The following is a 111,895-nucleotide window of genomic DNA, read 5'->3' as shown; positions in this document are numbered from 1 at the left end:
TTCTCGTTGACTTGTCCCCGCGCGACGTTTTTGAGCGTGACTGGTTTGCCGGCGTTGCCGAACGTGACGCTTGTGTGATCCGGGTCGTCGTATGAAACCGTGTTGCTCAGGGCGACCGAGAGCGAGCTGATCCCCGTGGACATGGAGACGGCGCCTGTCGACAGCGAATCCACGCTGGTCGAAATCGTGTTGACGGTCGTGGACAGAGACGTGAGACCCGTCGACAGCGATCCGACGCTCGTCGACAAGGAAGTCACCACCGTCGATGTCGAGGACGACAGCGAGTCGATGCCCGTCGACAACGATGTGAGCGCGGTCGATGTGGAGGTCGACAAGGAGCTCACGCCGGTCGACAGCGAATCAATGCCCGTGGACAGCGATGTAACGGCAGTCGACGTGGACATCGACAGCGAGTTCACGCCGGTCGAAAGCGAATCGATGCCGGTGGAAAGCGACGTGACGGCGGTCGAGGTGGACACAGACAGCGAGCTCACGCCAGTGGAGAGCGAATCGATGCCAGTCGAAAGCGAAGTGACCGTGGTCGATGTGGACGTCGAGAGCGAATCGATACCGGTGGACAGGGAGTCCACGCCGGTCGAAAGCGAAGTGACCGCGGTCGATGTGGAGGTCGACAGTGAATCGATACCGGTGGACAAGGAGTCCACGCTAGTCGAAAGCGAAGTGACCGTGGTCGATGTGGACGTCGACAGTGAATCGATACCGGTGGACAGCGAGTCCACGCTAGTCGAAAGCGAGCTGACACCAGTCGACAGTGAATCGATGCCAGTCGAAAGCGAAGTGACCGCGGTCGATGTGGACGTCGAGAGTGAGTCGATACCGGTGGACAGGGAGTCCACGCTGGTCGAAAGCGAATCGATGCCGGTCGAAAGCGAGGTGACCGCGGTCGAAGTGGACGTCGACAGCGAATCGATACCGGTGGACAAGGAATCCACGCTGGTCGAAAGCGAACTGACGCCGGTCGACAATGAATCGATGCCGGTCGAAAGCGAAGTGACCGTGGTCGATGTAGACGTCGACAGCGAATCGATACCGGTGGACAGCGAGTCCACGCTGGTCGAAAGCGAATCGATGCCGGTGGAAAGCGAAGTGACCGTGGTCGAAGTGGACGTCGACAACGAATCGATACCGGTGGACAAGGAATCCACGCTGGTCGAAAGCGAACTGACGCCAGTCGACAATGAATCGATGCCGGTGGAAAGCGAAGTGACCGTGGTCGAAGTGGACGTCGACAGCGAATCGATACCGGTGGACAAGGAATCCACGCTGGTCGAAAGCGAACTGACGCCAGTCGACAATGAATCGATGCCGGTGGAAAGCGAAGTGACCGTGGTCGAAGTGGACGTCGACAGCGAATCGATACCTGTGGACAAGGAGTCCACGCTGGTCGAAAGCGAACTGACGCCAGTGGAAAGCGATGTGACGACGCTCGATGTGGACGTTGAGAGCGACTCGATGCCGGTCGAAAGCGAGTCGATGCCTGTGGAGAGCGAACTCACGCCAGTCGACAGCGAATCTACGCCAGTGGAAAGCGATGTGACGGCGCTCGATGTAGACGTCGAGAGAGACTCGATGCCGGTGGACAACGAACTCACGCCAGTCGACAGTGAATCGACGCCAGTGGAAAGCGACGTGACGACGCTCGATGTAGACGTCGAGAGCGACTCAATGCCGGTGGACAACGAACTCACGCCAGTCGACAGTGAATCGACGCCAGTGGATAGCGACGTGACGGCGCTCGATGTAGACGTCGAGAGAGACTCGATGCCGGTGGACAACGAACTCACGCCAGTCGACAGTGAATCGACGCCAGTGGAAAGCGACGTGACGACGCTTGATGTAGACGTTGAGAGCGACTCGATGCCGGTCGAAAGCGAGTCGATGCCTGTGGAGAGCGAACTCACGCCAGTCGACAGCGAATCTACGCCAGTGGACAGCGACGTGACGACGCTCGATGTAGACGTCGAAAGAGACTCGATGCCGGTCGAAAGCGAGTCAATGCCTGTCGAGAGCGAGTCAATGCCTGTCGAGAGCGAACTCACGCCAGTCGACAGTGAATCGACGCCAGTGGATAGCGACGTGACGGCGCTCGATGTAGACGTCGAGAGAGACTCGATGCCGGTGGACAACGAACTCGCGCCAGTCGACAATGAATCTACGCCAGTGGAAAGCGATGTGACGACGCTCGATGTAGACGTCGAGAGCGACTCAATGCCGGTGGACAACGAACTCACGCCAGTCGACAGCGAATCGACGCCGGTGGACAGCGACGTGACGACGCTCGATGTGGACGTCGAGAGCGACTCGATGCCCGTCGACAACGAACTCACGCCTGTCGAAAGCGAGTCAACACCGGTAGATAAGGAATTCACACCGGTGGAGAGCGAATCAACACCTGTCGACAGCGAACTCACACCGGTCGAAAGCGACTCAACTCCGGTGGACAGCGAGCTTACACCGGCGGAAAGCGAATCAACGCCTGTGGAAAGCGAACTTACGCCAGTGGAAAGCGAGTCAACACCCGTCGACAACGAACTCAAACCCGTCGACAACGAACTGACACCCGTAGAAAGCGACGAAACGCTGGTCGACAGCGAAGTCACGCGCGACACAGTCGTACTCAGACTCACCGATAAGGGGTAGATCTGCTTTCCGCTAATGGCGTCGGTGCTCGTCGCCGAAATTGCGCCTTGCGACAAGCCCGTCAAGACGGTGTTGTTCGCGTTCATGCCAGCCGTCGTGATCGTGAGCACGTCCTGACCATTCGCACCCAGTCGAACCGTGCCGGTATCCGTCACGACCATGTAGGCCCCCAACATGCCGCTGTCATCGTATGACGCAACACCCGCGCCGAATCCGCCCGCGAAGACAGTGCCGTTGCACGCGGCAGGATCGTTGCTCGGAACGGCGGAATCGGCAGAAGAAATGCACGCCGAAGGATTGCTCCCTCCATCGCCCAGCAAACCCACCGAAAAGGTGCCGGAAGCCGCATGCGCACCCCCGGCAGCCGCCAGCAGCGTCAAGGCCGTAGCAGCGGACCGACCGCGCCCGCCCGACTTCGAACCAGCATTCTCGGCCGCGACCACCCATTGCTCCGAAGCCCGACTCCACACAACGCGGTAAATCTTGTTCATTTCGCGAATTTCTCTTGATAACTGTGTCTTATCTACCCTGGCTCATGAATTCTCGAACATCGATTTGAATGGACGTGATTAGTCATCCGAATCTATTTCAAGAATTCGTGAGTCAGTGCGCTTCAATGTCTGTCCCGCAAGCAATCATTGTTCAAGATTGCAAAACGGAGAGCGCTGATTCTAGTTATCCAGATTGGGATAGATAGGCGGAAATTCTTAAAAAATGCCCGTCGTGGAGGTCCGTCGTAAAAAAAATACGGTTCTATTAACCCAATAGAAAGCTAAAAGAAGTGAATTATTTGATATGCGTGTTTTTAGGCATTCTTATTTGATTTGCGATTGCCTAAAGGCAATTACATATTTGAATGAAAAACGACGACGCCAACGCATCCGAGCAAATCAAAAACCCAAAAGTAAAAAGGCCGCGGTTTAGCCGCGGCCCTCTTTCCTAATCCAAACGCGATGAAACTTACCCCTGATCGCCCCCCGCCACCGCCAGAACCGCCCCCGTCACATACGACGCCTCATCCGACGCAAAGAACAAAATCGGTCGAACCTGCTCCTCGATCGTTCCATAACGATGCATGAGGCTGGACGCCACGGTCTGATCGACCACCCCGCGATACCAGTTCCGCTCGCGCTCATCAGCGGGTGAATCGCCGCGCGGCACGCGACGCGGCGGCGCGTCGGTGCCGCCCGGTGCGACGGCGTTGACGCGGATGCCATGCTGCGCGACCTCCATCGCCAGCGATGCGGTCAGCGCGTTCACGCCGCCCTTCGCCGCCGAATACGGCACGCGATGCACTCCACGCGTCGCCACGGACGACACATTGACGATCACGCCATGCCGCCGCTCGATCATCAAGGGCAATACGGCGCGGCAGCACCACAACGTGGGGAACAGCGAGCGACGCATTTCGGCTTCGACCTGCTTCGGTTCGTAGTGCTCGTAGGGCCGCGCCCAGATCGTTCCGCCGACATTGTTGATGAGCACGTCGATGCGTCCGAACGCAGTCAGCGCGAAGTCGATGGCGGACTGCGCGCCTTCGTACTCTTCGAGATCCGCGACATGCGCGCGGACTTCGCCGCCAGACGCCTCGACACCCCGCTCAAGTTCCAACACCTGTTCCGAGCGATCGATCGCGACCACCGTGCCGCCCTCCACCGCTACTGCCATCGCCACGCCTTCGCCGATGCCCTGCGCCGCGCCCGTCACCACCACGACCTTGTCGCTGAATCGGAATCGAGTATTCATGCCGCGACGCTCTCGGTGCTGGCCGCGAACTTCTCGAAGTAAAGGTTCGCCGGCTCGATGCCTGCCTGCTTCAGATACGCGCGCACCGCTTCGACCATCGGCGGCGGTCCGCAAACGTAGATGTCGATATCGCCGTCGTTTAGCGTTTCCGACGTGAAGTGCTGCGTCACGTAACCCCGGCGCGAGTGCGTGCTTTGTTCGGACGCGACGCATGTTGTATACAAAAGACCAGGCAACTTCGCCTTGAACGCGTCCAACTGATCGAGACCGACGAGATCCGCGTCGTGCGTCACGCCGTACATCAACGTGATGGCCTGCGTCTCGCCGCGCGCGGCAAGCTGGGCGAGCATCGAGAGGAACGGCGCGAGGCCGGTGCCCCCCGCGAGCATGAGCACGGGACGCTGCACATCGCGCAGATAGAAACTGCCGTGCGGGCCGCTGAAACTCATCGGCGTGCCGGGCGCGGCGTCGTGGCGCAGATAACCGCTCATCTTGCCCATCGGCACATCGCGCACGAGGAAACTCGCTTCCTTCGAGCCGGGCGGCGAACTGAAGGAATAGGCGCGCGTTTCGTCATCGCCGGGAATGCGCACGTTCGCATATTGCCCCGGCAAAAAATCGAGCGGACGATCCAGCGAGATGGAAAACGACAGCGTGCCCGGCGTGCTGCGATCGAGGGTGGCAAGCGTGCCCGTCACCGCCTGAGCCGTTGTCTTGCACGCAGCCACCGATGCCGCGATCTTCACGACGCAATCGCTTTCTGGCCGCATCTGGCAGGCGAGCACGAAGCCCTTGTTGGCGTCCTCTTCGGTGAGCGCATCGTCGATATAGCTGCCGCCGTCGTACCGTCCCGATTCGCAATGCGCGCGGCAAGTACCGCACGCGCCGTCGCGGCAATCGAGCGGCACATTCACGCCCTGACGATACGCGGCATCCGCGAGGGTTTCGTCCGGCTCGCAGCCGATGAAGCGCGTCGTGCCGTCCTCGAACTGCAGCGCGATGGAATGAGTCATGGCTTTGTCTCCTGGCACGCGGCGATGCGAATCGCATGCAAAATTAAAAATGCACGATTGCATTTCGCATGCAAAACGCAACATGCAAAGTGCAATGCGCGATCAGTCAGATGTGGTACACGTCGATCACGTGGTGGATGTAGTCGTTCTTCAGCGTCACGACCTTGCGTTTGATGACGGGCGACCCCGCCGAAGTATCTAGCTCAACTTCCGTCGCGCCGAAATACACGTCCGTCGTCTTGTAGCGATAACTGAGCGTCTGCCAGTTGAAGCGCACCGTGCAGCGGCGTGCATCGGCATCGCGCGAAACGATCTCCACGTTGGCGATGTTGTGCGAGGTGCGTGGCTCCGGCGTGCTCGCGCTCGACCTTTCCGTCTTGATGCGAAACACGCGATCTTCCAGACCGCCCTTGTTGCCGTAATAGATCAACGAGATTTCGCGCTCGGGGTCGCGCGTGAGTTCGCCGTCGTCGTCCCACGCGGGCATCCAGAACACGGCGTCGCTGGCATAGCAGGTGAGCCAGTCGTCCCATTCGCGGTCGTCCAGACATCGCGCTTCGCGATACAGGAACGCGCGGACTTGTTCGATATCGATTGTCATCGTCTTCGCTCCTTATCGGCTCGTGTCGTCGGACGAGCACGCGGCGCGCATCGTGTCGAGCCAGTATTTGTGTTGAATCGTGAAGAGCCCTTCGTCCTCCGTCTTCACGCCGCTCATCTTCGGTGCGAGGCCGAGTTCTTTCGCGGCTTCGTCGGCGCCATCGACCCAGTGCAGCGCGCCACGCGACATATCGTTCCAGGGCAGCGCGGATGCCGCATAACCCTGCTGGCATGCACGAAACTCTTCGAGGTCGTCGGGCGTCGCCATGCCGCTTGCATTGAAGAAATCTTCGTATTGACGGATGCGGCGCGCCCGCGCATCGGCGGCTTCGTTCTTCGGCGCGATGCAGTAGATCGTGACTTCGGTCTTGTCGACGGCAATCGGCCGCAGCACGCGAATCTGCGAGCTGAACTGATCCATCAGATAAACGTTTGGATAGAGACAGAGATTGCGCGAGTTGCCGATCATCCAGTCGGCGCGCGCCTGACCGTATTGTTCGATCAGTTCGTCGCGACGCGAAAACGCCGGGCGATCTTCCGGGTTCGACCACTTGCTCCACAAGAGCAAATGCCCGTGCTCGAACGAATAGAAGCCCCCGCCCTGCTTCGCCCATTTCGATGCGTCCATCGCGCGAATTGCATCGCCATCGGCGGAGGTCTTGCGGCGGCCTGTTGTCGCGGCATAGTTCCAGTGGACCGAACTGACGTGATAGCCGTCCGCGCCATTCTCCGCACCGAGCTTCCAGTTGCCGTCATAGATATACGACGATGCGCCGCGCAGCACTTCGAGACCATCGGGCGACTGGTCCACGATCATGTCGATGATCTTGGCCGCTTCGCCTAGATGCTCTTCGAGCGGCAGAACGTCTTTATTCAGGCTTCCGAATAAAAATCCGCGATAGCTGGCAAAGCGCGGCACGCGTGCGAGATCATGACTTCCATCGCAATCGAAACTCTCGGGATAGCCCGCATCTTTCGGGTCTTTTACTTTCAGCAGCTTGCCCGCGTTGCTGAAAGTCCAGCCATGAAACGGGCACGTAAAGCTCGACTTGTTGCCGCGCTTGTGCCGGCACAAGACTGCGCCGCGATGCGAACACGCATTGATCAGCGCATTCAGTTCACCTTGCTTGTTGCGCGTGATGACGATCGGCTGACGCCCGATAGTCGTCGTGAAGTAATCGTTCGGATTGGGAATCTGGCTTTCGTGAGCAAGGTAAATCCAGTTGCCCTCGAAAACATGCTTCATTTCCAGATCGAAAAGACTCGGCTCCGTGAAAGCCGCGCGATTCAAGCGGTAAATATGCTGCTCGCTGTCTTCGACGAGCATGGTGTCCAGCAGGCGGTCCGCCTTGCGATGGAAGGTAATGGTGTCGCTCATGTGATGCGTCTCCTGACTGCTGATGAGTCGTGCGCAGCGTGGGGTTTTGCCGTGCCGCGCGATACCGTCGGAGGTATCATCGGGATTGGCGCTGCTGTGAACGAATGATAGAAAGCCCATCGGCGCGGTGTCCAAGACCGTTTCCGCATCTTTCGATACCTTGAAGGTATGTCCATGGAAATCCGGCATCTACGCTATTTCGTGGCGGTGGCGACCACGCAGAACTTCACGCGCGCAGCGGAATTGCTCAACATTTCGCAGCCGCCTCTGTCGCGGCAGATTCAGCAGATCGAAGATGAAGTCGGCACGCGCCTCTTCGAGCGTGGCAGCCGTCCGGTGAAACTCACTGAGGCGGGACGCTTCTTTCTGACGCATGCCATGCGACTTATCGAACACGCGGACGATCTGCCCAAGCTCACGCGACGCGTCGCGCGGCTGGAGAGCAGGCTCGTGATCGGGTTCGTCGCATCGACCTTGTATGGGGCGCTGCCCGCGGTCGTGCGCAAGATGCGGCAAGCCATGCCGCAAACCGAAATTTCATTGGTGGAGATGTCGACCGTCGATCAGTTGCCCGCGTTGAGAACCGGTGCAATCGATGTCGGTTTCGGGCGCATTCGTATCGACGATGCCTCGGTGCGGCGCGAAGTGCTGCGCGAGGAACGTCTGCTCGTCGCGCTGCCGGACGATCATGCGTTATGCACGCAGAATGCGCCCGTGAGTCTCATGCGGCTCGCGCGCGAACCGCTCATCGTGTATCCCCGCAAGCCGAGGCCGAGTTACGCGGATCAGGTGTTGTCGGCGTTCGCGGATCGCGGGCTGGACCCGCAGGAAGTGCATGAGGTGCAGGAGTTGCAGACCGCGCTCGGATTGGTCGCGGCGGGCGTAGGCATCGCTCTGGTGCCGGCGAGCGTGGAACGGCTGCGTCGCGATGAAGTGGTGTACCGGCGGCTCGACGATGCGACGATCGTGTCTCCCATCATCATGAGCACGCGTCTGGCCGATGACTCGCCGGAGGTCGCGTTGCTCGCGGAACTGATTCAGCAGATTTACAGCGAATGGGGAATGGAAAACGCGCGCAAGCGGGACGAGCCCGCCGCGCGCGATTGAACATCGTTTAAAGACCTAGTAGTTCACGCGCTTCTTTCGCCGTGGCAACCGGCCGGCCATATTCTTCGCATAGCGAAGCAACGCGGCTCACCAGTTGCGCGTTGCTCTTGGCAAGCGTGTCCTTGTCCCAGCGAATGTTGTCCTCCAGACCCGTGCGGCAATGTCCGCCGAGTTCCAGCGTCCAGTGATTCACTTCGAGCTGATGACGTCCGATGCCTGCCGCCGTCCATGTCGCATCCGGCAGGAGCTTGCTGAGCTGCTCCACTTCGAAGTCGAGAATCTCGCGGCGCGCGGGCAATGCGTTCTTCACGCCCATCACGAACTGCACGTGCACGGGCGACTTGAGCAAGCCCTGATTCACGAGATCGACGGTGCTATAGAGCATCGCCAGATCGAAGATTTCGATTTCGGGCTTGACGTTGTGATCGAGCATCATCTGCGCGAGCGAGCGCACGAAGTCCGGCGGATTCTCATACACGATGGTCGGAAAATTCACCGAGCCGGTCGCAAGCGAAGCCATGTCCGGCTTCAGATCGAGCATGGCGCCGCGCTGTTCGAACGAACGTCCGCGTCCACCGGTTGAAAACTGGATGATGATGTCCGGACAATGCTTGCGAATGCCTTCCTGCAACTCGGCAAAGCGATGCCGGTCCGAACTCGATTTCTCGTCCTCGTCGCGCACGTGCAAATGAACGAGCGTAGCGCCCGCTTCGTAGGCCTCATGCGTGCTTTCGACCTGTTCCTCGATCGAAATGGGCACGGCGGGATTGTCTTTCTTCTTCGGCACCGACCCGGTAATGGCCACCGAGATGATGCACGGCTCCTGAATCTTGCCTTCATTGCTGGGGGAAGTCACGCTGTCGCTCCTTTGCGGCGCGGGCCTCGCGGGAACACGAACCCGCCGCTCCATATTTTAACTAACTAGTACGTTTTTAATGGTGAGGGATATGCACGCACGCTGCAAGCCACATTAACCCTAACCCGTTTTTTCATGATGCGTTGGCCCCGCCGCCGTTCCTCCTACGAATCGAACGGTTTTCGTGCATGGATGCTGCGTTCCGGCGCTTCCAGTATAGGAGGCGCGGGAATTCGCGTCGGGCGGCGGAAAGCGCGCATTGCGTCGCGAGGATATGCACTATCCTTTTTTGAAATCAACGCACCATGACGACGGGCGCGGCGTACACAGGCTGGGCATAGTAGACGCGAACCGGCGGCGCATAGACCACCACAGGCGGTCTGCGCGGCGGCGGAGGCGGCACGGCCACAACAACCGGCGCGACGACCACCGGCCTGACCGGCACGGGCGCATAAACGACAGCAGGCGCGACATACGTGACGCGCACGGTTGTTCCCGCAAAGGCGCTTCCAACGCAAGTCAGACCCAGCGCGGCGATAGTGGTGACAATGAGCAAACGATGATTCATGGCGATATCCTTGGGCTTCGAAGGAAGCGGTTGCACCTGATCGACAGGCAGTGACGCAACGATAGCCATGCAGCGCGCCCGAAGCGAGCGAGGACTTGTTTCACGGCATGTCGGCATGCATCCACCTGACATGCGGTGACACGATTCGTAGCATCCCTGAGATTGCCTGCGAGGCGCTGGTCCATAAAAATGGCGACATCCTCATCAATAAGGGAGAACCCCATGCAGACCCTCCGTGCCGCCCTCTTCTCGCTTTCGCTCTTGCTGTGCACCGCGCCCGTGATCGCGCAGGCGCAAACCGCCACTCAGCCGATGGGCGCAAGCCCGCGCGTCGAGCAGGCCATGCAGAAATTGCAGACGCGTTTCGCCAGCGCCAACACCACGCATGACGGCAAGCTCACGCGCGATCAGGCCGCGATGGGCATGCCGATGGTCTCGCGCCACTTCGACGAAATCGACACGCAAAAGAACGGCTATATCACGCTGCCGCAGATCGAAGCCTTCCTGCGCCAGCACGCCGCGCAACGCTGACCGGAGCCTGCGATGGAAGCCCAGCCGAAGATCATCGTGCTCGACGACGAAGCCGAACTGCGCAACATGCTTCAGCGTTTCCTCACATCGCAAGGATTCGAAGTGCGCGTGGTGGAAAACGGCAAGCGGCTCGACCGCTATTTGCAGCGCGAACCGTACGATCTGCTCGTGCTCGACTGGATGATGGAACCCGAAGACGGCCTCTCCGTGTGCAAGCGTTTGCGCGCGGAAGGTCAGACGCTGCCCATCCTCATGCTCACGGCGAAGGGCGATCCCGTCGATAAAGTAATCGGACTCGAAACCGGCGCGGACGATTACCTCGCCAAGCCTTTTCTGCCGCAAGAACTCGTGGCGCGCGTGCGGGCCTTGCTGCGCCGCCAGAAGATCGCGGCGGGCGATCCCACCCTCGCCTCGCAGATTCTGCGCTTCGGCGATTTCCGGCTCGATCTCGGCAAGCAACAACTCGCGCGCTTGGGCGCACCGTTCGAGATTCATTCGGCGCAGATGCAGCTTCTACACGCGCTCGGCTCGTCGGCGAATCGCGCGGTGAGTCGCGACAATCTCATCGCGCGCACGCGGGGACGCGGGCACGATGCGCTCGATCGCAGCATCGACGTGCAGGTGTTGCGGCTGCGTCAGTTGATCGAGGAAGATCCGGGCAAGCCGCGCTTCATCAAAACCGTGTGGGGCGTCGGCTACATGCTGCTCGCCGAAGTGGAGTCGTGAGCGTGCGCTTCGTGCCGCGTTCGCTTTTTGCACGCAATATTCTTTTGCTCGTGGTGCTCATTGCGGTGAGCCAGGTGTGCGCGCTGTCGGCGTTGTTGTACTTCGTGCAGCGGCCGCGCGTGGAACTGGCGGCATCGACGTTCGCGAGTTATATCGTCACGCTCGATAAGCTGCTGCGCGCCACGCCGCCCGATAATGCCGCCGCCATCACGGCCAATCTCGATGTACGCCGCGACATGCCCGCCGATGCGCGCGAGGCCGCACCCGAATCGAGCCTGCATTTTTATCGCACGTATCAGCGCCGGACGTTCATGACGCACCTGCGCCATGAATTGCCCGCCGACATTCCCGTGCGCTGGCAGAGCAGCGACAGCACCGGAGATGGTCAGCAACGTTTGTGGATTCGCGCGCATCTTTCGGGCGAACCGCGCTGGCTTGCGCTGCCCGTTCCCGAAGCCGCGCACGATGAAGGGCTCGTCACTACGTTATGGTTATCGCTCGTGCTGGCCGCGCTCGCGGTGGCGGCGGCGTATGTGATTCAGCGCCATTTGAACCGGCCGCTTGCGCATCTTGCGCAGGCGGCGCAGGCGCTTTCTTCGGGCGGCGATCCCGGCACGCTGCCAACCGATGGCCCGACGGAAATCGCGCAAGTCAGCGACGCCTTCAACCGCATGACCGCCGCGCTCGCCGAAGCCGATGCGACGCGCGCCCTGATGCTCGCCGGCATCTCGCACGACATTCGCACGCCGATCACCAAGCTGCGCCTTGCCATGGCGATGTCATCCGTGCCTTCGGTCGATGCGCGATTCACGGCATCGGCGGAAGGCTATCTCGACACCATCGACACCATTCTTCAGCAGTTCATGGACTACGCGGGAAGCGGCGCGAAGGAAACGCCTGTCGTCGGTGATCTCAATGCGCTGATTGCGAATCTCGCGGCGGATTTTGCGGGACTGGGACATGAGTTCGCGCTTTCATTGGGCGAGGTCGAGCCGTTTGCGTTTCGTCCCATCGGCATGATGCGGATGTTGATGAACGTGATGCAGAACGCGGTCATTTATGGCGTTGTCGGGCTTGAGGCGCGAACGTGGACCGATACTCGCGCGCGGACGGTGTGCATCGTCATTTCGGATCGGGGCAAAGGGTTTTCCGGTAAGGATCCCGAAGCACTTAAACAGCCCTTCAAACGCGGCGGTGGCGAAGGTCAACCCAAGGGAACAGGTCTCGGACTCGCCATCGTGGAGCGCATCGCGCGGCTGCATGGCGGCACGCTCGAACTCTCGGCACGCGAAGGCGGCGGCGCGCAAACGCTGATCGTGCTGCCCTTGAATGCTTAGTCGTCCGTGATGACAGTCGGCGGCGTGATCGCCTGCTTGTCCGCTTCGTCCGATACGTCTGCGCCCATCATCCCTTCCCTCACGAATGGCGTGATCGCCTGCAAGTTCGTGACCGGCTGCGCGCGCGCATTCACACCGGTGATGCTGGTTTCGTTGTCGTGGATCATCGCGCGGATGCGTGGATAAATCTGCTGCTCCCAGCGCCTTCCGTTGAACACGCCGTAGTGTCCCACGCCCGTCTGCACATGATGCGTCTTCATATACGGCCTGAGTTTGTCGCACATGTCCTGCGCGGCGAGCGTCTGGCCGACCGCGCAGATATCGTCGCGTTCGCCTTCCACGGTGAACAGCGCGGTGCGGCGAATCGCCGAAGGGTTGACCGTCTCGCCTCGCACAGTCAGTTCTCCGAGCGGAAGCGCATGACGCTGGAACACGGTATCGACTGTTTCGAGGTAGAACTCGGCGGTAAGGTCCATCGTCGCGAAATACTCTTCGTAGAAGACATGGACGGCATCTGCCTGTAACGGGTCGCCCTTCATGCGCTGACGAAACATTTCGGAAAACGAATCTAAATGACGCGGAAGATTCATCGACATGAACGCCATGAGTTGCACGAAGCCCGGATAAACGCGACGCGTCGCGCCCGCGAAGCCGAACGGCACCATGCCGATGAGATTGCTTTCGAACCATTCGATCGGCTTGCTCTTGGCCAGTTCGTTCACGCGTGTGGGATTCACCCGCGTATCGATGGGACCAGCCATCAGCGTCATGCTCGCAGGCTGATCGGGATGATCGTCCTGCGCCATCAAAGCGACGGCCGAGAGCGCCGCGACCGTCGGCTGACATACCGCGAGCAAATGCGCGCCCGGCCCGATCACTTCGACGAATTCGATGATATGGCGCACGTATTCATCGAAACCGAAGCGCCCATGTATCAGCGCGATATCGCGCGGGTTGTGCCAGTCGGTGATGAAGACGTCGTGATCGGCGAGCATCGTTTGCACGGTGCCGCGCAGCAAGGTGGCGAAGTGGCCGGACATCGGCGCGATCATCAATACGCGCGGTTGCGTGGGCGCGTGGCCGCCCTTGCGAAAGTGCACGAGCGAACAGAACGGCGTACGTGCGGCCACTTCCTCGACGATGGGTAACGGCATGCCATCGACCACGGTCTCATTGATGCCGAACGGCGGCCGAGTATGCGTCAATCCCGCGAGTTCGATCAGTTCGCATTGCGCCCCAAGCGTGCGGCCCCACGACGTATCGCTCATTGCAGGCCATTGTCCGAGCGCGCCTTGCATGACGGATGCGGCATGGCGCATCGGCAACATGAAGTCGGCCATGGCCTGATAGGCGGAGTAAGCGAATGGGTTCATCTCTCGCGTGGTCGCGTCGAATCAGACGACAAGGCAATACGCATGCCAAAGTATGTTGTCCTGACGCGAAGGCCATGACGACTGGCATCGCATTTGCGTTCTACGCAATCGATGCGCATGAACTGCCGCCTCGTGGTGCATGCGCGTCCGCAAGCGTGCATGGCGCGATGCGCGTAGCGCTCGATGCCCCGTTTTGGGCGTGTCATTCGGTTTATGGACTCAAGCGTCGGAGACGTTCATGTCGATTGCGACACTCACCATCAGCAGCAAGAACTATTCGTCCTGGTCGCTGCGCGGCTGGCTGCTCACGCGCTTCAGCGGACTGCCGTTCGAAGAGGCCGTGATGCCCGTCGACGATCCCGGCGCGCGTGCCGAACTGCTTCTGCTCTCGCCATCGATTCTCGTGCCTTGCCTGTTTCATGAAGGCATCAAGGTATGGGACACGCTCGCTATCGCCGAATATCTGAACGAAGTGTGTCCCGATGCCGGTCTGCTGCCCGAGGATCGCGCGCAGCGGGCGCATTGCCGCGCGATCTGCGGCGAAATGCATTCGGGCTTTTCCGCGCTACGTTCTGCATTGCCGATGAATCTCAAGGCGCACTTTCCCGGCTTCAAGGTCTGGGCGCGCGCGCAAACGGATATCGATCGCATCGTGACCGTCTGGCGCGATTGTCTTGAACGATACGGCGGCCCGTTCCTGTTCGGCGAGCGCAGCGCGGCGGACGCCATGTTCGCGCCCGTGGTCACGCGCTTCGTGACCTACGACGTGAAGCTCGACGCGGATATCGTCGCCTTCGGCGAACGCATTCTCGCGCTGCCCGACATGCAGCAATGGCTCGCGGATGCGCAACAGGAAGTCGAAGAAATAGACGAACTGGATATTGAATTTTAAATACGTTCGTTCGCAGCGTTCCAGTTTGTCGTCAGACAGTTTCCATTTAGGCCGATCGTGAACCATACTGAGTATCAGGAGGAAACGGCCATGGAAACCGCACCGAACCACGGCGCGTCCGATACCGTTCGGCACGCGCATGTCCTTCACATTCATTTCACCGATGCCGATGCGCTTCCCTTCCCCACGCGCTCAGTGGGACGAGGCGACGCGCTTTTTTGCGCCGGCGAGCCGTTGCACAGTCTCTACACGGTGCAATCGGGCTGCTTCAAGACGATCTCGACCTGTCCCGCCATCGACAACGACCGCGGGCCGCATACACAAGTCACCGGCTTTCATCTCGCGGATGAAACCCTCGGACTCGATGCCGTGTGCACGGGCCAGCATGAAAGCGATGCCGTGGCGCTGGAGGCGAGCGTCGTGCGCATCATGCCGTTTGGAATACTCGAACCGCTGTGCCGTGGCTACGCCGCGATGCAGCATGAACTCCTTGCGATCATGAGCGCGGAGATCGTGCGCGCTTCGCGGCTCGCGCTGATGCTCGGCACGATGCCCGCGCGGGAGCGTGTGGCGGCGTTTCTGCTCGATCTCGTGGAACGTTACGCGGTGAACACGTCATCACTGCCGGACCACGGAGTCGAGCTCCATTTGCCGATGACGCGCGGCGATATCGGCAGCTACCTCGGCCTCGAACTGGAAACCGTGAGCCGCATGCTGTCGAAGCTGCAGCGAGAAGGCGCGATCGTGCTGGATGGCAGGCAGGTGCGTATCGTGGATCGCGCGCGGCTCGTGCTGCATTGAGCTTTGCGTATTGCGTTTTGCGTTTCGCGTTTTGCATTTTGAATGCATAAGGCGGCATCGTGCTTCCAAATGCTGCGGTGCAATGCGTTCAGTATTCCTTCGGTGATAAACCGTCCACATGGTGCATCCATGCACGAGCGCGGCGCGGCATGTCACCTTTCTCTGCACGATGATGACGCGCCACCGCACCCGCGTCGCGCGACGATTCGACGCTCGTGCTTTGTCGCCTGGGCGTCAGAATCCCGCATTAAGCTACGTTGCAAGACATTGCGGCCGGATGACGGGTGCGCGTGAATTTCGGCATCGCAATTGCTTTTGGCATTCAGGCAAGCGCGCGTTGCAGTGCAGCGCAATTCGAAGCAACTTCTTCGCCGCGCCGCTGACAAAACGCACATGGCTTCATGCACATCCGAGGGCATGAGCAGAAACGGACACAACGATTCACACGGAGGAAGACATGCGTATCACGGTCAAGCTGGATGGCTTCGACGGCGCTCAGTCGGCGGCTTACGCCATCCTGTGGCTCGACAAGGAATCGCGCCGATGGTCGCGCGAAGGACATCAGGCGGTCGAAGTACCGGACTGGGGCGGACTTCGCACGAACGCGAACGGCACCACCATCTGCTGCCAGAAGGGGCAGCACTCTTACTGCATGCTGGAACGGCTCGACGTGGATGCGCCCGGCGGCTTGAGCGAAGGTCTGAACGGCCGCGTGATCTGGTATGCCGATGGCGCAGGCATGCAGGCGGCGGGACGCTGGCATGTGCAATGCATCGACCGCGATCAGATCAAGGCGGAACACAGCGTGTTCGCGGGCGAGCAGGACGTCTGGAACGCCTGAAACTTCAGGGCTCGTCGCCCGGAAACGGCGTCAACATCACCACGAATGTGGTCGCGGCGATCAGAACCGCGAGCACGCCATACCAGATGAAATGAACGCGGTCGAATAGCAAGCCGTTGAATGCAGCCGCAATGCCACCCAGCGTCACGAAAACCGCAACCGCCGCCGTGGCGATGCGCCCCTCGCCTCGAATCATGATGCACTCCCGACCGCGCCCGGGCGGTCGCGGCGTGATTTCGCCGCCATGCTTCAATCTTCGTCGCTGATCCGGCGAACGGATTGACGCGCATCAACACGCGCTCGATGCAAAGCGGCGCTGGTGTTTTCCCTTGCCCCATCCGGCGCCCTTAAATTGGTAGTATCAGGTGCCGGGTCGACCGAAGACGCCGGCAACGCGACGCACGTGTCGAGCCTTGTTCCGCGAACCCGAACGGCGCGTTCAACCGAAAGAACCTGGGGAGGCAAGATGAATCAATCAAACTTCAGCGACCCGTTCAGCCAGTTTGCCGCCATGTTCCAGCAGTATCAGCTTCCGGGGTTCGATGTCACGTCGATCATGGAATCGCGCCGCAAGGATGTCGAAGCACTCGCCGCCACCAATCGCGTCGCGTTCGGCGGCATGGAAGCGCTGCGCGACAAACAACTCGAAATTCTGCGCCGGACGCTGAGCGATCTCGAAGGCATCGCCAAGCAACTCGCCACGACCTCGGCCAAGCCGCCCTTCAACGCCAACGAAGTCGTGCAGCGCGCGCTTCACAACGCGCTCGCGGACATGCAGGACATCGCGCGGACCACGCAACAAACGCAGGCCGAAGCGTATGCGCTCGTGACCAAGCGTATCGAAGATTCATTGAAGGAATTGAAGGCGGCAGTCGACAAGCCGCAAGCATGAGCTATTACTTTTTTGCCTGCGTCGTGATCTGAAAGATATCGACGGCAACGTGCTCGCGTCCGTACTTCGACGCGAGCGCCGACAAACGTTTATCGACCGCGCGCAGATAGTCGGCTTTCGCTTCGCCGTCGGGGCGCACCGCGTCGAACAGCGGCGCGGGCGTCACCGTCAGCACGATCATCTCCGAGCCGAACGGCTTGCCGACCACCCAGTCTCCGCCTGAACCGAGCGTCGCCGAATAATTGGGCGGAGCCTGGTTATCGCGCGCCTGCGCATTCGGCAGCAGATGCACGACACTGCCGTCGAGCATGTAGTAATCCACATCGACGTAGGAATCGAATGCGGGCGTCATCAGATCGACGATGAGCGGATCGCCTTCGTTCAAACGCGCCTGATTGCCACGCGTATGCACCGCCGCGGGCCGTCCCGATGCGCGATTGGCGCTCCAGTACGGGCCGAACACCTTGAGCAGATCGCATTTGTCCTGCGCCACGGTCTGCACGCCGAAGTTTGTCGTTTTGACGCCGGGCACGCGCGAGAGCGAGTCTTTGAGACGCGCGAGGCCGTATTGCTCGGACACGAAGCCCTGCACATCCACGGTCTGATCGTGGACGGATGCCACCAGCGCCGAGCACGGCACGCTCGCGAGAACGGGCGTGACGGCAGCCATGGTGAGCGTGGGCGCGGGCGCGGCGGGGATGGCGGGCGTGATGGCCACAGCGGAGGCCTGGGGCTGCGGTGACGGTTGTGCTACAGGTTCCGCTTTTTGCTGCTGCTGCTGCGTGTAGTAGTAGTAACCCCCGCCCGCGATCAACGCGGCGATCACCACGCCCATGAGCGGTTTCGCAACGCCGCCGCCGTTCGTCTGGCGGCCCGTCTGCGCGCGCGCCGGTTCATCGCTGAATTCTTCGACGAACTGCGTGACGCTCGGCGTCCTCGTCTCGCGTTCGAACGACAGCGCCGCCTTCAGCGCCTTCCACTGCTTGTTGCCGAGATTCTCGGGCCGATGCGGCTTCATGTTCGCGCTGCGCGCCTGCAAGGCCGGCACGCGGTCGAACGGATGCTTGCCCGTCAGAAGCTCATACGCAATGCAAGCGAGCGCATAGATATCGTCGCGCGGGTCCGGCTCGCGATGATCGAGCATCTCCGGGCTCGCATACGCGGGCGTGAGCGCGCCGAGGCTGCCCGGATCGAACACGGTCGCTTCGGCTTCTTCCTCGGGCCGCTGAATCACGCGCGCGATGCCGAAATCGATGACCTTCACTTCCGCCGTGTCCGTCACGAAGACATTGGCCGGCTTGAAATCGCAATGCACGAAGCCGCGTTCGTGCGCGTAGGCCAACGCGTTCGCCATGCCCTTGAAAATCGGCCACGCTTCGCTGAACGGCAGGCCCTTGAAGTTCGGGTTCCGAAGCATTCGCGAAAGCGGTTGCCCGGAGAGATATTCCATCGTGAGATAGACGATGGCGCCATCGCGATCGAAGTCGTACACGGTGACGATATTGCGATGCGCGAGCTGCTGCGCCTTGCGCGCTTCCCGCTGCAACGCAATCAGCGACGATGGATTGCCGCGAAACTGCAGATTCAGCACCTTGATCGCCACATACGGACGGCGGTCGGACGCTTCGAGCTTGCGCAAATCGAGCGCCTTGTACACCGTGCCCATTCCGCCGATGCCGAGACACTCTTCCAACACGAAGCGATTGTTGAGCGTGTCGCCCACGCCCTTCACCTGATCGCGACCGGCAATGACCTGCGACTGCTCGCGCGCCGACGATGCCGGGGTGCGCTGCGATTGCACGGGCGCGAAACCCAGCGCGGTCTGCAGACGTGTTTCATCGCGGACCGCGGGAAAGCCCGTGCTCGGGTCCGTTTCAGGATCGGGTCTGACCGCATGCTCGATGCGGCGGCGTATGGCTGCGTAGATATCCGGCGGCAAGGGTCTGGCCGCATGCGCTTCGTCGAGTATCTCCATGAGTTGCTTCTGCGGCGTCAGTTCCGTTGCCAACGCCCCGTCCACATTCGCGAAGAATTCGTCGCGCGACCCGCCGTCGCCCCGATAAGTACGAATCGCCTGTGCAAAGCTAGTCATCTGTGCGACTTATGCGCGCTCCAAATCGACCGACAATTCACTTGTCGTAACAAAGTCCCGGTGCTCGTTCGATACTAGCCGGAGCGCCTGTGTTAAGCAAATATGGATTGGGTTTCAGCGCGGCATCGCGCACATGTCGTTCGGAGACCGACACATCGCAAACGAGTGTTGGCAACTTCAAGGCAGTCGTGTTTAATTGAAGAATGCGAAGCGTTGGCAATCAAGGGCTTGCATGGATTCGGTGCGGTTGGCACGTCCCATGCGTCAATCTGAGAAGCGGCTTGTCGAAGGTACGAGGCATCCGCGACGGGTATTTTCAAATCGGAGGAAAGCAGTCATGGCTGCAATCAAAATCAAGGATCTCGCCGACAGCGTTGAGCTTGACCGTCAGGCGATGACAACGATCGTCGGCGGTGCGCGCGACGGCTTGCGGCCGGCATTTCGCATTCGGCCGCAGACGGGTGCGAACCGCGTCGTCGATTATCCGGGCGTGCCGGTGAAGGATGTGCCGCCCGCCCAGACCGGGCCGTTCACGACCAAGATCGTGAATAAGAAGTAGGTTTTTCAAAGGGCGCGCAAAGCGCCCTTTCTTTTCAATGCCTGAGCGCGAACGTGCCGCCCGGTGGCGGACTTAGCGAACGCGCCGTGCGTTTGACGAGCGCGAGCCGCACACGCTCGCGCCCTTCTCCTTCCACTTCCCCGAAATAACGCGTTTTCCCCGCGACGACTGCGCCGACCGGCACGCCGTCGAGGAACAGCACGCGATTGCCCGCGAGCGCCGGGATTTTCTCGCCGGGCAAGAGCGTGCCGGCGAGATTGAGCGGATCGACCGCCGAGAGCGCGACCAGCGCGCCATCCTTCGGACGCCTGCGCATGTCGCGCAGCGGCGGCACGGCATCGGGCAAGGCGAATTGTTCGCCCGCCAGTCCCGCCACGAAACGGCCACCGCGAATCTCCCCGCGCGCTTCCAGCCGATGAAACACGCGCAAGAGTTCGCGCCACGGCGGCAGCCATTGCGCCTCGCGTTCGAGGAGCCGCCAGAACACCACGCCATAACGGCGCAGCAGCGTGCGCGCGACGTGTTCGATATCGCCCTCCGAGTCTCCACGGCGTAACAGCGCCCAGCGTCCCGCATCGTCCATTCCGCCGATGAACAGGCCGCCGCGCCGCTGCCGTCTCGCGAACACGTTGCGCTTGTTGGCCGGAGCCAGCAGCGCGCGCAGTCCCGCGAAACTGTCCGCGCTCACCAGACCGAGCGCGACGAGTTCGCCGAGCGCGTCTTCCAGTTCGGTGCGCAGCAGACGCACATCGGCGAGCAGTTCGTCGAAGAACATCGCGCCGTGCGCAGACAGCGCTTCGAACACGCGTTGCGCGCGCGAGGACATTTCAGGGGCAGCGTCGGTGCGCATCAACGCGTTCCATGCCGACAAATGCCGGCGCGGCAGCAGAACGATCGGCGTGCCGCGCACCGGACCGCCGCCCGCGCGCGAACGACCGGCGGGACGCGTCCACATGATCTTGCCCGCGCGACAGATTTCATCGAGCCACATGCCCGAATAATCGGCGATGCGCGCCGGCAGGATTTCCTCTTCCCACGCAATGGCGGGCGCTTCGAAACCTTCGAGCTGGTCGAGGACCGCGATCAGCGCATCGCGGCCTTCGCCGTGCGAATCCGGCGCGACGCGCTGCCATTCGAACAGGAAGCGCATGAAGTCCTGCCGCTCGACCGGCTCGATCTCGCGCCGCAGCCGCCGCACCGTGTAGCGATGAATCCGCGCCAGCAGATGGCGCTCGCACCATTGTTCGTCGTGCGTGACGTGTGCATCGGGCGTGAAGTGGCCGCGCATCACGTAGCCTTCCGCTTCGAGCCGCGTCAAAGCAAGCGCGATGGCCGATGCCGGTAACGCAAGCGGCCGCGCAATCTCCGCGATGGTCGATGGACCCGCGCCCGAGAGCCGCGCGCGAACGATCTCGACGAGCGCATCGTCGGGCGTCCATGCTTCGTCGAAACCGGGCGGCGGTTGCAGCACAGGACGCATCGGCGCGCCGTCGTACACCGCGCGCAGGCACGTGAGGCGCTCGACGGCGCACCACAGCGCGTCGTGTTCGGCGATCTGCATGCGTGTCGCGCGGCCCGCGTCGGCCAGCGATTGCAGCCACGCGGGCCAGTTTTCGCATCGATCCGCTTCCGCCTCGGCGATGCCGCCCAGCCCCATCAACGCTTCGTGCATTTCATCGACGCTCGTGACCGCGGGCCACGCTTCGTCGCGCACGCTCGCGATGGCGTCGGCATCGAGCGCGCCGAGATCGTCGGTGGAGTGCGGATCGGTCCAGCGGCGCGCCAGCACGGCTTGCGTGCGGCGTTCTTCGAGCGGGGCGTCATCGAGAAAAGCGTACGGGCGCGCCGACAGAATTTCGGCCGCAAGCGGCGACGGCGCGGGCAATTCACGCGTGACCAGCCGCACTTCGTCCGCTTCGATACGACGCAAAAGCGCGAGCCACGCCTCGCTATCCATTGCTTCGTGCAGGCAGTCGTTCAGCGTTTGCTCGACCAGCGGATGCGCGGGCACGTCACGCTCGCCCGCGAGATTCTCGGCGCACGCGACCTGATCGGGAAACACCGCCGCCAGCAAGTCCTCGCTTTTCATGCGCTGCAATTGCGGCGCGACCTTTCGGCCACCGGCATAACGCGGCAAGGCGAGCGCGTTGGTCGCGTTCCAGCGCCAGCGCACGCCGAACAAAGGCGCATCGAGCAGCGCCTGAATCAGCACATGTTCGGCCGTCGCGGACTTGAGGTAGCGCCACACTTCATCGAGCGCGAAGCTGTGACTGTGCGTGAGCGACAGCACGATGGCATCTTCCGTCGCCGCCGCCTGAAGCTCGAAATTGAACGTGCGGCAGAAACGCTTGCGCAGCGCAAGGCCCCACGCGCGATTCACACGGCTGCCGAACGGTGCGTGAATGACGAGTTGCGTGCCGCCGGATTCATCGAAAAAACGCTCCATGACGAGCGTGTTCTGCGTCGGCAACACGCTCAACGCGGCGCGTGCGCGGGCCAGATATTCGACGATCTGCCGCGCCGCTTCGCGCTCGATGCCGGTCCGTTCCATGAGCCACGTCGTGGCCGTATCGAGCGAACCATCTTTCGCCAGCGCCGCGTCGATGCCTTCGCGCAAACGCGAAATCGCCACTGAAAGCTCGTCGCTGCGTCCGGGCGCTTCGCCGAGCCAGAACGGGATATTGGGCGGCTGACCTTGCGCGTTCTCCACGCGCACGCGCCCGCCTTCGATCCGCACGATCCGGTACGACGTATTGCCAAGCTGAAAAATATCGCCCGCGAGACTCTCGACGGCAAAATCCTCATTGACGGTGCCGATCTGCAAGCCTTGCGGTTCGAGCAGCACGGCGAAGTCCGCGTTGTCGGGAATCGCACCGCCCGATGTCACCGCCGTGAGCTTGCCGCCGCGCCGGCCGCGCAAGGTGCCGCTGACTGCATCGCGATGAACATAGGCCGCGCGCACGCCTTGGCGGCCCGTATAGCCCTCGGCGAGGGTGCGCAACACGGCGTCGAAACGCGCGCGTTCGAGCGTCGCATATGGAAAAGCCCGCGTGACGCGTTCGAACAAGTCGTCCTCGCGCCACTCGCGGCACGCGACCTCGGCGGTGATCTGCTGCGCCAGCACGTCGAGCGGCGCGCGCGGGACGCTCAGCGCATCCAGTTCGCCGCGATGCACGCAATCGAGCAAGGCCGCGCATTCGATCAGATCGTCGCGCGAAGTGGGAAAAAGCCGCCCTTTCGGCGTGCCGCCAACCTGATGCCCCGAGCGCCCGACGCGCTGCAAAAACGCGCCGATCGATCCCGGCGAGCCGATCTGACAGACGAGTTCGACATCCCCGATATCGATGCCCAGTTCCAGCGATGCCGTCGCGATCAACACGCGCAACTCGCCGCGCTTGAGCCTCTGCTCGGCGTCCAGCCGATGCTCGCGCGCCAGCGACCCGTGATGCGCCGCCACCGCTTCCTTGCCGAGCCGCTCGGTCATGTAACGCGCGGCGCGTTCGGCCATGCGCCGCGTGTTGACGAACACGAGCGTCGTGCGATGCTGGCCGCATAGTTCCGCCAGCCGGTCATAGACGCGCTCCCATGCGTCGTTGGACATGATGGCGTCCAGCGGAATGGGCGGAATGTCGAGTGCGAGATCGCGCGCGCGGACGTGGCCGACATCGACGATTTCGCACGGCTGATGTTCGCCCACCAGAAACTTCGCGACGAGTTCGATCGGCTTTTGCGTCGCCGACAAACCCACGCGCACGGGGCGCGCACCGCCGTTCGCTTCGCACAGCGCGTCGAGACGTTCCAGACTCAGGCTCAGATGCGAGCCGCGTTTGCCGCCCGCCACCGCGTGGATTTCATCGACGATCACGGTGCGCGTGGTGGCGAGCATCGCGCGGCCGGAATCCGAGGAAAGGAGCACGTAGAGCGATTCCGGCGTCGTCACGAGAATGTGCGGCGGGCGCTTTTTCACGGCGTTGCGCTCTTGAGGCGTGGTGTCGCCGGTGCGCACGGCCGCGCGAATTTCGGGCGCGGAAACGCCCTGCGCTGAAAGTTCCTGCGCAATGCCCGCCAGCGGTTGCTCCAAATTCACGCGAATGTCGTTCGACAGCGCCTTGAGCGGCGACACGTAGACCACGCGAATCTCGTCCGGCAAATTGCCGCCGTTCGCGATGCCATCACGCACGAGTTCGTCGAGCGCGGCGAGAAACGCGGTCAGCGTCTTGCCCGACCCGGTGGGCGCTGCCACCAGCGTCGAGCGATGCGCGCGGATCAGTGGCCACGCGCGCACCTGCGCGGCGGTCGGCGCGGGGAAATGCGCGCGAAACCAACTCGCGACGGCGGGATGAAAGCCGGCCAGCGGATCGTCGGCGGAATCAGGTCGTGAAGAAGGAAGCGTCATCTCGATATTTTATGAGCGATGGAGAAATGCTGTGTGCCGCTGATTTTGAGATTAGTCCCATGCGGTAAAAACGACTTCCCGACGATGCTATGCGGCTTGCCAGATTTCCACCGAATGCCCTCCATGATCGTCATCAGCCTTTTCTTCGACCACGTACCCGCCGCGCTCGCCAATCACCGGCGCTATGCGCGCATGCACGGCTATCGGCATATCGAGCTCGATCTGAGCGAACTCGCCGGAAGCCGGAACGACGTGCTCTGGACATACAAGTACGAGGCGCTGCTGCTGCATCTGAGCCGGGCGCAACCGGGCGAATGCGTGCTGCTCCTCACCCAGAACGCGATGATTCTGCGGCCCGCGCCGCTCCCCGTGCTGCTGGACGGGCGCGACTGGCTGCTCGCGTGCCTGGATTCCGCTTTGCCGCAGACCGATATCCAGTTCTGGCGCAACACCGCCGAGGTGCGCGACAAGCTGTCGAAGGTCGTCTCGCATTGCCGTATCGATGTCGAACTGCCGGACGACGAAGGCGCGCTGCTCCGCGAATTCGATGCCTCCGCGGTGCAACAGCAGGCCGGCGAATTGATTATCGTGGCGCCCGCCGCCGTCATCATGGACAGCGTGTGGGCAAGGTGGCCCGCCTTTGGCGTCAGTCTGAAAGAGGAGCCTCAACACCGGCGCTTTCGTTCGGCGCTTTTCTCGCACATCAACGACCGTATGTCGCGCGGCTTGCCGCTGCTTTCGTTTCATAGCCCGGAGCCGCCGGACGATTCGCCCTACAGCGTGTACAACGCAGGACAGCCGCTTGCCATCGTCACGCTCCATACGCCCAATGTGGCGTGTTATGGCCGGATCGCCGAAGCCAATTTCAGGCGTTATTGCGCGAGTCACGGTTACACGCTGCACGTCTACCGCGAAATACCGGCCCATCTGAACGATGGCAAGACGTCCGGCAACTGGCTCAAGCCTGCGTTGTTGCGTGAACATCTTCCTCATCACGATTATGTCTTCTGGGTCGACGCCGACGTCCTTTTCAACGACATGTCCCGACGGATCGAAAGCATTGTCGAAGGGCGCGACGCCGTGTTCGCGCGCGACGTCGGCAACTGGGCCTTCAACTCCGGCGTCATGGGATTCCGGCGCACGCAGCAGAACTACGATGCGTTTCATCACATCCTGAACGCATGTGCCGTGCTCGACGATAAATCGAGCGTCTACGCGAACCACGGCGATCAGTATTTTTTCACGCGTCAGTTCCGAAGCCACGCGGATTTCGATGCGCGGCGCCTGTCGTCGTTCATCGAATGGAACACGCCGTGGGTGTACCGCCGGCCGGACAGCTTCATGGTGCATTACATCGGCATGTGGCACTGGAACAAAGCCCTGCAAATGGATTACGACCTCGGGCAAGCGGCCAACGAAGCGCCATCGCCTTAACCTTCGTCAATGAAGCGCCGCGCATTCCCAGATAGGATTTTCGCGGCGCTTTTCAAGTTGTCTGCTTGCACGGCATCGCGCTTGCTATAAGCATCACGCAAATAAATTCAGAAACATCGGCGCTTGTCGACAAAGCGCCATGAATCCCGCCGATCATCGACGCATCGCACCGATTTGCAGCGTCGACACCCAGCTTCACGACGCTCGACCGATCCTCCCACGCCCCAAGGAGAAGCCATTGAACGACGACGTCCAGCGCACCGCCACGAAAGAGACGCCCCTGTCGGACGAACTGCTTGCCCGCATGGACGCGTATTGGCGCGCCTGCAATTACCTCTCTGTCGGCATGATTTACTTGCGGGCCAATCCGCTATTGCGCGAGCCGTTGCAGCCCGAGCACATCAAGCGGCGTCTGCTCGGACACTGGGGCTCGGACCCCGGCCAGTCGTTCGTCTGGGTGCATTTGAACAGATTAATTCAGCGTGACGATCTGAATGTGATGTTCGTCTCCGGTCCCGGTCATGGTGCGCCTGCCACGTTGTCGAATTCTTGGCTCGAAGGGCATTACTCGGAAATCTATCCCGACCGCAGCGCCGACGAGCGCGGCATGCTGAAACTCTTTCGCGCGTTTTCATCGCCGGGTGGAATTGGCTCGCATTGCACGCCGGAAACGCCCGGCTCCATTCACGAAGGCGGCGAACTCGGCTACAGCCTTTCGCATTCGTTCGGCGCGGCTTTCGACAACCCCGATCTGATCGTCGCGACGATGGTCGGCGACGGCGAGGCGGAAACCGGTCCGCTCGCCACGTCGTGGCATTCGAACAAGTTTCTCAATCCCGCGACCGATGGCGCGGTGCTGCCGATTCTTCATCTGAACGGCTACAAGATCGCCAATCCGACGATTCTCGCGCGCATTCCGCACGAAGAATTGGAAGCGCTGTTCAAGGGCTACGGCTACGAGCCGCATTTCGTCGAAGGTCATGAGCCTGAGGCGATGCATCGGAAAATGGCCGCGACGCTTGAGCGTTGCATCGCGGATATTCGTGCGATTCAGGCCAATGCGCGCGCCAATAAGGACAACGTGAAGCGCCCGCGCTGGCCGATGATCGTCCTTCGTTCGCCTAAGGGATGGACTGGTCCGAAAGAGGTCGATGGCCACAAGGTCGAGGACTTCTGGCGTTCGCATCAGGTGCCGATTGCCGATCCCGCGACCAATCGCAAGAATCTCGCGCTGCTCGAACACTGGATGCGCAGCTACAAGCCCGAGGAATTGTTCGATGAGAACGGCACGCTGATCGAAGCGCTGCGTGAACTCGCGCCCAAGGGCGGACGGCGGATCAGCGCGAATCCGCATGCGAACGGCGGCGTGTTGCGTCAATCGCTGGATATGCCCGATATTCGCGAGCATGCGTTCGAATTCAAGCGCGCGGCGCATACGTATCAATCGCCGACAGCGGTGCTGGCCACGTTCCTGCGCGAAGTCATTCGCCGCAATATGACGCGCTTTCGTCTCTTCGGCCCCGATGAAACCGCGAGCAACAAGCTCGATGGCGTGTATGAAGCGTCAGGCAAGCGCTGGCTCGCGGAAACCTTGCCCGAGGACGCGGATGGCGGCGCGCTGTCCATCGATGGCCGCGTGATGGAAATGCTCTCGGAACACACGCTCGAAGGCTGGTTCGAAGGGTACGTTTTAACGGGACGTCATGGGCTTTTCGCGACGTATGAAGCCTTCGTGCATGTGATCGATTCGATGTTCAATCAGCATGCGAAGTGGCTTGAAAAAGCAAAGAACGAACTGGACTGGCGCGCGCCGGTGCCGTCCATCAATCTGTTGATTACCTCGCTCGTGTGGCGGCAGGACCACAATGGCTTCACGCATCAGGACCCCGGTTTTCTCGATGTCGTGACCAACAAAAGCCCTGGCGTCGTGCGTATTTATTTGCCGCCGGATGCGAATTGTTTGTTGAGCGTGGCGGATCATTGTCTTCGTTCGCATGACTATGTGAATGTGATCGTCGCGGATAAGCAGCCGCATTTGCAGTACCTCAACATGCAGGACGCGATCGTGCATTGCGCGAAGGGCATCGGCATCTGGGACTGGGCTTCGACCGATCAGGGACACGATCCGGATGTCGTGATCGCGTGCGCGGGGGACATCGCCACGATGGAAGCGCTGGCCGCTGTCGAGATTCTCAAGGCGCAATGCCCGGACCTCAGGATGCGCTTCGTCAACGTGGTCGATCTTTTCAGGCTCATGCCTGATACCGATCATCCGCATGGATTGTCCGACCGCGATTTCGATTCCATTTTCACGCGCGACAAGCCGGTGATCTTCAACTTCCATTCGTATGCGTCGCTCGTGCACAAGCTCACATATAACCGCACGAATCACGAGAACATGCATGTTCATGGCTACCGTGAGCGCGGCAACATCAATACGCCGTTCGAGCTGGCGATCATCAATGGCGTGGACCGCTATTCACTGGCGATCGATGTGATCGACCGGGTGGAACGCATTGCGGATAGTGCCGCGCATACCAAAGACTGGCTCAAGAATCAGCAGATCGAAGCCGTGAGTTATGCGCATCAGGAAGGCATCGATCGTGATGAAGTTCGTGAGTGGACGTGGAAAGGCTGAAGACATGGCACAAGGCATTCTGGTGTTGAACAGCGGATCGTCGTCGCTCAAGTTCGGTGTTTTTAGAGCGCGCGACGGCGACGAGCACGCGTGGTTGTCGGGCAGCGCGAAGGGCATCGGGCGTGAGGGCGGCTCGCTGTCCATTCGTTCCGCGGATGGTGCGATCGACATCGCGCAGGATCATCTGATGGAGACGCAGCACGATGCCCTGCAACGCGTCGCCGATGTCCTGCGCGAGCATATGAAGGAGCCGCTTGCAGCTGTGGGGCATCGTGTGGTGCATGGCGGGCCGCATGTGCGTGAGCATTGCGAGATCACGCCGGAGATCGAAAATGCCATGCGTGAAGCCATTCCGTTCGCGCCGTTGCATTTGCCGGCATCGCTTGCGTTGATCGACGAGGCGCGCGGCATTTTCAACGATGTGCCGCATTTTGCGTGCTTCGATACGGTGTTTCATCGGACGTTGCCTGAAGCGGCTTCGCGTTTTGCTTTACCGCGTGAGTATGCGGAGCAAGGCGTGGTGCGTTATGGCTTTCATGGACTGTCGTATGAGTCCATCGTGAGGGCGCTCGGTGCGGATCTGGCGCCGCGTACGGTGATTGCGCATCTGGGCAGCGGTGCGAGTCTGTGTGCGTTGCAGGATGGGCGCTCCGTCGATACATCGATGGGCATGACGCCGACCGGCGGCATTCCGATGGCCACGCGCAGCGGCGATCTCGATCCCGGGGTGCTGATTCATTTGCTGCGAGAGGCATCGCTGGATGCGGATGGGCTTGAAAAGCTCGTCAATCGTGAGAGTGGGTTGAAGGCGCTATCTGCTTCCAACGATGACATGGAGGCGCTTTTGAAACGCCGCGACAAGGGGGATCATGAAGCGGCGCTGGCTGTCGAGGTGTTTTGTCGTGCTGTTCGGAAGACTATCGGGGCTTATGCGGCGGTGCTTGGTGGTGTTGATCTGATTGTGTTCAGTGGGGGGATTGGGGAGCATAGCGATGTGGTGCGCGGCGAAGTGCTCAAGGGGTTGGAGTTTCTTGGGGCGGTGCATCGTGTTGTGGCGACGGAGGAGGAGCGGCAGATTGCGCGGCATTGTCGGGGGTTGATGGCTGCCTGAGTTTGATCTAGAGGGTTGTTGTCTTTATGTCGTGCAAGGGCTGCTGGTTTTTGGGTCTTTATTGCAGTAGCCGCCTCCCCGGCGGGGGGTAACTTTCTTTGCTGCTGCAAAGAAAGTCACCAAAGAAAGCAGCTTTTTACCCCATGCACGATGGCTGGAGAGGGTTGGTCTGGATTAACTGATGCAGTGGCCGCAATAGGACTTTCCTCGGTTGGTTTTGTGCATTGGCAACCTAGCGATTGCGCGCTCGAATTCTTTAGTATTTGTGGTCCGCAGTCATTCTTTCGGCCTTGCGCTGCGCGCGCCGAGAGTTTTAGAACGGAATCCCGCAGCCTATCAGCGCCCAGCCTCATCACGCTTCCCCGCAAGATTGCTATTCGGTCCTACCTTGGTTAGTGCTCCGACTAAAAGGTGACTTGCGTTGGTGTGTGTGCTTTGCCCAGAAGCACTTACCAAGGTCGGGCCCAATGGGAGAGGTGCGATGTGGCGTGCTGTGACTGGGCACTCATACGCTGCGGGGTTCCGTTCTGAAGTTCTCGGCGCGCGAAGCGCATGGCCGAAAGAATGAATGCGATCCACTAAGTGTTGATGATTCAAGCGCGAAATCGCAGGTTGCCTAAGCGGCTCGTTCTGCGTGGAAAGTCCTATTGCGGCCACTGTATCGTTAATTCAGGCCACACTTTCCAGCCATCGAGCCTGGGGTAAAAAGCTGCTTTCTTTGGTGACTTTCTTTGCAGCAGCAAAGAAAGTTACCCCCCCGCCGGGGAGGCGGCTACTGCAATAAAGACACAAACAGCAGCAGCCCCTTCCACGAAAGAAACAATCTACCCTTACACCCCAACTTCCCCCTTATGATCCCGCTGCCTCAACGACTCCGGCAATCCAAAACCCAACAACAACGCACACACCAAGCTCATCGCCCCGATGACATAAAGCGCCGGCGTCGTGCTCCCGGTGACATCACGAATCCGCCCCACCATCACCGGACTGACGATGCCGCCCAACTGCCCCAACGTGTTGATAAGCGCGATACCGCCCGCCGCGCCCGCACCGGTCAGGAGCTTCGGCGGCAGCGCCCAGAACGCCGGAATCGATGCGATCACGCCCGCGCCCATCACGCCGAGCGCGACGATCAGAAGCGTCGTCTGCTTATCGAACACGCCTGCTGCGAAGAAGCCCGCTGCGGCCATCAAAAGCAGCATGCAAACGAACTTACGACGCTCACCCGAGCGATCCGACATGCGCCCCACCACGATCATGCACAGCGCGCCGCAGATATACGGCACCGCAGTCAGCAGCCCGATGATGGTCGGACTCTGCGTCCCCGCCGCGCGAATCAAATGCGGTGCCCAGAAGTTCAGCCCGTACGACGCAACCTGAATCAGAAAGTAGATCAACCCGAGCATGAGAAACCCTGGCGTTTTGATCGCGCCGAACAATGAATGACCCGTGTCCGTGTGTTGACTCTGCGTGGAAATTTGGCTCTTGAGGTAAGTCTTTTCGGCGCTTGTGAGCCACGCGGCATCCTCGACGCGATCTTTCATTAGCTTGAGCACAAGCACGCCGAGAATCACGCACGGCAGGCCGCCGAGCAGAAACAGCCAATGCCAGCCCGCGATGTTCAGGACTCCGTTCATCGCGCCGAGCACGAGACCCGAAAGCGGCGCGCCAACTAGCCCCGAAAACGCCGAGGCGAGAAACAATAGCGATGTGATGCGTCCACGGTAGCTCGCCGGAAACCACAGCGTGAGGTAATAAAGCACGCCGGGCGCGAAGCCCGCTTCCATCGCGCCGATGATGAAACGCAGGCCATAAAACTGCCATTCGGTCTGCACGAACACCATCAGCGCGGTCGCGATACCCCACGAAATCATGATGCGCGCGATCCACCGCCGCGCGCCGACACGATAAAGCAGCATGTTGCTCGGCACTTCGAACAGCACATAGCCGATCACGAACAGACTCGCGCCGAGACCATAGGCCGTGTCGGACAAGCCGAGGGAGCTTTGCATCTGAAACTTAGCGAAGCTGATATTGATGCGGTCGAAGAACGCGAAAAAATAGCACAGCATGATGAGCGGCATCAACCGCCATGCCACCTTGCGAATGATGTCCGCGGTATTGCCCAGCGCCTGCGGCTCATCGGCCGTGCGCACGCTCAGATCGCTCATGATTGTCTCCGGTTTTTTGAGTTTTGAATTTTGAATTCAGATGGCGTGCACGTAATCGGGCACCGGGTGCAGATCGCAGTTGCGTCCGGCTTTCGCCACTTGTCCCGGCACGTCGTGCCCCACCAGCGCAGGCAATGTGCGCGACAGCGCGATCAGCCTTTGCAGATCGATGCCAGTCTCGATGCCCATTTCATCGCACAGATTCACGAGATCCTCCGTGCAGATATTTCCCGATGCACCCGGCGCGAACGGACAGCCACCCAGACCGCCGAGCGCGGCATCGAAGCGGCGCGCGCCGGCTTCGTAGGCGGCGAGGACGTTGGAGAGACCCAGACCGCGCGTGTTGTGGAAGTGCAGCGTGAGATCGTCGGCGGAGATGTGTTCCAGCACGCGCGTGACCAGCCGCGCAACCTGACGGGGATTCGCCATGCCGGTGGTATCCGCCAGCGTGACGCCTTTGATGCCCATCTCGCGATAAGCGCGCGCAATCGACACCACGCGGTCCTCATCGATCTTTCCTTCGAAAGGACAGCCGAACGCAGTGGCGACGGTCGCGTTGAGCCCAACGTTTCGAGCAATCCGCACGATGTCGCCAAAACCCGCCAGCGACGCTTCGCAACTCATGCGCATGTTGGCGCGATTGTGCGTCTGACTCGCGGACATCACGAGGTTGAGTTCGTTGGCGCCCGCCGCCAGCGCGCGTTCCGCGCCCTTCACGTTCGGCACCAGCGCGACGTAGATCGTGCCCGGCTTGCGCGTGATGCCTTTGAACACCGCTTCGCCATCACGCAACGCGGGAATGGATTTCGGCGATACGAACGAACCCGCCTCGATACGCGAGAAACCGCACGCCGACAACGCATCGATCAGCGCGATCTTGTCAGCGGTTTCCACCCATTTCTGCTCGATCTGCAAGCCATCGCGAGGCGCGACTTCCTGCACGATCAATGGTTCTTTGCATTCAAAATTCATTGCACCGCTCCTTCGGCACGCAGCCGTTCGACGTCGCTCGTTTCGAAGCCGAGCGATTCCAAAACCGCCTGCGTGTGTTCCCCCAACGCCGGACCCTGCCAGCGAACTTCACCCGGCGTGTCCGACAGCTTCGGCACGATGCCCGGCATGCGCACCGACTTGCCGCCCGGCAACACTGCGCGCAGCAGCATGTCGCGCGCTTGGTAGTGCGCATCGTCGACGATATCGGCGACCGAGTAGATGCGGCCCGACGGCACTTCCGCCGCTTCGAGCGCGGCGAGCACATCGTCCATCGAGTGATGCGCGGTCCATGCGCCGATGGCGTCATCGAGCATGGCGCTTTGCTGCACGCGGCCATCGTTGTGCGCGAGCGCCGGATCGTCGGCGAGATCGGGACGGCCGATGACGTGCATCAAACGCTTGTAGATGGGATCGCTATTGCCCGCGATCACCACAAAACCGCCGTCCTCCGTGCGATAGGTATTCGAAGGCGCGATACCCGGCAAGGCCCCGCCGCTGCGCTCGCGCACGTGGCCCAGCAGGTCGTATTCGGGCACCAGACTTTCCATCAAATTGAAGACGCTTTCGACGAGCGATACATCGACCACCTGACCTTCGCCCTGACCGGTCTTCACGCGCAGCACCGACATCAACGCGCCGATGACGCCATGCAGCGAAGCCAGCGAATCGCCGAGACTCACGCCGACGCGCGCGGGCAAACCTTCCGCATCGCCGGTCGTGTAGCGGATGCCGCCCATTGCCTCGCCGATCGCACCGAACCCCGGACGGTCGCGGTACGGTCCGGTTTGTCCGTAACCGGAGATGCGGACCATCGTGAGCTTCGGGTTTATTGCATGCAAAATGTCCCAGCCGAGACCGAGCTTTTCCAGCGCGCCGGGACGCATGTTTTCGATGACGATATCGGCATCCACGGCAAGACGTTTGATGACGTCCACGCCTTCGGGCGACTTGAGATTCACGCAGACCGATTTCTTGTTGCGCGACTGGAGATACCACCAGAGCGACGTGCCCTCGTGGAGTTTTCTCCATTTGCGAAGGGGATCGCCCGTGTTGGGCGTTTCGATCTTGATGACTTCCGCGCCGAACTCGGCCATCATCCGCGCGGCGAAAGGTGCGGCGATCAGCGTGCCGATTTCGACGATGCGAATGCCTTTGAGGGGTCCGCTCATGCTGCCTGTCTCCGTTATAAATGTCCTTGAGACAGAGCATATTGGCGAACGCAGCGCACGGTCCAACCGCATTTCGGCAAGCATCGTTCGCCAAACGCGAACGCTCGCGGCGTTTAGCTTGCGTTCGCTTCCACGGAACGCAGATGATCGAACAGCAGGCGGCTCACCGGTGAAAGCGCGTCCGCATCGCGCACGATGATGATGAGACTGCGCGCCGCCCATTCCTCGTCGAGCGTGACGGCGGCGAGACCGAGTGGGCGTCCCATCGACTCGAATACTTGCAGTGGCAGCACGCCCACGCCCATGCCCGCCTGCACCATGCGGCACACGGCATCGAAACCGGGCACGTGGATGCGCAACCGCAAAGCACGACCCGCCTGCCGCGCGGCCAGATGCGTGCGCATGTTGATCGAGCTGGCCGAATGCAGGCCGATGTGGTCGTAGCCGAGCGTATCGGAGAACGTGACGCTCGCGCGTTCTGCGAGCGGATGCGTTCCCGGCGTCACGATCACGAGCCGGTCGTGCCGGTAATGCGCGGTTTCGAGGCCGCGCGTGTCGGCGTCGCCGGAACAGATGCCGAGATCGACCAGACTGTCCGCCACGCCTTCGACGATACCGCCGCTCGGCCGCTCCTCCAGATCGATCTTGATCTGCTCGTGCAAGGATTGAAATGCGCTCAGGTCTTCCGGCAGAAATTCGACGATCGCCGAGAGATTCGCCATCATGCGCACGTAACCGCGCACGCCGCTCGCATGCTCGGCCAGTTCGATGCCGATCGCCTCGACATCGCGCAGAACACGGCGTGCATGATGCAGCAGCGTTTCGCCCGCAGTCGTCAGCGCCATGCCGCGCGCGCGACGCTCGAAAAGCGATGCGCCCACGGCCTGTTCCAGTTCCAGCAACCGCTTGCTCGCCGCCGATACGGCAATGGCCTCACGCTCCGCCGCGCGCGTGAGCGTGCCTTCCTCGAACACGGCGAGGAAGAGTTGCAGCGTCGTCAAGTCCAGTCGTCTGAGCAGATTCTTGAGGACCATGAGCGTTCAGCGCACGAACTTGAATGTGCCTTGCGCGCTCGCGATCATCACGCGGTCATCGACCCACGCTTCGCCGCGCGCAAAAAACACCGAGCGCCCCGCGCGTTCCAGAAAGCCCTTCGCCACGACCTTCTCGCCGATGCCGCGATCGAGGTAATTCACCGTCAGCGACAGCGTGAAGCCATGCAGCGGTTCGTCACTGGTCGTATGCAGTCCGGCGTAACCGCAGGCGGCATCGAGCAGCGTGGCGATGGCACCGCCCTGCAAGATGCGTTGCCGGTTCATGTGCCCCGCCTGGATCGGCATGGTGAATTCGGCGTAGCCTGCGCACCATTCGGTGAGCATCGCGCCGAGCGCTTCGAGAAACGGGTTATCGAGGTCGAGATTCGCCACCGTCGTCGTGCTCCTTGTTTTATGCATGCATTGTCCTGATTGTGCCATCGCAGTCGAAGCGCTTCAGGAGGCCAAGAAAAAACCCGCACGCGGCGGGTTTCATCGGTCTGATTGAATTTTTAATTTTGCATTCATTTGAGCAAGGCCACTTTACTCGCGACTTTGAGGTAGAGCGCAAGCAGCACGAGCACGGCGAGTTTCGCCATGCATTCGATGCTCGACAGGACCGCAAGCCACAGCGAGCGGTCGAATTCTTCCGGCAACTCCGGCGCGATGGCAAGCACGCTTGTCAGGCATACGAACAGCAGGAGATAGCGCGCCCAGCGCCGTCCGCGCAACGAGCACGCGGCAATGAGCAGCAACAGTGATTTCGCGACGATGACCGCCGCGGTCTGCTCGCGGCTGTTGCTGATGTCGATTTCCCATGGCACTTCGAACAAGGACCACGCGGCCATCACGCACGTGGCGGCGGCAAGCGCGCGCCGCACGCGTCTCGCGTCACCGTGAAGATGGACGAGCGCATGCCGGCCGGCCTGTGCGCCCGGTCCGGCAACAGATGTTTCGGCCGATTCAGGCGCGACGGATGGCGGAGCCGCGTCCAGCAGCGCGGATTCGTTGGCATGCGTCATCTCGCGCTCCCCGTGGCGCGCACCCCGTTGCAGATCATGCGATATCTCCATTCACTCGTTTAGCGTAGGCGAACAAAAAAGCGCTCACCACGGCGCAGCGTTGTACGGCGACGTCGTCCGATTTATTTTTTCGAAGATGGAAATATCTTTCTATTTTCCAAAATGGAAAACGGAAATAAGCAGAAAGACGACGCGCGGATACTGCCTAAAGGCATCGATTTACGATACCTAAAAGCAGCCCTATCTGCGAATTGCCTTTTGCTATCGTCAGATGGTTTGCGGTGGAGTAAAGAAATGCGTGTTCCGGCCGCAACGAATTAAAAACCAGAGTGCTCAGTTATATCCACGAATCACGCAGGACTTTTGTTCCTCCTCGGTCTTTTCTCCTGCGAAACGGCGGCAGATTTCCGTTACGTATTGGGGTTCACCCGACACTTGTGAAGACCGATGCGAGACCGGCGCGCCAGTATCCACGGGCATTTCTTCATCGTCCATCCAGGCATAGAAATGAACGGTAGAATTGGCTTCCATTTGCTTTTCTCCTTTGATGAAGCGCAAAAACGCTTTCAGTAGATTCAGAATGCGCCTTCGGAAGCTATCTGGCCCTAGTGGATTTCATTGATGGACGGAACGCCATTCGGCGAGGAATATAGAAAGAATGGCTCTTTCACGAGCGGTCATTATTGCCGGTCATATGTAATCGAATATCCGATTGCATAAATTTAAATGCCGCGCGCTCGCCAGTATTTATCGCGGCATTCCTTCAAAAGCCAACTGAATCTTCCCTCTAGACTACGTTTTTCTCGACAATCGGGCTTCCGTTCAACACGCGTGACCAGTCCAACGGCGACAAGTCCAGTGTGCGATAGCGTCCGTGCAAAATCAGTTCGCTCACACCGCGCCCGGTCGCCGGCCCTTGTTGCAGGCCATGGCCGCTGAAACCGTTGGCAAACACGCAATTTTCGATATCCGGATGGTGGCCGATGATCGCGTTCTGGTCGAACACGTTGTATTCGTAGTAGCCCGACCAGCATCGCTCCACGCGCAGCGCCTCGAAACCTGGCACACGATGAGCAAGCGTCGGCCAGATCACGTCGTCGAATAGCGCGTGGTCCACTTCGTCCAGCGGCAGATCGTCCGGATCGTTGTCGGGCGCGGGCGACGTGCCACAAATATAAGTGCGCCCTTCCGGCCTGAAATAGACGCCGCTCGGATCGATCAATAACGGACAGGCATCCAGGCGCGCTGGCGACGAGACATTGAAGATGCTGCGCCGTCGCGCACGCACGGGAATGTCGATGTCGAGCATCCCCGCGATATGACGTGACCACGCGCCCGCCGCGTTAACCATCACATCGCATGCAAAATGCAAACCGTTGGCGGTCTGCACGCCGGTCACTCGCCTTCCGTCGCGCTCGATACCCACGACTTCGGTCGCGACATAACGCGCCCCGAGCGATTGCGCCTTGCGACGAAACGCGCGCACGAGTCCATAACCATCGAACCAGCCTTCGCCGCTTTCACCGAACGCACCCGCCGCAAGGTCATCCGTGTTAAGCCACGGAAAGCGCGCGCGCAATTGCAGCGGATCGAGCAGGCTGATGTCCGCGCCGAGCGAGCGTTGCAGCGCGTGGTTCTCACGTAGCGCCTTTTCGCCGCGAGCCGTCGCGAGAAAGAGATAACCGCCTTCATGCAGATCAATGCAAGGCTGTTCGCCATCCACTTCGAGCCGTTCGCCGATCGTGCGTAGAAACTCGATACCGTAAAGCGACATGCGCACCGAAAGCGGCGTGGAGAACTGCTGCCGGATCGATGCCGCCGACAGCGCCGACGACGAACGCGCGTAAGTCGGATCGCGTTCGATCACCGTGACTTCCACGCTCGGATCGGCTGCGCGCAGGAAATACGCGGTCGCGCTTCCGATCACGCCACCGCCGACGATTACTACCCGAGAAGCCACACGTCCCCCGTTCGAAGGTCACTGAATGCTTAATGCTTTATACGTAATGCAAAATACAAAGCGCCTCAGGCTAATCGAGATTGAAATCGATGCCCTGCGCCAGCGGCAGCGCCGACGAATAGTTGATCGTGTTGGTCGCGCGGCGCATGTAGCCCTTCCACGCATCCGAGCCGGATTCGCGACCGCCGCCGGTGTCTTTCTCGCCGCCGAACGCCCCGCCGATCTCCGCGCCGCTCGGCCCGATGTTCACGTTGGCGATGCCGCAATCGCTGCCGGATGACGACAGGAAACGTTCCGCCTCGCGCAAGTCGGTCGTGAACGTGCATGACGACAAACCGTGCGCGGCGGCGTTGTTCGCGGCGATGGCTTCATCGAAATCGCTGTAGCGCATGACGTAGAGAATCGGCGCGAAGGTTTCCTTCAGCACGACGTCGGTCTGTGCGGGCATCTCGACGAGCGTCGGACGCACGTAATAGCCGTTCTCGCAACCCGCGACGCTCACGCGCTCGCCGCCCGTCACGCGGCCGCCTTCGCCCTTGGCCTGTTCCAGCGCGTCCTGCATGCGCGCAAAAGCCTGCACGTCGATGAGCGGTCCCATCAACACGCCTTCTTCGAGCGGATTGCCAATCGGCACTTTTGCGTAGAGCGTCTTGAGGCGCGCGACCGTATCGTCATAGATGCTGTCGTGCACGAACAGGCGACGCAGCGACGTGCACCGCTGCCCCGCCGTGCCGACCGCCGAGAACAGAATGCCGCGCACGGCCAGATCGCGATTGGCGCTCGGCGAGACGATGCCCGCGTTATTGCCGCCGAGTTCGAGAATCGAGCGGCCGAAGCGACGCGCCACTTCGACGCCCACGGTGCGGCCCATTTCCGTGCTGCCCGTCGCGCTCACGATATCCGAGCGTTTATCGATGACGAGTTGCACGCCGATATCGCGTCCGCCGATCACGACGGATGCGAGTCCTTCGGGTGCATCGCCGAATTCCTTGAGTGCATCGCGCAGAATTTGATCGACGGCGAGCGCGGTGAGCGGCGTTTTCTCGGACGGCTTCCACACGACCGCATTGCCGCACACGAGCGCGAGCGCCGCGTTCCACGACCAGACCGCCACCGGGAAATTGAACGCCGAGATGATCGTGCACACGCCCAGCGGATGCCACGTCTCCGCCATCCGATGCCCCGGCCGCTCGGACGCGATTGTCAGGCCATAAAGCTGCCGCGAAAGGCCCACCGCGAAGTCGCAGATATCGATCATTTCCTGCACTTCGCCCAGTCCTTCCTGCAGGATCTTGCCCGCTTCGAGCGAGACCAGACGCCCCAGCGCCGCTTTCTTTTCACGCAGCCGTTGCCCGAGCAAGCGCACGAGTTCGCCACGACGCGGTGCGGGCACATCCCGCCATTGCACGTAGGCATCGCGGGCGCGGGCGAGCGTGGCATCGACATCGGTCGAGGAATGCTGTTTGATGCGGCCGATGACCGCGCCATCGATCGGTGAATGCACGGTCAGGTCGCCTGCTTCCGCGAGACTCGCGATGCCCAGGTCGGAGAGAATCGATTGAACGTCCACGATGATTTCCTTGAGTTCGATGTAGCGTGCGTCGGCGTTTCTGATAAGAAACTTCGATAAGTTCGGAAACTATACGCGCGTCGAACGCTGCTCACAATGCAATCAAAAATCAGGGTTTTCCACAAGCAAAAAGCCCTTTCTGAAGCGGTTTTTTGTTGATACAACGGTAACCGGCCAATCTTGAGCCACACGTTTCCGATGCTAACATCGGAAACAAATCACGATCGCGCGTCATGTCCAGTCCTCAAACGAAAAGCACACCGGAACAATCCGCCGCCGATCTCGGACGGCGTGTGAAGCATGCGCGCGTCGCGCAGAATCTCACGCTCGAAACCGCGAGCCGGTTGTGCGGCGTGTCGCGCTCGGCGCTCTCGAAGATCGAGAACGGCCTGATGTCGCCGACCTTCGACGTGCTGCAAAAGATCGTGCGCGGCTTGCAGATCGATCTCGCGGAGCTTTTTGGCAGCGCGAGCACGCCGAGCGCGAACGGACGGCGCGCGTTGACGCGCAAGGACGCCGGTCAGCGTCACGCCTATCGCGGATATCAAATGGAACTGCTCGCCACCGAACTTGCGCACAAAGCCATGCTGCCGTTTCGCATCCGCATTTCGGCGCACACGCTCGACGCCTTCGACGACTGGGGCCGTCACGAAGGCGAGGAGTTTCTGTACGTCATCAGCGGCAGCGTGTGTCTCTATTCCGAACTGTACGCGCCGACGCATTTGCACGCAGGCGACAGCCTCTATTTCGACAGCCGCACCGGGCACGCGGCCATTTCCACCAGCGACGACGACGCCGAAGTGCTGTGGATGGCGACGGGCGGGTCATCGGGCGAGCTTCAGTGAAGCAACGGCTCGCGTAGTGAGAGACGCATGGGCATGGCGCTCGGGCCGGTCGTGAATGCGCAGACTTCGTGGATATCGTTCGGATGCAGCGTGAGCTTCGCGCGGAAGTTTGCCGCGAGCATCGAAATGACGAGGCGCATCTCCACGGTGGCGAGATGCCGCCCCGGACAGACGCGTGGACCCGCGCCGAATTGCAGGAAGGCGCGAGCGTCGTGCGTGTCCGCGTGATGTTCGTGTAGCCAGCGGTCCGGGTCGTACTGCGTGGCGGCGGAAAAGTGATGTTCGTCGAGCATCGCGGGGCGGTTCAGGAAGAACATCTTCGTGCCGGCGGGCAATCGAACGCCTCGCAGCGTGACGTCTTCCAGCGGTTCCAGCGATAGATACGATGCAACGGGATGCAGGCGCGTCGCTTCCGTGCAGACCGCTTCGCAAAGGTCGAGTTCGCGCATCGCGGTGTAGCTCGGGCAGACGTCGGCATCGGTGAGGATATTGCGCGCGTGGGCCGCGACGCGGTTTTGTAGCGCATCGTCGGAACCGAGATAGAGCAGCGCCCATGAGATCGCGGTTGCCGTGGTGTCCTCGCCCGCGAGGAGCAAAGTCAGCACGTTGGCGGCTACGTCGTCATCGGTGATGCCGGAGCCGGGTGTGTCGCGCAGTGCGAGCATGGTGTCGATGAGGTTGGTGCCTTCACGTTGACCCGTTTCGCGTGAGCGCGCCATCAACGCGCGGACGTAGCGATCGACTTCGGTCATCGCGTGATCGAAGCGGCGGTCGCGCGGCAATCGCACGTAGCGCCAGTATGGGAACGGCAGGTTCACGCGTGCGATGAGCATCGGCAACAGCAAGGACAAGTGTTCCTGAATCAGATTGCGCTCTTGCTCCAGCGTGTTCGGGTCTTCGCCGAACACGAGCGCACTCGTCACATCGACGGTAAAGCGCTTCAGGTCTTCGCGCATGTCGATCACGCGTTCTTCGCGCGCCGATGCTTCCCATCGTTTGCGCAGGCGCTGGGTGATCGCGGCGAGCGTCGGATAGAACGCCTTGATGTGATTGACCGAGAGCGCTTGCATCACGAGGCGGCGTTGCGGCGCCCACGCCGCGCCTTCGACGGAGAATACGCCGTTGCAGTGCATTTCCTTGAGATTCGCCTCGATCGGCTCGTAACGCCGATAGCGATGCAGCCGTTCGCGCAGCACGGCGTGCGCAAGTTCGACATCGCTCCACACCGTGACCGGCGTGCGCGCGAGACGAAACGCGTACGGCGTGCCGAGTTCGGCGGCCCAGCGTTCGAGCAGCAGATGATGCGTGGCGGGATCGAGCTGATGCAGATTGCCGATGAGCGGCAGGCCGCGCGGTGCGGGCAAGTCGGCGATTTCGCGCAGGGGCGCAGCGGTCATGTCGGCCTCGCGGGAGGGCTCGATATGAAAAAGGATAGGACAGTTGAGAGATGACCGCGCGGTCCTTTGGGCGCGGTCACAGATCAAGTCCTTTTATTCAGCCGGAAAACTTCTCCGCGAATGGAGCACGTTGGTGACTTCGATGCAATCCGTTACCCTGAAAACGATGACGTAGTTCGGATGAACGACGATTTCGCGCGTGCCTGCCACACGTCCTGATCGATAAAGGTAGGGCGAGGCGGCAGCAGCCTTTGGTCCTTCCTCGATTGCACTTTTAAGGGCGCGTGCCGCAACGGGATTTCTTTCGGCGATATACCGAATGATTTCTCCCAGTTCGTGGCGCGCATTCTGAGTCCATACGACAAGCAAACTCAAGCAGCCCTCGCCCTATGGCGTTTCTCGGCTTCGGCGATGATGTCTTCCATCTCCGCCATGACTTGATCATGCGGCACCCTTGCCCGCGTATCCGTCATCGACCTCCTGACCTTCTCCCTGAACCAAATGTCATAAGCTTCAGCTTCTTCGACCGTGGCGAATTCGGAGACGATCGGATCGAGCGGTGTGGTCATTTCAATATCTCGTTTCATGATGAAAACGATGATAGCCCACCGCTTCCACCGCGTCATTCAGCCGAACGGCCAGCTTGCGCCGGACCGATTTATCAGGCAGCGACCTTCCCTACCGACCGCTTGAAGTAAGGCGAACTCAACGTCGCCGCGCTCATGTCCGATGCCGCCTCCAGCAGCGCAGGCGCAAGCCGCGTCAAACGTTCCTCGGGCAAGCGGCTGGTCGGTCCGGCGAGACTCACCACGCCCACCACCACACCCGTCACCGGATGATGAATCGGCGCGGCCATCGACGTCATGCCGGCCTCATAAGTCTCGCTCGCGATGCCGTACCCACGCTCCCGCGCCGCTTGCAGATCGGCCAGAAACTGCTGAATGGTCTTCGGCGCCTTCGGCCCCCCCGTGCCCGGCCGCCCGATGCCGCCCTGCTTCGACACCAGCGCCAGCGCTTCCTCATCCGAGAGCGACGACAACCACGCCTGACCGCTCGCCGTGCAATGAAGCGGCGGCTGGCTTCCCATGTCCGGGTCATAGCGCAGCCCCGACTTCGCGCCCTGCGCCTTGCCGACGAACGTGATGTGGTCATCCTCCACCACGCCCAGCCGCGCCAGTTCGCCCGACTGCGCCGCGAGCCGGTCGAGCACCGGTTGCGACACGTCGAGCACGCCGCCCGTCGACAGATAGATCAGCGCGAGCGACACGAGCTTGAGCGCCAGCATGTACTCGCCGTGATCCTCGTCCTGACGGACATAACCTTCGTCGATCAGCATCGCGAGCAGCCGGTGCGTGCCGCTTCTCGGGATATTGAGCGTATCGGCGATGGTGGCAAGCGGCATGCGCCCGCCATTCTTCGCCAACAACTCGATGATCGACAACGCCCGTTCCAGATTTCCTGCCATCTTCTAACCTCGCCAAGTTCCGATTCGGAATGAGAACACGATTCCGCTTCGGAATTCAACCACTGGCTTCAATCAATCGATGTGCGCCGCGTCCAGCAACGCGAGCGTCGCCTCGCGCAAACGGCCGGCGCGGGTCAAAGCATCGGCGGTTTTGGCCCACTCTTGCATCGGTACTTCGATCGACAAAGGCAGGCCGTCCGGCAGCGCGCGCAGAATGCCCATCAGGTCGATGCCGCCCTCGCCCGGAATCATGCGTTCGCAGCGCGCCTGAAACAGCAGCGTTTCCAGATCCGTGGGACGTTCGGCGGGGGCATCGCAAAACTGCACGTAACCGAAGTATTCGCGCGGTAATTCACGCAGCGTTTGCGTCGACGAACCCGCGCGGTCGAAATGCAGCGGATCGACGATCAGCCCCGTATTCGCCCGTCCCGACGCCTCGACGATGCGCGCGCCCTGCACGATGTCCTTCGCATTCGTCCATGGCATCGGCTCCAGCGACGGCGACAGACCCAGCGGCTTTGCGATATCGCACAGCGCGGCCAGACGCTCGGCGGTGCGCGCTTCATCGGGATCGTTGCCCGCGACGAGCACATAACGCGCGCCCAATTCGGCGGCGGTTTCGAGCATCGGCGCGTAGGCGCGCACGTCGGTATCGGGCTTGAGGCGCAGGATTTCGGCATCGAGCACGCCGATGCCGGTGTCCTTCAACGCGGCGAGCGTCTCGCGCTTGAGCCGCGTATCGCCGACGATCTCATGCCGCACTTCGGTATCGGTCGCGGGCACGAGCCGCAGGCCGACGTAGTCATAGCCCGCCTTCGCGGCGCACTCGACCATCTGCGGCGGCGTGAGTTCGAGCACGGTCAATGCGGAGAGGGAAAGTTTTCGTTGTGACATCGACAGGTCTCCTCCTTTAGCGCAGCGGCGAGAACGGCGCGGGCACGTAGATGGTCGATTCCATCGTCGTCAGATGCGCGGGACCGCCCTTCGGCGGCCAGATACCGTCCTTCACCGCCTCGGCGCGGATGCGCGAACGCTCGTCCACCCCCGTGTACGGCCAAATGTTCAGGAAGCGAGGCACGGTGCCGTCGAGCGCGTACATCGCGCCGATCAGCGGCGAGCGCTTCACGCGTTCCGGCACGGCGTTTTCCCATGCATCGATGGTGTGTTGCAGGCTCGCGAGCTTCGTTCCATACACGCGCATTTCATAGATGCCGCCGTGCACGGCCGGTTCGATCGGTGGCAGAAACGGGAACATGGCGTAGCTGTTCACTTCGACATCGGTGATAAATTCGCCGCAGCCGAACGGATTGCCTTCGAGCAAGAGCCGTTGACGCTCGTTGATTAGCGCTGCTTCGGATTCGAAACCGCGCAAGACCATCACGCGGCCGAGCGTGCCGATATCCGAATACCAGCAGCCGAGCAGCGTCGAGCCGGGTCGATCGCCGCTCGCCTTGATGTTCTCGAAGACCTGCGCGTTGGTGCCGATTTTGACGGTGAGCGTCACGGTGTCATATAGATTCATTGAAAGTCCTTGCTGGGCTAGGTTCGAGAAAAATATTCGTCGATGCTTCGGATAGCGAAAGACCTGCAAGATAACCGAAGGTCATCGCAGGACCAAGTGTGATGCCGCCTGCCGGATAGTGTCCGCCCATCATGCTGGCGGCGTCGTTGCCGACGGCGTATAGACCGATGATCGGTGCGCGCGCTTCGTCGAGCACGCGGGCGCGGGCGTCGGTGGCGAGTCCCGCGAAAGTGCCGAGGCTGCCGGGCACGAGCTTGACCGCGTGGAACGGGCCATCGACGATTGGCGCGAGACATGGATTCGGCTTGTGCGAGACATCGCCCTGAATGCGGTTGTAGGGCGTCGAGCCTTTGTGGAACTGCGGATCGAAGCCGTCTTTTGCGTACGCGTTATACGTAGCGACCGTTTCAACGAGACCACGCGGATCGATGCCACATTCACGCGCGAGCGCTTCGAGCGTCGGCGCAGTCTTCAGATATCCTGATCGTTCGTGTTGGCCAAGCGAAAATGGAAACGGCTTCGCGGCACCCAACCCATAACGCCGCTGGAACCGATGATCGCAGACAAGCCATGCGCACACTTCCTCGCCCGGCGGCGTCGTGCCGATCAGCGCGGATAAAAAGTCGTGATACGACGATGCCTCGTTGGTAAAGCGCCGTCCCGCGCGCGTCACCGCGATCACGCCCGGCTTCGCACGCTCGATCAGATGCGGGAACGCGACGTCATCGCCATTGGCTTTCGGCACGAGCGATACGGGCGCCCACGCCGCCGGCGCTTCCAGCGATGCGTCGAAATGCCCGCCCGCCGCTTCGCCGATGCGAATGCCGTCGCCGGTATTGCTTTTCGGCGCGGCGGACCAGTGTTCCTTGACATCGAACGTACGCGCACGTCGCGCGATGTCGTGCGGATAGCCGCCGCATGCAAGCACCACGCCGCGTCGCGCGTGAATCTCATGCAACGTGCCTTCGATCTCGACGCGCGCGCCGGTCACGCGGTTTGCATCGCGATCTCGCAACAGGCTCACCGCCTTCGCGCGCGTCTTGAGCTGCACGCCGCGATCAGCCGCCGATTTCAGCAGTCGCGCGATCAGCGCATTGCCGTTGACCAGATGCATCGAACGGCCATGACGCAGCGTGTGCCACCCGAACCGGATGAAGCGTTTCGCGACGTGCCACGCCGAGCGCAACGAACGCGTCGCGTTGAGAAAATGCGCGAGATCCTGACCCGACGCGATCGCCATGCCGTTCACCGTCGTTTCCATGAGCGGCGGGCGCAGCTTGCGAATCAAAGGCCCGAGTTCGCGTCCGTCGAACGGCATCGCGCAGACGGAACGGCCGCCGGTGGCTGCGCCTTGCGTCGTGTGGAAATCGGGAATGCGATTGCCGTCGATGAAGCGCATCGACGTATGGCGCTCGAAGAATTCGATCATGCGCGGACCGTGCTCGATCAGCGCATCGGCTTTCGCGGCGTCGAAGTGCGCGCCGAGTTCGTTTTGCAGATACGTGCGCGGTTGATCCGCATCTTCGTCGATCCCTGCCCGCACCGCGAGCGGATTGCGCGGAATCCACATCCAGCCGCCGGACCACGCGGTCGTGCCGCCGAATACCTCTTCCTTTTCGCACACGATCACCGACAGCCCTTGCGCGGCTGCGGTCACGGCAGTGGATAAACCGCCCGCGCCGGAGCCAAGCACGAGGACATCGCAACTTAGCTGCTCTATGTTCGGCGTGTTTTGCTGCGTCTCCAACATCGTCAGGCTCCGTAGGTCTCGCTGGAACTTTCTTTAATGTTGGAATGCTATTCCACATTTGGATGTGATGGAAGCTTTTTTTCCGAGACGAGTCGGGCAACCTCGCCGCGAAGGAAAAGATCGACGGTTAGTTGCCTTGAATTGAATGGCCAAATTTGTTGAACGCAATTCCAAATTCAACTACGATTCATCATCCATTTTTACATTTCGATTCGGCCCGTGGCGCGATCCAAACCACGCGAGCCCAACAGGAGACAACGCAGCATGTCGCAGGACACATCCTTCTCCCCTTCCCTCGATGCCGGCCTGACCGGCGCCACACGTGTGTACTACATCGTCGGCGATCCCATCGCGCAGGTGAAATCGCCCTCGGGCGTGACCGCCGCCATGCGCGCGACCGGCACGGACGCCATCGTGATTCCCGCGCACGTCGCGCCGAAAGACCTCGCAACGTGGTTCGCCGGCGTCGCGCCGATGCAGAACTGCGATGGCGTCATCGTCACGGTCCCGCACAAGTTCGCCGCCAGCGCCTTCTGCAAGTCGTTCACGAAGGAAGGCGAATTCCTGGGCGCGGTCAACATGCTCAAGCGCAACGAGGACGGCACGTGGCACGGCGGCGCATCGGACGGCGTCGCGATGGTCGCGGCGCTGCGTGACGCGGGTTGTCAGCCGCAGGGCAAACGCGCGTTGCTGATCGGCGCGGGCGGCGCGGGCTCGGCCATCGGGCACGCGCTGGTGGATGCGGGCGTGGCGTCGCTCGCCATCCGCGAATTCGACGATGCGCGCACCACCGCCCTCGTCTCGCGGCTGGCCGCGCTGGGCCACGGCACGGTGAGCATCGCGGATGACGCGGGCGCGGAAACGTACGACATCGTCGTGAACGCGTCGCCAGCAGGCATGCGTCCGGGCGATGCGCTGCCCATCGACGTTTCACGCCTCGACGCCAAAACCTTCGTCGGCGATGTCGTCACGAAACCGCCCGTCACGCCGTTCATCGAAGCGGCCCGCGCGCGTGGATGCCCGACCGTCACCGGCACGCAGATGTTCGGCCGCGTGTGCGATGCCATCGTCGATTACTTGCTGAAGGAATAAGAAGCGCCGACATCGAACAATTCCGAGGAATCGGATCAATCCAATTTCATTGACGCGCGCCTTCGGTCACCATTCGCGCCGCGCATTCGCCTCCCTCGGATGCGCATGCCGGACTGCTGGCTGACAGGCATCACGCTGAGAATGCCGCCCTGAATTCAAGGCGGCATTTTTTTCGCGCGCCGTTTCGCTCGCATGACGCCGGCCCGGAACACGCGTTCCATCGAGGGTTCCACACAGCGCGCGTGAAGCGCGCAAGAGGCTGTCATGAAATCACATAAGTTCAATCTGAAACGCCTGACGCGCATGGGCGCGGCGGCCACGTTGCTCGCGCTGCTCGCGGCATGCGCCAGCGCGCCGGACGCTTCCACCGCGCTGCCGTCGGACGGCAGGCTCGCGAACGGACGCATCGCGGCGAAACACTATCTGACGACCGTGACGACCAGCGCGAACGGTTCGTCGGGTCCGTCGGTCGGCGTGGGCGGCGGTGGCTTCGGCGGCAGCGGGTTCAGTGGCATCGGCGCGGGCGCGGGCTTGAGTTTCGACCTCACGAGTCTGTTCCAGAAGAGCCCGGAGCAAACCGCGAAGGTGTACCGCTACAGCGTGCAGATGAAGGACGGCGCGAAGCGCGACATCGACAGCACGCTCGATTTGCAGGAAGGCGCATGCGTGAGCACGATCGATTCGAACCAGCCGGGCTATCCGCGTTTGATGACTTCGGACGCGTGCCAATAATCAGACTCAGGCGTTCCTGAGCGAAGCGCGTCGCGCGAGTTCATCCGCGACGCGCGCCATCACCGGCGTCCAGTCGCCCGCGCGATGCTGACGCACCAACGCAACCGAGTCATACCACGGTTGCGTTTCTCCAAAGCCCCAACACCAGTGCGACGTCCGATCGAGCATCCCGATCACCGGACGCCCGAGCGCGCCGCCCAGATGCAGCGGCGAGCTATCCACAGTCACCAGCAAATCGAGCGCGCAGACGAGCGCGGCGGAATCGTGGAAATCCTCACGATAATGCGGCGCAGCTTCGACGAGATTTGCGCCTGCCGCGCGCATCGAAGCGATATCGGCATCGCGGCCGGGCGCGACGGTGTAATACGTCACGTCAGACAAATGCCAGAGCGGCGCGAGCGCATCGACCGGCATGCTGCGCTGACTGTCGCGACGGTGCGTCGGACTTCCTGCCCACACCAGACCGACCTTTAGCGCGCGCTTGCCATCTGACGCGAGCCAGCTTCGCCATGCATCGATACGTTCCGGCTCGACATCAAGATAAGGATTGCCATCTATTTGCGATGGCATGAGTCCGAGCGCCAGCGGCATGCTCATCATGCCCAGACTGTAATCGGAGCCGCTTAGTTCGTTCGATTCAATCGCGATGCAATCCGCCACGAAACGCCGCACGAGCGGATACAACGCCGAACGCACAGCCAGACAAGCCTCGCCGCCGATGCGTCGAATCGCTTCCGCGAAGCGCGGATAAAGCCGCACGAACTGGATATCGTCACCGATGCCCAACTCGCTATACACGACGATGCGCCTGCCCGCGAGCGATTCCCCGCGCCAGCGCGGCACCTCGTTTTCGACAAAACGCACGACGTTCTTCTGCACGCGCGCACGTTCGAGACGGCGTTCGAAGCGCGTCCACCCTTCGCGCCACGCGCCGCGACGCAGTTCGAGATCCGCGAGATCGACTGCGATCGTGCCATCGCCGGAATCCAATGAGAGTGCTTCGCGATACATCGCTTCGGCTTCATCGAAACGGGCTTGCTCGCTCATATAGAACGCGATCGCCTTCAACGCATTGGCATCCACCGGCTGACCCGATGCCGCTTCACGCATGACCGCTTCCGCGCCCTCACTGTCATGACGCAGCCAATAACAATGACTTAGTTGCCACGCAAGTTCGATATCGTGCGGGAAACGCTGCCGCGCATCGATACAGAAACGCTCCAGCGCGGCCCAATCGCAAGCGTTGCGAATGTTCAGCGCGAGTTGCAGGGCATGTCGAGCGTCGTCTGGAACGGTACTGCTTAGCAAAGTCGAATCCATAAGGCAGTGCGATCAATCGATGAAACGAAGGGCGCGTAGTGTATCGGATCGAGCATCCATGCACGGCAAAAAAGTTTCAAATTGCAACGTTCGCAGCGACCGATTCACGCAACGACCCAAGGTCAGATTGAAACGCACTGCTACATATTCCACATTGAGCGCGTCATCTGCGTTTGCCATACTTCCACTCGGTCTCTGTCTCCTCACGCGTCCGTCCCCGACCGGGAAGTCTCGCAACCGGACGCGCTCTCGCCGCCTTCCCTGGGCGGCTTTTTTTTACCTCTCGCGTAATTGCCGCCGCGCGTCCATCTTGCGACGATGCCTCCACGTTGAACAGCCCTTTCTTCGAGGAGACGCAAATGGAAACGAACCGCCCGAATTTCATCCAGACGCGCGATGGCGTCGAACTGTTTTATCGCGACTGGCTGCCCGCACGCGCGCAAGACAATGGCAGCACGATCGTGTTCGTGCCGAGCTATTCATTGCCAAGCGATATGTGGGCGTATCAGATGCTGCCACTCGTTCAGCAAGGCTTTCGATGTATTGCGTATGACCGTCGCGGGCATGGAAGATCGTCCGATCCGGGCAGCGGCTACGACTACGACACACTGGCCGATGACCTCGCCGCGCTCATCGATACGCTCGATCTGCACGACATCACGCTCGCCGGTTATTCGATGGGCGGCGCGGAAGCCGTGCGCTATCTGACGCGTCACGGCGATGCACGCGTTTCGCGTCTTGTGCTGATCGCCTCGACCGTGCCGATGCTCGGCGCCGCGCCCGATAACCCCGAAGGCGTGCCACGCGAATACGCCGATGCCTTCCAGCACGATCTGATGAACGACTATCCGCGATGGCTCGCCGAAAACGCGCGGCCCTTCGCCGGCCCGAACGTGTCCGACGCAATGATCGAATGGATTCGCGAAATGGCGCTGCGCACGTCGCATCACGCGCTGCTTCATTGCAACGAAACGGTGATGACGGGCGACTTTCGCGCGGAGTTGCCGGATATCGCCGTGCCAACGCTGATCGTTCAAGGCGATGCCGATACCTCGAACCCGCTCGAACTAACATCGCGCCGAACGGCACGTCTGATTCCGAACGCGAAGCTCATCGTCTACGAAGGCGCGCCACACGGCATTTTTCTAAGCGATGCGGCGCGGCTTACGAAAGACATCGCGCATTTTTCTGTCAGCGCTTAGTCGAAACCAAGATCAACATCAGACGAAAACACCTTCGAAAACAAGACGCGAATCTGTCAACGCGCGACTTCATATGGCAGTCCGAATTGACAGCTTTCCCGACAATATGAAAGCATCGCGGTCGCGTCGATCGCATCTCTTTCATGGCTTGTTCTCTCACCGAAGCGGAGTTTCCCGATGATCTTCCATGCCTCCATTCCCGGCCGCGACCCGCGTCATGTCGCGCACGTCCTCGCTGAAATGTGGGGCGGTTTCGCCGCGCCCTTTCCGTCGTTTCCCGGTGCGTGGATGGCGGTCGCGGGCGACGATCGCGGCACCATCATCGAGGTGTATCCGCATGATCGCGTGATCACGCCGGGCGGCGGACGCGAAGAGTCGGTGAGCTTCGGCGATGGCCCGAGCGAGCCGCGCCAGTACAGCGCGTTTCACATGGCCATTGCGACGCCGCTGAGCGCGGAGCAAGTGCTTGCCATCGGCGAACGCGAAGGCTGGCGTGCGGTGCGCTGCTCGCGCGGCCGGAATTTCTTCGACGTGATCGAATTCTGGATCGATAACTCGACGATGCTCGAATTCCTTACGCCCGAGATGCAGGCCCAATATCTGGCCTTCGCGACGCCCGCCAACTTCGAAGCAATGGCCGCAGCCGCAAGCGCTTAAACGCCGAATCCGCTCGACGACAGACCCAGACGCCGCTTCTCCACGTCCGTTCCCGACACGCGGATGGCCGGAAACCGGTCTGTCGGATGCGCAATCTCATCCTGCGAAGCGACGATCTCCAACTCATAGCGGCCCGCATCGTAAGTGGCCTTCACGACTGCGTTCACCGCCGCGAGCGTGTGTTCGAGCGCAACGCGCATCGAGTCGCCCTGCAGCGTGCGCGCGACGAACACCGCGCTCGTGAGATCGCCCACGCCCACCGGCTGCCGCGCGAAGGGATACAGCGGGCGCTGCGCGAACCACGCCTCGCTCGGACCAACGGCCAGCATGTTGAAGGTGTCCGCCCGGCTGTTGCGGTCGAGCAGATGCTTCACCAGCACCATGCGCGGACCGCGCGCGATGACTTCGCGGCAGGCATCCACCGCTTCCTCGACGGTTTCGATGCTTCGGCCTGCGAGCTTTTCCAGTTCCATGTGATTGGGCATCATGGCGTCGGCGAACTCGGGCATGGTCGTGACGAGAAAATCCTCGATGCCCGGCGCCACGGTGCAACCGGCCGTGGTGCTCGGGTTCGAGCCCATCACCGGATCGCAGAAAAAGAGCGCGCGCGGATTCACCGCCTTCACCGTCTTGACGATTTCCACCACCGCCTGCCCTTGCTCGGGCGAGCCGAGATAGCCGGACAGCACGGCATTGCAGCGCGCCAGCACGCCAATCGCCCCGATTCCATCGATGATCTTTTCCAACTCCGCAGCGTCGAACACCTGACCGGTCCAGCGCCCGTATTGCGTGTGATTGGAGAACTGCACGGTATTGAGCGGCCAGACATTCACGCCGAGGCGGCGCATGGGAAAAACCGCGGCGCTGTTGCCCGCGTGGCCGAACACCACATGCGACTGGATACTCAGGACGTTGTTCATGTTTGTATTCCCGACTGCGTAGTTCGGCTAAATTCGGACGGCGGCTGGCCTGCCGCTTGTGCGTCACTGCGTGGCACCGCTCTCCCGGAGCACGCGAATGAATCGCCTGACGGGCATCGAAGCGCGTCAATTCCGTATTGTGCCGTGGCTCGACGCACTGCGGCATGGCGAGGCCGCGATAAATTGCGGCGCGGTGCTTCGTGGGTCGCGCCGCTGCAACATATCGGCGATGCATGGACGTTCGGCACATGGCTTGCTCGCCGAAGTTGCCGGTAAGCAGGAACAAGCCCGCTCAAGCGCATTCATCGCACTAGAAACAAAAAAAGAAACGACTCGGGCACACGAATCCGGATGCGCGCCGGATAATGCTCTGTCGCATTCGCAACCGGAAAGCCGCGGCCATTCGCGCAGAGGCTGACCGCACGCATAGAACCTCGACGAGGACACACGAACCAGCAAGAACGCACCGACAACCAACAGTCGCAGGTCAAATCAGGAGGCTGGTATGGAGACGCAGGCTAAGAATCGCACCGATTTGCAAAAGTCGACCCTCGCAATCGTTCTCGCCGGCGGGCGCGGCACACGCCTTGGGCCGCTCACGGACAAACGGGTCAAGCCCGCGGTCCACTTCGGCGGCAAGTACCGCATCGTCGATTTCGCGCTGTCCAACTGCCTGAATTCGGGCATCCGGCGCATCGCCGTGGTCACGCAGTACAAGGCGCATTCGCTCATTCGCCATTTGCAGCGCGGCTGGGGTTTCCTGCGCGGCGAGTTCAACGAGTTCATCGATATCTGGCCGGCGCAGCAGCGCGTGGATTCGAGCTGGTATCGCGGCACGGCGGACGCGGTGTACCAGAACCTGGACATCGTGCGTTCCATTGGGCCGGAGTTCGTGATCGTGCTGGCGGGCGATCACATCTACAAGATGGATTACACGCGCATGGTGCTGGACCACGTCGAGAGCGGCGCGGACTGCACGGTGGGTTGCATCGAAGTGCCGCGCATGGACGCGGTGGCCTTCGGCGTGATGCACGTCGATGAAAACCGCCGCGTCACCGCGTTCCTCGAAAAGCCCGCCGATCCGCCCGCCATGCCCGGCAAGCCGGATGTGGCGCTCGCGAGCATGGGCATCTACGTGTTCAGCGCGAAGTATCTCTACGAGATGCTTCAGGACAACATCGAGCAGTCGAACACGGATCACGATTTCGGCAAGGACATCATTCCGCGCGTGGTGACCACGGGCAAGGCCATCGCGCATCCGTTCGGCATGTCGTGCGTGACATCGAGCACCGACCCGGACGCGCCCGCCTACTGGCGCGATGTCGGCACGGTGGACGCCTACTGGTCCGCGAATCTCGATCTCGCCTCGACCATTCCCGAACTCGACCTGTACGACCGCAACTGGCCGATCTGGACCAATCAGGAACAGTTGCCGCCGGGCAAGTTCGTGCGCGACCTGAACGGTCAGCAAGGCGCGATCACCAATCTCATGGTCTGCGGCGGTTGCGTGATTTCCGGCTCGCAGGTGTCGAAGTCGGTGTTTTCGTCGGCGGTGCGGGTCCACTCGTTCTGTAACATCAATGAGGCAGTCTTGTTGCCGCAGGTGACGATCGGGGCGAGTTGCCGATTACAGCGCGTGGTGATCGACCGGGGTTGCACGGTGCCGGAAGGCCTCGTGATCGGCGAGGACCCGGAAGAAGACGCACGCCGCTTTTTCCGCACCGAGTCGGGCGTGGTGCTGGTCACGCGGGACGCGCTCGCCCGTCTGTAGCCGTCGCCTGTCATGCGAAGCGGCGCGCGCGCCGCTTCGATCAACGCTTTGAAAATAACCGACGACAGGAGCGCCGATGACCGTTTGCGTGCTGCATGCCGCAGCAGAAATGTTTCCTCTGTTGAAAACCGGCGGCCTCGCCGATGTCGTGGGCGCCTTGCCGCCCGCGCAATCTCGTCTGGGCACGAACGCGCGCGTCGTGCTGCCCGCTTTCCCCGCCGTGCTGGACGGACTGCGCGATCTCGAACCGGTCGCGGAACTGGGCGCCGCGTTCGGCATCGATGGAATCAGGCTCGAACGTGGCGTGCTGGAACCGCACGGCGTGACGGTGTACGTCGTGCGCGCGGATGCCTTTTACGATCGCCCCGGCAATCCTTATCTCGATGCCGCGCATCGGCCGTATGCCGATAACGACCGGCGTTTCGCGCTGCTCGGCTGGGCTGCCGCGCGCATCGCGACGGGTGCCGATCCGGCGTGGAAACCGCATATCGTCCATGCGCACGACTGGCATGCGGGGCTCGCACCGGCGTATCTGCGCGCGTTCGAACGTGGCGGCGCGGCGCGCGTCGCCAGCGTGATGACCGTGCATAACCTTGCCTATCAAGGCACCTTTCCCGCGTCCGAATTCGGCGCGCTGCAATTGCCTGCCGATTTCTTCGCGGTAAATGGCGTCGAGTTCTACGGCCTTGTCTCGTTCCTGAAAGCCGGGCTGTATTACGCCGACCGCATCACCACAGTCAGTCCGACCTACGCACGCGAAATCCAGACGCAGACGCACGGCGCGGGCCTTCACGGCTTGCTGCAAAACCGCACGCACGACATCACCGGCATTCTGAACGGCGTCGATTATTCGATCTGGAGTCCGTCGGGCGATGACAGCATCGCGGCGAAATACACGGCGGCGAAGCCATCGGCGAAATCGAAATGCAAGGCGGCGTTGCAGGACCGCATGAACCTGACGCGCGATGATGGCGCGCTGCTGTTCGGCGTGGTGAGCCGTTTGACCGAGCAGAAAGGCCTCGACCTGCTGCTTTCGGCGGTGCCGGATATCGTGCAGCGCGGCGGGCAGCTCGTCGTGCTCGGCACCGGCGACCCGGCGCTCGAAAACGGCATGAAGAACGCGGCGGCGGCGCATCCGGGTTCGGTGGCGGTGGAACTCGGCTTCGATGAAACGCTGTCGCATTCGATCATCGCGGGCAGCGACGTGGTGATGGTGCCATCGCGCTTCGAGCCGTGTGGGCTGACGCAACTCTATGCGCTGGCGTATGGTTCGCCGCCGCTGGTGCATCGCGTGGGCGGGCTGGCGGATACCGTGGTGGATTCGTCGCTCGAAAATCTTGCCGATGAACTCGCCACCGGCTTCACGTTCGATACCTTCGATCGCGCGGGCATCGTCGGCGCGATCCGGCGGGCGTTCGCGTTGAAAGCACGGCGTGCGGACTGGAAAGCGGTTGCTCGCCGCGCGATGGACCAGAACTTCGGCTGGGAAGCGGCGGCGCAGGAGTACACGGAAGTCTATCGCGGGCTTCTCCCCGACTGACACGCGCGGCGCGGCGGGCGCGTTCCGTGCTTCGTTCGGTGAGTTGCTCACCACTCGAAACCGCCCATGCAGAAAACCCTTGCAGGCCAGATCGCGCTCGTGACCGGCGGAAGTTCGGGCATCGGCGCGGGCGTCGCCAAAGCGCTCGCGGATGCCGGTGCGCAGGTCGCCATCAACTATCACTCGCACGCGGAACCCGCTGAGCAGCTTGCCGACGAGATCAAGGCGTCGGGCGGCGAAGCGTTCGCGGTCGGCGCGGACGTTTCCGACGAAGCGCAGGTCGATGCCATGTTCGACGCCACCATCGCGCGTTTCGGCACGGTGGATATCGTCGTGGCCAATTCCGGCATGCAAAAGGACGCGAAATTCGCCACGATGACGCTGGACGACTGGCGTCGCGTGATCGACACCAATCTCACCGGGCAATTTCTCACGGCGCGGCGCGCAGTGCGCGAATTCGAGCGGCGCGGACCGCGTGCGGTTTCCAAGGCGCTCGGCAAGATCATCTGCATGAGTTCGGTTCACGAAGTCATTCCGTGGGCGGGCCATGTGAACTACGCGTCGTCCAAAGGCGGCATTCTGATGATGATGAAATCGCTCGCGCAGGAAGTCGCGCCGCAGCGCATCCGCGTGAATTCGATTGCGCCGGGCGCGATTAAAACGCCCATCAACAAGGACGCGTGGGATTCGCCGGAAGCGCTGCAAAAGCTGTTGACGCTGATTCCGTATGGACGCGTCGGCGAAGTCGAGGATATCGGGCGCGCGGCCGTGTGGCTCGCTTCCGACGAAAGCGATTACGTGGTCGGCACGACGCTGTTCGTCGATGGCGGCATGACGCTGTATCCGGGATTCGCGGATAACGGCTGAATCCACGATAAAAAACGAACGGGGAACTCAGTGAAAGAACGCAATGTGGATGTCGCCGTGATCGGCGCAGGGACTTCGGGCATGGCCGCTTATCGCGCGGCGAGCGAAGCCGGCGCGAATGCCGTGCTGATCGAGAGCGGCGAATTCGGCACGACCTGCGCACGCGTGGGCTGCATGCCGTCGAAGCTGCTGCTGGCGGCGGCGAACGGTCTGCACGATGCCCGCGCGCTCGCGCCGCGCGGTATCGAAGGCACGCATGCGCTCGAAGCGGATATCGCGCGCGTGCTCGATTATGTGCGTCGAGAACGCGATCATTTCGTGGGCAGCGTGCTGAAGGAAGTCGAATCGTTTCCCGATGACGCCATCGTGCGCGGACAGGCGCGTTTTGCTTCGCCATCCGAACTGATCGTGGGCGATCTCAAGCTGAACGCGCAGCGCGTGGTGATCGCGGTGGGTGCAAAGCCTGCGATTCCCGACGAACTTCACATTTTCGGCGATGCGCTCATCACGAGTGACGAATTATTCGAGCAACGCACGTTGCCGCGTCGTATCGCGGTATTCGGCGCGGGACCGATCGCGCTCGAACTCGGCCAAGCGCTTTCGCGGCTCGAACTCGATGTGTTCGTGTTCGGCAAAGGCGGCGGCGCGGCTTCCCTTTCCGATGCACCCGTGCGCGACACGCTCGCCGCCGCCCTTTCCGACGAATTCTATTTCGACCCGGACGCGCATTTCGACGAAATGGCCTTGCGCGACGGCAAGCCCTATCTCCGCTTCAAAACGCCGGATGGCAAAGCACGCGAGGAAACCTTCGATCTCGTGCTCGCTGCGACCGGGCGCGCGCCGAACCTGAAGCCGCTTGCATTGGAAAACGCGGGCATCGAACTGAACGACAAGGGCGTGCCTCTGTTCGATGAAACCACCATGCAATGCGGCGACAGCGCGATTTTCATCGCAGGCGATTGCGACGGCACGCGCCCGTGGCTCCACGATGCCGCCGACGAAGGCAAGCTCGCAGGCGACAACGCTGGCCGTTTCCCCGATGTGCAGCCCGTCAAGCGCAAAGTGCCGTTCTCGTTGGTGTTCTGCGAACCGCAAGTCGCGATGGTTGGAACACCTTATGAAAAACTCGACCGTCAGATGACGGTGACCGGCGAAGTCTCATTCGAAACACAGGGCCGAAGCCGCGTGATGCGTCAGAATCGCGGCCTGCTTCACGTCTATGCCGACGAAAAAACCGGCAGGCTGCGCGGCGCACAAGGCTGCGGCCCGGCGATGGAACATCTCGGGCATTTGCTCGCGTGGGCCATTCAATTGGAATTGACGCTGGACGAGACGCTCAAGCTGCCGTTTTATCATCCGGTCGTCGAAGAAGGTTTGCGCGCTGCGCTTAAGGACGCAGACCGTAAATGCTATGAGGAACGTTCGGAAAAGCCGCCTGCGTTACCGAGTGCAGCGGGCTACTAAAGAATTAATAGTGCAGCGCAAATAAAAAGGCCGGTTGCTTCGCAGCAATCGGCCTTTCCGTTTCTTAAGCACAAATAGTCAAACTATTCGCGCCAAGCCTTTAACTTCCGCTCAAACCATATTGCAGTGCAAGGTCGAAACCCAACACCACCATCGAGCAGAACAAACCTAAAAGCAGATTCGCCAGACGATGGCCCACGTCCTTGTGCTTGGTCAATACGGCACCGGCCAAGAACGCGATTTCCACGATTACCTGCATGCAGAACACGGCGATCATCAGCGCGAACTCATAACCCATCGCGTTGAAGTTGCTGAAGTTGAAGCCGTTGACCGCGACCCAGGAACCGACACGCCAGATTTCGTATGCCAGAAGCAGCAGCGGGAAGAAATAGCTGGCTACATAAGTCGGCACCGTGGCGTGCCGCAATTCCATATTCAAATGTCGAGAGACTTGCATCGCGTACTCCTCATCGGATTAACCTGCCCATGACGCATGGCGTGCTTCGAAACCGAATGGCGCGCGGACGTCGTGCTCTTAGAATAGGTCAATTTTTTGGAAAGCGAATCATCGTTATCCCGATGATCGCGCCTGATAAGGCAATGCAAGGCGCATGGTGCAATGCAGCTTAGTGAAGCAATTATATTTTTAGTAGTCCGCTTAACTATTTCGGCATGCGCGTGCATGCCGAATTAAGCGATCGTTTGGGTTACTCAACGTCTCCGTATAGCTTGATGATGCCCGAAAAATCGATTCCGCCCAGTCCTTGCCGGCTCATCGACTGATACAACTGTTGTGCCAGCGCGCCCATGAAAACGGGCTGGCGAACGCTGCGCGCGGCATCGACGGCAAGGCCCAGATCCTTGAGCATGAGATCCGCGCCGAAACCGCCGCTATAGCCGCGCGATGCAGGCGCCGTTTCGACAATACCCGGATAGGGATTACACGTATCCGAACTCCAGCAGCGCCCGGTAGAAGTATTGATGATGCCCGCCAATTTCGTCGGATCGATGCCAAGGTTTTCGCCGAGCTTCATCGCTTCGGAAACACCGATCATGGAAATCCCTAAAAGCAGGTTATTGCAGAGCTTGGCAATCTGACCCGTGCCGGTTTCGCCGCATCGCACCATGTTTTTGCCCATGCCGGCCAGCACGGGGCGCAATGTCTCGAACAACGCTTCTTCCGCGCCAACCATGAAAGTGAGCGTGCCCGCCTGCGCGCCGACCACGCCGCCGGAAACCGGCGCATCCGCGAACGGATTGCCTTGCGCGCGCGCCTTTTCGCCGATGAGGCGTGCCGTCGCCGGATCGATCGTGCTGCTGTCGATCAGCGGCACACCCGCGCCCACGCCCGCGAGCACGCCGTCATCGTTCAGATAAACCGCCTTCACGTGCGCGGCGGCGGGCAGCATGGTGATGACCACTTCCGCGTTTTGCGCCGCCGCTTTCGGCGTGGCGGCGAGCGTCGCGCCTGCCGCCTTCGCCGCTTCCAGCGCGCGCGCGGAAAGATCGAACGCATTCACCGCGTGTCCCGCTTTGAGCAGGTTCGCGGCCATCGGACCGCCCATATGGCCCAAGCCAATAAAACCGATCTGCATCGTTATTCTCCTTAGCGCAATGCGATGGTCGTGTTCACGCCGTCATTGACGGTGGCGTCGTCGAACCAGCGCGCGGTGACGGTCTTGGTCTGCGTGTAGAACTGCACGACCTGCTTGCCATACGGCCCGAGATCGCCCAGTTTCGAACCGCGCGAACCCGTGAAACTGAAGTACGGCACGGGCACCGGAATCGGAATGTTGATGCCCACTTGCCCGACATCGATCTCGCTCTGGAACTTGCGCGCCGCCGCGCCGCTCTGCGTGAAGAGACCGACGCCGTTGCCCATCGGATTGCGGTTCACGAGGTCGATGGCTTCATCGAGCGTCGCGGTTTCCACGCAGCACAGCACGGGGCCGAAGATTTCGGTCTTGTACACGGTCATGTTCGTATCGACGCCGGTAAAAATCGTCGGTCCGATGAAGTTGCCCGCTTCGTATCCGTCGACCGCGACGCCACGTCCATCGAGCGCGAGCGTCGCGCCCTCTTCCACGCCGCGCCCGATCAGCCCGAGCACGCGCTCCTTTGCCGCCTTCGACACGACCGGCCCGACGTCCGTCCCCGGTTCGATTCCAGCATTCACCTTCAAAGATTTCGCGCGCTCCACCAACTCCGGAATCCAGTCCTTCGATGCCCCGACGAAGACCGCCACCGACGTCGCCATGCAACGCTGCCCCGCCGCGCCGAACCCCGCGCCCGCGAGCGCGTTGAGCGTCTGTTCCTTGTTGGCGTCCGGCAGCACCACGGCGTGATTCTTCGCGCCCATCATCGATTGCACGCGCTTGCCGTGCTGGCTGGCGAGGTTGTAGACGTGCGTGCCGACCGCCGTCGAACCCACGAAAGAAATTGCCTTGATATCGGGATGCGTGCAGATGGCATCGACCACATCCTTGCCGCCATGCACGACGTTGAGCACGCCCGCGGGCACGCCTGCTTCGAGCGCGAGTTCGACCAGTTCCATGGTCGAGAGCGGGTCCTGCTCGGACGGCTTGAGCACGAAGGTGTTGCCGCAGACGATCGCCATCGGGAACATCCAGAGCGGGATCATCGCGGGAAAATTGAAGGGCGTGATGCCCGCGCACACGCCGATCGGCTGACGCAGCGTGTAGGTATCCACGCCGCCCGCGACGTTCTCCGAGAATTCGCCCTGCTGCAAGGTGCCGATGGAACACGCGTGCTCGACCACTTCGAGACCGCGAAAGATATCGCCTTCGGCATCGGCAAGCGTCTTGCCCTGCTCGGCGGTCAGCGTTTGCGCGACCCGCTTCATGTTCCTGCGCACGAGATCCTGGAACGTGAGCATGATCCGCATGCGCGCGCCGAGCGGCGTCGTGCGCCACGTCTTGAATGCCTTTTGCGCGGCGGCGACGGCGGCGTTCACTTCGTCCATCGTGACGAAGGGCACGCGGCCTACCACTTCCTGCGTCGCCGGATTAACGATATCGCGCCACTCCTTTGTGTTCGACTCGACGAACGCGCCATCGATCAGCAGCTTCGCGGTGCGCACGGAAGCGCTCTGCGCCGGATGTTCTGAAGCAATATTCACGACTGTCTCCTTTATTTAAGTTGGGTGTTTTTCGAGTATAAGCGCGCTTCGTTGGGCGCAATCGCGCACCCCCAAATCATTGCTTTCAGGCAGCCAACTCACGCGCACAAAATATGACGCGTGAAATCCGTATTTTTTTGTTTCGATATCCAGATGAAACATGATTGGACGGACATCGGTACGGCATAATCGCCCGTTGATTTTTCTCAGCCATCCGCTGCGAGGCGGCGCTTTATCTCCGTGATTTTTATTAGCTTTTTCTTACCCTCAATTCAATCGGCAGCCGCAGCCGGTTCCCTTCGCGGCGCTTGCTGATGGCGTTCGTCATCTGGTCACGGCGCTCGGTATCGAGCCAGCGGATTCGCTTCGTCGAAGCGCGCACGGCGCGGATCATCGCGATCATCGCGGTCATCGCGCTGCTGATCGCGGCGCTGGCGTTGGGCATCGCCATCGGCACCACGTTCGCGCGCAGCCATCTCGGCGAAGAGCACGCGCTGGCCACGCGCCGCTCGTATGAGATCGAACAGCTCGGACACATCAATGCCTCGCTGCTCGAACTCGCGCCGCGTGTCGAAAACCTGTCCGCGCAAGTGAGCGAACTGCGCGATTTCGATGCGCGCCTCAAAGGCGCGAACGGCACGGGCGCCGCTTCCGGCGTGCACGATGTCCCGCCGCTTCCCGACAACGACGACCCCACCGTCTCGCTCGATGGCTCGGGCGGCCCCGAACTTCCGCCGCGCGTGTGCGACAACGGCAGCGCGCGCACCGGCAATCCGCGTCAGCGCCTGAAGGCGACCGAGCAGATCGTCAACTGTCTCGACGAAAAAATTTCTCTGCTGCAAAACGCGACGCTCGCGCACTACGCGGCCTACATGGCGTTCCCCGGCCGCGATCCGGCGCCCGGCTCGCGCTTCGGCTCGCCTTACGGCAATCGTTTCGATCCCTTCACGGGCAAGCTGAGTTTTCATCCTGGGATGGATCTGGTCGCGCCCACCGGCACCGCCATTCTGGCGAGCGCGGGCGGGCGCGTGATTCAGGCGGGCGAACATGGCGGCTATGGCAACGCGGTGGACATCCGCCATGCCAACGGCATCGTGACGCGTTACGGCCATGCGTCGAAGCTGCTGGTGCAGGCCGGCCAGTACGTGATGCCCGGCGACGAGATCGCCGAAATCGGCTCGACCGGCCGCTCGACCGGGCCGCATTTGCATTTCGAAGTCATCGTCGATGGCGCGCAGATCAACCCCAAGCCTTATCTGATGCTCTTTTCGCACCACACGCATGCGCAAGGCTGACAACAAGCGGGTGTCGCTCAAGCTCACCCAGCACACCTATTCACTCACGCCCAAGCGCGGCCTGGCCTATGTGCCCGGCGTGATCGCCGCGATTTGCGCGATCGGCGCGCTCGGCGCGGCGGGCTTCGCACTGAAGAACTCGCGCGAGCAGGCCAAGAAACTCGATGTGCTGTGCGCGCCGCCCGTCTCCGAGCAGACCTTGCGCGAGCAACTGGCGCACGCGCAATACACGCTCGATCAGGAAGCCGCCACGCGCACGGCGCTCGAAGAACGCGTGAAGCAGGACGCAGCGCAGATCGAGAAACTGCAGACCGACCTCACGTTCATGAAGCGGCAGCGCAAGCCCGAGTGACCCGAACACGGCGATCAGGCGTGGTGCGGCGCGATCGTCTCATTCTTTCTCTTCCGCATCGAAAGGAATCGACATGTTCACATCGAAGAAAGACTCACAAAGCGTCAAGCCCTCCAAGCTCGCGACGCTGATCGCGCACAACGTCCATATCTCGGGCGATCTCGAATTCAGCGAAGGCCTGCGCATGGATGGTCAGGTCACCGGCAATGTCACGGGCCGTCCCGGCGACGAAGCGCTGCTCGTGGTGAGCGATCAGGGCGCGATTCACGGCAACGTCAGCGCGCACGATGTCATCATCAACGGCCGCGTGGTCGGAGACGTACACGTGTCCCACTTCTGCGAGTTGCAAGCCAACGCGCACGTTCACGGCAATATCTACTATCAGAAGCTCCGCATGGATGTGGGCGCGACGGTCGAAGGCAAGCTCACGAAGCTCGATAGCATGCAAAACGGCGTGCCCTCGCTCATGTCGCCGGATACGCTGCCCGCGCTGGATTATTCGGCAGGCTGATCGATCGTCAGTCAAGGAAACCGCGAGCATGCGGCCCGAGGCAAATCCGCTAAGATTCTTACAGAGACGGACGCCACGCGCTCGCGCTTCATGTGCTTCTCCTGCCATTGCATTCATTGCAGGACGCAACGCCCCCCGCGCGTGATTCACATATCAACCGACAAGAGGGCGCCCCATGCTGGTCAATTGCGCGGCTTATCAGAACGGACGCAAACTCGCGGACGTTCATATCGACGACATCAACAACTATCGCGATGTCCCCGAATCTTTCATTTGGGTTGCATTGAAGGAACCCGGTCCGGGCGAACTGGCGCATCTGACGCATCAGTTCGGACTGCATGAACTCGCGGTCGAAGACGCGATGCACGGGCATCAGCGGCCGAAGATCGAAGAATACGGCGACTCGCTGTTCGCCGTGTTCCACACCGTCGAATTCGATGACGAAGGCGACGTGCTGGTCGGCGAGATGAACGTGTTCGTCGGCAAGAACTATGTGCTTTCGGTACGCAATCGCACGACCGAAGGCTTTCAGGAAGTGCGCAAGCGCTGCGAGCGCGAGCCGCATTTGCTCAAGCATGGTCCGGCGTTCGTCATGTATGCGGTGCTCGATGCCGTGGTGGACCGTTATTTCCCCGTGCTCGAAGCGCTCGGCGCGAAGCTCGACGAGGTGGAAGAGCGCATTTTCGAGCAGAACGGTTCGGCAGCGTCGCGCGAGATCATCGAGGATCTTTATTCGCTCAAGCGGCAGTTGACTATTCTTCAGCATCACACCGCGCCCTTGCTGGAATCGGTCAGCAAACTCTATGGCGGGCGTTCGCCGGGTGTGTGCTCCGGCATGCAGGAATATTTCCGCGATGTCTACGATCACCTGCTGCGCATCGTCAAGACCATCGAAGGACGCCGCGAAATGATCGTGACTGCGATTCAAGTGAATCTCGGCTTGATCGCACTGGCGGAAAGCGAAGTAACCAAGCGGCTCGGCTCGTTCGCGGCATTGTTCGCCGTGCCAACGATGATCGCGGGCATCTACGGCATGAACTTCCACGACATTCCGGAGTTGCAGTTGCCTTATGGCTATCCGCTTTGCATCGCGGTCATGTTTATTGTCGATCTCGGGCTTTACTGGCGGTTCCGAAAGGCCGGCTGGCTTTGATTTGCCGAACGCCCAGAACTTTGTAAGCAGGCGCGGAACTTTTTTACCTGTTTTGCTTTCTAACCAGCGCAAATTCAGGCGAAACGAAGTTTTCTGCCTTCAAGTACGTTAAACTTGCAAAACTCGGTGCATGGCCTTACATGAGGTCATGCCGCTCGAACGGGCAGTACGTTACTCCCGGCAGTCTCGTCTCACCTCGTCTCAATCAGCACGTCGGCTTCCTTGCACGGGCCTTTCAATATTCGATTCCGTCGCATTTGCCGATGTCGCCGTCCCGGTCAAGCCGGACTCAGGGCGCCTTCCCTGTTGTCCAACGCGCGATCGTCAAGCTCGCTTGAGCCTGAAAAAGACGCCCGATGGAGTCCGCGCAGGGACGACCACGGGTTCGCGCGCTTTCGCGTCCGTTTAGCGTCTGCCAGCGCGTCCGCCGTTTCGTCACGGGCGCACCGTATCCTGTTTTACATCGCCACTAGAACCATCAGCGACGATGCGCTGTGCCCGCCCTGCCGCTGTTCGATTGAAGCCGGGCACGCACGCTGCAACGCTGGATCTCATTACCACTTCAAGAAGGAGCCCGCATGGCCAAAGAAGAACTCATCGAACTCGACGGTATCGTGGACGAAGTCCTTCCCGACAGCCGCTACCGCGTGACGCTGGACAACGGTGTCGTCGTGGGCGCGTACGCTTCGGGACGCATGCGCAAGAACCATATCCGCATTCTCGCGGGCGACCGCGTGACGCTGGAATTGTCGGTCTATGACCTGACCAAAGGCCGCATCAACTTCCGTCATAAAGACGAACGTGCAAGCGGCGGCGCCACGCGCGCACCCATGCGCCGTCGTTGATTTTTATCTTCGATGCACCGAACGCACGCCTGATCCGCGGCGCGCGTGTTTTTGACCCCTGAGCGGATGACCTTACTCGACGCGGCCCGTGAGCCGTTCTGCGCCCGCAGCCCGCGTCGATGCTTCTACTTTTCTTCACGCACCGCCAGCAACGCCTCGATGGCGACCGCGAAGCCATCGTCGTCATTGCTTGCCGACACGAGGCTCGCCGCGCGCTGCACGGTGTCCGCCGCCTGCCCCATCGCGATCGATACGCCTGCGATCTCGAACATCGCCATGTCGTTGCCCATGTCGCCGAGCACGGCCACGCGTTCGAGCGGCACGTTCGCGCGCGCGGCCAGATCGCGCACGGCGGTGCCTTTGTTGGCGTCCTGATGCGTGACATCGCAGTAATAAGCCTGTGAGCGCGCCGCGTGGCCGCGCCCGTGCAATTTGCTCTGCAAGTCGCCTTCGACGCGCGCCATCAACGCGGTATCCGGCGTCGAGCCGACGATCTTGTCCACCGCGTTCAAATCCAACTTATCGAAACGGTTGACCAGCACGCCTTCATAACCGACCGTGCGCGTTTCCAGCGGCACGTAAGTGCCATCGGGATTCGTCAAATACCAGTTGTCGTCGATGAACACCCACGCATCCACATGCGCGGCGTCGAGCGTTTCGAGCGCGTCCTGCACGACATCGCGCGGCAGCTTGTGGGCGGTCAGCACTTCCCACGTGCCGGGCATGACGAGACTGCCGCCGTTGTACGAGCCATACGGCATATCGACGCCCAGCGGCGTCACGATATGACGCATGCCCTTGCCCGGCCGGCTGCTCGCCGCCGTGAATTCCACGCCCGCTTCGCGCAAGGCATGCACGGCTTTGATCGCGCGTTCGCCGAGCGACTTGTCCGTGTAGAGCAGCGTGCCATCGCAATCGGTCACGACGAGTTGAACCTGCGCGAGCTTCGCGAGCGCCGCGTCCAGATCGCCGGACACGCTGTGCAAACCATGTCGGGCGTCCATCAATGCGCTCCGTCACGGGTGTTGAAGTGCGGCAACTGGCGCGTCTCGCGCACCGAACGCGGATGCCACAGCTTCGCGCCGCCGACAATGCCCGCCGAGTTGTCCACCACCGCGACGTTCTTCGGCAGATCGAACTTCAGTTGCGTCGAATTACCGCCGCCGATCCACAGCTTGTCGAAATTCACCACGACCGCGAGCACATCGAGCACATGTTCCACGCGCTTGTTCCAGCGCTTCTTGCCGATCTTTTCCTTGACCGCGTTGCCGATGTACTCGTCGTAATTCTTGTCCTTCGTGATCGGATGATGCGACAACTCCAGATGCGGCATGAGTTCGCCATCGCGAAACAGCGCCGTGCCCGCGCCGGTGCCCAAGGTCAATACGAACTCGATGCCGTGCCCTTCGATGACCGCGAGCCCCTGCATCTCGGCATCGTTGATCATGCGCACGGGCACGCCGCCGAGCCGCTCGGAAATCATTTGCGCGAGCGGCACGCCCTTCCATAGCTCATTGCCGAGATTCGGCGCGGTCAGCACGACGTTGTCGCGCACCACGCCCGGAAAGCCGATGGAAATATGCGTCGGCGGCGTCTCGACCAGCGGTTTCACCAGTTCGATGAGCGTATCGACCACCACGTCCGGCTTGGCCGGATGCGGCGTCGCCACGCGCACGCGGTCGCTCTGCATGGAGCCATCGGCGGCGATGATCGCGGCTTTCAGCCCCGTGCCGCCTACGTCGATCGCGAGGATGCGCTCGGCCTTGATCGCCTGATGATCGGGCGTGACGTGGGATTTCTGCTTGGTGCGGGATTCCGTGCTCATTGTTTTTGTCCCTGTTCGTTGGAATGAGAATGAAGGCGACGCGATGGATCAATCTTTCTTATGCGCATCGGTCAGTGCGCGCCACGAGCGGCCATCGGCGGCGAGCAGTTCGTCCGCTTCCTTCGGGCCGGTGCTGCCCGCCGGATAGCCGTGAACCGGCAACGAACTGTCGGGATGCAGCACATGATCCACCGCCGCCCACGCCGTTTCGATGCTGTCCGCGCGCTGGAACAGCGTGACATCGCCGAGCATGCAGTCGTACAGCAGCGTTTCATAACCGACGTTCGGACGACCGGAGAAGAAATCGTCGTAGTTGAACGCAGACTGCACCGCGCCGATATGCATGAGCGGCCCAGGCACTTTCACGTTGAAATCGAATGTGGTGCCGTGCGCCGGATCGATACGCAAGGTGAACACGTTCGGCACGAGCGCATCCACAGGCGTATCGCGGAACATGCGGAACGGCACGGCCTTCAGTTGAATATTGATCTCCGTGCGACGCTCGCTCAGACGCTTGCCGGTACGCAGATAAAACGGCACGCCTGCCCAGCGCCAGTTCTCGATATGCACGCGCGCCGCCGCGTAAGTCTCCACGCGGCTGTCCTTCGCCACACCTTGTTCCTCGCGATAACCGGGACCGGCCGGACCGGCTTCGTACTGACCGAGCACCACGTCTTCGGGCTTGAGCGGTTGAATCGCTTCGAAGATATCGGCTTTCTTGTCGCGCACGGATTCGGCATCGAAGGAATTGGGCGGTTCCATCGCCACCATGCCGAGCAACTGGAACAGATGGTTCGGCAGCATGTCGCGGAACGCGCCGGTTTGTTCGTAGAACGCGCCCCGCGCTTCCACGCCGATGGTTTCCGACGCCGTGATCTGCACGTTGTCGATGTACTCGCGCCGCATGATCGGCTCGAACATGGCGTTCGCGAAGCGCACGGCCAGAATGCTCTGCACCGTGTCCTTGCCCAGAAAATGGTCGATGCGATACACCTGCGTTTCCTGCGCGAACTTGAGGATGCACTTATTCAAATCGCGCGCCGAGGCCAGGTCCGTGCCAAACGGTTTTTCGATCACCAGCCGCCTGAAATTCCCATCCTTTTCTTCGAGCAGACCGGCCTTCCCCAGATGTTCGACGATGGGCGCAAAGAAGCGCGCGCTCACGGCCAGATAGAACACCACGTTGCCGCTTTTTGCCTGCGAAAGCCGTTGCTTGAGGCGTTCGAAAGTTTCGTCTTCCTCGAACTCGCCCGCGAAATATTCGAGCCGCTGTTCGACCCAACTCCACGCCTTTTCATCCAGTTGCGATGTATGGAACGTGCTGGCCTTGTCGGCAGCGAACTTGCGCAGCGCTTGCGTGAGTTCGTCGCGCCACGCGGACGTTTCTTCCTGCCCGTGATTCACGCCGATGATCTGCATGCCGTCATCGAGCAAGCCATCGGCGGACAGGTTGTACAGCGAGGGCATCAGCAGGCGCTTGGTGAGATCGCCGCCTGCCCCGAAGATGACGAGCGTGCAAGGCGGCGCGGGATGCTTGCCGGCGAGCGGCTTGGAATCGGACTTAGCTTCGGCTTCTTTACTCGGCTGATTTTCATTCGGCATGGCTTGTTCTTCCTGGTTCCGTTGCGTGGGCTTCTGGAAAGACCTCGGGTGTTGCGGCACAGTTCAATTGCAGTCGGGCATTAACTTGTCTTTGACGTATGCCTTCTGTAATGCGAAGGCTTTCGTGTCGTAAAATGCGCTTCGATCATCGAGAACACACATGACCGTATCAGACACCGCCATCGATCTTTCCGCTTACTTTGCGCGCATTGGCTTCGAGGGCGGCGAACGGCCCGCGCCCACGCTCGATACCTTGCGCGCGCTGCATCTGCTGCATCCTCAGTCGATCCCCTTCGAGAATCTCGATGTCCTGCTCGGACGCCCAGTGCGTATCGATCTGGCGTCGGTCCAGCGCAAGCTGGTCTTCAACCGGCGCGGCGGTTACTGCTACGAGCACAACCTGCTTTTTCGCAGCGTACTCGAAGCGCTGGGTTTTCGCGTCGGCAGCTACGCGGGGCGCGTCCTGTGGGGGCGAGAGGCAAGGGACATGCCGCCTCGCACGCATATGTGCCTGATCGTCGAGATCGACGGCCAGCGTTATCTCGCCGATGTCGGTTTCGGCGGCATGACGCTTTCATCTCCGCTCGTGCTGAAAGGCAATCTCGAACAGATCACGCCGCACGGCGCGTTCCGCCTCGAACCCGACACGACGCACGATGACGCCCTGCCCGCCTTCATTCTGCAAACGCTCATCGACGGGCAATGGGTGTCCATCTACCGCTTCGATCTCGATCCTCAATATCAGGCCGACTACGCAATGTCGAACCATTTCGTCTCCACCTTTCCGGAGTCGATCTTCGTGCATAACTTACTCGCGGCGCGGCTTGGGCCGAATCAGCGCATCGGCTTGTTCAATCGTGCGATGAGCATTCACGACGAGCGCGAAGGCACGCAAAAACGCGAACTTGCCGATGCCGACGAACTGCTCCACGTGCTGGCAAACGAAATCGGCATTCGTCTGCCGGATGAACCCGGCGCAAAGGATGCACTACGCGCCGCGCTAACCCGTTTGCCCTGACATCCCTCAAAAAAAGGCATCGATGTTCAAGAAGAAAACGCGCGGCGCGAGCGATTTCCACACGCATCATCGCAGCCGCATGCTGACGAGCACGCTACCCGCGTGGCGTTCGCGATTCGTCGTCATCGGCGTGACGGCGGCGTTCATGGCGCTGGCCGGACGCGCGCTGTGGGTGCAGGTGATCGACCATCGGTTTTACATCGGCGAGGGACAAAAGCGCTATCAGCGCACGCTGGCGCTGGCCGCGACGCGCGGGCGCATCGTCGATAGAAATGGCGCGATGCTCGCCGTGAGTCTCGCGACCTACGAAGTCTGGGCCACGCCGCGTCTTTTCGATGGCGATCACGGCGGCGAAATCGCGCGTCTGCTCGACATGACGCCGGGCGAACTGGACAAGCGCATCGATTCGGGCAAGCGGTTCGTGTTGCTGCGCCGTCAGGTGGAGGCGGAAACGGGCGAGCGGATCGCGCAGATCGGGCGCGCGGGCATCACGCTCGTGCCGGATACGCGGCGCTTTTACCCCGAAGGCGAATCGGCGGCGCATGTGGTCGGCTTCACGAACAACGAAGATCACGGGCAGGAAGGCGTGGAACTCGCCGCCGATGCGCGGCTGACCGGAGAAGCAGGCCAGCGCGAAGTCATTCGCGACCGGCTCGGGCGCGTGGTCTCGCAGATCGGCGAACCGGATTTGCCGCAGAACGGCGAGACCATTCGACTGACCATCGACCGGCGCATTCAGCAACTCGCGCATGTGCAACTCAAGAGCGCGATCGTCAGGCACAAGGCGCGCGCGGGCAGCGTCGTCGTGCTCGATGCGAAGAATGGCGAAATACTCGCGCTCGCCAACTACCCCGTCTTCGATCCGAATGACCGCGCGCGGCTGACCGGCGAGCAGTTGCGCAACCGCGCTGTCACGGACACGTTCGAGCCGGGTTCGACCATCAAGCCGCTGGTCGCTGCGCTGGCGATCGATCTCGGGCGCGTGCGGCCGGAGACGCGCATCGATACCACGCCGGGCACGTTGAAGGTCGGGCCGAATGTGATTCACGATACGTCGAATCATGGCGTCATCACCGTGTCGGAGGCGGTGCAGATGTCGAGCAACGTCGCGCTCACGAAGCTCGCGTTGCAGATTCCCGCGCGCACGATCTGGGAGAAGTATCGCGAATATGGGATCGGTCAGGCGCCCGAACTCAACTTTCCGGGCGCGGCCACGGGACGTCTGCGCGTGCCGGAAAGATGGCGTCCCATCGAACAGGCGACGATGGCGTATGGCTACGGCCTGTCGCTCTCGCTCTTGCAGATCGCGCAGATCTACACGGCATATGCGGGCGACGGGCGTTTTCATCCGGCCACGCTCATTCACGGCGACACGCGAACGCCCGGCGTTCAGGTGACGAAGACCACCACCGCGCGCGCCGTACGAAACATGCTCGAACTCGCGATGGGCCCGAACGGCACCGGCCGCGCGGCGGCGGTCGAAGGCTATCGCGTCGGCGGCAAGACCGGCACGGCGCGCAAGCAGATCGGGCGTGCGTATGCCGTGAACAAATACCGCGCGTCGTTCGTCGGCATCGCGCCGATGAGCGATCCGCGCGTGATCGTCGCCGTCATGATCGACGAACCCACGGGCGGCACGTACTACGGCGGCACGGTGGCGGGACCGGTGTTTTCGGGCATCGTGGGCGGAACTTTGCCGCTGCTCGATGTCCCGCCCGATGCGTAGGCGCGGGCCTTGCTGCCATCTTCGAGGGCATTGAATCTGTCCGAACTGTAAAGCCCTTGTGATCTAATGCCGACTTAGCGTTCAAGCCATGAGAACCGGGAGACCAATGAAGAAATCGTTTGCCGCGCTCGCGCTGCCTCTGATCCTCGCCGCCTGCGGCCGTTTCAATAACGCCGATGCAGGCCAGCCCGAAGTCGATACGGCTTCGACCAACAACAAGGTGAACGCGATCGTCCAGTGCTTCACCGACGAAGCGAAGAAGCACGACGCCACCTATAAATCCACGCCGATTCCGCAAGGCACCATGCTCGAATTCGGCGATTCGAACGTCGTCAAGGTGCGCTACGACAACGGCGAAACCGTGTATCGCTTCTATCCGGGCGAACGGCATCCGTCGAATCTGTGGATCGAAGGCGCGGGCAAGAAATGCGCGCCGTGAACGTCTTCGAAGTCCGACATCATGCGTTCCACTAAAGCCATCAACGCCGTCGAACGGCTCAAGACGCGCACCGGCAATGCCCAGTACGCGGCGGTTTCCTTGCCGAACGGCGTCTTCTATCTGATCGAGCGCGCGCCCGAAGGCTCGCGCAAAATCTCCGATCCCATGCCGATGGACGATTTCGTCGCCTTCGTGAACGCCCGCGAGCCCGCGAAACCGCGCAAGGTCAGCAAGCTCGACGAAGCCATGGAAGCGCAGATCAGCCGCAGCGGCCGCGCACGTCCCGCCGATCCAAAGTCCGACACCGAAGCCGAATAAGCCGCCGTTGCGCGGCGCAGCACACAAAGATCACGTCTCGCCCTTGACGAATGTGCGTTGACAGACGGAGCGGCAAGGCTTCGCTTGCGTACATTTTTGCTAACCCCCGCTGCCTTTTATTCAAGGGCGACGGACGGCGGCAATACGAGCAAGGGCCACCCGCGACAAAACAGACCAGCGCGGGTGAACGGGGTGCCTGACCGATGCATGGACGACTACAGTCCAGCCCGGCCGGCCGTGAGGAAGACCAGAGATGAAAAAGAAGAAAAGCGAGACCAAGGGCAGTCTCATGCCCTCGGCATTGGCGGATGTCGAACTGCAGCACATCGAACGCGCGCTCGCGCAGCTTCGCACGATGAACCAACAGTCTTCCGGCACGCTCAACGTCGATTACTGGCGCGAGCGGCTGACTGCCGTCGTCAAGAATTACGCGCTGGTGCCGGCGCAGAAGCAGCGTATCGAAGCGCTGCGCGTCGCGCTCGATTCGGTGGGTCAGGGCCCGCGCGAACCGACTACCCGCAGGAAATCCAATAACAGGCTTTGGGCGAAAGCGGCCTGACCGCCGCTTTCGCCATTCGCGCCCGATGGCGCGATTTCAGCCTGGCCGTGCAATAAGCATTTACTTGCTGCTCTTGCATGGATGATTGAATCTCGAAGGTTAGTCAGGCATTCAACCTGCTCGTAAAAGGTATTCCCTTTACACGGTGGATTTATGCCTCGTTCCTTCGATGTTCGCGCGCGGCTCGGTGCAGCCGCCTTCGCGATGTTCCTCAGCACCGGCGCCTTCGCGCAGATCACGAACGGTTCGGGTTCCGACAATGCGGAATCGCGCGCGTCCGATTCGACATCGCGGGCCAATCCATCAGGGAATACGGTGGTGGAATCGAACGCGCCGCAATCGAAGGACGCAGCCCAGGGTTCCAAAAGCGGCAGCAAGAATTCCGGCGGCGCGGGCGGATTCGACAATGGCCTTTATGGCACGGGCGCGGGCAACAATGCCAAGAAAAAATAACGCGATTCAGCGCGCGAGCGCGTCATACCCGCGCCATTTGTAGATCAGCGCCGACACCACCCAGCACGCCGCGAACAGCCCGACGATCGCATAGCCCAGCGTGCCGAAATGATCCGACAGCATGCCGGCGAAGTCCCACACGCCGCCCTTCAATTGCAGCCGGTCCGCAATCAACCCGAGCGTTTCGATGCCTCCGACCAGCACCGCGATCAACACCGATGCCAGCGTCACGATCAGGTTGTAGTAGAGCTTGCGAATCGGCTTCATGAAAGCCCAGCCGTATGCACCGACCATCAGCAGACTGTCGGCGGTATCGATCAACGACATGCCCGCCGTGAACAGCACGGGAAACACGAGGATCGACCAGACCGGCAAACCGCGCGTCGCTTCGGCGGCGGCAATGCCCATCAGACCGATTTCGGTGGCCGTGTCGAACCCGAGGCCGAACAAAAACCCGAGCGGATACATATGCCAGCTTCGTCCGATCAGCCCGAACAGCGGCCGGGCGATGCGCGCGAGCGGGCCGCCGCCGAGGGTGAACATATCGGCATCCGCGCTGGCGAGGGTTTCGCCGCGACGCACGCGCCGGAAGGCCCGCCACACGCCGCGCAGCACGAACAGATTCATCGCGGCAATGGCGAACAGAAACAGCGCGGACACCGATGTGCCGATCAACGCGCCAATGTCCCGAAACTGCGCGAAACGTCCCTGCACCGCGAGCGCGGTCGCCGCGATCAGCGCCGTCGCAAGCACAACCACCGTCGAATGCCCGAGCGAAAAGAAGATGCCGACGCCGAGCGGACGCTTGCCTTGCTGCATCAGCTTGCGCGTGACGTTGTCGATGGCGGCGATGTGATCGGCATCGACCGCGTGCCGGAGGCCGAGCGAATACGCGAGCATCGCGGTGCCGAGCAGCATCGGATGATGCCGGAACGCGACCAGCGCCCAGATCCACGCAAGCAGATTGAAGGCGATCAGCGCGCCGATCAGCCGGGTCGAACGGCGCGTGCGAAATCCGTGTGCGGCATTTTCAGGAAGACGTTCGTCGGACATGAGCACGCGGCTGAATGTAACAAAGGTTCAAAGAATACCGTGCTTCGACCCTTAGCCAAAATCAGCGGGCACTGGCATTCGCGCTTTGAACCGATGCTTTTTCTCCCGCCCTGAAAACCTTAGACCGATTCGTTGGTTGGGATGCGCACGCCGCGCCGCTAGGATGGCCCTTCGCCATCACGCCCCGCCGCCATGCCCCGCTATCTCGACGACGCTCAAGCCCAGCAACTTCAGGCCGCACGCACGTCGTGGCTCTGGCGCACCGAATGGCCGACGTGGCTGGTGATCGTCGCAATTTACGGCGGATGGTTCGGCGTCGCGCTGCATGCACGCGAAATCGGTCTGCCGGGCGCGCTCGCGCTGCTCGCCGTGCTGTCGTGCTGGTATATGTCGCTGCAACACGAACTGCTGCACGGTCATCCGACGCGTTGGCCGCTCGTCAACATGCTGTTCGGTCTTGCGCCGCTGGCCGTCTGGTTCCCGTTCGCGGCGTATCGGGATTCCCATCTGCGTCATCACGACGATGCGCATCTCACCGACCCGGAACACGATCCGGAAAGCTATTACGTGACGCCCGAACAATGGGCGACGGCGGGAACCGTGCTGCGCGCGGCGCTTTCTGCGCGTAATACGTTTGTGGGCCGGATGCTGATCGGGCCGCTGTTTTCGATTGCTGCGTCGTGGCGCGAAGCGGCGCGGGCGATAGCCGAAGGAAACGTGCGTGCGCTTGCAAGCTGGGCCGTGCATCTCGCGACGTTGGTGCTGCTTGCGTATTGGCTCGATACGCGTTGCGGCATTTCATGGCGCGCGCTCGTGTTCGGTGTCGGTTATCCGGCGCTTTCGTTGGCGTCGGTGCGGTCGTTTCAGGAACATCGCGCGGCTGAGGACGTGGGCGAGCGGACCGTGGTCAACGAAGCGGCGTGGCCGTGGCGGCTGCTGTTTCTCAACAATAATTACCACGCGGTGCATCACGATCTGCCGGGCGTGCCGTGGTTCGCGCTGGGCACGGTATATCGCGCGCGGCACGTGGCGTACCGCGCGGGCAACGGCGGCTTCGTCGTGCGCGGCTATGGCGAATGGATGCGGCGTTTCGCGCTCGTGCGGACGGTGACGCCGGTGCATCCGCTGGCGCGTGCTTCTGTCAACGATGCCGATGCGCATCGCGTGTTCGGGCCGTTGCGCGACGTGTCCTGAAGCTCGCCTGTACCATCTGAACCATGCACCGTCTCGCCGCCTTGCCGATGTACAACGTCACGCCCGCCCTCGCCGCCGACTGGCGCGCGCTGATCGAGGGCGTTCGCGCGCGTCTTTCCGGCTGGCTGGCTGCGCGCGGCGACGATCTGTTTATCGCCACGCCGGACGACGATCTCACCGCCTTCTGGCTGCGCGACGATCTGCTGTTCTCGCAGACCTGCGGCTATCCGCTCGTGCATGCGTTGCGTGGACGCGTGCGTCTCGTCGCCACACCCGTTTTCGATGTGCCCGGTTGCGCGGGCGGTCTTTACCACAGCGCGTTGGTCGTCGGCGCGCACGTGACGGCGGACTCACTTGCTGATTGCCACGGCCTGCGCGCCATCTACAACAGCGACGATTCCAACAGCGGCATGAACCTTTTCCGCCATTCAGTCGCGCCGCTCGCGCGTGACGGACGGTTTTTCGCGTCCGTCGAACGCAGTGGCGGGCATCTGGCCTCGCTGCGCGCCTTGGCCGATGGACGCGCGGATGTCGCCGCCATCGACTGCGTGACTTTGGCCTTCGTGCGCGAGCATCTGCCGGAACTCGCGTCGGGCGTGCGTGAAATCGGCGTGACGGCGAGTTCGCCCGCGCTGCCGATCATCGCGCCGCTTAGCCTGCCGGAAGAGGCCAGCGTGCTCATATTCAACGCACTGAACGACACGCTCTCCCACGATGCCGCCCTCACCACGCGGCTGAAGCTCAAGGGCTTTGTCCATCTGAAGGAAACCGACTACGCGACGATCCTTCATCAAGAAGACGAAGCCGTCGCGCTCGGATACGTGAAACTCGCCTGACCAGACCGTCCCGGCAAACTCCCCGCACTTTCGGCACAATCAGGTTTTCCAGACGCGTGGCGGCATGTGCTTGCCTCCAGGCCGACACGCCACGCCGACGGATGCCACCGGAACGCCGCAATGATCCCCTTCTCGCTACTCGACCTTTCGCCCATCCCGCGCGGCGCCACCGCCGCCGATGCCTTCGCCCATTCGCTCGATCTCGCGCGTCACGCCGAACAGTGGGGCTATCAGCGCTACTGGCTCGCCGAGCATCACAACATGACCGGAATCGCGAGCGCGGCGACCTCGGTTGTCATCGGTCATATCGCTGCGGGCACGAAGACGATTCGCGTCGGCTCGGGCGGCATCATGCTGCCCAATCACGCGCCGCTCGTGATCGCTGAGCAGTTCGGCACGCTGGCGTCGCTGTTTCCGGGACGTATCGATCTCGGGCTGGGCCGCGCGCCCGGCACCGATCAGACTACCTCCCGCGCCTTGCGCCGCGAGTTGCAGGGCAGCGCCGAATCGTTCCCGGACGACGTCGTGGAATTGCAACGCTATTTCGCCGATCCGGTCGAGGGCCAGCGCGTGCGCGCGGTGCCCGGCGCGGGCTTGCATGTGCCGATCTGGCTGCTGGGTTCGTCGCTCTTTTCCGCGCAGCTTGCCGCCGCGCTCGGACTGCCGTTCGCGTTCGCCTCGCACTTCGCTCCGGATTATCTGCTGACGGCGCTGGAGATTTACCGCGCGCAATTCCGCCCGTCCGCGAGCCTCAAAAAGCCTTACGCGATGGTCGGCGTCAACGTGTTCGCCGCTGATACCGCGCAGGAAGCGCGCTTCCTGTTCACCTCGCTTCAGCAGCAATTCATCAATCTGCGACGCGGCACACCCGGACAATTGCCGCCGCCGGTCGAACAGATCGCGTGGAGCGAAACCGAACGCGCGGGCGTCGAGCACTCGCTGGCGTGCTCGGTCGTGGGCGATCGCGCGGATGTCGAAGCGGGGCTGCAATCGGTCATCGAACAAACTCAGGCCGACGAACTGATCGTGACTGCGCAGATTTACGATCACGCCGCGCGTCTGCGTTCGTTCGAGATCACCGCACAGGTGCACGACGCGATGAGCGCGGCGGTTTGAAGCGCGGCGTCATCCCCGGATAAACCCTCATGCTGGACGGGCACGGTTTTGGCGGGCAATAATGGAACGCAGCAGGGTTGTCCCTTGCGCGCCATGTTTTGAACGCCGAATCGCGCCGCCATGTACACGAGTTTCCGCGCGCAACGGCAGACCTAAAGCCTGAAACAACAACAACGACGTCGCAAGACGGGAGGAAGCATGTCCATGCCGAAAAGCGCCGCCACCGGAGCCATGACGCTCCTGACCGAATACGACGATGCCAGCGGTCAGGAAGTCCGTTCGCTGCGTCTGGAACCCGCCGCCGATGGCAAAGCCGTTCTGCTGATCGAAATCGATGAGCGCAAACCGGGCATACATCGCGAGGTGCGTTATGAAATTACGCCGGCGGAACTGATTGCCGCCATTCGCGCGCATGGCGCGGAATTACCGGGTGAACAACATAACCGTTAAAAGCATTTTAATAGTTCGCTAAGACGGCATACAATAGCGCTCAGACGGGGTTTCAAACGTGACGCGCTAAAATGGCGCACGGTTCAGCGGGAGCTTCGTCATCGGTGGTTCGTAGTGTTCATGGTTCTCCGGCGTGACTTCCGCGCGCACAATCGTCGTGCGTCCGTCGCGGCGATCCCTGGGCGGGCAATGCCCCGCAATCCGTTTTGATCTGCATTAGCTGCCTGGGCGCCTTTCGTGTTTCGGCAACCATTCGAGAATGCACGGTTCAAAACGGATTATCTGTCTAACGCCAGCCCGACATGAACACCAGCGCTCCACTGCGGGAAATATACTAATTGACGTGCGGCACGCCTTTTGCCACGCTTCATAAAACACCTTTAATTTAGTCATCGAGCCGCCCCGGTCCGCGCGGGGCATCCGCTCGTCTGTTCAAAATCAAAAAGCTGAATCAGGAAAGCCGTGGACGAAAGAAAGCGAGACAGCATCATTGCGTATTTACGCAGCCGCATGGCGGAGTTCGGTATTACTGAGCGCGCGCTGGCCGAGTCGTTGGCCGAAGCGCCCGTGCTCACCGCACCGCCTTCCTTTACCCGCGCAAACGGGGCGAACGGCGCACTGAAGTCGAAAAGGCCGATGCCGCAAATGCCTTCCCTGCCGCTACATGGCGGCTCACCGATTTTCCGCAATGCGGCCGGCGATACATGGGATGGTCTGGGCGACATGCCCGAATGGCTCAAGCGCGCCGTGCACGCGGGACAGGACATCGAGTTTTATCGCGTTTGATCGTGTCATCTTTGCGGGCGCACGGCCTTTAAGCCGAGGCACGCCTGTTCTCGTGGAGAACGCCATCCCGGCATTGCGTGCAATATGCGCGGGCGAAGTTGCGCGCCACGAATCGCCTGCATAGTCGATCCATCGCGTTTTATCAAGCCGAAAAATTTTCGCGCGGACTTCCCCATCGCCGCGCAAAACGTTTATTGGTGAAGCTCTGTAAGACGCGATGCCCGAGGGCGCGCCGGAAAACCGAATCGGCCAAGGGCATCGCCGAATATTAAGCACGCCCGATCAAGTCCCGCAGTCTCCATTCGACAGCTTCATGGCATTCAGGCAGGCGCACGACTCCGGCGCTGCGCTCACGCGCCGGTCCGGAGCGGCACGCCCGCCTCGTCCGACAGGAGGCACACATGCATGCCCATGGACGCCGCAGGATCGCGGCCGGCGCTCAGGCGTCACACCCGGTTGCGCGCATGAACGCCCGCGTGCCCGACCAACCGTGACCGGACGTGCGGCGGGCATCATGGTCTCTCGTCAGGAGAACCTTCCGAGCGTCGTGCGCCGCATGACGGCGGGACGCATGCTCATGGAAGGCGCATCCGTCGAAGCGGTCGCGCAACAACTGCATCTCTCGGTGCAGACCGTGCGCCGCTATAAGTCGATCCTCGCGGACGGCGGGCTCGACGCGCTCTCGAAGATGGGCGTGGGCGGGCGGGCGTCGGTGCTGGATCGCGCGGCGCTCGAATGGATTGCTGCGGCCCTGCAAGGTCCGGCGCGCGCGCATGGTTTCGAGAGCGACACGTGGACCAACGCGCGCCTGCGCGAGATCATCGAGCGGCGTTATGGCGTGCGCTACTCGCGCGTGTATATCTGGCAGATCGCGACCAATCTCGGACTGGGGCATCTGCTGTCCAAGTCGCGCCGTTAGCGCGCGTTGTTTCCCGGCGGAAAAAGGAGCTGCGCAATGTTTCGCTATCCAAACCATCTTTCATTTACGCTGCGGGCGATTCTTGTCGCGGTGAGTCTGAGCATCGCGCAGGCGTCGATGGCGCAGGATGCGCAAGGCGTCGCCGGTGAGGCGCAGGTGCAGGCGCGTGTCGTCGGCATCGATCCGGCGACGAACAGCGTCACGTTGAAGGGTCCGCAAGGGCGCGTGGTCGAGATCGCGGTGAATCCGCAAGTCGGCGATGTCTCGAAACTCCGGCTCGGCGACACCGTGAACATCGAGTATCGCGAAGCCTTGCTGATGCGCGCCGAGAAAGCGAAGCCCGGCGCGATTCGCGAACGCGTCGAGACCGAGGCGGCCATTCCTGCATCCGATGGCGTGATGGCGCACGCGCGCACCGTGGAAGTGATGGCAACGGTCGAGCACATCGATGCGAAAAAGCGGCTGGTGACGCTACGCGGGCCGGATCGCACGGTGACGCTTGCCGTGTCGCCGGAAGTATCGCTGGAAGGGCTGAAAAAAGGCGATACCGTGCAGGCCGAATTCGAAACCGCAACCGCTGTTCAGGTGCTGCGAGACGGCCAGCCGCTCAAATAAAAAAAGCGGAGCGCCCTGATCGGACGCCCCGCCCCTCTCTCAGGCCCAGCAGTTAAAAATTGAAGTTATCGATGTTGCTCGAATCGAAGGTCGTCGGCGGTCCGAGGATGACTTCTCCGTTCTTGCCGACCGTGCGCTTGCCGAGCTTGCCTGCCTCGAACGAATCGCCTTCCTTGCCGGTGATCGTGCCCGAAGCCAGATTAGCCGCCGCGAACGCCGCGAGATAACCGAGTTGACCCGGGTCCCACAACTGGAACGCCTTCACGGTGCCGTTCTTGATGAACGCGCGCATCTGATTCGGCGTGCCGAGACCTGTCACCATGACCTTGCCTTTCGCAGGCGAACTCTGGATATAGCGCGCCGCCGCCGCGATCCCCACCGTCGTCGGCGAGATGATGCCTTTCAGGTTCGGATACGCCTGCAACAAGCCCTGCGTCTCGACGAAGGACTTCTGATCGTCGTCGTTGCCGTAGGCGATCTTCACGAGCTTCATCTTCGAATACTCGGGCTTTTTAAGTTCATCCTCCATGAACTTGATCCACGTGTTCTGATTCGTCGCGTTCGGCGTGGCGGACAGAATGGCGAATTCGCCCTCGCCGCCGATCAGCTTCGACAGCAATTGAACCTGCCCGCGCCCGATGGCTTCCGACTCGGCCTGATTCACGAAAATCTGCCGCCCGTCCGGCGCGGTGTCGGAATCGAACGTGACCACCTTGATGTTCTGCGCCATCGCTTTCTTGAGATACGGCACGAGCGCGTTGGCGTCATTCGCGGCAATGACGATGGCATTCTGCCGCTGCGTGATGAGCGTGTTGATATAGCTCACCTGCGAGGACGCGCCCGCATCCGACGGCCCCACGACCTTGCCCTCGCCCTTCATCTCCTTGATCGCCGCCATGCCGCCATCGTCGGCGATCACTTCGTAGGGATTGTTGATCTGCTTCGGCACGAAGGCGATTTTCAGGCCGCTTTTCAAATCCGCCGCGCTTGCGGACAGCGCGACCGACGCCGCCAGCAGCGCCGCCGCGAGCATCGGCACGCGCATCAATCGGTCAAGTCTCTTCATGTCGGTGAGTCTCCTGTTATCGCGCGCGGTCTTCTTTGGACGACGTTGCGCTGGTTATCGACGAGCACAAACTTTGTTTCACGACGCCTGCGTTTGCGTTTGCGTTTGCGTCATCAGGCGTTTCTCGCGCGCCGCCCGCCAGCGCGCGACGAGATTCGGAATCAGCACGGACGAGAGCAACAGCGCGCCCGTCACGATGGTGAGCGTTTCGCTCGATACATCCGCCAGCGTGAGCGCGTTACGCAGCACGCCGATGATGACGAGCGACAGCAGCACGCCGATCATCGAGCCGCGTCCGCCGAAGATGCTCACGCCGCCGAACAGCACCGCCGCGATCACGGACAGCTCGAAGCCTTCGCCGTTGTCGCCGCGCGCGCTGGTGAATCGCAAGGTATAGACGATGCCCGCGAGCGCCGCCATCGCGCCGGACATCATGAACAGCTTGAGCTTGGTTTTGGCGACTTCGATGCCGCTGAATTGCGCCGCCACCGGATTCGCGCCGATGGCAAACAGGCTGCGGCCGAAGGGCGTCGCCTGCAATAAAACCGTGAAGACGATTGCGCCGACGATGACGAGGATGAACGGCATCGGCAAGAAGGAATCGCCGAGTGTGTTGATGCCGAACGCCGTGTATGCCGCCGGAAAATCCGCGATGGCCTGATCGCCGAGCAGCACATACGCCAGGCCGCGAAACAGCGCCAATGTGCCGATGGTCACCGCCAGCGACGGCAACCCGAAGCGCACGATCACGAAGCCGTTCAGCAAGCCCGCGAGCGTGCCGAACATGAGCACGAGCACGATCACGAGCGGCATCGGCAAGCCCATGTGCCAGAGCACGCCCATGAGCGCGCTGGAAGCCCCGAGCACCGACGCCACCGACAAATCGATCTCAGCCGCGACGATGATGAGCGTCATCGGCAAGGCAATCAACGCGATCTCGGTGAAGTCAGCGAGCATGTTGGAAATGTTCGCCGTCGACAGAAAATCCGCCGACAACACGCGCGCGCCGACGAGCGACACCACGAGCACGATGACGAGCATCGCTTCCCATTGCAGGTGACGGCGTTTGGCCGTCGAGAGTGCGGAATCCGGTTTAGCCATGATCGCGTTTCCTCATCATGCGGCGCGCGACGGAACGCGCGAGCAAGGTATCGAGCGTGATCGCCGCGACGATCAGCGCACCCTGAATGGCCTGTTGCCAGAACGGCGACACGCGCAGCACCACCAGCGCGATATTGATGACGCCGAGCACGAGCGCGCCGAGCGTCGCGCCCATCACCGTGCCGACGCCGCCCGTGATCGCGACGCTGCCGACCACCGCCGCCGCGACCACCTGAAGCTCGATGCCCTTGGCCGTGCTGGCATCCACCGTGCCGAAGCGCGCCAGCCACAGCACGCCCGCCAGCCCCGCGATGCCGCCCGCCAGCAAAAAGCCGATCATCACGCGGCGATCCACGCGAATGCCCGCGAGCCGCGCCGCTTCGGGATTGGAGCCGATGGCGTAATGCTCGCGCCCGCCGCGATACTGCTTCAGATACACCGACAACGCGATCAACACGACCAGCGCGATCAGCACGAGATTCGGCACGCCGAGCAGCGAACCCGTGGCGATGGACGCGAACGCGTCGGGCAAACTCGTCGCGTTGATCTGACCGCCGTGGACCCATGCGTAATCCGCGCCGCGCACGATATACAGCGTGGACAAGGTGGCAACCAGCGACGGCACGCGCCCGAACGTCACCAGCGCACCGTTCACCGCGCCGATGATCAACCCGATGCCGATGCCCGCCAGCATCGCGACGAACACCGGCATGTGCGGAAACATGACGAACAGACTGCCGACCGCATACGCGCTCACGCCGACCACGGACGCGACCGACAGATCGATATGCCGCATCAACATGACGATGGTCATGCCCGCCGTCAGCAGGCCGATGATCGACACATTGAGCAGCACGTCACGCAGGTTTTGCAGATTCAGGAACTCGGGCTTGGCCGCCGCCGTCGCGCCGATCAACACCAGCAGCACGATGAAAAGCGTTAGTTCGCGGCTGCGCGCGATGGTGACGGCGAGGCTGTCGCGTTTCGCTTCGGCAGGTGGCATCGCGGGTAGCGTGGGTGAGTGTCGTGTCATCATGCTGCGCGTCCCAGTGTTGGCGCGGTGCCGAGCGCTGCGCTCATCACGCGTTCTTCGTTTGCATCCGAGCGGGAAATGTCCGCGCTGATGCGGCCTTCGTGCATGACGAGCACGCGGTCCGCCATGCCGAGCACTTCGGGCAGCTCGCTCGAAATCATCAGCACGGCCATGCCCTCCTTCACGAGTTCCGCGAGCGTGCGATACACCTCCGCCTTCGCGCCCACGTCGATACCGCGCGTGGGTTCGTCGATGATGAGCACCTTCGGATTCGTCGCGAGCCACTTGCCCAATACCACTTTCTGCTGATTGCCGCCGGAGAGCGTGCCGACCGGCGCGTCGAGATCGCTGGCCTTCAGGCGCAGACGCTTGCCCCAGTCGTTCGCCAGCGTCGATTCGCTGCGCGCCGAGATCAGCCCGTGACGCATCAATCGCCCAAGTACGGTCAGCGACGCGTTACGCGCGATGCTCAGTTCCAGCGCCAGCCCTTGCGCGCGCCGGTCTTCCGGCACGAGCGCCAAGCCCGCGCGCACCGCCGCGGCCGGATGACCCAGCGCCAGCGCCTTGCCCGCGATCTTCACCTCGCCGCCATCCACCGGATCGATGCCGAAGATCGCCCGCGCCACTTCGCTGCGGCCCGCGCCGACCAGACCCGCGAGCGCGACGATCTCGCCCGCGCGGACATCGAAGGAAACGTTTTTGAAGACGCCTTCGCGCGTGAGATTGCGCACCGAGAGACGCACGTCGCCGGGCGCGACATCCGCCTTCGGATAGAACGTGTCGAGGTCGCGACCCACCATGCGGCTCACGATGGCATCGATGCTCATGTCCTGCGTCAACGCGTCGTGAACCTTCGCGCCATCGCGCATGATGGTCATGCGCTGCGTCAGCGCAAACACTTCATCCAGCCGGTGCGTGATGAAGAGAATGGCGACATCGCGTTCGCGCAGGGAACGCACGATGGAAAACAGCCGCTCCACTTCGGGCAGCGAGAGCGCGGCGGTCGGCTCGTCCATGATGAGCACGTTGGCATCGAGCGAGAGCGCTTTGGCGATTTCCACCACTTGCTGATCGGCAATCGACAGGCCACGCACGAGCCGTTGCGCGCGCAGATTCACGCCGAGCGATTGCAGCAGCGCATCCACTTCGCGATGCATCTGGTCGTAACGAATGCGCCCGAGCCGGTCGCGCGGCTGGCGTCCCATGTAGATGTTCTCCGCGATGGAGAGATCCGCGAACAGCGTCGGTTCCTGATAGATCACGGCGATGCCTGCATCGCGCGCCTGCGCTGGATTGGCGAACGTGCGCGCGACGCCATCCACGAGCAGTTCGCCCGAATCCGGCTGATAGACGCCTGCAAGCAGCTTCACGAGCGTGGATTTACCCGCGCCGTTTTCGCCGAGCAGCGCGTGGACTTCACCGGCGCGCAGTTGCAGGCTGCCGTCGATCAACGCGCGCACGCGTCCGAACGACTTGCTCGCGTGCTTCAGTTGGAGCCTGGGCGGCTGGTCTGTGGTCATGCGGTGTCTCCTTGCTTCAGATGCGGTAAATGCGTTCTGCATTGCGCACGAACAGCGCGTCTTTCTCGTCGATGCTCATATCGCTCACGATGCCCGCATACGCATTCCACAACTGCGTGTAGGTGCCGAACAACCGATCCACCGGAAAATTCGATGCGAACATCGCGCGCTCCACGCCGAACGTATCGATGGTTTCGAGCACGTAAGGCCGGAAGCTTTCGATGGTCCATTGGTGATCGAGCATGGCGAAGCCGCTCAGCTTCACGGCGACGTTCGGGCACGCCGCGAGCATGCGCATGCCATCCCGCCACGCGCGATAACCCTGCGGCGTGTTGCGATCCACGAACATGCCCGCATGATTGACGATGAACTGCGTATCCGCATGTTCGCGCGCAAGTCGCGCGGCTTCTTCCATCTGCGACGGATAGAGTTGCAGGTCGAACGACATATCGTGCTGCTTCAGCAAAGCGAAGTGCTTGCGCCATTGCGGCTCGCGCATGTAGTGACGTCCCACATAGTCGTAGAACTTGTTCTCGTGCACGTTGAGAATCTGGCGGATGCCGCGCGTGTTCGCAAACGCCGCGTGCGCTTCGAGCACTTGCGGCGCGTTGTCCGCCGACAGATCCGCGCCCGCGACGATGCCGTTGGGCTTGCCGCGCCCTTCGCCATCCGCGATCTCTTGTAGCCAGCGCGTTTCCTCGACGGGATCGGCGGGATCGTGGTTCGCATCGACATGGACGAGCTTGAGCACTTCGATGTCTTCGGCATCGCGCAGCAGATTGGCGAGCAGATAGTCGTGCTTCAGATCGCGCGCATCGCCGACGAAGGACGTCTGCGGATTCGCGAGCCACGGGTAATGATGCGTGGACAAATCCCACAGGTGAATATGCGGATCGACGACCTGCATGATGCGCTCCCGGCAAGTGGCGAACGGTTGACGATTCAGGGAAGATGAAAGACCTGCGCGAGCGGCACGGCGACCGGCGAATGATCGGCGTGCGTTTCCATCAGTTCGGCCATGTATTCCCACCATTTGCGCATGATGGGCAACGACGGCAGCATGTCGGTCGTGTGCGTGTCGGTGCGCTGGTAGGTCGCGAACAGGTGGCCGCTCGGCTCGTCCAGGAAGATTCGATAGTCGCAGATGCCCGCCTCGCGCAATGCATCGGCCAGCACCGGCCATATTTCGCGATGACGCCGCTCGTATTCCTCGCGCATGCCCGGCTTGAGGGTCATGCGAAATGCCACTGTCTCCATGGCGGCCCGCCTTTTTCTGATTGATGAACCGTCGCTGGCTGAACTGCGCGAGGTTCGTTGTGCTGCGACTATAATTCGCCGACCGATAACACGACAATCCGAAAGTTGGATTGGTCGATCGCAAAAGCGTATCGCTCGGCGCTTGATCTTGCACTGCATCACACGGACTGCCTAATGAATCAGAATGCCTCGCCGAATGCGCTTGTCAATCGACTGAAGTTCAAGCATCTGGCGCTGCTGGTTGCACTCGATGATGCGCGCAATCTTCATCAGGCAGCGGATGCGGTGAATGTCGCGCAGCCGAGCGCGAGCCGGATGCTGGCGGATATCGAGGAGGCGTTTGGGTTTTTGTTGTTCGAGCGCAATGCGCGCGGCATGCAGCCTACGCCGCTTGGCACTGCGGCGCTGGCGTATGCGCGTCGATCGCTTGCCGACCTCACGCGCTTTGCGGACGATCTGGATAACAAGCGGCGTGGCGGGCATGGGCAGCTTACTGTTGGCGCGATCATGGGCGCTGCGCCTGATGTCCTGGCGATGGCGGTTACTGAGCTCAAGTCGGAGCGGCCGCTGCTCAATGTGCGCATTCTTGGCGAGACGAGTGATCAGGTTGTGCAATTGCTGCATCGCCGCGAGGTGGACCTGGCTTTGGGGCGCTTGACCACACCGCTTCAGCACAATGACTTCGACTTCGAGCCGCTTGCGCGTGAGGCCATGCGGCTTGTTGTCCGGGCGGGGCATTCGTTGGCTGCGAAGCGTTCGCTTGGGCTGGATTTGTTGGTGAGTTGGCCTTGGATTCTTCAGCCGCCGACTAGTCCGGCGCGTAGTCTTTTTGAGGAGGAACTGGCGCGCGCGGGATTGACTACGCCTGCGGATGTGGTCGAATGCGCATCGATCTTTGCGACGCTTCAGTTGCTTCAAAACAGCGATGCGGTGGCGATGCTGCCGGAGTCCGTGGTGCGGGATTATTTGCGGGCGGGGTTGTTGGTTGAGTTGCCGGTGGAGATCGGCAAGAGTCTCTCTGGGTTTGGATTGCTGCGGCGGAAGTTCGAGACGTTGAGTGAGCCGGCGGAGTATTTTATTGCGTTGTTGAGGAAGTATTCGGCGGGGTCGTTGGGGGGGTGATTGATTTGCTTTAGGCTGCCTGAGCGATCCGTGAGATTTGCTGGATCAACTCAGGCAGCGCGAGCGCCTTCAATCTTGGGTCATGGATCGTAAAGCAAGTGCGTTATCGTCAAACGTGCTTCGGGTATCTTTGCGAGATCCGAACGGCTGTCAATCATGTGTCCATTTACCCAGGCATCTGCGCCCATGTCAATGTCATATTCGGCGCCACTCTTGTCTTGGTAGAAACCTGTCGGCGCATCCCATTGACAGCACGAAAATCGTAAATGCTGCCATTTTCCCCATGTCGCGAGCCAGTGATCCACTTTCTCGATGCTCGCACCTTTGACTCTATATGTGGCTCTGAAGCTCGGCACGCGCTGAGACCCCACCGTGACCGGTTCGCATCCTACGTACTGCACGTCAGGACGACTGTGGCCTGACTGCCTGAGATAGTCGCCGCAGGCAAACGGCGGCTTTGGCTTTGAATCGCAAAAGTCCCCACACGAAAGCAGTGTTGCAGCGTTGCCGCTGTGCTTGTAGACAGGACTATCCGGCTGCTTTGCGCGCGCGAAGGCAAAGCAGCAGAATAAAACAGCAACGATTGCCCACCTCACTTGGCTACCTCGAGGTACGCGACATATCGTCCTTGCGTGTCCGGCAGGCGATGCGAAATAAGATAGTTATAGACATCATTCCACCGCTCGAGTGCATAGACGGTCACGCAGCCTTCGGAGAAGTTGCCGATGTGCACGTAACGAGTTGAATTGCCGGATGAGCCTTCCAATTCAATCGGGAACCAGACTTGATCGGCGATGATGTCGCCCAAGCCCGTTTTCCTGGCGTAGTCAACATAGAACTTCGTATAGCTTGGATCATGCGGGGCATCGGGCGTCATGATTCGATGCTTTCCGGGCGGAATCGGTGTGTACTTCCCGTCCCATTCACTGTTTAGCGTCACCGTCATGGGCTTACTCCGTCCCGAGACTGTCATGGTCGCCCATTGCTGATCCAGGTTTTCATTGTGCCGAGGGACCGAGACGGTTCTCGACCTTCCCGCGTATTTGACGCTCACTGTTTCAGCCGATGCAGTTGGCGGCGTACCTGACAAGAATGCATCGGCATCTTTATCGCGTACGTAGGCTGTAAATCCGACGTATTGTGCGGCCCCATCCAATATTCTGAAGTAGGTGTATCCATCCTCCGACTTGATCATTGTCACTTTCGTATATTCGCAGAGCGAAATCGCTGCTCCCGAACGAAGTCTGGCCTTTAACCAACGTAGTTGGTCGGACGGCGGCATCCGAACGTATCGAGGTTCAAGCGCGACATGGTGCTGACTCCCCTCCCGATGATTCGACAGCGCCTCGCGCTGCTTCATAAACTCGACGTATGACTCAGCCATCTTCAGATCAAAGGTTCGATTTCTATTTTCACGGCGCCATTCGTGTGGATACGCTTGGTCTCGCCCGCCTTGTTTGTCGTGCCTTCCAGCACAGAGCCGTCTTCCAGTTTGATGCGAAAGTGCAGATCCGCTACCGGGCTCCGCTCGCGATCGTCCGTCGCCACCACCATCATTTCATTGAAGTCTGGAACGGTGCGATGCCCGGATGACTTCTTGCTCGTGGATTTCGCCTGCACGCACGGCGACGACGAATCTTTGATGACCCAGCCTTTTCCATGACGAGTCATGGTGAAGGATCCCTTGTCGCAGGTGCACCGCACGAAGTCAGCGGCTTTCGCCTTCGCTCGCCCTTTTGTTTCATGAGCCAGGCGATCGCCTTCAAAGCAAGCCGATCGACCGATGACTCCGCTGACGCCCTTGCATTTGCCGCAATAGGCCTGGTGGCCGACGAACGCCATCGTGCGATACCCGTCCTCGACAAAAAATGCGCTTTTGCCCGTCGGCGCGACATAGCTATCGGTACTGCTGGTGAGGGGATAACCTTCGATCCCCGGAAAGAAATCTCCCATCGCGTTACACCACCAATTCGATGACAAGTTTCATGGGCTTGTCGGTCATGACCCGTTCACATTGGCCATGCGCGTCCGTCACGCCCATGTAGACCCGTCCGTCCTCGGTTGTGATCATGTATCGCTGACTGGCGACTGGCTGACGGGTGTCGTCGACGAGCACGATCTGCTCATCGAACGGGGTCGCGGTCAGAGTGGATTGCGTCTTTCCGCCCTTCCATTCGATATGGATACCGTTGCCCGCCGTGAAGCTCATCCACATGTTCCGCTCGGCATGGAACACAGGCGCGGGACTACATCCACAGATGTTGATGTCGCCGCTCAACGCCCATTGCTTTCCGTTCGGTCCCGTTCCCTGATGCCGTGGCCCACGCGGAGCGATAAAGCCCTCGCGTTCGCAAGCGGTGCAGTACGTGCTCATGCCGAGCGTGGCAATATGCACGCGCGGCGGCGGATTCGAGCACGTCACAGTTTCAAGGCCTTCCGTGACCGTCGCACTCCCGGCGAAGTCGCCTTTGGCGAGGAACGCGCGCTTGAGTGTTTCTGCCGCGCCTTCTTGGTTGAATGCTGCCTGCATCTTCGTTATCTCGTCTCTTTAGTTGTTTTAAAAACGAGAAAATTAACCGAATAACAAACGAGGCGCGAGGTATCCGCTGTAGAGAATTGTCAAAAGGATAACTGATTGCCAATAGGCATATATCTAATCAGCAAGCCAACCGAACACTCCATCACATAAGTATTCGGCGGCATGGCCAACGCTCACTGCAAATTCACAAACAACCCCCCATCCACCAACAACGAAGCCCCTGTCACATACCTCGCTCGCTCCGAAGCAAGAAACACCACACACTGCGCCACATCATCCGGCGCACCCAATCGCCCGAGCGGAATACGCTTCTCCATATAAGCCCGCTTCGCCTCATCGGAAAGATCATCCGCGTTGAGATCGGTCGCGATCGTCCCCGGCATCACCGAATTACATCGGATACCGAACGGCCCGAGCGCAATCGCGCACGACTGCATGAGCGAATGCACGCCCGCCTTGGTCGGCGTGTAATGCGTCTGCATCCCACCGCCGACGAGCGCACTGATCGAACTCGTCGCCACGATCGCGCCGCCGGTCCCCTGCGCCTTCATCTGATTCGCGCAAGCCTGCGTCACATAGAACGCGCCATTGAGATTCACAGCGACCGTGGTTTCATAGACCGAAGGCGGCATATCCAAGAACGCATGAAACGGACAGATGCCCGCATTGCTCGACAGCACATCCACATGCCCGAACGCCTCCACCGTCTTTGCAACGAGCGTCTTGCCGGTCGCGGGATCGGCGACATTGCCTTCGACCGCAATCGCGCGCCGCCCAATCGCTTCGATCTCCTCGACGATCGACTCCACCGCCGACGCCTTCCCATACGAGCTATCGTTATCGCGCCAGTAATTGATGGCAACATCCGCGCCCTCGCGCGCGCTCGCGAGCGCAATCGCCCGGCCGATGCCGCGCGAACCGCCCGTCACCACGACGACCTTGTTTTCCAGCAGCATATGCGCCTCCTCAATGCGTGTAAGGCCGCGTCAACGCGCATTCCGGGTTCAGCCGGACGCCAAAGCCCGGCGTCTCCGGCACCTTCATGCGGCCATTCACCGGCACGGGTTCGTCGAGCAGCAAGGGCGTGAACATCGGCACGACCTGATCGGCTTGCGGGGCCATCATGAGGAACTCCGCGAACGGCGAGTTGTGCCGCGTGATGACGAAGTGATAGCTGTACACCGACGATCCGTGCGGCACGACCAGCACGTTATGCGCATCCGCGAGCGCGGAAATCTTGATGAGTTCCGTGATGCCGCCGCACCAGCCCACGTCCGGCTGCACGAGGTCCGCGCAACCCATCTCGAACAGCATGCGAAAACCCCAGCGCGTGGCTTCGTGCTCGCCCGTGGTGATCATCATGCCGCGCGGCACGGAGCGGCGCAGTTCGGCATAGCCCCAGTAATCGTCGGGCGGCAGCGTTTCTTCCAGCCACTTGAGGCCGTATTCATGTGCGGCGTCAGCGAGACGCTTGGCGTAATTCAGGTCGAGGCTCATCCAGCAGTCGTACATCAGCCAGAAATCGTCGCCCACTTTCGAGCGCATGTCCGCCAACCGCGCAATGTTCTTGTGCAGCCCTTCCTCGCCTTCCGCCGGGCCGTGCTGCAAGGGCATTTTTCCGCCGATGAACCCCATCTGCTTGGCAAGATCGGGCCGCGCGCCGGTCGCGTAGAACTGCAATTCGTCGCGCACCGGGCCGCCGAGCAGCGCGAACACCGGTTCCTCGCGCACCTTCGCGAGCAAATCCCACAGCGCCAGATCCACGCCCGAAATCGCATTCAGCACGATGCCCTTGCGCCCGTAGTACAACGTCGCGTTGAACATCTGATCCCACATCTTCTCGATGTCGGTCACCTTCTGCCCTTCGAGAAAGCGCGCCAGATGTCTCTCGACGATGAACGCGCCAATCTCGCCACCCGTCGTCACCGCGAAGCCCACGGTGCCATCGCTGGCTTCCACTTCCACGACGAGCGTGCCGAGCACGTTCAACCCGAACGACTGACGGCTCTGACGATATTCGGGATACCTTGCCATCGGCGTGGACACGTGATCGTCGATCCAGTGATCGCTGCCCTGATCGTGATAATCGGCGCCGCCGCCGCGTACGGTGAAGGCGCGCACCTGGCGAATGGTTGGCATGGACATGGCTTCGTCTCCTGTTTCGGTTCTATGTTGTCAGTGTGCTTCGGCGGCCTGCCCGCCTTCGATCACGTTGCGTTCCGGCACGCGCACCAGCGCGAGAATGACGAGCGCCGCCAGCACGCTCGAACCGGCGAGCACCATCAATCCGGCGCTCGTGGAATTGAACGCGCTTTCGGCGGCGGTGCGGGCCATCGGCGCGAAAAAGCCGCCGAGTCCGCCCAGCGAATTGATGAGCGCGATGCCCGCCGCCGCGGCCGCGCCCGTGAGATAACGCGTCGGAAACGTCCAAAACAGCGGTTGCGCGGCGATGAACCCACTGGCCGCGCAACACAGCGCGATAAGCGACACCGCCGGCGCGGACGCCACGCCCGACACCGCGATGGCGACGCCCGACATCACCAGCAAGCCCACCGCGCACATGCGATGCTTGCCCGTGCGATCCGCATAACGCGGCACGATCCACGTCACGATCACCGCGACGACCCACGGCAGCGCCGTCACCAGTCCGACGCGAAAGCCGACCTTGGTGCCGAGCAGCGCCGCCACTTGCTGCGGCAGATAGAACACGACGCCATATACCGCCGCCTGAATCAGAAAGTACGTGCAGGACAGCACGATCACGCGTGGATCGACGAGCGCGGCGAGCACGTTGCGCGGACCGTGGGCGGAGGCGCTGCGGGCGTCGTCATCGAGACGGGAAACGAGGAGCGTGCGTTGCGCGGCGGTAAGCCAGCGCGCGTCTTTCGGATCGTCGTCGAGATACCAGAAGGCCCACACGCCGACCAGCGAAGCCAACAGCCCTTCGACCAGAAAGAGCCATTGCCAGCCCTTCAGCCCGAACGCGCCGTGCAGGTCGAGCAGCAAGCCCGACAAGGGCGCGCCGAAGATGAACGCGAGCGGCGCGCCGAAATAGAACACACCGAGCGCCCGCGCCCGCGCGTTCTGCGGAAACCAGCGCGTCAGGTAATAGACGATGCCGGGAAAGAACCCCGCCTCCGCCACGCCGAGCAGAAAGCGCAGCGCATAGAACGTGGTGGCCGAATGCGCGAGCGACATCGCCGCCGACACGAGGCCCCACGTCACCATGATGCGGCACATCCACAGCCGCGCGCCCACGCGATGCAGCAACAGATTGCTCGGCACCTCGAAGATCGCGTAGCCGACGAAAAACACGCCCGCGCCGAACGCGAACGCGGCATTGCCGATGCCCGTATCCTGCTGCAACGCCTTCTGCGCGAAGCCGATGTTCGCGCGGTCCAGAAACGCGAGCACGTACATCAGAAGCAGGAAGGGCAGCAAATGGCGCATCACGCGGGACGTGACCGCGCCTTCCGCCTGTGCGGATTCGCTCATGTCATTCTCCTGAACCGGAAGACGGAAAACGCGCGGGGCGTCAGTACGTCGCGCGTCCGCCGGACAGGTCGAACACCGAGCCGGTGCTGAACGCGCAGTCCTCGGACGACAGCCAGAGAATGAGCGACGCGGCTTCCTGCGGCAGCAGGAAACGGTTCATCGGGATCTTGGAGAGCATGTAGTCGATGTGCTGCTGCGACATCGAATCGAAGATTTCGGTCTTGGCGGCGGCGGGCGTGACCGCGTTGACGAGGATGTTCTTGCCCGCGAGTTCCTTGCCGAGCGATTTGGTGAGCCCGATCAGCCCGGCCTTCGATGCGCTGTAGTGCGAGGCGTTCGGATTGCCTTCCTTGCCCGCGATCGACGCCACGTTGACGATGCGCCCGTAACCCGACTTGAGCATGTGCGGCACGACCGCGCGGCACGTGAGATACGGCCCGATCAGATTGACATCGATCACGCGCCGCCACACGTCCGGCGCCAGTTCCCACGTCGTGCCGTTGCCACCGGTGATGCCCGCGTTGTTCACCAGCACGTCGATCTTGCCGTGGGCGGCGATGGCCTTCTGCACGGCGGCATCGACGGAAGATTCGTCGGTGAGTTCGACCACGGCGTCGCTGACGGCGCGTTCCTTGTGCGCGGCGCGCAGTTCGGCGCTGGTCCGCGCGAGACGCTCGGCATCGACATCCCACAGCACTACGTCAGCGCCGGATTGCAGCGCCCGCTCCGCCACCGCGAGCCCGATACCGCGTGCGCCGCCCGTCACTGCCACCACGCGTCCTGCCAGATCGATACGGTTCATGCCTGTCGTCTCCTTTCTATCGTTGTCCGGTTCTTGCCGTCGAAAGACTATAGTCCGGTGGCAATAGCGCAACAATTCGAAAGGGCGATCGTTCGATAGCGAAAGCGGATCGCTATGAGCGCAAGGCGACGATCAGGCGTTCGTCACTGCTCAACGCCCGCGAGAAAACGGACTGAAACCGCGCGCGTGGCGCGCCCGTTTGTGCAACGCGGCAGAATCCTGAAAGTACCGGTCGGCAAAGAAGGAAAACGCGAAAAGTGCGCCGAGCGCGATGGGGCAGAAAATAAAAAAAGCGACGAGCACGATGTTCTCCCACTTAGGCTTCGTCGCAGTATAGATGTGCTACGTCGGCTAATTAGCGGCCTATGGAACAAAACTCCGTTCGTAATCGACGAATTGTGTGTGGGCTAACCCCAATAAATCATGCCTTTGCACCGAGGGCGGGCACACGCGTTGCTTTATGTGTTCGCCTCAATAAAACTAACCGGCAAAGACCCATCAGCATGTTCACACCCCAAGCCTGCACCACCACTTGCGTTCTCGACGGCATGCCCGTCACCCTGACGTTCTATCCGGACACCAGCGTTCTTCGAATCACCGATGCGCGCGGCCACTGCATGCGCGAAACGCGCTGGCCCGCACCGTGGCGCACCTTGCTCGCGACGCTGCGCGAATTCAGCGGACGCGACTCGCACGATCAAGTCTCCACGCTGTTGAACGAAGTGCCTCAAGCCGACGCTCACGCTCACGCGTTCGCCTGACCGTCCCGTTTCTGCTGCACGCCAACGCCCGCCGCATTCTCTGAAAGACCGTCGAGTTCCCTTCGGAAGCATCGACGGTCATCCCCGCATTCATCGCGTCAGGTCATCCTTTCCGATGCCGCGCTTCTAGCGCGTGTATCGCCTGAGAAAAGTCCGAACGCCACGGCTCACGCCCTTTACAATGTGAAACGATCGCCTGTACCGCATCCAGTAACGACCAAAAGCGCTCGAACCCACGTTCCACCCGCTCTCACGCATCCGCACACTGTCCAGATGGTCACTGAAACATCGTCATCGGAATCTCTCGCCGTCGCGGAACGCGTGCGCGAGCTCATGAGCCGTCACGGCATCGGCAAGCGTCAGCAGACGGCGGAACTGTGCCGCATTCTCGACCTCAGTTTCTCGCAGGGACACCGCAAGCTGCGCGGCAACAGTCCGTGGACGCTCGCGCAGATTCGCCGCGTCGCGGATGCGTTCGACGAACCCGCGCTCAAACTGTTCGACACCATCAACACGCGCCCGGACGACACCGAAGGCGCGCCGCACGATGCGCTGCTCAAGATCGGCTCGGCGGAAATTCCCTGTGTGGCGTGGGTAGGTCAGGCGCTGGACGCCGGCAGCCGGCCGGACTTCATCGCGCAGAAACTGAACAACCGCTGGATGGTCAGCAAGCACGAAGGCGTGCTGCTCTACGAAGCGTGCGACGTCCACAAGATCGAGATCCTGCCGCGCCGCGCCGACGTGGAAAAACCCGTGGTCGCCGTGGTCGATGACGATCATGCGTCCGCCGACAATCTCCACGATTATCTGGACGCCACCGGCTTCACCGCGATGGCCTTCTACAACCTCGACACGTTCCTCGAATCCCTGCAGTCGCAAGTGTTCGATGCCGTGGTGATCGACTGGCTGTTCGGCTCGCATACCTCGGCGGATGCCATTCGCGCGGTGCGTGAATCGGACAATCCGGATGCGCCGGTTTTCGTGCTCACGGGCGAACTCACCACGGGCAAGGCGAGCGAGTCGGAGATCAGCCAGATCATCCGCGATTACAACGCGACGTGTTTCGAGAAGCCTGCGCGGTTGGGCATTCTGGTGGCGGATTTGTCGAAGCGGTTGCTGCGGGCCTGAACGCACTTCAGGCCGCGCGCCGCCGTGCCGTCACGGCGCGATGCAAGGCGCTTTTCAGCACTTCATAGCGCACCGGCTTGAGCAAATAGTCGAAGAAGAACACCACCGCGCTCGGGTCCACCAGTTCGGGCGCGTACGCGCTCACCGCGATGATCGGCACGCTCGCGCCGGGCGCCGTGCGCGCGCGATATTCCTGCACGAACGAATAGCCATCCTTGCCGGGCATGTGCAGGTCGGCGAGGATCACATCGGCATCGTTCGCGCGCAGCCAGGCAAGCGCGCTGTCCACGTCGGGCATGGCGACGGTGGCATAGCCCAGATGCGTGAGCATTTCCATCAGCGATTCGCGGATCGACTCGTGATCGTCGATCACCAGCACGCGTGAGCGCGCGCGTGCGCCGGTTGTAGTTTCTTCTTCACGCGCCGGAACCTGTTCGGCGGGCACGGCCGGCAAGCTCACGCGAAACACCGTGCCTTGCCCGACTTCGCTCGTCACGCCGATCTCGCCGCCGAGCAAATCCACGAGTCCGCGCACGACTGCCAGCCCCATGCCCGCGCCATCGACGCGTCGCGTGCTGGAGGCATCGAGTTGGGTGAATTCCTGGAATATCAACGGTAATTGCTCGCGCGAAATGCCCGGGCCCGTGTCCCTCACCGAGATATTCAGGCGATTGTCGGCGCGCTCGAAACGCACTTCGACCGAACCGGTTTCCGTGTATTTGATGGCGTTGGTCACGAGATTGGTCACGATCTGCCGCGCGCGATGCGGGTCCGATTCGATCGCGCCGCGCTCGCCGACATACTCGCCGCGCAGCGCCAGCCCTTTCGTATTGGCCGAAGGCGTGTTGGCATCGACGATGGATTCGAGCAGTTCCGGCGGCTCGAACACCGCCATGCGCAGTTCGAGCTTGCCCGCGCCGAGTCGCGCGTAATCGGTCAGATCGCGCATTTGCGCTTCCAGATGGCGCGCGCCCGCTTCCAGCCGGTCGATGATCTTGCGATCCGCCGCGCCGTGCTGGCTCAAGCCCAGCAGTTCCACCGACGAGACGATCGCATGCAGCGGCGTGCGCAATTCGTGGCTGATCATGCCGAGAAAACGGTCCTTCGCCACGCCCGCTTCGCGCGCCGCATGCGTCGCCTGATGTTCGGCGGCGAGCGCCGCGCGTTGCTGCTCGATCAGGCGCGAGCGGCGGTAGCCGTTGAGCAGAAGAAGGAGCGTCGCCGCCGTCGAAAGCAGGCCGAGCAGCACGCCGCCCATCATGAGATAGCTGCGTTTGGATTCGAAATCGCGCACGATCGATTCGCGTTCGGCCACGTCCATGAGCCGCCGCCCGCTCGCCAGTTCCGTCACGACAGACGCATTCTGGCGCAGCACGCCGATCACGCGCATCGAGTGCTGGCGGTCCGCGCCGATCTGTTCGATGTCGCTTTGCATCGAATCGAGCGAAGTCTGCAACTGGCGCAGGATTTCCTGCTGACGATTGTCGAGCGCGTCGTGCCCGTCGGGCATGGTGGTTTGCGACACTTGCACGAGCCGCGCGCGCAACTGGCGATAGCCTTCGCGGACCGCCTGCGCATCCGTGTCGATGCCTGCGCGGTACATCAACACCTGGCTGTCGAAGTGCTCGTAGGCAATCTGGAATTGCGCGGCGTCCCAGTACAACCCGTCATAAGGCACTTCGAAGCGATGCGTCTCGTGCGCGAGCAGCCCCGAATACAGCATGTAGCCGACCGCGCCGATGGGCGGGGCGACCGCGAGCGCGATCATCGCTGCATACCAGAGCCTGCGAAACCACGGACGCGCGGCGCGTGCGCGCGAGGCTGACGGTGCGGGCGCGACGGCCATCTTACTGAAGCGCGTCCAGCGCCTTCGCCGCGCGCACGGAAGCGACCACGATCAGCTTCATGGTCGCGCGCGTCGCGCCGACGAAAATCTTGCGCGCGGCCTGATCGTCGAGCGTGTCGAAATCCACTTCGGTGAGGATCACGCACGGCGCGGATTGCCCCTTGAAGCGATAGATCGATTCGAGCAGCACATCGCCCTCGCGATACTCGGGATTGCCGAACAGATCGTACTGACCCGTGAACGCGCGCAGCCGATGCGGCCCGAGCTGATCGACAGCCGTCAGCGCCGAGCCCTCGCGTCCGCGAAACGACAGCACCGCAATGTCCTGCTTGCGAAAGCCGAGCGAGAGCGCCTGCGTGATCGCGCGCTTGGTCGCTTCGACGATCTCATCGGGATGACCATTGTCATAGGTCGAGATGCTCACGTCCGAGCCGTCGAACGGACTGCCCGCATCCAGCCGCACGCCCGGCCCAACGATCTTGCGAATGAAGCCGAGCAGATCGCGCGGGCTGCGGTAGTTGGTGCTTTCGCGCAGGATGGTCCAGCCGGGCAGCGGCACCGGTTCGCGCAAATAGAGGTTTTGCATGGGGTCTTCCAGCCACCACCACGCGCCGCCAGGATTGAGCAACCGTTCGAGCGACTCCACCCACGCCGCCTGAAAATCCTGGCCTTCATCGACGATCAGCACATCGGTTTTCCAGTGCTCGGGGACCGGCACGGCGGCGAAGCGTTCTTCGAGCGTGGCGAAGACATCGGGCTGGCTGAAGTCGGGCGGGCTGCCTGCATCGCGGGCGACGGCCGCGCTCAGTTGATGATAGTTCGCGATCTTCGCGTCTTTCGGCGCGATGGCGCGGATATGGTCGGCCAGCGGCCGGTTGAAGCACACGTACAGCACGCTCTTGCCCTGCGCGAGCGTGTCGTGCATCACGCGCACGGCGAGTTGCGTCTTGCCCGCGCCGGCCGTGGCGATCACGCGCAGGCGGAACGGCTCGAATTCGAGCCTGCGCGCCCATGTCGCGAGGCCGCCCGAGAGCCGCGTGACGAGCGTATCGGCGGCGCCGACGAGTGCGTTGGTATCGGGCGTAAGCGAGAGTTCATCCGCGAGATAGTGATGGATGCGCGCGGCCGCCTCGAATCGCGGTTCGTCGGGCGGCAGGATGTCGAGCACCACGCGCGGCAAGGACGCCTTGCGGCTGGCATCGACGATACGCGTGGGCGACACGCCCGCGATGGCCGCATCCTTGACGATATAGTCCGGGCAATACAGCAATTCCTCGACGCGATACGTGCCCGCGCCGAACGCCGCCGTGAAGCGCCGATGCAGGTTTTCCAGCGTCCGCGCCAGTTGAATGGCGACATTGCGCTCCTTCTGCAAATACACCTTCACCAGTCCCGCGCTCGTCTCGCGCAGGAAACCGGCTTTCATCTCGATCATCAGCACGCGGCCCGATGGCGCGACCACCACGAAATCCGCTTCGCCGAAGACGGAAAAGCCTTCGTTGAGCCGCGTCCAGTGCACGCCGTGATACACGGTGTAGTCGTCGGGCAGCTTTTCCAGCAGCGCGAGGGTTTCGATTTCGCGCGCGGCCGCGCCGGTGGCTTCGAGGTTCTTCCAGTCGTCGGGAACGATGCGGGCCATGAATCGCCTGTGAGCTGTGGATTGAGATCATTGTACTCAAGCGCGCGGGCCGCCAAGACTCACGCGTAGTCGTACTGGCCACCGCGTTCGAGCGCGCGCTTGTACGCGGGTCTCGCGTGAATGCGTCCGAGGAACGCGCGGATCTTCGGCAACTCGCTCGCGCCCGCGCGCTGCGTGCCGGTTTCGAGCGGGAAGCTCATCTGCACGTCGGCGGCGCTGAATTCGTCGCCCGCGAACCACGGCCATTTCACGAGTTCATCCTCGATGAAGCCGAAATGCAGCTTCAGTTGCGGATCGATGAAGCTCGTCTGCAAAGCCTCGCCGATGCGCCGCGCAATCGGCTTCACGAAGAACGGCATCTTCGCGAGACTCATGCGCACGGCCACCAGTTTGAGCAGGAGCGGCGGCATGGCCGAGCCTTCGGCGTAGTGCATCCAGTAGTCGTAGCGCACGCGCGCGGGCGTGGTGCCGTGCGGCGGCGAGAAGCGGCCATCGCCATAACGCTCGACCAGATATTCGAGAATCGCGCCGGATTCGGCGAGCACGAGATCGCCATCCGTGATGACCGGCGATTTGCCGAGCGGATGCACCGCGCGCAATTCGGGCGGCGCAAGCATGGTCTTCGGGTCGCGTTGGTAGCGCTTGATTTCGTACGGGACGCCGAGTTCTTCGAGCATCCAGAGGACGCGTTGGGAGCGGGAGTTATTCAGATGATGAACGGTCAGCATCGGTCGAAGCTCATGGAAGTGACGCAAACAAGGCATGCGTCTTGCAGAAACCGAAACTTATCCGCAAGCTCGCGTCGAGGCAATGAGTTTTCATCGAGGCCGCATCGCGCATGCGGAATAATCGAGCATTTCCAAAACCAACGAAGGAAGGGAGAACCGAATGACCCTGCTTATTTATCTGGTCGGCTGGCTGATTCTGATCGGCGGCGTGTCGTGGGCGCTCGTCGCCATGCACGTCTCGCAGCACACGATCCTGATCGTCGCCGTCATCATGCTCGGCATCGCGATCATCACGGGTGCGACACGCGCGCGTGGACGCGACCGCGGCGGACGCTGAAAATGAGCGATGCCGTGGAGGGTCCACGGCATCGCCATCGTTCTAAGTCACTACACGGGTGGAAATTGCGTCCTGCACCAGCGCCACGAGTTCATCGGGATGAACCGGCTTGGTCATGAAATGCTGAAAGCCTTCGCCGATGCTGCGTAATCGGTACTCCTCGCCTTCATGTCCCGTCAGCGCGATGGCGACGGAAGGCGGTAAGTTGCCGCGTATTTCATGGTCCCGCAGACGCTGGACCAGATAGAAACCATCCATGCAGGGAAGGTCGAGATCGCAGATGACGGCATCGGGAATATGCTCGATTGCTGCCTGCGCGCCGTCTTCGGCGTCGGCCACAGCGATTACGTCTGCACCCTCTTCTTCCAGCAACGTCTGCAACGATGCCCTGCTTTCGGGATCGTCCTCGATGAGTACGATCCGCGCATGCCCCAGTCTTGCTACTTCGTTCATGATGTTCTTTTCGACTGCCAAAAACGGAATTCTCGCGCAACGGTCTCCACGGCTCGCCGCTTGCCGACCTCACGCATGACGTGGAGTTGACACGAAAACGCGGCGGGAATTCCGAACGCACCGTATTTTTCGCCGCGTGTACGCCGGTACGAAACGTCGCGCGGTGTCTGGTGAATCCGCCGCATGATGCAATGCTTCCGAGTCAGCGGCGTGTCCTTTCAAGCAAATTGCGGACCGAAGCGGGGAAAGCCTTGCTGGGCGGGGTTTTGGCGTTGGCTGACAGGCGCGCAAACGGTAATTTGGCGACGTGGATACGCACGAACGTGTAATTCCGGGAACGCCCGGTCCCTGATTTCCCGTCAGATGTTTGCGGGCAGCGCGGAATCGGGGCGCGGGTCGTGGCGGGACGCGGGCGCGAGAACGAGCGCGCGGTATTCGGTCGGCGTGAGTCCGACGGTGGCCTTGAATTGACGCGTGAACGCGCTGTGGTCGGTGTAGCCGCATAGGGCGGCGACGTCCGTCACCTTCTCGTGGCTGACGAGCAAGGCGGTGGCGGCATCGAGCCGGGTCTTGAGCAAGACCTGACGCGGCGTGAGGTGAAAGACCTTGTGGAAATACCGCTCCAGTTGCGCAATCGACATGTTCGCCATGCGCGCGAGTTCACGCATGTTGAGCGGCTGGACGTAGTTTTCCTGGATATGCTGCACGACCGCCGCCAACCGGCTGTACGCGGGGTGCGTGCCTTCCGCCGCCTGCAGATCGCGCGAAATCCCCGCCAGTCCGACGATGCTTCCCGTCGTATCCAACAAGGGCTGCTTACAGGTCATGCACCACCCCGGCTCGCGTCCCGGATAAAGATGCAATTCCAACTGGTCGATCAACTGCTGTCCCTGCGCGATCACCGCCTGATCCTGCGCCGTGTAGATGCGCCCGAAACGGCGCGGAAACACGTCCTCGGCGGTCCGGCCGAGCAGGCGCGTCTTGTCGTCCTTGTGGCCGCAGCGGCGCGCGAGCGTGCGGTTGACCATCACATAGCGGGCGTCGCGATCCTTCACGAAGAAGACGATATCGGGCATGGCGTCGAACACGGGTTCGAGCAGCATGAAGTGCGCGAGCATTTCGCGCAGTGTTGCGGCGGCGGGCGTGGGGAGCGGTGGCGCGTGTTCGGCATCGTCGACGGAGGGTGTCATGATGGTGCGCCGCTTGGGGTGAGCAATACTCGGATGAACCGCATTATAGGTGCGCTTCCCCGGCATCAATATTCGCGGTATCCGCCATGAGCGTGTCGATGCGCACCGGCGCGAACGGCGGACGCGGCATCGCGCGCGGCCAGCCGAAGTACAGCGCCGACGCCTCGCCGCAGATGCGGCCCTGGCACGGGCCCATGCCGCATCGCGTGAGCAGTTTCGCGTCGCGCCAGTGTGCGTGTTGCGCGGCTTCGCCGATCGTCACGTCTTCGCAGCGGCAGAGGATGGTGTGTGGATCGGGGATTCGTTGCGCGGCTTCGGTTAGGTCGAAGGCTTGCTCCACGCGTTTTGCAAACGCGCGCCAGCGGGAACGTTCTTGCAGCAGGTTTTCATTGGGCCGAACATCGAGCGCCGCGTGTCCGGCAATCGCGCCTTCCACGCGCGCGCGCTCCATTCCGCCGATGCCGGTGCACTCGCCCGCCGCGAAGATGTCGTCGAGCGAAGTGCGCTGGATATCGTCGATGCGAATCGCGCCGTGTTCGTCCGTCGCGCAACCCAAGGCGAGCGCGAGCGTCGTGTTCGGCACCAGTCCGTAGCCGCACGCAATACGATCCGTCTCGATGATCCGCTCCGTCGCGCCATTCTTGACGCTCACGGCCTCCACGCGCGCCGTGCCGTGAGCCTTCGTCACGATACTTCCCGTGCGATAAACGCGCGCCACGGCCGCACCTAGCGCGATTGCCTGCGCGAACTTGCCCGGCGTCATGGACAACGACGCCACGAAGCCCGCGACCCGCGCAAACGGCGCCTGTTCGATCACCGCGACCACGCGCGCGCCGTGACGACGCGCCGTATCGGCGGCGGCGAGCAGCAACGGCCCGCTCCCCGCGATCACGATGCGTTCGTCACGCACCGGCATGCCGCCCTTGATAAGCGCCTGCAAACCGCCCGCGCCGGTGACGCCCGGCAACGTCCAGCCATCGAAGGGAAGCAGGCGTTCGCGCGCGCCCGTGGCGAGAATCAGCTTCGAAAAAGCGACGGACAACGGCTTGCCCTCGCGCTCGATCAACAGACGCCCGCCGCCCGCGCTCGCGACCTTGGCCGCGTTCATGACGACGAGATTGGCGCGGGTTCGAGTGTCGGCTTCCCAATCGCGTACTTCAGCCGCGCGTTCGGTCGCTGGTCCTTGCCGCCAGACCTGACCGCCCGAACGCGGATTGTCATCGACGATGACCGTGCGCGCGCCCGCCTGCGCGGTCACGCGCGCCGCCGTCAGTCCCGCCGGTCCCGCGCCAACGATGGCCACATCGAACCGTTCTGCATTCATCGCGCGGTTTCGATGTTGAGGCCATCGCGGCAGAGCGTCTGGCAGCCGAGCACATGCGCGCGGCCATCGACGCTCACGCGGCATTCGTGGCACACGCCCATGCCGCAAAGCGCGGCGCGCGGCATGCCGCCGACCGAACGGCGAGTGGCGATGACGCCGTGCATCGCGAGCGCGGCGGCGACGGTGGTGAATGTGGGCACCGTTAAACGCTCGCCATTGATCGTGACGTTGACGACCTCAGCCATCGACACGCTCCGCTTCCGAAGCAAACCGCAGCGGCGAGAACGCCGAGACATCCGGCAAACCCGAAGGCACTGGTTCGCCGAGCATCGACGCGGCCAGCAATTGCGCCGTGCCGAGCGAAGTCGTCACGCCGAGCCCTTCATGACCGGCCGCAAGCCACACGCGATCTTCGGGATGCCGCGCCGGGCCGATCAGCGGCAGGCCGTCGCATGTGGCGGCGCGCAGGCCGGTCCACGCGCGAATCGCGTTGAGCGCGCCGATGCCGGGAAGATAGCGGGCGGCGCGCGCGAGCATCGCGGAAAGCACGTTCGTTTCGACTGCGGGATCTTCCGTGTTGAATTGCCGCGACGAACCGATCAACACCTGACCGGTCGGACGCGGCTGCGCATTGAACGCGACCGACGTGCCGCGCGCGTGATGAGCGCTTTTGATATAGCCGAGTTCCGCCACTTGATGCCGCAGCATGCCCGGATAACGGTCGGTAATCAGCAAATGACCTTTCTTGGCTTCGAGCGGCAAGCCGTCGATCAGATCGCGCGCCGCCAGACCGTTCGCCACGACGATATGCGCCGCCTCGCGCCGCGTGCCATCCGCAAGCACGACGCTCGCCGCTTCGAGCGCCGTCACCGCGCAATCCGTCCTCACGCAAATGCGCGATGCACCCGGCGAACACGTCAGCAGCCATTGCGCCGCACACGGCGCGTACACGATGCAATCGTCGTCGATCAGCAAGCCGCCCAGCATCGCGTGACTGAGCGATGGCTCCAGTTCTCGCAGCATCGCCTGATCGATGAGATGCGCGCGCACGCCGCCCGCCTCATAGCTATCGCGCATGGCGCGCGCGGCGTCGAGTTCTTCTTCGTCCGATGCAACCCACAGCGTGCCGCAGCGCGAGAACGCATCGCGCGGACGCAGTTGCGGCGCGAGTTCGAGCCACGCCGCGCGCGATGCCCGCGACAGCGCGAATTCCGCCGCCGAGTCGTTCATCACGACGATATGCCCCATGCCCGCCGCCGTCGCGCCGCCGCCGATGCCCCGCGCATCCAGCACGTCCACGGTCAGCCCGCGCGCCGCCAGTTCCGCCGCGCACGCCGCCCCGACGATACCCGCGCCAACGACGATTACATCCGCGTTCATGCCGCTCCGGCAAGCGGGATGCCGCGCGCGAAAGGATCGCGCGGATCGAAGACGAGGCGACCTTCCGCCATGACGTGCGCGAAACCGGTGATGGTCGGCACGAGCGCATCGCCCTGCATTTCGTAGCATCCTTCGAACACGCTGCCGATGATGCTTTCCTGCCGCCACACCGCGCCCGCCGCGAGCACGCCGTCCGCCGCGAGGCAGGCAAGTTTCGCGCTGGTGCCGGTGCCGCACGGCGAGCGGTCGTAGGCGCTGCCGGGACACAACACGAAGTTGCGGCTGTCGATGCCGGCCACGGGCGAATCCGCGAACAGTTCGATATGGTCGATGAACGCGCCATCCGCGCCGGTGATGCCTTGGGCGTCGAGCGCATCGCGGATCGCTTCGGTGAACGCGGTCAGCTCGGCGATGTGCGCGGGCGCGAGTTCGCGGCCATGCTCCGCGACGAGGAAGAACCAGTTGCCGCCCCACGCGACATCGCCGGTGAGCGGTCCGTGGCCCGGCACATCGACTGTCACCGCGCGCAAATGGCGGTACGCGGGCACGTTGCGCACGCTGACGCTGCCATTGGCGTTGAGCGTGGCATCGACGGGACCGACCGGCGTGTCGATCCTGTGCCGCCCCGGCGCGATCCTGCCCGCATGCGCCAGCGACGCCACCAGCCCGATGGTGCCGTGGCCGCACATGCCGAGATAGCCGACGTTGTTGAAGAAGATGACGCCCGCGGTCGCGTTGGGATCGTCCGGCGCACACAGCAGCGCGCCCACGACGACATCCGAGCCGCGCGGCTCTGTCACGATCGCGCGCCGCGAGTCGTCGAACTTCGCGCGGAACACGTCGAGCCGTTGCGCCAGCGTGCCGCTTCCGAGATCGGGCGCGCCCGCCGTCACCAGACGCGTGGGTTCGCCGCCCGTGTGCGAGTCGATGAATTCGATGGTTTTCATGCCGTCTATCGTAGAAATGCGCATGGCGGGCGTCTTGGCGCAGCTAGGCAGTTTCGATGACGAAATCGGCACAATTCACAGCGCACGGTTCTGCCTTCCCCGAGCGCGGATACGCTATGCCGAAATCGGCACGCGTCGCGCGCGATTCACGCAAGACGCCCAATTTTTCGGTGCTTACACTGCGTGTCTTTCAATCACTTTCGGAGAGCCGCCGTGGCGCATATCTGGGAAGGCGTGATGCCCGCCGTCACCACCAAGTTCAACGCCGATTTCAGCATAGACCGCGCGTGGACCGCGAGGAATATCGACGCGCAGATCGAGGCGGGCGTGGACGGCATCATCGTGTGCGGTTCGCTCGGCGAGGCCTCCACGCTGTCGCTCGATGAAAAGCTCGAGGTGCTGGATATCGCGGTGGATGCATCGCGCGGACGCGTGCCGGTGCTGTTGACCATCGCGGAAAACAGCACGCTCGACGGTTGCCGTCAGGCCACGCGCGCCGCGAGCCACGGTGCGGCGGGTTACATGGTGCTGCCGGGGCTGCGTTATCTGTCGGATCGCCGTGAGACGCTCAACCATTTCCGCATGGTCGCTGACGCCAGTCCGCTGCCGATCATGGTGTACAACAATCCGCTCGCCTATGGCGTGGACATGACGCCTGCGATGTTCGCCGAACTTGCCGAGGACCGGAAGTTCGTGGCGATCAAGGAATCGAGCGGCGACGTGCGGCGCATCACCGATCTCATCAACGAAGTCGGCGACCGTTATGCGCTGTTCTGCGGCGTCGACAATCTCGCGATGGAAGCCATATTGATGGGCGCGCACGGCTGGGTGGCGGGTCTGGTGTGCGCGTTCCCGCGCGAGACCGTGGCGATTTCCAAGCTGATCCGCGCCGGACGCGTGGAAGAAGCACGCGCCATCTACCGCTGGTTCGCGCCGATGCTCGCGCTCGATGTCTCGCATAAGTTGGTGCAGAACATCAAGCTCGCCGAAGCGATCGTCGGGCTGGGAACGGAGCCGGTGCGTCCGCCGCGTCTGCCGCTGGCGGGCGAGGAGCGTCGCGAAGTGGAGGCGCTGATTCGCCGAAGCATCGAAACGAGGCCGGAGTTGCCGAGTTTCTAAAGTTGGGGCGAAAAAAAATGCCGTCGCGATGACGGCATTTTTTCGTTCAGCGGTTTAGCGTTTAGGCCGCGATCTGCGCGCCCTCGCCTTCCTCGATATCTTCCTGACCATCGTAAAGATGAAGCAGGCGATAACCGCTCTTGTAGACCGGTTGCAGACGGAAGTGATTTTCCGGTTCGATCTCGAGCGCCAGACGCAGACGCGACACGTGGCTGTCGATGGTGCGCGTGGTTTCGCGGAATTCGCGGCCCCAGACCATCGCGAAGATATGGTCACGCGACAGCACGCGGCCGATGTTCGAGAAGAACAACTGCGCGAGGCGGAATTGCGTGCCGCTCAAAAATGAAAAATCGGTCTGCACCCTTATCTGGCAAGGCTTTAAGCGGTGCTGTTTCTAATATTGTGCGTGATTTTTATGCAAGCTCTGGCGCGGCTTTGCGGGCTTTCATTGGCTGCATATTAGAAACAGACTGAACCAAGATTTTTCCAAAAACATAACGTGGCAGGCCGTCATTTCGGCTCGTAGTAAAATCCGCTTCAATCAAATCGGAGCAACAATGCTTTCCTTCACTTGGAAACTGCTAACCCGCTCGATCGAGATCAACCCAATCTTTTATCAGGCAGGGTACGAGGCGTCTGGACTTGGGATCAGAAAAAATCCTCATCGCCGGTGGACCGTTCAATGGTGGTCGTGGCGACGAGGATATTGGGATAAAGCTGAAGACGATCTCTACATCTGGTGATCAGCGACGACGCTGAGCCCACAGAAACCCGTATGCCGTCTGAGTAGAAGTAGCGAAGGAAGCGTAAGCCACCAGAAAGACCGTGGTTGTTGACGCGAGCAGTTGCCGCGAGCAGCCGACCGAATAGGTATTGGTTGCTACGCCCGCTGACGCGTTCGTCGCGGAAAAGAAATAAGAGCCGCCTCCCGGTGACGTCGGTAATGCTGCCGACGTCGTATTGATACCCCCCGCCTGCTGCGTTGTCGTGGTCGTTCCGGCCGGCGCGAAGCCTATTGATCCGCACACATTCCAATCCCCTGCCGTCAGCGAAACCGAAGTGATGTTCGCGGCGGTCGCAGTGGTGAGAGTGACTGGCGTGCCTGTGTTCGTGGCGCACCCCGTTGGTGAGCCACCATTCGTCACCTGGGCGCACACGTACTCGCCGACGCTTCCGGCACTCGCAGTGTTATTGGTGGTCGTTCCGACAATACCGGCGGTCTGGCTCGGCGTAATCGATCCCGATGCTGCGAGCGTCGTGAACGAGCCAGAGCTAGGCGACGTGGCGCCGATCGGCGTTCCCACAATGCCGTCCGACATCGTGACAACACCCGTCGAGTTTGAGATCGTGATCGGGTTATCCGTGAACGTTCCGGACACGTACCGGCCGATCGCAAACTGATTGGTCGAAGAAGCATTGTAGGCAGACCAAACCGTCGCGCCACTCTTGCGAATTTGATAGATCGCTGTTCCTGCGCCTGTCGAATCGTCCACGTAGAAGATTGCAGTCGGGTAGCTGACACCGCTCAGGCCAGTGAAGGTCGCACCGCTGAATGTCTGCGCAAGGGACCAAGTGTTTGCCGCGTTGAGAAGCGGCACGCTGGCACCAGTCGTGCCGGTATTGGCCGTGGCCGCCGTACCAAGGCCGAGCGCGGTGCGCGCCGCTGACGCGCTCGTCGATCCAGTCCCGCCGTTCGCGATCGGCACAACGCCGGTAATCGACGAGAAGGAGATGTTTCCCCATGCCGGCGTTGCTGACGGCCCTCCTGAAATGATGGTCTGTCCGGACGTCGATCCGGCAGGATTAAGCAGCGGGACCGGCACAGTCGTCGCGCCGAACGCGACGGACGTGAGCGCAAGAAGCGCGATGGCAAAGAGTCGTTTCATGTTCAAGAGCCTTGATAGGGGGTGTTCTGCGAAGTAGGTGCGACAGTCACGGTTTGAGGCGGATCGGTCTGGGTTCGAACAGTGGTTGTAGTTTGCTGAGGCGCGGCAGTCACACTGCCTGGTGACACCGCGAATGCCGTGATAGCAGCCTGCTGACTTGAGTTGTCGCGAGTCGCGCCGAACCAAAACGCCAAGATCTGCTTGAGCTCGTTGAATAGATAGCCGGTCACGTTGCCGATGGCGAGGCAAGCGACCGAATCCTTCAGGAGCATGACGCCGACTGGCGTAAACATCGCGATCACAACCAGCACGACGAAGGCAATCATCGAATAAGTGATGTACTGCCGTGTGTGATCACTCGGTTGCGCCATTGCAAGCTTGCGCGCCGAGTCGCGATCGGCCGCTTCGTTCTGGAAATCTTGTAGCGCGAACGTGAGCCGGTTGTTCTCCTGTTGAACGAGCATCTGCTGCAGCTGCACCTTCGCATTGATCTCGGCTTCCCTCAGCTTCTCGTACGCCGCAGGGTCGGCAGCAAGCGCGGCGCTGACCGCATCCGGCGAGTTGTCCACGCCGAGCGCGGTAGAAACGAGCGTGCCAACAGCGCCGCCAAGCGGGCCTCCGAGGATCGTTCCAACAATCGGCGCAGCCTTGCCGACGTCCTTTGCGATATCTGACCAATTCACTGTGCCACCCCCGTGCGCATCATCTCGGCCAGGCGATCGGCACGCTCGCCGACCTGCGTCGCCCATCGCGACGCGAGCATGCCGGCCGCAGCTGCTGCATACGATCCGTTCTGCATCGCAGCCAACGTGTTCTTGAACGTGAGCAGTGTGGTGATGCCCATGTTGAAGCACATGTTGAGCAGCACGCGTTGACGAACGGGCGAGAGATTGCGCCACCACGGCACGTTGCGATCGAGGTCGGTTTCGACTGCCTGAATGTCGAGCTGGAAGATCAGATCGATCACTTGCGGCTGAAGCTTGCCGCCCTTGCGTTTGTCGATCAGATGCCCGATGCCGATCGTCCAATATCCAAGGCTGTCCTGATAAGCCGACGGGACGTTGTTTTCGTCGCGCGTCAGCTCAGACTCAAGCGCCGCAAGATCGTATGTCGAGTTCACAGTCGCCCCATCAGCAAGAGAACGATCACGACGATGAGGACGATACCGAGAAAGCCCGATGGTCCATAACCCCAGCCACGGCTATACGGCCATGCGGGCACGCCGCCGATGAGCAGAATGATCAACACGACGAGAAGAATGGTTCCGAGCGTCATATCACTTACCTCCCTTGGTTTTTGTGTCGCTTTCCAGCGACCCAACACGAAACTCCAGAACGCTCAAGCGGTTGTCGTCGCGTTGCAACTCCTTGCCGACGTCCTGCGAGTACTGCTTGAGCTCGGCATCGCGCGCAGCCTTCGCGCGTCCGATGTCGTCCTGCCACGGATGCCATTGCGAATAAAGCGCGCCAGCCGCGGCGAATAGCGCGCCGGTGATCGACATGACCCAACGCCACGCTTTGCGATTTCCCCCGATCTCCGTCTTGATCGGCGTGAGTTCTTCATCGCGAAGCTTCGTGATGGACTCGTCAATGCGATCCGTTTTGCTCAATGCGACTTCTGCTTTTCGATCTGCAGACGCCACGTCCTTCTCAAGTGCAGCAAGTCGAGTCGTGACAACATGGATCGAATCGACCTTTCCCTTCACCTCCTTGATATCGTCGATAACGGTGTTTAGCCGTTCGACGAGCACTTGAATTGATCCATCCGTAACCATGTTCTTTTCCATCCTTGCCCCGCCCTGGCCTCTTTCTTTTTTGCGACTTAGCTCTCTCGTTATTGGAGCGTCGCCGTCACAACAGTAGGCAAGACGCTGTAAGTCAGCGACAACGAATCCCCCGCATCAAGCAAGGATCCTGACGAATGGACGCCAAGCTGCGTTGCCCCACGAAATGCGATGGCTGCCTGCACCGTTCCTCCCGTGATGTAGACGTGCTGCGGCATTCCAGTGGTATTCATGTAAGTGAACGGACTGGCTCCAACTACGACTGCGTTCACGACAGACGGCCCATACGTCCACTTCTGCTGCTGCGCTGCCCAGTTACGACCGAATGCAGTTTGCGTGCCGTTATCGATAATCTGAAGGTTTCCTGACAAGCTGCGCTGATAGACGATCTCGCCCACGTAATTGCCGATACCTCCATCAATTGCAACCTGATCGTGAACGCCGCCTTTAAGACGATTCCCTACAGAGCCGCCCACGAAGCGGAAGCCACCGGTAAGGCCACCAGATTGGGTATCGCAAAGGAATTCGTTGTATTGGCCTGCGCAGGAAACATCAACACCACCACCCGCAGGCGTGCCGTTTTCCTCGAAGTCCATGCCGACGATCTTGTTGTTGAAAGCACTCGTCGTCAGCACCATGCCGATCGTCGTGTTGAACTCGCAGTCACCCCCAAAGAGGATGTTGCCGAGCGTGGAATCAAGGTAGATACCGTACTGACAGGCCGCTCCTTGCGGATTGATGAACGTGCAATAACTTGTCTGCTCACCCGCGTTACGCTTGTTGAGCACCATGCCGTATTGAGGCTTGGCGGGCCCCGTTCCGTCGTCGTACCACCCCGAGGAATAAGGCGCGACTTGGACGTTGAAGGTTGTAATCACGCAGGCATTCGTGAGCAGGCCGGCGCTCGTCAATCCGGCGCCGCGCACGACTGCGCTCAGCACACAACCTGTATTCAAGCCGCGTGCGAAGATCGCGTGACCCGAAGACTTCGGTGCCTCGATGATGAACGGGTTCGATTGCTCGCCGAACGTGCAGAACTCGACGAAGGTTCCTGCTCCCGCGCCAGCATCCAATATCACCGCGTTGCCTGATCCCTTGTAACGCAGCACGACTGAGCCCTGTGCGGCCACGGTCATACCTTGCACTGCCCAATTAGGCGAGTTCGAGTAGCAATAGATGCCCGGAGGGAAAACGATCTTGCATGGACTTGAGAGCGCCAG

Annotated in this window: 111 protein-coding genes and 2 pseudogenes (2 of these 113 only partly in view); 46 read left to right on the top strand and 67 right to left on the bottom strand. The window is 61.6% G+C overall.

The genetic code is table 11. From position 1 onward, the window contains the following. Positions 1-143, bottom strand: the 5' portion of a protein-coding gene (locus tag ACZCWR_RS19465) for a YadA family autotransporter adhesin (RefSeq protein WP_487304752.1). 1,258 nt of this gene lie to the left of the window's left edge; only the first 143 of its 1,401 coding nucleotides appear in the window; the start codon lies at positions 141-143; its stop codon lies beyond the left edge, outside the window. On the opposite strand from ACZCWR_RS19465, the gene ACZCWR_RS19460 reads away from it, so the two are divergent. Next, positions 136-2,661 (top strand): midas domain-containing protein, encoded by a 2,526-nt coding sequence (locus ACZCWR_RS19460; RefSeq protein ID WP_487304792.1) that lies wholly within the window; start codon positions 136-138, stop codon positions 2,659-2,661. The two genes, ACZCWR_RS19465 and ACZCWR_RS19460, sit on opposite strands and share 8 nt — an antisense overlap. A gap of 407 nt (positions 2,662-3,068) precedes the next feature. Here ACZCWR_RS19460 and ACZCWR_RS19455 read toward each other — a convergent pair. From ACZCWR_RS19455 to benA, 5 genes and pseudogenes are all read right to left on the bottom strand, one after another. Further along, positions 3,069-3,152, bottom strand: a pseudogene (locus ACZCWR_RS19455) (ESPR domain-containing protein); the annotation flags it as partial. 469 nt (positions 3,153-3,621) lie between these two features. Then, the gene (locus ACZCWR_RS19450; RefSeq protein ID WP_487304614.1) at positions 3,622-4,407 is read right to left on the bottom strand and encodes a 1,6-dihydroxycyclohexa-2,4-diene-1-carboxylate dehydrogenase; all 786 of its coding nucleotides are present in this window, start codon (positions 4,405-4,407) and stop codon (positions 3,622-3,624) included. Next, entirely contained in the window at positions 4,404-5,420 is a 1,017-nt protein-coding gene (benC, locus tag ACZCWR_RS19445) for a benzoate 1,2-dioxygenase electron transfer component BenC (RefSeq protein WP_487304613.1), read from the bottom strand. The genes ACZCWR_RS19450 and benC overlap by 4 nt, the downstream gene beginning before the upstream one ends. A 106-nt stretch (positions 5,421-5,526) precedes the next feature. Next, complete coding sequence (benB, locus tag ACZCWR_RS19440) at positions 5,527-6,021, bottom strand: benzoate 1,2-dioxygenase small subunit (protein ID WP_487304612.1); 495 nt, start codon at positions 6,019-6,021, stop codon at positions 5,527-5,529. 12 nt (positions 6,022-6,033) lie between these two features. Beyond that, a complete protein-coding gene (benA, locus tag ACZCWR_RS19435) occupies positions 6,034-7,398 on the bottom strand; it encodes a benzoate 1,2-dioxygenase large subunit (RefSeq protein ID WP_487304611.1) in 1,365 nt (454 codons plus the stop codon). Positions 7,399-7,572: 174 nt separating this feature from the next. Between benA and ACZCWR_RS19430 the strand changes: the two genes are divergently transcribed. Further along, positions 7,573-8,505 (top strand): LysR family transcriptional regulator, encoded by a 933-nt coding sequence (locus tag ACZCWR_RS19430; RefSeq protein WP_487304610.1) that lies wholly within the window; start codon positions 7,573-7,575, stop codon positions 8,503-8,505. 7 nt (positions 8,506-8,512) lie between these two features. On the opposite strand, the gene ACZCWR_RS19425 is transcribed toward ACZCWR_RS19430, so the two are convergent. Together ACZCWR_RS19425 and ACZCWR_RS19420 are read right to left on the bottom strand one after the other, a co-directional pair. Then, positions 8,513-9,334 (bottom strand): 3-oxoadipate:acetyl-CoA acetyltransferase, encoded by an 822-nt coding sequence (locus ACZCWR_RS19425; protein WP_487304751.1) that lies wholly within the window; start codon positions 9,332-9,334, stop codon positions 8,513-8,515. A 322-nt stretch (positions 9,335-9,656) separates the two neighbouring features. Beyond that, positions 9,657-9,929 carry a hypothetical protein gene (locus ACZCWR_RS19420; protein WP_487304609.1) on the bottom strand — a complete coding sequence of 91 codons (273 nt, stop codon included), beginning with the start codon at positions 9,927-9,929 and terminating at the stop codon, positions 9,657-9,659. A gap of 222 nt (positions 9,930-10,151) precedes the next feature. Between ACZCWR_RS19420 and ACZCWR_RS19415 the strand changes: the two genes are divergently transcribed. From ACZCWR_RS19415 to ACZCWR_RS19405, 3 genes are read left to right on the top strand one after another with little or no spacing between them, the layout of a single operon-like run. Continuing rightward, a complete protein-coding gene (locus ACZCWR_RS19415; RefSeq protein ID WP_487304608.1) occupies positions 10,152-10,460 on the top strand; it encodes an EF-hand domain-containing protein in 309 nt (102 codons plus the stop codon). Positions 10,461-10,472: 12 nt separating this feature from the next. Continuing rightward, positions 10,473-11,186, top strand: a complete 714-nt coding sequence (locus ACZCWR_RS19410; RefSeq protein ID WP_487304607.1) for a response regulator — start codon at positions 10,473-10,475, stop codon at positions 11,184-11,186. Between the two features lie 2 nt (positions 11,187-11,188). Further along, positions 11,189-12,523, top strand: coding sequence for an ATP-binding protein (locus ACZCWR_RS19405; protein ID WP_487304750.1), 1,335 nt, complete (start codon positions 11,189-11,191; stop codon positions 12,521-12,523). Here ACZCWR_RS19405 and ACZCWR_RS19400 read toward each other — a convergent pair. Continuing rightward, on the bottom strand, positions 12,520-13,896 hold the full coding sequence (locus ACZCWR_RS19400; RefSeq protein WP_487304606.1) for a polyhydroxyalkanoate depolymerase: 1,377 nt from the start codon (positions 13,894-13,896) through the stop codon (positions 12,520-12,522). The two genes, ACZCWR_RS19405 and ACZCWR_RS19400, sit on opposite strands and share 4 nt — an antisense overlap. A gap of 238 nt (positions 13,897-14,134) precedes the next feature. On the opposite strand from ACZCWR_RS19400, the gene ACZCWR_RS19395 reads away from it, so the two are divergent. The 3 genes from ACZCWR_RS19395 (at position 14,135) to ACZCWR_RS19385 (ending at position 16,430) form a co-directional block, all read left to right on the top strand. Continuing rightward, complete coding sequence (locus ACZCWR_RS19395; RefSeq protein WP_487304605.1) at positions 14,135-14,788, top strand: glutathione S-transferase family protein; 654 nt, start codon at positions 14,135-14,137, stop codon at positions 14,786-14,788. Positions 14,789-14,878: 90 nt separating this feature from the next. Beyond that, positions 14,879-15,589, top strand: a complete 711-nt coding sequence (locus ACZCWR_RS19390) for a helix-turn-helix domain-containing protein (RefSeq protein ID WP_487304604.1) — start codon at positions 14,879-14,881, stop codon at positions 15,587-15,589. 457 nt (positions 15,590-16,046) lie between these two features. Beyond that, positions 16,047-16,430, top strand: a complete 384-nt coding sequence (locus ACZCWR_RS19385; protein ID WP_487304603.1) for a DUF3564 family protein — start codon at positions 16,047-16,049, stop codon at positions 16,428-16,430. Between the two features lie 4 nt (positions 16,431-16,434). Here the strand turns inward: ACZCWR_RS19385 and ACZCWR_RS19380 are convergent, their stop codons facing one another. Further along, entirely contained in the window at positions 16,435-16,626 is a 192-nt protein-coding gene (locus ACZCWR_RS19380; RefSeq protein ID WP_487304602.1) for a DUF2964 family protein, read from the bottom strand. A gap of 270 nt (positions 16,627-16,896) precedes the next feature. Between ACZCWR_RS19380 and ACZCWR_RS19375 the strand changes: the two genes are divergently transcribed. Beyond that, complete coding sequence (locus ACZCWR_RS19375) at positions 16,897-17,322, top strand: phasin family protein (protein WP_487304601.1); 426 nt, start codon at positions 16,897-16,899, stop codon at positions 17,320-17,322. Between the two features lie 4 nt (positions 17,323-17,326). Here ACZCWR_RS19375 and ACZCWR_RS19370 read toward each other — a convergent pair whose 3' ends face one another. Then, complete coding sequence (locus tag ACZCWR_RS19370; RefSeq protein WP_487304600.1) at positions 17,327-19,414, bottom strand: serine/threonine protein kinase; 2,088 nt, start codon at positions 19,412-19,414, stop codon at positions 17,327-17,329. 337 nt (positions 19,415-19,751) lie between these two features. Here ACZCWR_RS19370 and ACZCWR_RS19365 point away from each other — a divergent pair, with 337 nt between their 5' ends. Then, positions 19,752-19,973, top strand: coding sequence for a hypothetical protein (locus ACZCWR_RS19365; RefSeq protein ID WP_487304599.1), 222 nt, complete (start codon positions 19,752-19,754; stop codon positions 19,971-19,973). Positions 19,974-20,007: 34 nt separating this feature from the next. Here ACZCWR_RS19365 and ACZCWR_RS19360 read toward each other — a convergent pair whose 3' ends face one another. Further along, a complete protein-coding gene (locus tag ACZCWR_RS19360; RefSeq protein ID WP_487304598.1) occupies positions 20,008-24,369 on the bottom strand; it encodes an Lhr family helicase in 4,362 nt (1,453 codons plus the stop codon). Positions 24,370-24,492: 123 nt separating this feature from the next. Here ACZCWR_RS19360 and ACZCWR_RS19355 point away from each other — a divergent pair, with 123 nt between their 5' ends. From ACZCWR_RS19355 to ACZCWR_RS19345, 3 genes are all read left to right on the top strand, one after another. Then, positions 24,493-25,803, top strand: a complete 1,311-nt coding sequence (locus tag ACZCWR_RS19355; protein ID WP_487304597.1) for a hypothetical protein — start codon at positions 24,493-24,495, stop codon at positions 25,801-25,803. Positions 25,804-26,107: 304 nt separating this feature from the next. Continuing rightward, positions 26,108-28,441 carry a phosphoketolase family protein gene (locus tag ACZCWR_RS19350; protein WP_487304749.1) on the top strand — a complete coding sequence of 778 codons (2,334 nt, stop codon included), beginning with the start codon at positions 26,108-26,110 and terminating at the stop codon, positions 28,439-28,441. Between the two features lie 4 nt (positions 28,442-28,445). After that, positions 28,446-29,552 (top strand): acetate/propionate family kinase, encoded by a 1,107-nt coding sequence (locus ACZCWR_RS19345; protein WP_487304596.1) that lies wholly within the window; start codon positions 28,446-28,448, stop codon positions 29,550-29,552. 830 nt (positions 29,553-30,382) lie between these two features. Here the strand turns inward: ACZCWR_RS19345 and ACZCWR_RS19340 are convergent. The 9 genes from ACZCWR_RS19340 to amaB form a co-directional block, all read right to left on the bottom strand. Beyond that, the gene (locus tag ACZCWR_RS19340; protein ID WP_487304595.1) at positions 30,383-31,723 is read right to left on the bottom strand and encodes an MFS transporter; all 1,341 of its coding nucleotides are present in this window, start codon (positions 31,721-31,723) and stop codon (positions 30,383-30,385) included. A gap of 36 nt (positions 31,724-31,759) precedes the next feature. Continuing rightward, positions 31,760-32,695: a hydroxymethylglutaryl-CoA lyase gene (locus ACZCWR_RS19335; RefSeq protein WP_487304594.1), complete on the bottom strand. Its 936-nt coding sequence runs from the start codon at positions 32,693-32,695 to the stop codon at positions 31,760-31,762. Beyond that, positions 32,692-33,885, bottom strand: a complete 1,194-nt coding sequence (locus tag ACZCWR_RS19330; protein ID WP_487304593.1) for a CaiB/BaiF CoA transferase family protein — start codon at positions 33,883-33,885, stop codon at positions 32,692-32,694. The genes ACZCWR_RS19335 and ACZCWR_RS19330 overlap by 4 nt, the downstream gene beginning before the upstream one ends. A 113-nt stretch (positions 33,886-33,998) precedes the next feature. Further along, positions 33,999-34,919 carry a LysR family transcriptional regulator gene (locus ACZCWR_RS19325; RefSeq protein ID WP_487304592.1) on the bottom strand — a complete coding sequence of 307 codons (921 nt, stop codon included), beginning with the start codon at positions 34,917-34,919 and terminating at the stop codon, positions 33,999-34,001. 6 nt (positions 34,920-34,925) lie between these two features. Further along, positions 34,926-35,339: a PaaI family thioesterase gene (locus ACZCWR_RS19320; protein WP_487304591.1), complete on the bottom strand. Its 414-nt coding sequence runs from the start codon at positions 35,337-35,339 to the stop codon at positions 34,926-34,928. Between the two features lie 104 nt (positions 35,340-35,443). Next, the gene (locus ACZCWR_RS19315) at positions 35,444-35,992 is read right to left on the bottom strand and encodes a hypothetical protein (RefSeq protein WP_487304590.1); all 549 of its coding nucleotides are present in this window, start codon (positions 35,990-35,992) and stop codon (positions 35,444-35,446) included. Positions 35,993-36,274: 282 nt separating this feature from the next. Continuing rightward, positions 36,275-36,472 (bottom strand): hypothetical protein, encoded by a 198-nt coding sequence (locus ACZCWR_RS19310; RefSeq protein WP_487304589.1) that lies wholly within the window; start codon positions 36,470-36,472, stop codon positions 36,275-36,277. 256 nt (positions 36,473-36,728) lie between these two features. After that, positions 36,729-37,901: an NAD(P)/FAD-dependent oxidoreductase gene (locus tag ACZCWR_RS19305; protein ID WP_487304588.1), complete on the bottom strand. Its 1,173-nt coding sequence runs from the start codon at positions 37,899-37,901 to the stop codon at positions 36,729-36,731. Between the two features lie 70 nt (positions 37,902-37,971). Beyond that, positions 37,972-39,471, bottom strand: coding sequence for an L-piperidine-6-carboxylate dehydrogenase (amaB, locus tag ACZCWR_RS19300; RefSeq protein ID WP_487304587.1), 1,500 nt, complete (start codon positions 39,469-39,471; stop codon positions 37,972-37,974). A 233-nt stretch (positions 39,472-39,704) separates the two neighbouring features. On the opposite strand from amaB, the gene ACZCWR_RS19295 reads away from it, so the two are divergent. Beyond that, complete coding sequence (locus ACZCWR_RS19295) at positions 39,705-40,316, top strand: helix-turn-helix domain-containing protein (protein WP_487304586.1); 612 nt, start codon at positions 39,705-39,707, stop codon at positions 40,314-40,316. Here the strand turns inward: ACZCWR_RS19295 and ACZCWR_RS19290 are convergent. The 7 genes from ACZCWR_RS19290 to ACZCWR_RS19260 form a co-directional block, all read right to left on the bottom strand. Further along, positions 40,310-41,713 carry a cytochrome P450 gene (locus ACZCWR_RS19290; RefSeq protein WP_487304585.1) on the bottom strand — a complete coding sequence of 468 codons (1,404 nt, stop codon included), beginning with the start codon at positions 41,711-41,713 and terminating at the stop codon, positions 40,310-40,312. The genes ACZCWR_RS19295 and ACZCWR_RS19290 overlap by 7 nt on opposite strands. 93 nt (positions 41,714-41,806) lie before the next feature. Beyond that, positions 41,807-42,088, bottom strand: a complete 282-nt coding sequence (locus tag ACZCWR_RS19285) for a type II toxin-antitoxin system RelE/ParE family toxin (RefSeq protein ID WP_487304584.1) — start codon at positions 42,086-42,088, stop codon at positions 41,807-41,809. Then, complete coding sequence (gene relB / locus ACZCWR_RS19280) at positions 42,085-42,282, bottom strand: type II toxin-antitoxin system RelB family antitoxin (protein ID WP_487304583.1); 198 nt, start codon at positions 42,280-42,282, stop codon at positions 42,085-42,087. The genes ACZCWR_RS19285 and relB overlap by 4 nt, the downstream gene beginning before the upstream one ends. A gap of 92 nt (positions 42,283-42,374) precedes the next feature. Beyond that, positions 42,375-43,178, bottom strand: a complete 804-nt coding sequence (locus tag ACZCWR_RS19275; RefSeq protein ID WP_487304582.1) for an IclR family transcriptional regulator — start codon at positions 43,176-43,178, stop codon at positions 42,375-42,377. A 72-nt stretch (positions 43,179-43,250) separates the two neighbouring features. After that, positions 43,251-44,072: a sugar phosphate isomerase/epimerase family protein gene (locus tag ACZCWR_RS19270; RefSeq protein WP_487304581.1), complete on the bottom strand. Its 822-nt coding sequence runs from the start codon at positions 44,070-44,072 to the stop codon at positions 43,251-43,253. Between the two features lie 16 nt (positions 44,073-44,088). Next, positions 44,089-44,700, bottom strand: a complete 612-nt coding sequence (locus ACZCWR_RS19265) for an NIPSNAP family protein (protein WP_487304580.1) — start codon at positions 44,698-44,700, stop codon at positions 44,089-44,091. After that, positions 44,687-46,450 (bottom strand): FAD-dependent oxidoreductase, encoded by a 1,764-nt coding sequence (locus ACZCWR_RS19260; RefSeq protein WP_487304579.1) that lies wholly within the window; start codon positions 46,448-46,450, stop codon positions 44,687-44,689. Before ACZCWR_RS19260 ends, ACZCWR_RS19265 begins: the two co-directional genes overlap by 14 nt. Positions 46,451-46,714: 264 nt before the next feature. Between ACZCWR_RS19260 and ACZCWR_RS19255 the strand changes: the two genes are divergently transcribed. Further along, positions 46,715-47,542, top strand: coding sequence for a shikimate dehydrogenase family protein (locus ACZCWR_RS19255; protein WP_487304578.1), 828 nt, complete (start codon positions 46,715-46,717; stop codon positions 47,540-47,542). A 264-nt stretch (positions 47,543-47,806) separates the two neighbouring features. Beyond that, positions 47,807-48,274 carry a hypothetical protein gene (locus ACZCWR_RS19250; protein WP_487304577.1) on the top strand — a complete coding sequence of 156 codons (468 nt, stop codon included), beginning with the start codon at positions 47,807-47,809 and terminating at the stop codon, positions 48,272-48,274. A 6-nt stretch (positions 48,275-48,280) separates the two neighbouring features. Here ACZCWR_RS19250 and ACZCWR_RS19245 read toward each other — a convergent pair whose 3' ends face one another. Then, entirely contained in the window at positions 48,281-49,582 is a 1,302-nt protein-coding gene (locus ACZCWR_RS19245; RefSeq protein ID WP_487304576.1) for a glycosyltransferase family 9 protein, read from the bottom strand. A 371-nt stretch (positions 49,583-49,953) separates the two neighbouring features. Here ACZCWR_RS19245 and ACZCWR_RS19240 point away from each other — a divergent pair, with 371 nt between their 5' ends. Next, entirely contained in the window at positions 49,954-50,796 is an 843-nt protein-coding gene (locus ACZCWR_RS19240; protein ID WP_487304575.1) for an alpha/beta fold hydrolase, read from the top strand. Between the two features lie 177 nt (positions 50,797-50,973). Then, complete coding sequence (locus ACZCWR_RS19235) at positions 50,974-51,453, top strand: hypothetical protein (protein ID WP_487304574.1); 480 nt, start codon at positions 50,974-50,976, stop codon at positions 51,451-51,453. Here the strand turns inward: ACZCWR_RS19235 and pdxY are convergent. Continuing rightward, a complete protein-coding gene (pdxY, locus tag ACZCWR_RS19230) occupies positions 51,450-52,373 on the bottom strand; it encodes a pyridoxal kinase PdxY (protein ID WP_487304573.1) in 924 nt (307 codons plus the stop codon). The genes ACZCWR_RS19235 and pdxY overlap by 4 nt on opposite strands. Positions 52,374-52,470: 97 nt before the next feature. Between pdxY and ACZCWR_RS19225 the strand changes: the two genes are divergently transcribed. The 5 genes from ACZCWR_RS19225 (at position 52,471) to ACZCWR_RS19205 (ending at position 58,015) form a co-directional block, all read left to right on the top strand. Further along, positions 52,471-52,791, top strand: a complete 321-nt coding sequence (locus ACZCWR_RS19225; RefSeq protein ID WP_487304572.1) for a hypothetical protein — start codon at positions 52,471-52,473, stop codon at positions 52,789-52,791. A gap of 87 nt (positions 52,792-52,878) precedes the next feature. Further along, complete coding sequence (gene glgC, locus ACZCWR_RS19220) at positions 52,879-54,144, top strand: glucose-1-phosphate adenylyltransferase (protein ID WP_487304571.1); 1,266 nt, start codon at positions 52,879-52,881, stop codon at positions 54,142-54,144. A gap of 76 nt (positions 54,145-54,220) precedes the next feature. Then, the gene (gene glgA, locus ACZCWR_RS19215) at positions 54,221-55,684 is read left to right on the top strand and encodes a glycogen synthase GlgA (protein ID WP_487304570.1); all 1,464 of its coding nucleotides are present in this window, start codon (positions 54,221-54,223) and stop codon (positions 55,682-55,684) included. Positions 55,685-55,750: 66 nt separating this feature from the next. Further along, positions 55,751-56,551, top strand: coding sequence for an SDR family oxidoreductase (locus tag ACZCWR_RS19210; protein WP_487304569.1), 801 nt, complete (start codon positions 55,751-55,753; stop codon positions 56,549-56,551). 30 nt (positions 56,552-56,581) lie between these two features. Continuing rightward, the gene (locus ACZCWR_RS19205; RefSeq protein ID WP_487304568.1) at positions 56,582-58,015 is read left to right on the top strand and encodes a dihydrolipoyl dehydrogenase; all 1,434 of its coding nucleotides are present in this window, start codon (positions 56,582-56,584) and stop codon (positions 58,013-58,015) included. A 100-nt stretch (positions 58,016-58,115) separates the two neighbouring features. Here ACZCWR_RS19205 and ACZCWR_RS19200 read toward each other — a convergent pair whose 3' ends face one another. The 3 genes from ACZCWR_RS19200 to ACZCWR_RS19190 all read right to left on the bottom strand — a co-directional run bounded on the left by ACZCWR_RS19200 (position 58,116) and on the right by ACZCWR_RS19190 (position 61,154). After that, positions 58,116-58,472: a hypothetical protein gene (locus tag ACZCWR_RS19200; RefSeq protein WP_487304567.1), complete on the bottom strand. Its 357-nt coding sequence runs from the start codon at positions 58,470-58,472 to the stop codon at positions 58,116-58,118. Positions 58,473-58,722: 250 nt separating this feature from the next. Continuing rightward, a complete protein-coding gene (mmsB, locus tag ACZCWR_RS19195; protein WP_487304566.1) occupies positions 58,723-59,610 on the bottom strand; it encodes a 3-hydroxyisobutyrate dehydrogenase in 888 nt (295 codons plus the stop codon). A gap of 11 nt (positions 59,611-59,621) precedes the next feature. Further along, positions 59,622-61,154, bottom strand: a complete 1,533-nt coding sequence (locus ACZCWR_RS19190) for a CoA-acylating methylmalonate-semialdehyde dehydrogenase (RefSeq protein WP_487304565.1) — start codon at positions 61,152-61,154, stop codon at positions 59,622-59,624. 314 nt (positions 61,155-61,468) lie between these two features. Here ACZCWR_RS19190 and ACZCWR_RS19185 point away from each other — a divergent pair, with 314 nt between their 5' ends. The 5 genes from ACZCWR_RS19185 to infA all read left to right on the top strand — a co-directional run bounded on the left by ACZCWR_RS19185 (position 61,469) and on the right by infA (position 65,310). Beyond that, complete coding sequence (locus tag ACZCWR_RS19185; RefSeq protein WP_487304564.1) at positions 61,469-62,449, top strand: M23 family metallopeptidase; 981 nt, start codon at positions 61,469-61,471, stop codon at positions 62,447-62,449. Continuing rightward, positions 62,436-62,801 carry a hypothetical protein gene (locus ACZCWR_RS19180; RefSeq protein ID WP_487304563.1) on the top strand — a complete coding sequence of 122 codons (366 nt, stop codon included), beginning with the start codon at positions 62,436-62,438 and terminating at the stop codon, positions 62,799-62,801. Before ACZCWR_RS19185 ends, ACZCWR_RS19180 begins: the two co-directional genes overlap by 14 nt. Before the next feature lie 73 nt (positions 62,802-62,874). Further along, positions 62,875-63,312, top strand: a complete 438-nt coding sequence (locus tag ACZCWR_RS19175; protein ID WP_487304562.1) for a bactofilin family protein — start codon at positions 62,875-62,877, stop codon at positions 63,310-63,312. A gap of 175 nt (positions 63,313-63,487) precedes the next feature. Continuing rightward, entirely contained in the window at positions 63,488-64,465 is a 978-nt protein-coding gene (corA, locus tag ACZCWR_RS19170; RefSeq protein ID WP_487304561.1) for a magnesium/cobalt transporter CorA, read from the top strand. 578 nt (positions 64,466-65,043) lie between these two features. After that, positions 65,044-65,310, top strand: coding sequence for a translation initiation factor IF-1 (infA, locus tag ACZCWR_RS19165; RefSeq protein WP_487304560.1), 267 nt, complete (start codon positions 65,044-65,046; stop codon positions 65,308-65,310). A gap of 125 nt (positions 65,311-65,435) precedes the next feature. On the opposite strand, the gene ACZCWR_RS19160 is transcribed toward infA, so the two are convergent. Genes ACZCWR_RS19160 through zwf form a run of 3 tightly spaced genes read right to left on the bottom strand, consistent with a single transcriptional unit; the run spans position 65,436 to position 68,737 of the window. Beyond that, complete coding sequence (locus tag ACZCWR_RS19160; protein WP_487304559.1) at positions 65,436-66,314, bottom strand: HAD family hydrolase; 879 nt, start codon at positions 66,312-66,314, stop codon at positions 65,436-65,438. Next, complete coding sequence (locus tag ACZCWR_RS19155; RefSeq protein ID WP_487304558.1) at positions 66,314-67,135, bottom strand: ROK family protein; 822 nt, start codon at positions 67,133-67,135, stop codon at positions 66,314-66,316. Before ACZCWR_RS19155 ends, ACZCWR_RS19160 begins: the two co-directional genes overlap by 1 nt. A gap of 48 nt (positions 67,136-67,183) precedes the next feature. Then, the gene (gene zwf / locus ACZCWR_RS19150; protein ID WP_487304557.1) at positions 67,184-68,737 is read right to left on the bottom strand and encodes a glucose-6-phosphate dehydrogenase; all 1,554 of its coding nucleotides are present in this window, start codon (positions 68,735-68,737) and stop codon (positions 67,184-67,186) included. 160 nt (positions 68,738-68,897) lie between these two features. Between zwf and ACZCWR_RS19145 the strand changes: the two genes are divergently transcribed. The 6 genes from ACZCWR_RS19145 (at position 68,898) to ACZCWR_RS19120 (ending at position 73,250) form a co-directional block, all read left to right on the top strand. Then, positions 68,898-69,755 carry an arylamine N-acetyltransferase family protein gene (locus tag ACZCWR_RS19145; protein ID WP_487304556.1) on the top strand — a complete coding sequence of 286 codons (858 nt, stop codon included), beginning with the start codon at positions 68,898-68,900 and terminating at the stop codon, positions 69,753-69,755. Between the two features lie 22 nt (positions 69,756-69,777). Then, positions 69,778-71,481: a peptidoglycan D,D-transpeptidase FtsI family protein gene (locus ACZCWR_RS19140; protein ID WP_487304555.1), complete on the top strand. Its 1,704-nt coding sequence runs from the start codon at positions 69,778-69,780 to the stop codon at positions 71,479-71,481. A 106-nt stretch (positions 71,482-71,587) separates the two neighbouring features. After that, positions 71,588-71,920 (top strand): hypothetical protein, encoded by a 333-nt coding sequence (locus tag ACZCWR_RS19135; protein ID WP_487304554.1) that lies wholly within the window; start codon positions 71,588-71,590, stop codon positions 71,918-71,920. A 21-nt stretch (positions 71,921-71,941) separates the two neighbouring features. Continuing rightward, the gene (locus ACZCWR_RS19130; RefSeq protein ID WP_487304553.1) at positions 71,942-72,238 is read left to right on the top strand and encodes a hypothetical protein; all 297 of its coding nucleotides are present in this window, start codon (positions 71,942-71,944) and stop codon (positions 72,236-72,238) included. A 253-nt stretch (positions 72,239-72,491) separates the two neighbouring features. Then, complete coding sequence (locus tag ACZCWR_RS19125; protein ID WP_487304552.1) at positions 72,492-72,797, top strand: hypothetical protein; 306 nt, start codon at positions 72,492-72,494, stop codon at positions 72,795-72,797. Between the two features lie 153 nt (positions 72,798-72,950). After that, positions 72,951-73,250 (top strand): beta-xylosidase, encoded by a 300-nt coding sequence (locus ACZCWR_RS19120; protein ID WP_487304551.1) that lies wholly within the window; start codon positions 72,951-72,953, stop codon positions 73,248-73,250. Between the two features lie 6 nt (positions 73,251-73,256). On the opposite strand, the gene ACZCWR_RS19115 is transcribed toward ACZCWR_RS19120, so the two are convergent. Beyond that, positions 73,257-74,303, bottom strand: coding sequence for a HoxN/HupN/NixA family nickel/cobalt transporter (locus tag ACZCWR_RS19115; protein ID WP_487304550.1), 1,047 nt, complete (start codon positions 74,301-74,303; stop codon positions 73,257-73,259). 192 nt (positions 74,304-74,495) lie between these two features. Between ACZCWR_RS19115 and ACZCWR_RS19110 the strand changes: the two genes are divergently transcribed. The 7 genes from ACZCWR_RS19110 (at position 74,496) to ACZCWR_RS19080 (ending at position 80,219) form a co-directional block, all read left to right on the top strand. Then, positions 74,496-75,497, top strand: coding sequence for a fatty acid desaturase (locus tag ACZCWR_RS19110; protein WP_487304549.1), 1,002 nt, complete (start codon positions 74,496-74,498; stop codon positions 75,495-75,497). A 23-nt stretch (positions 75,498-75,520) separates the two neighbouring features. Continuing rightward, positions 75,521-76,333 (top strand): phosphate/phosphite/phosphonate ABC transporter substrate-binding protein, encoded by an 813-nt coding sequence (locus ACZCWR_RS19105; protein ID WP_487304548.1) that lies wholly within the window; start codon positions 75,521-75,523, stop codon positions 76,331-76,333. Between the two features lie 120 nt (positions 76,334-76,453). Further along, entirely contained in the window at positions 76,454-77,449 is a 996-nt protein-coding gene (locus tag ACZCWR_RS19100) for a luciferase-like monooxygenase (protein WP_487304547.1), read from the top strand. Between the two features lie 204 nt (positions 77,450-77,653). After that, a complete protein-coding gene (locus ACZCWR_RS19095) occupies positions 77,654-77,899 on the top strand; it encodes a hypothetical protein (protein WP_487304748.1) in 246 nt (81 codons plus the stop codon). Between the two features lie 462 nt (positions 77,900-78,361). Continuing rightward, positions 78,362-78,685: a hypothetical protein gene (locus ACZCWR_RS19090; RefSeq protein ID WP_487304546.1), complete on the top strand. Its 324-nt coding sequence runs from the start codon at positions 78,362-78,364 to the stop codon at positions 78,683-78,685. A 514-nt stretch (positions 78,686-79,199) separates the two neighbouring features. Further along, positions 79,200-79,604, top strand: coding sequence for a helix-turn-helix domain-containing protein (locus ACZCWR_RS19085; protein WP_487304545.1), 405 nt, complete (start codon positions 79,200-79,202; stop codon positions 79,602-79,604). Between the two features lie 36 nt (positions 79,605-79,640). Further along, on the top strand, positions 79,641-80,219 hold the full coding sequence (locus ACZCWR_RS19080) for a hypothetical protein (RefSeq protein ID WP_487304544.1): 579 nt from the start codon (positions 79,641-79,643) through the stop codon (positions 80,217-80,219). Between the two features lie 52 nt (positions 80,220-80,271). On the opposite strand, the gene rhaS is transcribed toward ACZCWR_RS19080, so the two are convergent. The 6 genes from rhaS to ACZCWR_RS19050 form a co-directional block, all read right to left on the bottom strand. Further along, positions 80,272-81,285, bottom strand: coding sequence for a rhamnose ABC transporter substrate-binding protein (gene rhaS / locus ACZCWR_RS19075; RefSeq protein ID WP_487304543.1), 1,014 nt, complete (start codon positions 81,283-81,285; stop codon positions 80,272-80,274). 78 nt (positions 81,286-81,363) lie between these two features. Continuing rightward, on the bottom strand, positions 81,364-82,386 hold the full coding sequence (locus tag ACZCWR_RS19070) for an ABC transporter permease (RefSeq protein ID WP_487304542.1): 1,023 nt from the start codon (positions 82,384-82,386) through the stop codon (positions 81,364-81,366). Further along, complete coding sequence (locus ACZCWR_RS19065; protein WP_487304747.1) at positions 82,379-83,419, bottom strand: ABC transporter permease; 1,041 nt, start codon at positions 83,417-83,419, stop codon at positions 82,379-82,381. The genes ACZCWR_RS19070 and ACZCWR_RS19065 overlap by 8 nt, the downstream gene beginning before the upstream one ends. After that, the gene (locus tag ACZCWR_RS19060; protein WP_487304541.1) at positions 83,419-84,939 is read right to left on the bottom strand and encodes a sugar ABC transporter ATP-binding protein; all 1,521 of its coding nucleotides are present in this window, start codon (positions 84,937-84,939) and stop codon (positions 83,419-83,421) included. Before ACZCWR_RS19060 ends, ACZCWR_RS19065 begins: the two co-directional genes overlap by 1 nt. Before the next feature lie 16 nt (positions 84,940-84,955). Further along, positions 84,956-85,846: an amidohydrolase family protein gene (locus ACZCWR_RS19055; RefSeq protein ID WP_487304540.1), complete on the bottom strand. Its 891-nt coding sequence runs from the start codon at positions 85,844-85,846 to the stop codon at positions 84,956-84,958. Positions 85,847-85,881: 35 nt separating this feature from the next. Further along, on the bottom strand, positions 85,882-86,196 hold the full coding sequence (locus ACZCWR_RS19050; RefSeq protein ID WP_487304539.1) for an L-rhamnose mutarotase: 315 nt from the start codon (positions 86,194-86,196) through the stop codon (positions 85,882-85,884). Positions 86,197-86,370: 174 nt separating this feature from the next. Between ACZCWR_RS19050 and ACZCWR_RS19045 the strand changes: the two genes are divergently transcribed. Further along, positions 86,371-87,318: a LysR family transcriptional regulator gene (locus tag ACZCWR_RS19045; RefSeq protein WP_487304538.1), complete on the top strand. Its 948-nt coding sequence runs from the start codon at positions 86,371-86,373 to the stop codon at positions 87,316-87,318. An 80-nt stretch (positions 87,319-87,398) separates the two neighbouring features. Here the strand turns inward: ACZCWR_RS19045 and ACZCWR_RS19040 are convergent, their stop codons facing one another. From ACZCWR_RS19040 to ACZCWR_RS19005, 8 genes are all read right to left on the bottom strand, one after another. Next, a complete protein-coding gene (locus ACZCWR_RS19040) occupies positions 87,399-87,719 on the bottom strand; it encodes a DUF4952 domain-containing protein (protein WP_487304746.1) in 321 nt (106 codons plus the stop codon). Between the two features lie 191 nt (positions 87,720-87,910). After that, the gene (locus tag ACZCWR_RS19035; RefSeq protein WP_487304537.1) at positions 87,911-88,702 is read right to left on the bottom strand and encodes a hypothetical protein; all 792 of its coding nucleotides are present in this window, start codon (positions 88,700-88,702) and stop codon (positions 87,911-87,913) included. A 2-nt stretch (positions 88,703-88,704) separates the two neighbouring features. Further along, positions 88,705-89,271 carry a hypothetical protein gene (locus ACZCWR_RS19030; protein ID WP_487304536.1) on the bottom strand — a complete coding sequence of 189 codons (567 nt, stop codon included), beginning with the start codon at positions 89,269-89,271 and terminating at the stop codon, positions 88,705-88,707. A gap of 4 nt (positions 89,272-89,275) precedes the next feature. Further along, on the bottom strand, positions 89,276-89,848 hold the full coding sequence (locus ACZCWR_RS19025; RefSeq protein WP_487304535.1) for a PAAR domain-containing protein: 573 nt from the start codon (positions 89,846-89,848) through the stop codon (positions 89,276-89,278). A gap of 182 nt (positions 89,849-90,030) precedes the next feature. Further along, positions 90,031-90,813 (bottom strand): L-rhamnose 1-dehydrogenase Lra1, encoded by a 783-nt coding sequence (gene lra1, locus ACZCWR_RS19020; RefSeq protein ID WP_487304534.1) that lies wholly within the window; start codon positions 90,811-90,813, stop codon positions 90,031-90,033. Between the two features lie 10 nt (positions 90,814-90,823). Further along, entirely contained in the window at positions 90,824-92,002 is a 1,179-nt protein-coding gene (gene rhmD / locus ACZCWR_RS19015) for an L-rhamnonate dehydratase (RefSeq protein ID WP_487304533.1), read from the bottom strand. Between the two features lie 30 nt (positions 92,003-92,032). Further along, complete coding sequence (locus tag ACZCWR_RS19010; RefSeq protein ID WP_487304532.1) at positions 92,033-93,352, bottom strand: MFS transporter; 1,320 nt, start codon at positions 93,350-93,352, stop codon at positions 92,033-92,035. Between the two features lie 40 nt (positions 93,353-93,392). Continuing rightward, positions 93,393-94,154 (bottom strand): SDR family oxidoreductase, encoded by a 762-nt coding sequence (locus ACZCWR_RS19005; RefSeq protein WP_487304531.1) that lies wholly within the window; start codon positions 94,152-94,154, stop codon positions 93,393-93,395. Positions 94,155-94,657: 503 nt separating this feature from the next. Between ACZCWR_RS19005 and ACZCWR_RS19000 the strand changes: the two genes are divergently transcribed. Together ACZCWR_RS19000 and ACZCWR_RS18995 are read left to right on the top strand one after the other, a co-directional pair. After that, positions 94,658-94,915 (top strand): hypothetical protein, encoded by a 258-nt coding sequence (locus ACZCWR_RS19000; protein ID WP_487304530.1) that lies wholly within the window; start codon positions 94,658-94,660, stop codon positions 94,913-94,915. 273 nt (positions 94,916-95,188) lie between these two features. Further along, positions 95,189-96,043, top strand: coding sequence for a helix-turn-helix domain-containing protein (locus ACZCWR_RS18995; protein WP_487304529.1), 855 nt, complete (start codon positions 95,189-95,191; stop codon positions 96,041-96,043). Between the two features lie 7 nt (positions 96,044-96,050). Here the strand turns inward: ACZCWR_RS18995 and ACZCWR_RS18990 are convergent, their stop codons facing one another. From ACZCWR_RS18990 to ACZCWR_RS18980, 3 genes are read right to left on the bottom strand one after another with little or no spacing between them, the layout of a single operon-like run. Further along, on the bottom strand, positions 96,051-97,889 hold the full coding sequence (locus ACZCWR_RS18990) for an ATP-binding response regulator (RefSeq protein ID WP_487304528.1): 1,839 nt from the start codon (positions 97,887-97,889) through the stop codon (positions 96,051-96,053). A 1-nt stretch (position 97,890) separates the two neighbouring features. Beyond that, a complete protein-coding gene (locus tag ACZCWR_RS18985) occupies positions 97,891-99,528 on the bottom strand; it encodes an ATP-binding domain-containing protein (RefSeq protein ID WP_487304527.1) in 1,638 nt (545 codons plus the stop codon). Between the two features lie 59 nt (positions 99,529-99,587). Then, on the bottom strand, positions 99,588-100,256 hold the full coding sequence (locus ACZCWR_RS18980) for a glutathione S-transferase family protein (RefSeq protein WP_487304526.1): 669 nt from the start codon (positions 100,254-100,256) through the stop codon (positions 99,588-99,590). Positions 100,257-100,416: 160 nt separating this feature from the next. Between ACZCWR_RS18980 and ACZCWR_RS18975 the strand changes: the two genes are divergently transcribed. After that, entirely contained in the window at positions 100,417-100,593 is a 177-nt protein-coding gene (locus tag ACZCWR_RS18975) for a hypothetical protein (protein ID WP_487304525.1), read from the top strand. A gap of 42 nt (positions 100,594-100,635) precedes the next feature. Here the strand turns inward: ACZCWR_RS18975 and ACZCWR_RS18970 are convergent, their stop codons facing one another. The 6 genes from ACZCWR_RS18970 to ACZCWR_RS18945 form a co-directional block, all read right to left on the bottom strand. Continuing rightward, on the bottom strand, positions 100,636-101,046 hold the full coding sequence (locus ACZCWR_RS18970) for a response regulator (protein ID WP_487304524.1): 411 nt from the start codon (positions 101,044-101,046) through the stop codon (positions 100,636-100,638). 359 nt (positions 101,047-101,405) lie between these two features. Continuing rightward, on the bottom strand, positions 101,406-102,236 hold the full coding sequence (locus ACZCWR_RS18965) for a helix-turn-helix domain-containing protein (protein WP_487304523.1): 831 nt from the start codon (positions 102,234-102,236) through the stop codon (positions 101,406-101,408). 43 nt (positions 102,237-102,279) lie between these two features. Next, complete coding sequence (locus ACZCWR_RS18960; protein WP_487304522.1) at positions 102,280-103,560, bottom strand: FAD-dependent oxidoreductase; 1,281 nt, start codon at positions 103,558-103,560, stop codon at positions 102,280-102,282. After that, entirely contained in the window at positions 103,557-103,805 is a 249-nt protein-coding gene (locus ACZCWR_RS18955) for a (2Fe-2S)-binding protein (RefSeq protein ID WP_487304521.1), read from the bottom strand. The genes ACZCWR_RS18960 and ACZCWR_RS18955 overlap by 4 nt, the downstream gene beginning before the upstream one ends. After that, positions 103,798-104,940 (bottom strand): NAD(P)/FAD-dependent oxidoreductase, encoded by a 1,143-nt coding sequence (locus tag ACZCWR_RS18950; RefSeq protein ID WP_487304520.1) that lies wholly within the window; start codon positions 104,938-104,940, stop codon positions 103,798-103,800. Before ACZCWR_RS18950 ends, ACZCWR_RS18955 begins: the two co-directional genes overlap by 8 nt. Next, positions 104,937-105,896 carry a 4-hydroxyproline epimerase gene (locus ACZCWR_RS18945; protein WP_487304745.1) on the bottom strand — a complete coding sequence of 320 codons (960 nt, stop codon included), beginning with the start codon at positions 105,894-105,896 and terminating at the stop codon, positions 104,937-104,939. Before ACZCWR_RS18945 ends, ACZCWR_RS18950 begins: the two co-directional genes overlap by 4 nt. 204 nt (positions 105,897-106,100) lie before the next feature. Here ACZCWR_RS18945 and ACZCWR_RS18940 point away from each other — a divergent pair, with 204 nt between their 5' ends. Further along, the gene (locus tag ACZCWR_RS18940; RefSeq protein ID WP_487304519.1) at positions 106,101-107,006 is read left to right on the top strand and encodes a dihydrodipicolinate synthase family protein; all 906 of its coding nucleotides are present in this window, start codon (positions 106,101-106,103) and stop codon (positions 107,004-107,006) included. A 61-nt stretch (positions 107,007-107,067) separates the two neighbouring features. On the opposite strand, the pseudogene ACZCWR_RS18935 reads toward ACZCWR_RS18940, so the two are convergent. From ACZCWR_RS18935 to ACZCWR_RS18905, 7 genes and pseudogenes are all read right to left on the bottom strand, one after another. Then, a pseudogene (locus ACZCWR_RS18935) lies at positions 107,068-107,346 on the bottom strand (winged helix-turn-helix domain-containing protein); the annotation flags it as partial. Between the two features lie 403 nt (positions 107,347-107,749). Then, positions 107,750-108,892 (bottom strand): hypothetical protein, encoded by a 1,143-nt coding sequence (locus tag ACZCWR_RS18930; RefSeq protein ID WP_487304518.1) that lies wholly within the window; start codon positions 108,890-108,892, stop codon positions 107,750-107,752. 2 nt (positions 108,893-108,894) lie between these two features. Next, positions 108,895-109,575, bottom strand: coding sequence for a hypothetical protein (locus tag ACZCWR_RS18925; protein WP_487304517.1), 681 nt, complete (start codon positions 109,573-109,575; stop codon positions 108,895-108,897). Next, positions 109,572-110,012, bottom strand: a complete 441-nt coding sequence (locus ACZCWR_RS18920) for a glycoside hydrolase family protein (RefSeq protein ID WP_487304516.1) — start codon at positions 110,010-110,012, stop codon at positions 109,572-109,574. Before ACZCWR_RS18920 ends, ACZCWR_RS18925 begins: the two co-directional genes overlap by 4 nt. Then, positions 110,009-110,167, bottom strand: a complete 159-nt coding sequence (locus ACZCWR_RS18915; protein ID WP_487304515.1) for a DUF3309 family protein — start codon at positions 110,165-110,167, stop codon at positions 110,009-110,011. Before ACZCWR_RS18915 ends, ACZCWR_RS18920 begins: the two co-directional genes overlap by 4 nt. Position 110,168: 1 nt before the next feature. Further along, a complete protein-coding gene (locus ACZCWR_RS18910; RefSeq protein ID WP_487304514.1) occupies positions 110,169-110,678 on the bottom strand; it encodes a hypothetical protein in 510 nt (169 codons plus the stop codon). A 47-nt stretch (positions 110,679-110,725) separates the two neighbouring features. Continuing rightward, on the bottom strand, positions 110,726-111,895 hold the 3' portion of the coding sequence (locus ACZCWR_RS18905; RefSeq protein WP_487304513.1) for a phage tailspike protein. 777 nt of this gene lie beyond the right edge of the window; the window shows 1,170 of its 1,947 coding nt (coding positions 778-1,947); the start codon falls outside the window, past its right edge; it ends in the stop codon at positions 110,726-110,728.

The organism is Caballeronia sp. A2-2 (assembly GCF_057612605.2).
The sequence above is the reverse complement of the archived record's forward strand: the minus strand, read 5'-3'. Positions and strand labels throughout refer to the sequence as shown.

What these genes read in the sequence shown, in the direction of transcription:
- ACZCWR_RS19450 (WP_487304614.1), bottom strand. Translation starts at nt 4,407, where the DNA reads ATGAATACTCGATTCCGATTCAGCGACAAGGTCGTGGTGGTGACGGGC.
- benC (WP_487304613.1), bottom strand. Translation starts at nt 5,420, where the DNA reads ATGACTCATTCCATCGCGCTGCAGTTCGAGGACGGCACGACGCGCTTC.
- benB (WP_487304612.1), bottom strand. Translation starts at nt 6,021, where the DNA reads ATGACAATCGATATCGAACAAGTCCGCGCGTTCCTGTATCGCGAAGCG.
- benA (WP_487304611.1), bottom strand. Translation starts at nt 7,398, where the DNA reads ATGAGCGACACCATTACCTTCCATCGCAAGGCGGACCGCCTGCTGGAC.
- ACZCWR_RS19430 (WP_487304610.1), top strand. Translation starts at nt 7,573, where the DNA reads ATGGAAATCCGGCATCTACGCTATTTCGTGGCGGTGGCGACCACGCAG.
- ACZCWR_RS19420 (WP_487304609.1), bottom strand. Translation starts at nt 9,929, where the DNA reads ATGAATCATCGTTTGCTCATTGTCACCACTATCGCCGCGCTGGGTCTG.
- ACZCWR_RS19415 (WP_487304608.1), top strand. Translation starts at nt 10,152, where the DNA reads ATGCAGACCCTCCGTGCCGCCCTCTTCTCGCTTTCGCTCTTGCTGTGC.
- ACZCWR_RS19410 (WP_487304607.1), top strand. Translation starts at nt 10,473, where the DNA reads ATGGAAGCCCAGCCGAAGATCATCGTGCTCGACGACGAAGCCGAACTG.
- ACZCWR_RS19400 (WP_487304606.1), bottom strand. Translation starts at nt 13,896, where the DNA reads ATGAACCCATTCGCTTACTCCGCCTATCAGGCCATGGCCGACTTCATG.
- ACZCWR_RS19395 (WP_487304605.1), top strand. Translation starts at nt 14,135, where the DNA reads ATGTCGATTGCGACACTCACCATCAGCAGCAAGAACTATTCGTCCTGG.
- ACZCWR_RS19390 (WP_487304604.1), top strand. Translation starts at nt 14,879, where the DNA reads ATGGAAACCGCACCGAACCACGGCGCGTCCGATACCGTTCGGCACGCG.
- ACZCWR_RS19385 (WP_487304603.1), top strand. Translation starts at nt 16,047, where the DNA reads ATGCGTATCACGGTCAAGCTGGATGGCTTCGACGGCGCTCAGTCGGCG.
- ACZCWR_RS19380 (WP_487304602.1), bottom strand. Translation starts at nt 16,626, where the DNA reads ATGATTCGAGGCGAGGGGCGCATCGCCACGGCGGCGGTTGCGGTTTTC.
- ACZCWR_RS19375 (WP_487304601.1), top strand. Translation starts at nt 16,897, where the DNA reads ATGAATCAATCAAACTTCAGCGACCCGTTCAGCCAGTTTGCCGCCATG.
- ACZCWR_RS19370 (WP_487304600.1), bottom strand. Translation starts at nt 19,414, where the DNA reads ATGACTAGCTTTGCACAGGCGATTCGTACTTATCGGGGCGACGGCGGG.
- ACZCWR_RS19365 (WP_487304599.1), top strand. Translation starts at nt 19,752, where the DNA reads ATGGCTGCAATCAAAATCAAGGATCTCGCCGACAGCGTTGAGCTTGAC.
- ACZCWR_RS19360 (WP_487304598.1), bottom strand. Translation starts at nt 24,369, where the DNA reads ATGACGCTTCCTTCTTCACGACCTGATTCCGCCGACGATCCGCTGGCC.
- ACZCWR_RS19355 (WP_487304597.1), top strand. Translation starts at nt 24,493, where the DNA reads ATGATCGTCATCAGCCTTTTCTTCGACCACGTACCCGCCGCGCTCGCC.
- ACZCWR_RS19350 (WP_487304749.1), top strand. Translation starts at nt 26,108, where the DNA reads ATGGACGCGTATTGGCGCGCCTGCAATTACCTCTCTGTCGGCATGATT.
- ACZCWR_RS19345 (WP_487304596.1), top strand. Translation starts at nt 28,446, where the DNA reads ATGGCACAAGGCATTCTGGTGTTGAACAGCGGATCGTCGTCGCTCAAG.
- ACZCWR_RS19340 (WP_487304595.1), bottom strand. Translation starts at nt 31,723, where the DNA reads ATGAGCGATCTGAGCGTGCGCACGGCCGATGAGCCGCAGGCGCTGGGC.
- ACZCWR_RS19335 (WP_487304594.1), bottom strand. Translation starts at nt 32,695, where the DNA reads ATGAATTTTGAATGCAAAGAACCATTGATCGTGCAGGAAGTCGCGCCT.
- ACZCWR_RS19330 (WP_487304593.1), bottom strand. Translation starts at nt 33,885, where the DNA reads ATGAGCGGACCCCTCAAAGGCATTCGCATCGTCGAAATCGGCACGCTG.
- ACZCWR_RS19325 (WP_487304592.1), bottom strand. Translation starts at nt 34,919, where the DNA reads ATGGTCCTCAAGAATCTGCTCAGACGACTGGACTTGACGACGCTGCAA.
- ACZCWR_RS19320 (WP_487304591.1), bottom strand. Translation starts at nt 35,339, where the DNA reads ATGCATAAAACAAGGAGCACGACGACGGTGGCGAATCTCGACCTCGAT.
- ACZCWR_RS19315 (WP_487304590.1), bottom strand. Translation starts at nt 35,992, where the DNA reads ATGGAGATATCGCATGATCTGCAACGGGGTGCGCGCCACGGGGAGCGC.
- ACZCWR_RS19310 (WP_487304589.1), bottom strand. Translation starts at nt 36,472, where the DNA reads ATGGAAGCCAATTCTACCGTTCATTTCTATGCCTGGATGGACGATGAA.
- ACZCWR_RS19295 (WP_487304586.1), top strand. Translation starts at nt 39,705, where the DNA reads ATGTCCAGTCCTCAAACGAAAAGCACACCGGAACAATCCGCCGCCGAT.
- ACZCWR_RS19290 (WP_487304585.1), bottom strand. Translation starts at nt 41,713, where the DNA reads ATGACCGCTGCGCCCCTGCGCGAAATCGCCGACTTGCCCGCACCGCGC.
- relB (WP_487304583.1), bottom strand. Translation starts at nt 42,282, where the DNA reads ATGACCACACCGCTCGATCCGATCGTCTCCGAATTCGCCACGGTCGAA.
- ACZCWR_RS19275 (WP_487304582.1), bottom strand. Translation starts at nt 43,178, where the DNA reads ATGGCAGGAAATCTGGAACGGGCGTTGTCGATCATCGAGTTGTTGGCG.
- ACZCWR_RS19270 (WP_487304581.1), bottom strand. Translation starts at nt 44,072, where the DNA reads ATGTCACAACGAAAACTTTCCCTCTCCGCATTGACCGTGCTCGAACTC.
- ACZCWR_RS19265 (WP_487304580.1), bottom strand. Translation starts at nt 44,700, where the DNA reads ATGAATCTATATGACACCGTGACGCTCACCGTCAAAATCGGCACCAAC.
- ACZCWR_RS19260 (WP_487304579.1), bottom strand. Translation starts at nt 46,450, where the DNA reads ATGTTGGAGACGCAGCAAAACACGCCGAACATAGAGCAGCTAAGTTGC.
- ACZCWR_RS19255 (WP_487304578.1), top strand. Translation starts at nt 46,715, where the DNA reads ATGTCGCAGGACACATCCTTCTCCCCTTCCCTCGATGCCGGCCTGACC.
- ACZCWR_RS19250 (WP_487304577.1), top strand. Translation starts at nt 47,807, where the DNA reads ATGAAATCACATAAGTTCAATCTGAAACGCCTGACGCGCATGGGCGCG.
- ACZCWR_RS19240 (WP_487304575.1), top strand. Translation starts at nt 49,954, where the DNA reads ATGGAAACGAACCGCCCGAATTTCATCCAGACGCGCGATGGCGTCGAA.
- ACZCWR_RS19235 (WP_487304574.1), top strand. Translation starts at nt 50,974, where the DNA reads ATGATCTTCCATGCCTCCATTCCCGGCCGCGACCCGCGTCATGTCGCG.
- pdxY (WP_487304573.1), bottom strand. Translation starts at nt 52,373, where the DNA reads ATGAACAACGTCCTGAGTATCCAGTCGCATGTGGTGTTCGGCCACGCG.
- ACZCWR_RS19225 (WP_487304572.1), top strand. Translation starts at nt 52,471, where the DNA reads ATGAATCGCCTGACGGGCATCGAAGCGCGTCAATTCCGTATTGTGCCG.
- glgC (WP_487304571.1), top strand. Translation starts at nt 52,879, where the DNA reads ATGGAGACGCAGGCTAAGAATCGCACCGATTTGCAAAAGTCGACCCTC.
- glgA (WP_487304570.1), top strand. Translation starts at nt 54,221, where the DNA reads ATGACCGTTTGCGTGCTGCATGCCGCAGCAGAAATGTTTCCTCTGTTG.
- ACZCWR_RS19210 (WP_487304569.1), top strand. Translation starts at nt 55,751, where the DNA reads ATGCAGAAAACCCTTGCAGGCCAGATCGCGCTCGTGACCGGCGGAAGT.
- ACZCWR_RS19200 (WP_487304567.1), bottom strand. Translation starts at nt 58,472, where the DNA reads ATGCAAGTCTCTCGACATTTGAATATGGAATTGCGGCACGCCACGGTG.
- mmsB (WP_487304566.1), bottom strand. Translation starts at nt 59,610, where the DNA reads ATGCAGATCGGTTTTATTGGCTTGGGCCATATGGGCGGTCCGATGGCC.
- ACZCWR_RS19185 (WP_487304564.1), top strand. Translation starts at nt 61,469, where the DNA reads ATGGCGTTCGTCATCTGGTCACGGCGCTCGGTATCGAGCCAGCGGATT.
- ACZCWR_RS19180 (WP_487304563.1), top strand. Translation starts at nt 62,436, where the DNA reads ATGCGCAAGGCTGACAACAAGCGGGTGTCGCTCAAGCTCACCCAGCAC.
- ACZCWR_RS19175 (WP_487304562.1), top strand. Translation starts at nt 62,875, where the DNA reads ATGTTCACATCGAAGAAAGACTCACAAAGCGTCAAGCCCTCCAAGCTC.
- corA (WP_487304561.1), top strand. Translation starts at nt 63,488, where the DNA reads ATGCTGGTCAATTGCGCGGCTTATCAGAACGGACGCAAACTCGCGGAC.
- infA (WP_487304560.1), top strand. Translation starts at nt 65,044, where the DNA reads ATGGCCAAAGAAGAACTCATCGAACTCGACGGTATCGTGGACGAAGTC.
- ACZCWR_RS19160 (WP_487304559.1), bottom strand. Translation starts at nt 66,314, where the DNA reads ATGGACGCCCGACATGGTTTGCACAGCGTGTCCGGCGATCTGGACGCG.
- ACZCWR_RS19155 (WP_487304558.1), bottom strand. Translation starts at nt 67,135, where the DNA reads ATGAGCACGGAATCCCGCACCAAGCAGAAATCCCACGTCACGCCCGAT.
- zwf (WP_487304557.1), bottom strand. Translation starts at nt 68,737, where the DNA reads ATGCCGAATGAAAATCAGCCGAGTAAAGAAGCCGAAGCTAAGTCCGAT.
- ACZCWR_RS19145 (WP_487304556.1), top strand. Translation starts at nt 68,898, where the DNA reads ATGACCGTATCAGACACCGCCATCGATCTTTCCGCTTACTTTGCGCGC.
- ACZCWR_RS19140 (WP_487304555.1), top strand. Translation starts at nt 69,778, where the DNA reads ATGTTCAAGAAGAAAACGCGCGGCGCGAGCGATTTCCACACGCATCAT.
- ACZCWR_RS19135 (WP_487304554.1), top strand. Translation starts at nt 71,588, where the DNA reads ATGAAGAAATCGTTTGCCGCGCTCGCGCTGCCTCTGATCCTCGCCGCC.
- ACZCWR_RS19130 (WP_487304553.1), top strand. Translation starts at nt 71,942, where the DNA reads ATGCGTTCCACTAAAGCCATCAACGCCGTCGAACGGCTCAAGACGCGC.
- ACZCWR_RS19125 (WP_487304552.1), top strand. Translation starts at nt 72,492, where the DNA reads ATGAAAAAGAAGAAAAGCGAGACCAAGGGCAGTCTCATGCCCTCGGCA.
- ACZCWR_RS19120 (WP_487304551.1), top strand. Translation starts at nt 72,951, where the DNA reads ATGCCTCGTTCCTTCGATGTTCGCGCGCGGCTCGGTGCAGCCGCCTTC.
- ACZCWR_RS19115 (WP_487304550.1), bottom strand. Translation starts at nt 74,303, where the DNA reads ATGTCCGACGAACGTCTTCCTGAAAATGCCGCACACGGATTTCGCACG.
- ACZCWR_RS19110 (WP_487304549.1), top strand. Translation starts at nt 74,496, where the DNA reads ATGCCCCGCTATCTCGACGACGCTCAAGCCCAGCAACTTCAGGCCGCA.
- ACZCWR_RS19105 (WP_487304548.1), top strand. Translation starts at nt 75,521, where the DNA reads ATGCACCGTCTCGCCGCCTTGCCGATGTACAACGTCACGCCCGCCCTC.
- ACZCWR_RS19100 (WP_487304547.1), top strand. Translation starts at nt 76,454, where the DNA reads ATGATCCCCTTCTCGCTACTCGACCTTTCGCCCATCCCGCGCGGCGCC.
- ACZCWR_RS19095 (WP_487304748.1), top strand. Translation starts at nt 77,654, where the DNA reads ATGCCGAAAAGCGCCGCCACCGGAGCCATGACGCTCCTGACCGAATAC.
- ACZCWR_RS19085 (WP_487304545.1), top strand. Translation starts at nt 79,200, where the DNA reads ATGGTCTCTCGTCAGGAGAACCTTCCGAGCGTCGTGCGCCGCATGACG.
- ACZCWR_RS19080 (WP_487304544.1), top strand. Translation starts at nt 79,641, where the DNA reads ATGTTTCGCTATCCAAACCATCTTTCATTTACGCTGCGGGCGATTCTT.
- rhaS (WP_487304543.1), bottom strand. Translation starts at nt 81,285, where the DNA reads ATGAAGAGACTTGACCGATTGATGCGCGTGCCGATGCTCGCGGCGGCG.
- ACZCWR_RS19070 (WP_487304542.1), bottom strand. Translation starts at nt 82,386, where the DNA reads ATGGCTAAACCGGATTCCGCACTCTCGACGGCCAAACGCCGTCACCTG.
- ACZCWR_RS19065 (WP_487304747.1), bottom strand. Translation starts at nt 83,419, where the DNA reads ATGACACGACACTCACCCACGCTACCCGCGATGCCACCTGCCGAAGCG.
- ACZCWR_RS19060 (WP_487304541.1), bottom strand. Translation starts at nt 84,939, where the DNA reads ATGACCACAGACCAGCCGCCCAGGCTCCAACTGAAGCACGCGAGCAAG.
- ACZCWR_RS19055 (WP_487304540.1), bottom strand. Translation starts at nt 85,846, where the DNA reads ATGCAGGTCGTCGATCCGCATATTCACCTGTGGGATTTGTCCACGCAT.
- ACZCWR_RS19050 (WP_487304539.1), bottom strand. Translation starts at nt 86,196, where the DNA reads ATGGAGACAGTGGCATTTCGCATGACCCTCAAGCCGGGCATGCGCGAG.
- ACZCWR_RS19045 (WP_487304538.1), top strand. Translation starts at nt 86,371, where the DNA reads ATGAATCAGAATGCCTCGCCGAATGCGCTTGTCAATCGACTGAAGTTC.
- ACZCWR_RS19035 (WP_487304537.1), bottom strand. Translation starts at nt 88,702, where the DNA reads ATGGCTGAGTCATACGTCGAGTTTATGAAGCAGCGCGAGGCGCTGTCG.
- ACZCWR_RS19030 (WP_487304536.1), bottom strand. Translation starts at nt 89,271, where the DNA reads ATGGGAGATTTCTTTCCGGGGATCGAAGGTTATCCCCTCACCAGCAGT.
- ACZCWR_RS19025 (WP_487304535.1), bottom strand. Translation starts at nt 89,848, where the DNA reads ATGCAGGCAGCATTCAACCAAGAAGGCGCGGCAGAAACACTCAAGCGC.
- lra1 (WP_487304534.1), bottom strand. Translation starts at nt 90,813, where the DNA reads ATGCTGCTGGAAAACAAGGTCGTCGTGGTGACGGGCGGTTCGCGCGGC.
- rhmD (WP_487304533.1), bottom strand. Translation starts at nt 92,002, where the DNA reads ATGTCCATGCCAACCATTCGCCAGGTGCGCGCCTTCACCGTACGCGGC.
- ACZCWR_RS19010 (WP_487304532.1), bottom strand. Translation starts at nt 93,352, where the DNA reads ATGAGCGAATCCGCACAGGCGGAAGGCGCGGTCACGTCCCGCGTGATG.
- ACZCWR_RS19005 (WP_487304531.1), bottom strand. Translation starts at nt 94,154, where the DNA reads ATGAACCGTATCGATCTGGCAGGACGCGTGGTGGCAGTGACGGGCGGC.
- ACZCWR_RS19000 (WP_487304530.1), top strand. Translation starts at nt 94,658, where the DNA reads ATGTTCACACCCCAAGCCTGCACCACCACTTGCGTTCTCGACGGCATG.
- ACZCWR_RS18995 (WP_487304529.1), top strand. Translation starts at nt 95,189, where the DNA reads ATGGTCACTGAAACATCGTCATCGGAATCTCTCGCCGTCGCGGAACGC.
- ACZCWR_RS18990 (WP_487304528.1), bottom strand. Translation starts at nt 97,889, where the DNA reads ATGGCCGTCGCGCCCGCACCGTCAGCCTCGCGCGCACGCGCCGCGCGT.
- ACZCWR_RS18985 (WP_487304527.1), bottom strand. Translation starts at nt 99,528, where the DNA reads ATGGCCCGCATCGTTCCCGACGACTGGAAGAACCTCGAAGCCACCGGC.
- ACZCWR_RS18980 (WP_487304526.1), bottom strand. Translation starts at nt 100,256, where the DNA reads ATGCTGACCGTTCATCATCTGAATAACTCCCGCTCCCAACGCGTCCTC.
- ACZCWR_RS18975 (WP_487304525.1), top strand. Translation starts at nt 100,417, where the DNA reads ATGACCCTGCTTATTTATCTGGTCGGCTGGCTGATTCTGATCGGCGGC.
- ACZCWR_RS18970 (WP_487304524.1), bottom strand. Translation starts at nt 101,046, where the DNA reads ATGAACGAAGTAGCAAGACTGGGGCATGCGCGGATCGTACTCATCGAG.
- ACZCWR_RS18965 (WP_487304523.1), bottom strand. Translation starts at nt 102,236, where the DNA reads ATGACACCCTCCGTCGACGATGCCGAACACGCGCCACCGCTCCCCACG.
- ACZCWR_RS18960 (WP_487304522.1), bottom strand. Translation starts at nt 103,560, where the DNA reads ATGAATGCAGAACGGTTCGATGTGGCCATCGTTGGCGCGGGACCGGCG.
- ACZCWR_RS18955 (WP_487304521.1), bottom strand. Translation starts at nt 103,805, where the DNA reads ATGGCTGAGGTCGTCAACGTCACGATCAATGGCGAGCGTTTAACGGTG.
- ACZCWR_RS18950 (WP_487304520.1), bottom strand. Translation starts at nt 104,940, where the DNA reads ATGAACGCGGATGTAATCGTCGTTGGCGCGGGTATCGTCGGGGCGGCG.
- ACZCWR_RS18930 (WP_487304518.1), bottom strand. Translation starts at nt 108,892, where the DNA reads ATGAAACGACTCTTTGCCATCGCGCTTCTTGCGCTCACGTCCGTCGCG.
- ACZCWR_RS18915 (WP_487304515.1), bottom strand. Translation starts at nt 110,167, where the DNA reads ATGACGCTCGGAACCATTCTTCTCGTCGTGTTGATCATTCTGCTCATC.
- ACZCWR_RS18910 (WP_487304514.1), bottom strand. Translation starts at nt 110,678, where the DNA reads ATGGAAAAGAACATGGTTACGGATGGATCAATTCAAGTGCTCGTCGAA.